The sequence below is a fragment of the Microbacterium sp. 71-23 genome (assembly GCF_001897265.1).
Lineage (GTDB): Bacteria > Actinomycetota > Actinomycetes > Actinomycetales > Microbacteriaceae > Microbacterium > Microbacterium ginsengisoli.
The window spans coordinates 1-114,608 of sequence record NZ_MKSL01000050.1 but is presented as its reverse complement, the minus strand read 5'-3'; the positions used below and the strand labels follow the sequence as shown (position 1 = coordinate 114,608).

Below are 114,608 nucleotides of genomic sequence, written 5' to 3'. Positions count from 1 at the left end.
AACACGGTGTGCGCTCATCGCCCCATCATCGCGCGTCACTCGGCGCGCGAGAACTCCGACGCGCGCGCCACCTGGTCGGCGGTGAGGGCGACGCCGGTGTACCGCTCGAACTGGCGGGCGGCCTGCAGTGCGATCACCTCGGCACCCGTGATCACCGGCACGCCCGACTCGCGCGCCGAGCGCACGAGCGGCGTCTCCGACGGGAACGCCACGACATCGAAGACGACGGATGCCGCAGCCACCTGCTCGTGCGAGAACGCGAGAGCCGCGGCATCCGGCCCGTTCATGCCGAGCGGCGTGACGTTCACGAGCACGCCGGCGAACGGCTCGGGCTCGGTGTCCGTGAAGCGGTAGTCGTAGGCATCGGCGATCGTGCGTCCCGCGGCGAGGTTGCGGGCGAGCACGGTGACGTCGTCGAACCCGGCACCGCGGAACGCCGCGATCACCGCCTTCCCCATGCCCCCGGAGCCGCGCACGACGACCGGCAGCGCCGGGTCGACGGCGTGGCTCGCGAGAAGCGACGCGACCGCCTCGTAGTCGGTGTTCGACGCCGTCAGCACGCCGTCGTCGTTGACGATCGTGTTCACCGACGCGATCGCCGCTGCGGACTCCTCGACCACGTCGACGAGGGGGATCACCGCCTCCTTATAGGGCATCGACACCGAGCACCCGCGGATGCCGAGCCCTCGCACGCCCTGGATGGCGGCCGTGATGTCGGTGGGGGCGAACGCCTTGTAGACGAAGTTCAGTCCGAGCTCGTCGTAGAGGAAGTTGTGGAACCGCGTGCCGATGTTCGACGGGCGGGCGGAGAGGGAGATGCACAGCGACATGTCTTTGTTGAGGATCGGCACCTGGCCATTCTGCTCTCCGCACGGGACTAGCCTGAACTCGTGCCCCCGCGCATCGTCGTCGTCATCCCGTGCCGCGACGATGCCGACTACCTGGATGCCTGCCTCTCGGCCCTCGACCGTCAGACCCGACGCCCCGACGAGGTGATCGTCGTCGACAATGCCTCCACCGATGCGACCGCGGACGTCGCTCGCGCGCACGGCGCGACGCTGTTGCGGGAGGAGCGTGTCGGCATCTGGCCTGCCGCCGCCCGCGGGTACGACGACGCGGCGGCATCCGCCGACATCATCGCCCGGGTCGATGCCGACTCCCGTCCTCACCCCGACTGGGTCGCCCGCCTCGAACGGGCGTTCGCGGAGGACGAGGCCCTCGGCGTGCTCACCGGGGGCGCCGAGTTCTACGACTGCTCGCGGCTGGTCGCCTACCTCGGATCGCACTGGTACATCGGGGGCGGACGCGTATGGATCGGGCTGTGGCTCGGCATCCCGCTCGTCTTCGGCTCGAACTTCGCCATGCGCGTCGCGGTGTGGGAGCGCGTGCGCGATCGGGTGCGCCGCGCCGACCCCCACGTGCACGATGATCTCGACCTCACGATCCACCTGCACGCCGACGACGGGGTGCGATGGGACCGCACCCTCACGATGCCCGTGTCGGCGAGGCCGCTTGTACACGTCGGCGGACTCCTCCGCCGGGTGTGGCGGGTCGTCGAGACGTTCGCGGCGAGCTGGCCCGACGGGCGCTTCCGGGCGGCACGGCGCCAGGTGTCGAGCCTCGTAGACCCGCTCTCGTCGCCGTACGCGGACCCGCCCGGCGAGCCCACGGCCGGCTCCCACCCCGCCTAGGCTGGCCGCATGCAGGTCGAGTTCACCGCCGACATCTGGCGTTGGGAGGCCCGCGCCGAGCTGTGGTGCTTCGTCGCCGTGCCCGATGAGATCAGCGAGGCCCTGCACGAGCTGCCCGGGCCTCGTGCGGGCTTCGGTTCGGTGCCGGTCGAGGTCCGGCTCGCGGCATCCGTCTGGCGCACCTCGATCTTCCCGGAGACCGCGCGGGGCCGCTTCGTCCTGCCGCTGAAGAAGGCCGTGCGGCAGCGGTACGGACTCGGAGTCGGAGACCGGGTGACGGTGAGCATCGAGACGGTCGGGATCTGAACCCGCGCACCGTACACTGATGCCATCGCGCCGTGGGCGCGATTCACCGCCGCCGTATCGTCGAGGGGTCACGATGGCCGTCGCCAGCTCAGAGCGCCGCTTCCGCGCGCGCGTGATCGGCATGCTGGCCGCCGCGGTGGTCGCGCTCACCGTGGGTCTTGTCGCCCCGCTGAGCGCCCAGGCGGCAGCGCCCTCCGGCTGGCTCCACACCTCGGGGTCCAAGATCCTGGCATCGGACAACTCGGTGTACACGATCAAGGCGGTCAACTGGTTCGGGATGGAGACCTCGAACTGCGCTCCGCACGGGTTGTGGTCGATCTCCCTCGACCAGGGCATGCGCGAGATCGCGAGCATGGGCTTCAACACGATCAGACTGCCGTTCTCCAACGAATGCCTCGCGGCATCCTCGACGACGTCCATCAACCAGAATCTCAACCCGACTCTGGTCTCGCTCACCCCGCTCCAACTGATGGATGTCGTGATCGCGCGCGCCAAGGCCTATGGGCTCCACGTGATCCTCGATCGCCATCGTCCCGACTCCGGTTCCCAATCGGCGCTCTGGTACACGTCGCAGTACAGCGAGCAGAAGTGGATCGCGGACTGGACGATGCTCGCGAACCGATACCGGAACGACCCCACCGTGATCGGCGCCGACCTTCACAACGAGCCGCACGACCCGTCGTGCTGGGGCTGCGGGAACGCCGCCACCGACTGGCAGGCCGCGGCGACCCGCGCAGGCAACGCGGTGCTCGCCGCGAACCCCAACCTGCTGATCATCGTCGAAGGCGTCAGCACGCAGGCCGACGGGTCCACCACGTGGTGGGGCGGGGGTCTCAAGGATGTCGCGAAGAAGCCCGTCGTTCTGACGGTGGCGAACCGCGTCGTCTACTCGCCCCACGACTACCCCGCGTCGGTCTACAACCAGTCCTGGTTCGGTGCGGGGAACTATCCCGCCAACCTGCCCGGCGTCTGGGACGCGAACTGGGGCTACCTCCAGAAGCAGAACATCGCGCCGGTGTTCGTCGGCGAGTTCGGCACTCTGCTGCAGACGACGAGCGACCAGCAGTGGCTCGCGTCGATCGTGTCCTACATCCGCGCGAACGGACTTAGCTACGGGTATTGGTCGTTCAACCCGAACTCCGGTGACACCGGGGGTCTCGTCGCGGATGACTGGACGACTCCGGAGGCCGCCAAGCTCGCGGCGCTCGCGCCCATCCTGAGCCCCGTCACACCGCCGTCCCCGGCACCGCTCTCGCCGTCGGCCTCACCGTCGACGTCGCCGTCGCCGGTCCCGACGCCGACCGCGACGCCAGCGCCCTCCCCGATTGCGACGACGGCCCCGTCATCGCCGCCCGCGGCGAGCCCCGCTCCGTCGCCGACCGTGTCCGCCCCGCCCGTGGCGACGCCGTCGCCATCGGCACCGAAGCCGGTGACATCCGGAACCGTGACGACCGCCTGGCAGCTGCAGAGTGCCTGGCAGGCCGGCTATGTCGCGAACTTCGTCGTGACCGCCTCCAGCGCCGTGCACGGCTGGTCGATCTCGTGGTCCTCGCCGAGTGCCACCCAGATCGTGAGCGCCTGGGGGATGGGGTGCACCCTCGCCGGAACCACGATCACCTGCACCGGTAAGGACTGGGCCGGCCCCCTCAGCGTCGGCCAGAGCGTCTGGGTGGGGCTGCAGGTGGCCGCGACATCCGCGCCGGCCAACCCGGCGCTGACAGTGACCGCGAACTGACCTCGCCGAAGCGGTCATCGCTAGCCTGAGGGCATGCCCGAGACCCCGACCGATGCCTCGCTCATCGGGCGTGTGACGTCCTGGATGCTGCGCCGCACGCTGGTGCGGGCGTTCCTGCTCTACAGCCAGAAGCGCGGGCCGTTGCTCGCCGACAGCATCACGTACCGCGCGCTGTTCAGTCTCTTCGCGGCCGTGCTTCTGGGGTTCTCCGTCGCCCTGCTGTGGTTGCGGGGCAACCCTGACGCGCTCGCCGCGCTCGTGCGTGCCGTCGACGCGGCCGTCCCCGGCCTCGTCGGCGACGGCGGCATCGTCTCACTCGATGCGATCCCAGCGCCGACCGGCCTGACGATCGCCAGCATCATCTCGATCGTCGGTCTGATCGGTGCGTCGACCGGCGCCATCGGATCGATGCGCGCCGCCTTCCGTGAGCTCGCCGATGCCGGGCATGACGACACGTTCTTCCTCTGGGTGCAGCTGCGCAACCTCGGCGTCGCCGTGGGGATCGGAGTGCTGCTGATCGTGTCGGCGGCGGCCACGTTCTTCGGCACCGCCGCCGTGGGCCTGGTTCTCGGACTCCTGTCCCTGCAGGACGACGGCGTGGAGGCGGGCGTGATGACCCGGGTCGTCTCGGTCGTGGTCGTCCTGGTCCTCGACGCCGCGATCGTCCTGCTGCTCTTCACCGCGCTGATCGGCGTGCCGACCTCGTGGCGCGCCCGCCTGGCGGGCGCAGCCGTCGGCGGTGTCGGTCTCACCGTGCTGCAAGAGCTCTCCGGTCTGTTCGTCGGCGGTGCGGCCGCCAACCCGCTGCTCGCCACCTTCGCGGCGCTCATCGCCCTGCTGCTCTGGATCAACCTGTCTGCGCAGGTCATCCTGATCGCCGCAGCGGTCTGTGTGACCATCGCCGGGCAGCAGCACGACCGGGTGCACGCCCGCCACGGCGCGCGCACGATGGGGCAGTGGCGTCTGCGCATGGCGGAGGCCGCGGCATCCCGTGCGGAGGTCGAGGTGCGTGCCGCCCAGGCGGCGGAGGCCGCGGAACGGGAGCCGAAACCACCCCGCCGCGCCCGCCGAGACTAGGCTGACCGCATGTCCATCGCACGACTCACCGGCGGTCCCCTCGACGGCCAGCTGCTTCCCTTCGACGGCGACGACGACGAGATCATCGCCCCCTACGGCGAAGGCCAGATCGTCTACCGGCGCTCGGGTGATGCCGTCCAGACCGGCGCCGCCGACGGCCCCACCGAGGTGCCTTTCGCGTACGTCGAGGCCACCGAGCCGATCAACCCGGATCCCGACGGCCGCGACGAGTGAGCGCGGAACCCACGCGCTCCCTCGAGGTCGAGCGCAGCTACGACGTCGACGCCGACACCCCGCTTCCCGACCTCACCACGCTCGGCCTCACGGTCGGTGATCCCGAGCCGCGCGACCTCGACGCGCGCTACTTCGACAGCGCTGGCGCCGCCCTCGGCCGCGCCGGCGTCGCCGTGCGCCGCCGGACCGGCGGGCCCGACGAAGGCTGGCATGTCAAGATCGCCACGCCCGAGGGAAAGCTCGAGTGGCACTGGCCGCTCGACATCGACAGCGACCCCGATCAGGTGCCCCCCGCGGTCGCCGAATCGGTCGGGCGCTGGTCGGCGGGCCCGTTCGCTCCGCTCGCGCGCATCCGCAACGCCCGCACCGCGTATGCGGTCTCGGATGCCTCGGGCACCCCGGTCGCCGAGCTCGTCGACGACCGCGTGCAGACCGTCGACGAGCGCACCGGACGCGAGCTCGCCTGGCGTGAGTGGGAGGTGGAGCTCACCCCCGACAGCCCCGTCGCCCCGGCAGAGTTCTTCGCCCGCATCGACGCCGCGGTGGCGGCGGCCGGCGGGCGGGTGGCGGCATCCGATTCGAAACTGGCCCGCGCCCTCGGATTCTGACCCAGCCGTACGACGAAGGGGCCGCCGCGGAACTCCGCGGCGGCCCCGTCGTCGTACGGCGATCAGAAGTTGATCATGTGTCCTGCGAGACCGTGGAAGCCCTCCTGCAGCGCCTCCGACAGCGTCGGGTGCGTGTGCACGTTGCGGGCCAGTTCGAGCGCGGTCAGGTCCCACTTCTGGGCGAGCGTCAGCTCGGGCAGCAGCTCCGAGACATCCGGCCCGATCATGTGGGCGCCGAGCAGCTCGAGGTGCTCGCTGTCGGCGATGAGCTTCACGAAGCCGACGGGCTCGCCGAGGCCGTGCGCCTTGCCGTTCGCCATGAACGGGAAGGTCGCGACCTTGATGTCGTGACCGGCGTCCTTGGCCTGCTGCTCGGTGAGGCCGAACGAGGCGACCTGCGGCGAGCAGAACGTCGCGCGTGGCATGAAGCGGTAGTCGCCCAGCGTCTGGGTCTCGGCGCCGCCGATCGTCTCGGCCGCCACGACCGCCTGCGCCTCGGCCACGTGGGCCAGCTGCAGCTTGGCGGTGACATCACCGATCGCGTAGATGTGCGGCACGTTGGTGCGCATGTAGTCGTCGATGCCGATCGCCCCGCGGTCGGTGAGCGCGACACCCGTGGTCTCGAGTCCGAAGCCGGTCACGTTCGGCGCGAAGCCGATCGACATGAGCACCTTGTCGGCCTCGACCGACCCCTGCGCGCCGCTCTTGTTGTCGGTGTAGGTGACGGTCACCTTGTCGCCCGAGTCGACGACCGACTCGACCTTGGTGGAGGTGAGCAGGGTGATGCCGTAGTTCTTGTACTGCTTCGCGATCTCCTTGGAGACGTCCGCGTCCTCGTTCGGGAGCGCACGGTCGAGGAACTCGATGATCGTGACCTCGACGCCGTAGTTGGAGAGCACGTACGCGAACTCCATGCCGATGGCGCCGGCGCCGACGATGACGATCGAGCGCGGCAGGTCGCGCGCGAGGATCTGCTCCTCGTACGTCACCACGTTCTGGCTCAGGGTGACCCCGGGGAGCAGACGCACGGTCGAGCCGGTCGCGATGATCGCGTTCGAGAACGTGACGCGCTCGGTCTGGCCGTCGGCCTTGGCGACATCGATCGTGTTCGCGTCGACGAAGGTCCCGCGGCCGTCGTACTCGGTGACCTTGTTCTTCTTCATCAGGTAGTGGATGCCCTTGACGCGGCCGTCGGCCACCTCGCGGCTGCGGTCCCACGCGACCCCGTAGTCGAAGGTGACGGAGCCTTCGATGCCGAAGAGCTTCGCCTTGTGGGTGAAGGTGTGGGCGAGCTCCGCGTTCTTCAGGAGCGCCTTCGAGGGGATGCACCCCACATTCAGGCACACACCGCCCCAGTACTTCTCCTCGATGATCGCGGTGGACAGACCGAGCTGGGCGCTCCGAACGGCCGCGACGTAACCGCCGGGACCCGCGCCGAGAATGACGACGTCGTAATGAGGCATGGTTCCCAGCCTAGTCCGCCCGGGACCATCGGATGCCGCGTCGGCCGCCGTGCGAAGCCGCTCCGTCATGGCGTCGGACAGCGCGACTATCGAGCGGGAATGAACCGGCGAACCGGGCGCGGTCGACCGGATCGCATCGGATAGTCTGGACGGGAAGGAGGAGCAGAACCGTGGACGAGAACCAGCCCGGCGCCGGCGACATCCGGCGCGGCGCCAGCGACGCGCAGCGACCCGCGCACGACACGACGCAGACGTTCGGTCACGATTCCGACCTGTCCTTCGTTCCCTTCGGCAGCGAGCTGACCGAACCGGAGATGGCGGCGATCGAGGCCCTTCCGACCGGCTCGGCACTGCTCATCGTGCGCTCCGGTCCCACGGCGGGCGCCCGCTACCTCCTCGACGCCGATGTGATGACCGTGGGTCGTCACCCCGATGCCGACATCTTCTTCGACGACGTGACCGTCTCCCGCCGGCACGCCGAGATCACCCGGGTAGGCGCGGCGTTCGAGATCGTCGACCAGCGTTCTCTGAACGGCACCTACGTCGACGGCGAGCGGGTGGACCGCGCGACACTCGCGAACGGCGACGAGGTGCGCATCGGAAAGTTCCGACTCAACTTCTTCGGCTCGCCCGCCGATCTGGCCGCCGCGCCGGAGGCGTGATGCCGGTCGGCGCCTCCCGCTCGAGCAGTGCGCCGAGCGGGCTTCTGAGCATCGGCCAGGTGCTCGCGCGACTCGCTCCTGATTTCCCGTCGCTGTCGTCGAGCAAGCTCCGCTTCCTCGAGATGCAGGGAATCGTCGCGCCGCGCCGCACCGACAGCGGATACCGCAAGTTCGCGGCATCCGATGTCGAACGCGTGCGTCTCGCGTTGACGCTGCAGCGGGATCACTACCTGCCTCTGAGCGTCATCCGCGACTACCTCGACGATCTCGACGCCGGTCGCACCCCTGAGATCCCGGTGAGCGTCCCGTCCGCGATCGTGACCCCGGCCCGCCGCTACCGGCGCGACGAACTGCTGCGCGAAGCCGGGGCTCCGGCGCAGCTGCTCAACGACGCCGTGACCACGGGCCTGATCCCGCCGGCGGACCCCTTCGACGACCGCGCGCTGACCATGCTGCGATCGCTCGTCGGCCTCGACCGACACGGCATCGGCCCGCGTCACCTGCGCGCGCTCATGCAGGGAGCCAAGCGGGACATCGCGCTCATCGAATCGGCGCTCGCGCCGCTGCTGCACCGCACCGATGCGAGCGCACGCGGACGCGCAGGCGAGGCGGCGCCGGAGCTGGCCCGTCGACTCGACGAAGTGCGCTCGGCGCTCGTTCGACGCGGACTCGACGAACTCGGGATCTGAGTGCGACACGCCGGGGCCCGAACTTCGGATGTCGTTGCTCGGGCCGGGTCGCTCCTCTAGCGTGGAATCACCCGAACAGCAGAAGGAGGACGCGAGCATGAACGCTGGCGAACCCATCGGTGGCACCTTCTCGGAGGGCCTGCTGTTCACCGACGGCCTCCCCGCGATGGATGACGAGGTCGGCTACCGCGGCGCCGTGGCTGCGCGCGCGGCCGGCATCACCTATCGTCAGCTCGACTACTGGGCCCGCACCGAGCTCGTCGAGCCCACTGTGCGCAGCGCCACCGGATCGGGGTCGCAGCGCCTCTACGGCTTCCGCGACATCCTGGTTCTCAAGCTCGTCAAGCGCCTGCTCGACACCGGCATCTCGCTGCAGCAGATCCGCACCGCCGTCGAGCAGCTGCGAGCTGCCGGCATCCGCGATCTCGCCGGCACCACGCTCATGAGCGACGGCGCCTCGGTCTACCTCTGCACGTCGAACGACGAGGTCATCGACCTCGTCAGCCGCGGCCAGGGTGTGTTCGGCATCGCCGTCGGCAAGGTGCTGCACGAGGTCGAGTCGACTCTGCTCGACTTCGATCCGCAGGCGCCGGACCCGGCGGACGAGCTCGCCGCACGTCGCGCGCAGCGCTCGGCCTGAGCGCGGGGTCGTCGCCGCATCCGTGAGAGCGGATGCCTCATCCGCGCGCCCGCGCAGAGATCGCCGGCCGTCCGTTCACGATGCGACGGGCGGTGTCGTCGGCGGACTCAGACGGTCGCGTCACCCGGCGTCGGGATGCGACCGGCACGCATGACGCGGTCGAGCAGCGAGTCGAAGTCGGCTGCGAGCTCCTGTGCGGAATCTCCGGGCCAGATGTGCAGCGGCTTCGCCGCGCCCTGCGCCTGCTGCAGAGAGGTGCGCTCGGGCAGCTGCGGGGTGAGCACGAGCGGACCGAACATGTCGCGCAGCTCCTTGATGCGGAACTGGTGCTCGATCGACTGCGGGCGCACCCGGTTGACCACGATGCCGAGCGGCTGGAGGCGGGGGGAGAGGCCCCGGCGGATCTCCTCGATGGCGCGCAGTGCGCGGTCGGCGGCAGCAACGGAGAACAGGCCCGGCTCCGTGACGACGATGACGCGGTCGCTCGCCGCCCACGCGGTGCGCGTGAGGGCGTTCAGCGACGGGGCGCAGTCGACGAGCACGAGGTCGTAGTCGGCCTCGACGGCGGCGAGGGCCTCTTCGAGCTTCCAGACGTCGCGCACGCTGGGGTGCGGGCCGTCGAAGTTGATGGCCGACGGGCTTCCGATGAGCACGTCGATCGTGCCGGGATGCACCTTCGCCCACCCGCTCGAGGTGATCGCCTGACGGACGACCTTCTCTTTGGGGTTGGCCAGGACATCGGCGATGTTGAGGCGACCCGCGACCTGGATGTCCATACCTGTGGACACGTCGGATTGCGGGTCGAGATCGACGACGAGGGTTCGCACACCCCGCGCGAAGGCGGCTGACGCGAGACCGAGCGTCACGGTGGTCTTACCCACGCCGCCCTTGAGGGAGCTGACGGAGAGCACGTGCACGGAGGTCTACGTTACCGTCCCCTAGGCTGTGAGCACACTCAGGCAGAGAGTCCCCGCGATGCGCTCGATGCCGCGACACACGAAGAGGTCTGATGTTCCAGAAGATCCTTGTCGCCAACCGGGGCGAGATCGCGATCCGAGCTTTCCGTGCCGCCTACGAGGTCGGCGCCCGCACCGTGGCGGTCTTCCCCTATGAGGATCGCAACTCCCTGCATCGCCTGAAGGCCGACGAGGCCTATCAGATCGGGGAGATCGGGCACCCCGTGCGCGCCTACCTCGACGTCGACGAGATCATCCGGGTCGCCCTGGAGTGCGGCGCCGACGCGATCTACCCCGGCTACGGATTCCTCTCCGAGAACCCCGAGCTCGCCGAGAAGGCGGCTGCCCACGGCATCGCCTTCATCGGCCCGCCCGCATCCGTCCTCGAGATGGCGGGCAACAAGGTCACCGCGAAGGAGCACGCGATCGCGGCCGGCGTGCCGGTGCTGCGCTCGACCGAGGCATCCGACGACGTCGACGCCCTCGTCGCTCAGGCCGCCGACATCGGATTCCCCATCTTCGCGAAGGCCGTGGCCGGAGGCGGTGGGCGTGGCATGCGTCGCGTCGAGAAGCCCGAAGAGCTCGCCCCCGCCCTCGCCGAGGCGATGCGCGAGGCGCAGAGCGCGTTCGGCGACCCGCGCATGTTCCTCGAGCAGGCGGTGCAGCGCCCCCGTCACGTCGAGGTGCAGGTGCTCGCCGACAAGACGGGCGAGACCGTTCACCTGTTCGAGCGCGACTGCTCGGTGCAGCGCCGCCACCAGAAGGTCATCGAGATCGCTCCTGCCCCGAACCTCGACGACGAGATTCGGCAGCAGCTGCACGCCCACGCGATCGCGTTCGCCCGGTCGATCGGGTACGAGAACGCGGGCACTGTCGAGTTCCTGCTCGAGACCGCCGGCCCCCGCACGGGAGAGGTCGTCTTCATCGAGATGAACCCGCGCATCCAGGTGGAGCACACGGTGACCGAGGAGGTCACCGACGTCGACCTCGTGCAGACGCAGATCCGCGTCGCGGCGGGCCAGTCGCTCGCCGAGCTCGGACTCGAGCAGAGCGACATCCGCCTGCGCGGCGCGGCGCTGCAGTGCCGCATCACGACCGAGGACCCCACGCAGGGCTTCCGGCCCGACACGGGCACGATCACGACCTACCGCTCGCCGGGTGGTGCCGGCATCCGTCTCGACGGCGGCACGACCGCCGCCGGCTCGCAGGTGAGTCCTCACTTCGACTCGATGCTGGCGAAGCTCACGTGCCGCGGCCGGGATTTCGGTGCCGCCGTGAGCCGCGCCCGGCGCGCGCTGGCGGAGTTCCGTATCCGCGGCGTCGCCACCAACATCCCGTTCCTGCAGGCGGTGCTCGACGACGCGTCGTTCGTCGCCGGGGATGTCAGCACCTCCTTCATCGATGAGCGCCCGCAGCTGCTGCGCGGGCGCGAATCGAAGGACCGCGGCACGAAGATCCTCAACTGGCTCGTCGATGTCACGGTGAACAAGCCGAACGGCGAGAACCCCCTCACGATCGAGCCGCGGTTCAAGCTCCCGACGATCGATCTGACGACGGATGCCGCGCCCGGATCCCGTCAGCGCCTGCAGGAGCTCGGTCCCGCCGGGTTCGCCGCGGCGCTGCGTGCCCAGACCGCCCTCGCCGTGACGGACACGACCTTCCGCGACGCCCACCAGTCGCTGCTCGCGACGCGGGTGCGCACGAAGGACCTGGTCGCGGTGGCGCCCTACGTCGCGCGTCTCACTCCGCAGCTGCTCTCGGTCGAGGCCTGGGGCGGTGCCACCTATGACGTCGCGCTGCGGTTCCTCGGCGAAGACCCGTGGGAGCGCCTCGACAAGCTGCGCACCGCACTGCCCAACGTGGCCATCCAGATGCTGCTGCGCGGCCGCAACACGGTCGGCTACACGCCGTACCCCACCGAGGTGACCTCCGCGTTCGTCGCCGAGGCGGCGCGCAGCGGGGTGGACATCTTCCGCATCTTCGACGCGCTCAACGACGTCGCGCAGATGCGCCCCGCGATCGAGGCCGTGCTCGAGACCGGCGCTGCGATCGCGGAAGTGGCCGTGTGCTACACCGGCGACCTGCTCGACCCCGCCGAGGACCTCTACACGCTCGACTACTACCTGTCCCTCGCCGACGAGATCGTCGCCGCGGGCGCTCACGTGCTCGCGATCAAGGACATGGCGGGGCTGCTGCGGCCCGCGGCCGCAGCGAAGCTCGTCTCCGCGCTGCGCGACCGGTTCGATCTGCCCGTGCACGTGCACACCCACGACACCGCCGGCGGGCAGCTCGCGACCCTCCTCGCCGCCAGCGCCGCCGGAGCCGACGCCGTCGACGCGGCGGCCGCGCCCATGTCGGGCACCACCAGCCAGCCGTCGTTGTCGTCGCTGGTCGCGGCGCTCGCCCACACCGAGCGCGACACGGGACTCGACCTCGACGCGGTGGGGAGCCTCGAGCCCTACTGGGAGGCCGTCCGGCACCTCTACAAGCCGTTCGAGTCGGGCCTTCCCTCGCCGACCGGCCGCGTCTACCACCACGAGATCCCAGGCGGCCAGCTCTCCAACCTCCGTCAGCAGGCGATCGCCCTGGGGCTCGCCGACGACTTCGAACTCATCGAGGACATGTACGCGGCCGCCAACCGCATCCTCGGGCGCGTGCCGAAGGTCACCCCCTCGTCGAAGGTCGTGGGCGATCTCGCGCTGCACCTCGCGGCCGTGAAGGCCGACCCGGCCGACTTCGAGGAGAACCCGCAGCGCTACGACATCCCCGATTCGGTCGTGGGCTTCATGGCGGGCGAGCTCGGCGATCTGCCGGGCGGCTGGCCCGAGCCCTTCCGCTCTAAGGTGCTCGCCGGACGCACCGTCGACATCTCTCTCACCCCGCTCAGCGTCGACGACGAGCGCGCGCTCAACGGCGACGCGGCCGAACGCCGCCAGACCCTCAACCGGCTGCTGTTCCCGGCACCCACTCGCGCGTTCGCCCAGACCCGGGAGGTGTTCGGGGACCTCAGCGTGCTCGACACCACCGGCTACCTCTACGGCCTCGCGGCCGGCGAGGAGCATGCGGTCGACATCGATCGCGGCGTCAAGCTCTTCGTCGGACTCGAGGCCATCGGCGAGGCCGACGACAAGGGCATGCGCACGGTCATGACGACCCTGAACGGCCAGCTGCGCCCCGTGTTCGTGCGGGATCGCAGCATCACCGTCGAGACCCGTCAGGCGGAGAAGGCGGACACGACCAAGCCCGGTCAGATCGCCGCGCCGTTCTCCGGCGTCGTCACGATCAAGACCGCCGTCGGCGACCGCGTCGAGGCCGGGCAGCCCGTGGCATCCATCGAGGCGATGAAGATGGAGGCGGGCATCACGGCGCCGATCGAGGGCGTGGTGGAGCGGATCGTCATCGCCCCGACCGCGCAGGTCGACGCGGGAGACCTTTTGGTCGTGATCCGGCCCGCGCACTAGCCTGGGGGAGGCGTGGCACCGTCCCTGTGACGCCAGGAGCCCCAGAACTCATGACCGAACGCACGGATCCGGCATCCCGCGACGACGGCGACGATGACGTCGTCGCGGCCCCCGTCAGCATCGACGCATCCAATCTCGACCTGTTCAGCAGCCAGACCGCGCAGGTCACCATCGTGCTGCCCGCATCGACCGACGACGACGAGCTCGACGACGACGGATCGGGTGAACTCGTCGACGACGGAGACGAGATCGAGGTGACGATCGCCGCGGAGGTCATCGATGACGGTGCGGCAGACGACGACGAGCGTGACGGCGACGAGATCGACGACCAGGAGAGCCCCGTCGACGACGAGGAGACCCCCGTGCCCGACGAGACGACCGACGACGCCGTGATCGACTCGACGCCCGAGGTGATCGACGTCCCCGTGCCGGCTCCCGTAGCCGCCACCGACTCGGCAGCTCCCGTCGCCGCGGCGGTCGCCGCCGTCGCCGTGAGCGAACCCCGTCGCACCACCGACCCGGTGCAGCTGGTCGCCCGCCGCGCGGGCGAGGTCGCCGGCGACCGCGGGACATCCGATCTGCTCAGCGCCGACCGCCTGCTCGAGAACGTCAAGGTGGCGCGCCCCGAGCCCGAGGGCCTGTGGCCTTCGCTCGTGTTCGCGCTGTCGGGCCGCCGCATCAATCTCGGCGACAACCGTCGCGCCCGCGCCCGCAAGGAGCTCGACCAGAAGATCGCCGCGCCGCTCTCAGGTCGTGCGCGATTCGTCGCCGTGCTGTCGCGCAAGGGCGGGGTCGGCAAGACGACCGTGACGACGCTGCTCGGCATGGCACTCGCATCGGCACGCGACGACCGTGTGATCGCCGTCGACGCGAACCCCGACCGCGGCACTCTCGCGGAGCGCATCGGACGCCCCAGCGGCAAGACCGTGCGTGATCTTGCGCGCGCCGGAGCCGTCGTGAGCGGCTTCAACGAGATCTCCTCGATCGTCGCGCGCGACGAGACCCGCCTCGATGTGCTCGCTTCCGACGCCGACCCGCGCGTCTCCGACGCCTTCAACGACGCCGACTATCGGGATGTCGCGACTCTCGCCGCGCACTACTACTCGGTCGTGCTCACCGACACCGGCACCGGAATCGTGCACGAGGTGATGGGGGCGACCCTCGACCTCGCGGACGGTCTCGTGATCGTCGCCGGTCTCAGCGTCGACGAGGCGCGCCTCGCGAGCGAGACGCTTACGTGGCTCGAGACCAACGGATACGCAGATCTCGTGCGCCGTGCCGTCGTCGTCATCAACGCGTCCCGTCCGGGCGCGTCCGCCGTGAGGGAAGCCGAGCTCGAGGCGCACTTCCGCTCCCGTGTGCGCGACGTCGTGCGGGTGCCCTACGACCCGGCCATCGCCGTCGGCGGACCGATCTCCTTCCGCGAGCTGCTGCCCGCCACCCGTCAGGCCGCGCGCCTGCTCGCCGCATCGGTCGTCGAGGGGCTGCGGTCGGTCTCGAAGGTCGCCTGAACCGTGGCGGTACGAGGCATCCGGGTCTTCGGCGACCCGGTTCTGAAGAGCGTCAGCGCGCCCGTCGGCGAGATCGACGAGGGCACCGAGGCGCTCGTGCGCGACCTGATCGACACCGTGCAGCTGCCGGGGCGGGCGGGGGTCGCCGCGCCGCAGATCGGTGTCGGCGTGCGGGCGTTCAGCTACAACGTGGACGGCGAGATCGGCTACGTGCTCAACCCGGTGCTCGTGGAGGTGGCGGGGGAGCCCGTGCTGACCGGCGAGGGGTGCCTGTCCGTGCCGGGCTTGTGGCACGACGTGCTGCGCTATCCGCACGCGAAGGTCGTCGGCATCGGGCTCGACGGCGCCGAGATCGTGCTCGAGGGTGACGGTCTCATGGCCCAGGCGCTGCAGCACGAGACCGATCATCTCGACGGCATGCTCTATCTCGACCGGCTCGAGCCGACCACCCGCCGGGTGGCGATGCGCGAGATCCGCGAGAGCGACTGGTTCTGACGCTTTCGGTCAGTGGTCGCTCCCGCGGATCGGATGCCGCGTCCCGCCGCGTCAGCGCAGTGAGACGTTGGTGGTGTTGACGGGCACCTCGTAGAGAGCGCGGATCTCGTCGGCGAAGTCCGAGAGGATCACGTTGCGCTTGATCGAGAGCTTCGGCGTGAGGTGTCCGCTCGCCTCGGTCCACTCGGTGGGCAGGATCGTGAACTTGCGGATCGACTCGGCCCGCGAGACGCCCTGGTTCGCCCGGTCGATCGCCTTCTGCACCTCGTCGCGCACCTTGGGGTTCTCGGCAGCCTGTGCGAGCGTGAGGTCGGTCGGAAGTCCGTTGTTCGCGGCCCACGTCGGCAGCATCTCGGGGTCGAGGGTGACGAGTGCGGCGATGAACGGCTTCTGATCGCCGACGACGACGACCTGGCTGACCAGGATGTTCGCCCGGATGGGGTCTTCGAGTGCGGCCGGCGCCACGTTCTTGCCGCCCGCCGTGACGATGATCTCCTTCTTGCGGCCGGTGATCTTCAGGAAGCCGTCGGCGTCCAGTTCACCGATGTCGCCCGTGCGGAACCACTCGCCGTCGAACGCCTCGGCGGTCGCCTCGGGGTTGCGCCAGTACTCCTTGAACACGTCGATGCCGCGCACCTCGATCTCGCCGTCCTCGGCGATGCGCACGCCGACTCCCGGGAGCACGGGGCCGACCGTGCCGATCTTGATGCGGTCGGGGGTGTTCACGGTGGCGGGGGCGGTGGTCTCGGTGAGTCCATACCCCTCGAGGATCTTCACGCCGAGCGCGGCGAAGAAGTAGCCGAGCCGCTCGCCGAGGGGCGCCGACCCCGAGATGGCGTACTGGATGTTGCCGCCCATGCGCTCACGCAGCTTCGCGAAGACGAGGCGGTCGAAGAGACGGAACTTCACCCGCAGCGAGAACGGGATCTTCTCTCCTGCCTGACGAGCCTTGGCGTACTGGATGCCGACGGCCGCCGCGGCGCGGAAGATCTTGCCCTTGCCGCCCGACTCGGCGACCTGCTCGGCCGAGTTGTAGACCTTCTCGAACACGCGGGGGACCGCGAGCAGGAACGTGGGCTTGAACGAGCCGAGCGCGTCGATGAGCTTCGAGGTGTCGGGCTGGTGGCCCGTCTTCACGCCGGCGTGGATGTTGATCACCGAGATGAACCGGGCGAACACGTGTGCGGTCGTGATGAACAGCACGGTCGAGGCGCCCTCGGTCGTGACCACGTTCTCGAGCGACTGGGTCGCGTTGCGGGCGAGCTCGACGAAGTTGCTGTGCGTGAGCACGCAGCCCTTCGGGCGGCCGGTCGAGCCGGATGTGTAGATGAGGGTGGCGATGTCGGAGCCGACCGCGAGGCCGCGGCGGCGCTCGATCTCCTCGTCGGCGACGCCGGCGCCCTCGCGGCGGAGGGTGTCGAGCGCGCCCCTCTCGATCTGCCAGGTGGCGCGCACGAGGGGGAGGTCGCCGGCGATCTCGTCGAGCTTTGCCTGATGATCGGCGGACTCGACGAGGCAGGCGATCGCCTCCGAGTTGGACAGGATCCATTGGATCTGGCTCGCAGAGCTCGTCTCGTAGATCGGCACCATGACCGCGCCCGCGTAGAAGAGGGCGAAGTCGACGAGTGTCCACTCGTAGGTCGTCTTCGCGAGGAAGCCCACCTTCTCGCCGGGCTGGATGCCCACGGCGACGAATCCCTTCGCGAGCTCGACCACCTGGCGGCGGAACTCCGCGGTGGCGATGTCGCGCCACCCGCCGGATCCGTCGGGTACGGCGAACAGGGCGCCCTTCGGGTCCTTGGCGACCCGCTGCTCCAGCAGGTCGGTGATGTTCGCGTCGGGGTCCGGGGTGACCAGCGGAGGGGTGTAGACCTCGGCCGTTGCGGCGACAGTGCTCATGGCGGCAGCTCCTTCGATACCGGTTGCTCGTGCTGAAACTCAGTCTACATTTGCGCGAGACCGAGTCTCACTGACACGGGCGGCACGATCGGGGGGATGCGCTCGCTTGTAGACTGCTTCCCCTGAGCGTACGCGAAGGGATCCCGCGTGTTCTATTGGTTCATGAAGTACGTGGTGATCGGTCCGGTCATCAAGGCGATCTTCCGACCCTGGGTCGTGGGCCGCAGCAACATCCCCGCACGCGGCGCGGCCATCCTGGCGAGCAACCACCTCTCGTTCGCCGATTCGATCTTCCTGCCGCTCATGATCGACCGCCCGATGAGCTTCCTCGCCAAGAGCGACTACTTCACGGGCAGAGGTCTGAAGGGGTGGGCGACGAAGATGTTCTTCAAGGCCACCGGGCAGATCCCGATCGACCGATCGGGCGGCAAGGCATCCGAGGCATCCCTCAACACCGGTCTCCAGGTGCTCGGGCGTGGAGACCTGCTCGGCATCTACCCCGAGGGCACCCGCAGTCCGAACGGCATCCTTTACCGGGGTCGCACCGGAATCGCCCGCATGGCGCTCGAAGCCGGGGTGCCCGTCATCCCCGTCGTCATGGTCGACACCGACGCGATCCAGCCGATCGGGCGGCGAATTCCGCGCATCGGGCGTGTAGGGGTCGTCATCGGCGAGCCCCTCGACTTCACCCGGTTCGCCGGGCTGTCGGACGACCGCTACGTGCTTCGATCGGTCACGGACGAGATCATGGTGGCGCTGCAGCGCATCGGCGGCCAGCGCTACGACGACGTCTACGCGTCGGCGGTGAAGGAGCGCCTCGAGCAGGCCCGCAACACGGAGCCGGTCACCTCGGGCGCGCCACTAGACTGAGCGGATGCTCCAGCAGCTCGACGCCCTCGATCAGTGGCGTTCGCTTCCCATCAAGCAGCAGCCGTCCTGGCCCGACGCCGATGCCGTCGCCGCGGTCTCGGACGAGATCGCGTCGCTGCCTCCACTCGTGTTCGCCGGTGAGGTCGACCTCCTGCGCGAGCGTCTCGCGCGGGCGGCATCGGGCAACGCCTTCCTCCTGCAGGGCGGCGACTGCGCCGAGACGTTCGCGGGGGCGACGGCCGACCAGATCCGCAACCGCATCAAGACGGTGCTGCAGATGGCGGTCGTGCTGACGTACGGCGCCTCGATGCCGGTCGTGAAGATGGGCCGCATGGCGGGTCAGTTCGCGAAACCGCGATCGAGCGACGACGAGACCCGCGGCGGCGTGACACTGCCCGCCTACCGCGGCGACATCGTGAACGGCTACGACTTCACCGAGGCCTCCCGCATCGCCGACCCGCAGCGTCTGCTGAAGGGCTACCACACGGCCGCCTCGACCCTGAACCTCATCCGCGCGTTCACGCAGGGAGGCTTCGCCGACCTGCGCGAGGTGCACTCGTGGAACAAGGGCTTCGCGCAGAACCCGGCGAACCAGCGCTACGAGGGTCTCGCCGCCGAGATCGACCGCGCGATCAAGTTCATGGAGGCGGCCGGTGCCGACTTCGACGAGCTGCGCCGCGTCGAGTTCTACACGGGTCACGAGGGTCTGCTCATGGACTACGAGCGCCCTATGACCCGCATCGACTCCCGCACGGGCACGCCGTACAACACGTCGGCGCACTTCCTGTGGATCGGGGAGCGCACCCGTGATCTCGACGGCGCACACGTCGACTACTTCTCGAAGATCCGCAACCCCATCGGGGTCAAGCTCGGACCGTCGACCTCGACCGACACCGCTCTCGCGCTCATCGACAAGCTCGACCCCGAGCGGGAGCCCGGACGCCTCACCTTCATCACGCGCATGGGCGCGGGCAAGATCCGCGACGCGCTGCCGCCGCTGCTCGAAGCCGTGCGCGACTCGGGAGCGACCCCGCTCTGGGTCACCGACCCCATGCACGGCAACGGCATCACATCGCAGAACGGCTACAAGACCCGTCGCTTCGACGACGTGGTCGACGAGGTGCGCGGCTTCTTCGAGGCGCACCGCGCGGTGGGCACGTTCCCCGGCGGCATCCATGTCGAGCTCACCGGCGACGACGTCACCGAATGCCTCGGCGGATCCGAGCAGATCGATGAGGCCACCCTCGCGACCCGCTACGAGTCGCTGTGCGACCCGCGCCTGAACCACATGCAGTCGCTCGAGCTCGCGTTCCTCGTGGCCGAGGAGCTCGAGAAGCGCTGACTCTCGCGGAGAGACAGCGAGGGGGTGGATGCCGCGGCATCCACCCCCTCGTTCTGCGTCCTGGCGTTCCGCCGCTAGCCGGTCAGGCTGAGGACGAGGTTGATCTTGGTGCCCTTCGGCTGGGTGGTCGTACTGTCGGGGCCCTGCGACGTGACCTTCGCGATCGTCGGAACCGCATCCCAGTACAGGGCATAGGCGGGCACGAAACCGGCGGCCGTGAGGATGCGCTTCGCGTCCGCGAGGGTCTTTCCCGTCACATCGGGAACGGGGAAGAGCTGCGGACCCTTCGACACGACGAGGGTGACCGTGTCTCCCGGCGCCCAGTTCCCCCCGCCGCCGCGTTTGCCGATGCCGATCACGGTTCCCGATGCGATGGAGTCGCTGAACTCCTGAGCCGGGGTCGACGAGACCTGGAGGCCCACGCCGGTCAGGGCAGTCGTGGCATCCGTGATGCTCATGCCCGCGACATCCGGCACCGGCCCCTTCGACGCCGTGATCACCGCGGAATCTCCCTCGTGCACCGTGCAGCCGTTGCTGCAGTCGGTCGCCGATGAGGCACCGCGCGGTGTGACGGCGACGGACAGCACCGTATCGGGATCGTTCTGCGTGAACTGGTAGGCCGTCGCGCCGAGCGTGACGGTCGCCGCGGCGAAGGCCGACTGCGCGGTCGCAAGCGGCTGGCCCGCGAGAGCGGGGATGTCGTGGGGTTGGGGACCTTTGGAGACGAGCACGGTGACGGTGCTCTTCTTGTCGACGCGGGATCCCGCCCCCGGCTCCGTCGCGACGACGAGGCCGGAGGCGACGTCGATGCTGAACACATCGGATTCGACGGCCTGGAGCCCGTCCGCCCCGAGGGCGGTCGAGGCATCCGCGAACGTGAAATTCGTCAGATCGCGGATCGCGATCTTCGATCCCGGCCCGGCACCGAACCACCAGCCGGTTCCGCCCGCCGCGAGAGCGAGCACGAGAACGAGTGCGACGAGCCATCCGCCGCGGGAGGCGCGGCGGCGCGACCGGGCGCGCAGCAGCGCCGCATTGTCGATCGGCACGCCGCGGGCCGGCGTGAGCACGGCGGTCGCGGCGGGAAGCGCCTTCGTGACCTCGCCCGAGTCCAGGCCGTCGTACGCGACGGTCGGTCCGCCGACGGCGATCGCCCGCGCGACCTGGGGTGCGATGCCCAGTTGGGCCTCGATCTCGCGCAGCCGCGCGAGCATCTCACCGGCGTCGCGCGGACGCGCCTCCGGGTCGCGTTCGGTCGACCACAGCACGAGCTCATCGAGGGGCTCTGGCACGTCGGGGTTCTTCGCGCTCGGGCGAGGCACCGAATCGGTCGCGTGCTGGTAGGCGATCTGCATGGGCTGTTCGCCCTTGTACGGCTGCTCGCCGGTGAGCATCTCGTACAGCACGATGCCGAGCGCGTAGATGTCGCTGCGTGCATCCGCCGTTCCGCGGGTGACCAGCTCGGGTGCCAGGTAGGCGATGGTGCCGAGCAGCATCTGCCCCGACGCCGTGTTCGCGGTCGCCGCTCGGGCCAGCCCGAAGTCGCCGATCTTGATGCGGCCGTCCTCCGCGAGCAGCACGTTCTCGGGCTTCACGTCGCGGTGGATGATACCCGACCGGTGGGCCGCCGCCAGTCCCGACAGGATGGCGTCCATGATCGTCACGACCTGCGCGACACCGATGCGGCGCTGATCCCGGATGAGCTCGCGCAGCGTCACCCCGGGCAGGTACTCCATGACGAGGTACGCCATGTCCTCGTCCTGCCCCTGGTCGAACACGTTCACCACGTGCGGGTCGGAGAGCCGGGCGGCCGAGCGCGCCTCTTGGATGAACCGACTCTGGAAGACCGCATCGTCGCTGAGGTGCCCGTGCATGACCTTCAGCGCAACACGTCGCTCCAAGCGCAGATCGGTGGCGACGTAGACCGTCGCCATCCCCCCCCGCGCGATGCGCGCGCGCACGCGGTACCGGCCGTCGACCAGACGGCCGATCAGCGGATCCGCGCGCTGGCCCGTATTCACGGATCGAGTCTACGGACGACGGCCTGGGAGCCCCGGGAACGGCTCGCCCCTGCGGGCGACCTGGTGTCGGTCAGCCGAGGGCCCGAAGCCACTGCGTCGCGGCGGACTCCCAGCGTCCGTAGCGGTCCGGGTAGGCCGAGATCTGCACGGCCTGCGCGGCATCCGCGTATGTCATGCTCTGCCACCCCGGGATGTCGAGCAGGCCCCGAGTGAGCGGGCCGGAGGGCCCGTCGACGCCGAGGAAGAAGGCGCGGATCGCGTACACCGGCTCCGCAACCTGTGCCGCGGTGCCCCACCCGGTGCTCGGTCGTTGCTGGAAGAGCCCGCGTGAATCGCGATCGCCGCCGTCGAGGTTTCGCAGCCAGGACTCCTGCATCGCCGTGCCGAGGGCGATCGTGATGCCACGGTCGGGAACGCCCAGCTCTCGGCCGATGCGGATGATGAGTCTCGCGTTGGCGATCTGCTCCTCGTCGAGGCCGGTGGCTCCGGCATCCGTTGCGGGAATCGTCAGGCGCTGGCCGGGGTAGATGATGCTCGACCAGGTGAGTCCGTTCGCGCCGAGCAGGGCGACGACGGTCGTGTGCTGTCGGGCCGCGATCGCTGTGAGGGTGTCGCCGCGCTGTACGAGGTAGGTATGTGCGGTCGGGGCGGGGGTCGCCGCCGCCGTCGTCGTCGTCGGGGCGACGGTTGCGGCGGGGGCGGGGAGCACGAGCACATCGCCGGGCCGGATGATCGACTGCCACCCCAGTCCGTTGGCCCGCAGTACGGCGCCGATGTCGAGACCGTGGCGTCGGGCGATCGCCCACACCGTGTCGCCGGCCCGTACCGTCACGGTGGCTTGGCCTGCCGCCGCGGTGGCCGCCGCGCGAGCCGCCGCCGCGACCGTGCCAGCGGCACGCGTGGCGTCGGGCAGCACGGGACCGGATGTCTCGCGCGGCTCCGCGGCCTGCGCAGGCTGAGGAGCGAGCGCGAGGGCGATGCCGCCGACGACGGCGGGGACCGCCCACCAGCGCAGGGGAGAGATCGTGGTCGTCGCGCGCCGAGGCGTCATGTCGTCCTCCTGCCTCCGCCGCCGTGAGGGGGCGAGATCGATCCACGGTCCCACGGGCTGGGACGAGAGTCAATCATCGGGACGGATGTGGCGTATGTGACAGCCGTCCGGGTCGCGGCCGCCTGTGCGCGGGGCGGACGGTGCGGCGGCCGCGAGCGGAATGCGATAGTGGACGAGTGACCGATGCAGCATCAGGACCCGCCACGACGGAATGGCTCACCCTTCCCGACCTCGCCGAGATGCTGGGTGAACCGCTCAGCCGCGTGCGTCGACTCCTCGACGAGAACGTCCTCCTCGGATCGCGGCGGAACGGGCCTCTCGCCGTGCCGGCTCTGTTCCTCGTCGACGGCGCGCCGCTCGCATCGCTGCGCGGCACGATCTTCGTGCTGCTCGACGCCGGCTTCAGCGCCGACGAGGCCATCGACTGGCTTCTCGCCCCCGAGGAATCGATCGGCATCGCCCCCATCGAGGCGCTGCGGGCGGGCCGGAAGAGCGAGGTGCGTCGGGTCGCCCAGACCCTCGCCTGACCCCGGGCGACCCCGCTCGCGGAAGGCGTCAGGTCACGCGGTCGGCGGATGCCGCGGCCAGCGCGCGCAGCTCGTCGAGCGCGTCCACGCGCAACGGGGCCGCAGCGAGTGCCCGGTCGGCATCCGCGATGTATCCGGCGATGAGCTCTTCCACCCGGTCGAGGGCGCCGGTGTCCACCAGCACCCGGCGCATGCGCTCCACGGTCGCGTCGTCGAGCGCCGGGTCGCCCAGCGTGGCGTCCAGTGCCGCGCGACCGTCGTCGTCGAGCGCCTCACGTGCGAAGGCGACGAGCACGGTGCGCTTGCCTTCGCGCAGGTCATCGCCCGCCGGCTTGCCGGTCACGGAGGCGTCGCCGAACACGCCGAGCACGTCGTCACGCAGTTGGAACGCCATGCCGACCGGGTGTCCGAAGGCGGCCAGGGCGGCGCGCTGCGCGGTGTCGGCGTCTGCGAGGGAGGCGCCGATGAGGAGCGGCTGCTCGACGCTGTAGCGCGCGGACTTCAGCGAGGCCACCCGCAGGGCTCGTTCGGCGTGCGTGTCGGCGGGGGCGGTGATCCAGGCTGCCTCTTCGGCGATGTCGAGGAACTGGCCCACGGTGACCTCGCGGCGCATCTGCGCGTATTGCGCGCGGGCGCGCTGGGCCGTCGCTGCGGGCAGGCCCTCGAGTCCGGCTTCGACGAGGTCGTCACTGCCGGCGACGAGCAGATCTCCGAGCAGGATGGCGCCGTTCCGACCGAAGGCCTCGGCGTCGCCGGTCCAGCCGGATGCCGCGTGGGCGCCCGCCAGGGCGCGGTGCGCCGCGGGCTGTCCACGGCGTGTGTCGGAGTTGTCGATCACGTCGTCGTGCACGAGGGCGGCGGCATGGAACACCTCGAGCGCGGCCGCGACGGAGGTGGCGGCGTCCGCGCGCTCAGCGGTGCCGCCGCAGGCGCGGAACCCGGCGAGGAGGAAACGTGCGCGAAGCCGCTTCCCGCCGCGGAGGGCGCCGACCGCGACGTCGTGGAGAGTCTGCGCCTCGTCGCCCCACCCGCTCAGCTCCTCTGCCTGCGTGAGGAGGAACTTCTCCAGTCGCTGGGAAACCGCCGCGATCGCCTCCGTGCTGCTCGACACGGGCCTAGCCTAGTGATCGCCACGCCGCGTAGAATCGCGGTGACTTTCACCTACAGGGGGTTCCGATGCCTCTTTCCGAGCAGGAGCAGCGTCTTCTCGACGAGATGGAACGCCATCTCATGAGCAACGACGCCGATGTCGTCACGGCCGGCGGCGGTGCGCGTTCGCTGAGCTATCGCAACATCGTGATCGGTGTGCTCCTGTTCGTGGTCGGCCTCGGCGGTGTCGTCGCGGGTGTCTCGACCCAGCTCATCGTGATCGGCGTCATCGGCTTCGCTGTCATGCTCGCGGGGGTCATCCTCGCCGTGACTCCGACGCGAGCCGGGCGCGTGCGCGCGAGCCGTCCCTCGGCCGCCACCCCGCGACAGAGCGGGCGCTCCTTCATGGACCGCATGAACGATCGATGGGATCGCCGCCAGCAGGGCAGCTGATCCCGATCCACTGAAACACCGACCCGCGAGGGTCGGTGTTTTTTTGTGCCCGCAGATCGGATGCCGCACACGTCCGGCGATGCCGCTGTCGACGCCGGGGGAGTGCTCGCCCATATCGAGGCCGAATTGGGTAGTGAAGTGGAGGACAGTGGAGTAAAGTGGGGCAAAATTCTTCGCTGGCCGGACGAAGGGGGTGCCGCTCCGATGCTTCTCGGCACCCACACGCCCAAACTCGACGAGAAGGGCCGCGTGATCCTCCCCGCAAAGTTCCGCGACGACCTCGGGGCGGGAGTCGTGATCACCCGCGGACAGGAGCGCTGCCTGTACGTCTTCGCCGAGGTCGAGTTCGAGCGCATCCACGAGCGCATCCGGGAGACGCCGCTCACGAACAAGCAGGCGCGCGACTTCCTTCGCATGTTCCTGTCGGGTGCGAGCGCGGAGAAGCCCGACGGACAGAACCGCATCACCGTGCCGCCGCACCTGCGCACGTACGCCGGACTCGAGCGTGAGCTCATCGTCACCGGCGTCGGCGCTCACGCCGAGATCTGGGACGCCGCCGCGTGGAACGCCTACGCGGAGGCCAACGAGTCGAGCTATGCCGAGTTGGAGCAGGAGGTGATCCCGGGCCTCTTCTGAGCCCCAGGCCGCGATCCCCACCCGCCTCTCCCTGGCGCACTTCCCCGGTGCCAGGTCGACGCGGTTGGGAATCGGGGTCGGGGGACCGGCCCCGCAGACATGGACCTCCGCGACATCCACACCCCCGTCATGCTCGAGCGCTGCCTCGAGCTGCTCGCGCCTGCGCTCCAGGCCGACGCGCCGGTCGTCGTCGACGCGACGCTCGGCATGGGCGGTCACGCCGAGGCGCTCCTCGAGCGCCACCCGCGCGTGCGCCTGGTCGGTCTCGACCGGGACACCGACGCACTCGCGATCGCCGCCGAACGCCTGGCACCCTTCGCCGACCGCGTCATCTTCGTCCACACGGTCTACGACGGCCTCCCCGCGGCCCTCGCCGCGAACGGCATCGCACGCATCGATGGTGCGCTGTTCGACCTCGGCGTCTCCTCGCTGCAGCTCGACGAGGTCGACCGCGGCTTCGCCTACGCGCGGGACGCGCCCCTCGACATGCGCATGGATCAGTCCGCCGGCGTCACCGCGGCCGATGTGCTGGCCGGCTACGGCGAAGGCGACCTCCGCCGCATCTTCGAGCGCTACGGCGAGGAGAAGCTCGCCGGACGCTACGCGCGCGCGATCGTCGCCGCGCGTAGCGACGCGCCCATCGATCGCTCCGGACGGCTCGTGGACATCCTGCAGGCCGCGACGCCGGCTGCGCTCCTGAATGCGGGGCACCCCGCGAAGCGGGTGTTCCAGGCCCTGCGGGTCGAGGTCAACAGCGAGCTCAGCGTGCTCGAGCGCGCGATTCCATCCGCTCTCGATGCGCTGCGTGTCGGCGGACGCCTCGTGGTGATGTCGTATCAGTCGCTCGAGGATCGGCTCGTCAAGCGTGTGTTCGCCGAGGCATCGACATCGACCGCGCCGCGGGGGCTCCCGGTCGAGCTCGAGGAGTTCGCCCCTCGATTCCGTCTGCTCGTGAAGGGGGCCGAGCAGGCGTCCGACGCCGAGCGCGCCCGCAACCCTCGTTCCGCACCCGTGCGCCTGCGCGCCGTCGAGAGGATCCGTGACGCCGCATGAGCACCGCCACCGTCGCGCCGGTCGCGCATCCCCACCTTCTCGACGAGGACCTCCTCGTCTCCACCCCCCGCCCGCTCCGCGTCGTCGCGCCGGCGCGACGCCGCCGGCCGCGAGTGGCCTATGCCGTGGTCGCCGTCATCGGGGCGCTGCTGATCGCCGGCGCTCAGATGGGACTGTCCATCCTGACCACGCAGTCGACCTTCGACATCTCGTCAGTGGCGCAGCAGCAGCGCACGCTCAACCTGCAGAAGCAGGTGCTCAACGACAAGATCACGGGTCTCACCTCGCCCCAGTACCTTGCGGCGAACGCCGCGGCACTCGGCATGGTCACCGGCCAGAGCCCCAGCTACCTGCGGTTGAGCGACGGCGCGGTTCTCGGACCGCAGCGCGCATCGAACGCGACATCCTCCCTCGACGCTCTCGGCAACGGCTCGGTGCCGAACGCCCTCATCGCCACGACGCCGCTCGTCAGCAACGCGCAGGCGACGATCAACGGAGCCATCGCGCCCACGCCGGACCCGGCCGCCTCTGCGGCGGCTGCGAATCCGGCGACACCCCCCGCGCTGACCGACGGGCTGCCGACCCCGGCCACACACTGAATCCATGACGTCCCGCAACAGCCGCAGCACGCGGCGTCGCACCGTCGTCGGCTTCGCGATCGTGCTCGCCGTGCTCGCCGTCTTCACGGTCCGGCTCGTCGACATCCAGGTCGTCAACGCGGATGCGAACGTGCAGCAGGCCATGACCCTCGGCTACGGCGTCGAGCGCACCGTCAACGGCACCCGCGGCTCGATCGTCGACATGAACGGGAACGTGCTCGCCGGCACCGTGACCCGCTACGACGTGCAGATCGACCCGAGCACGACCAGCTCGACCGTGTCGCAGAAGCAGTCGGACGGAACGACGGCGAGCATCGGCTGGTCGGCCGCCGCCGCCCAGATCGCGTCGATCCTGGGCAAGACCCCGGCCGACGTCGAGAAGGTGGTCAGCGACGCGCTCGCTGTCAACCCGAAATCGCAGTACGCGATCCTCGCGAAAGCCGTCGACACCGATGCGTACACCAAGCTCTCCGCTCTCGGGCTGCCCTACCTCTCCTTCCCGACCCACCCCGTGCGCACCTACCCCGACGGTGCGGTCGCCGGCAACCTCGTGGGATTCGTCGGCTCGGACGAGCAGGCACTCGCCGGTCTCGAGCTCTCGCAGCAGTCGTGCCTGCAGCAGACGAACGGCGTCGTGCGCTATCAGCGCGGCAAAGACGGTGTCATGATCCCGGGTACGGAGGAGACGACACCCGCCGTGGACGGCGGCACCGTCACTCTCACGATCGATCGCGATCTGCAGTGGTACATGCAGCAGCTCATCGCCGAACAGGTGCAGAAACGCGCCGCCGTCAGCGGAACGATCACCGTGGTCGACATCAAGACCGGCGACATCCGTGCGGCCGCGGAGTACCCGACGGTCGACCCGAACAACATCAACGCGACCGCGCCCGAGTACTGGCGCAGCCACATCTTCACCGACACGTTCGAACCCGGCTCGACCTTCAAGGCCCTCACCGCCTCGATGCTCATCGATTCGGGCACCTCGACCGCCACCTCGACGGCATCGGTTCCCGGACGCATCACCTTCCCGAACGGGGCGACGGTGGTGGATGACTCGAACCACCGCACGGAGCTGTACACGCTCGCCGGAGTGCTGATGGACTCCTCGAACGTCGGTGCGTCGATCCTCGGATCCCAGCTCGCTCCCGATGTGCGCTACGGCTACCTGCAGAAGTTCGGCATCGGACAGGGCAGCGCCGTCGGCTTCATCGGCGAGGCGAAGGGCGATCTGCCGCCGGTGAGCGCCTGGGACCGGCAGAAGATCTACGACACGACCTACGGCCAGGGCCTCACCACGACCGTCCCGGAGCTGCTCACCGCCTACATGGCGATCGCCAACGGCGGCGAGAAGATCCCGCTGAAGCTCGTGCAGTCCTGCACGGCGTCCGATGGCACCGTCACCACCCCGGCCGAGCCGGCCGCGACCCGGGTCATGAGCACGGATGCCGCTCAGCAGGTCACCGACATCCTCGAGAACGTCGCGACCCAGGGCCCGCTCGCCAAGGCCGTCTCCATCCCGGGGTACGTCCTCGCGTTCAAGACCGGAACCGGTCAGCAGTACGACGCCGCGACCGGCGGCTACAAGGTCGGCGCGTACTTCACGACCCTGATCGGGTTCGCCCCCGCCGACAACCCCCAGTACCTTGTCGCGATTACCCTGAACGAGCCCCAGACGATAACCTCGTCGGCGGCCAACGCAGAAGGGTTCCAGAAGGCGATGACCCAGGTTCTGAAGACCTACCGGGTGCTCCCCGACGACGCGCAGCCGGTCACGCTGCCCAAGTTCGGCTGAGCGGATGATCGCGCTCACCCTCGGCGAGATCGCCGACGTCCTGCATGGCCGCCTCGTGACGGCCGCCTCCGACGCCGCTGACACGGTGGTGTCCGGGCTCGTCGACACCGACTCCCGCCAGATCGCACCCGGCGACATCTTCGTCGCCAAGCCCGGCGAGACCACCGACGGTCATCTGTTCGTCGACGCCGCGGTCGCCGCGGGCGCGGCGCTCGCCATCGTCGAGCGGGAGGTGGCGGCATCCGTCTCCCAGATCGTCGTCGCCGACGTCGTCGTCGCCCTCGCCGAACTCGCCCGCGAGGTCGTCGGGCGCGTGCGGGCGGCGGGGGATCTGCGGATCGTCGGCATCACCGGATCCAACGGCAAGACCACGACCAAGAACATGCTCGCCCGCATCCTCGAGGCCGAAGGGGAGACCGTCGCGCCGCGCGCGTCGTTCAACAACGAGGTCGGTGCACCGCTGACGATGCTGAGGGTGACGGCGGGCACGCGGTTCCTCGTGAGCGAGTTCGGTGCCAGCGGACCGGGCGAGATCGCCCGACTCGCGGGGCTGGTCACCCCCGACGTGGTCGTCGAGCTCATGGTCGGCATGGCCCACGCGGGCGGTTTCGGTGGCATCGAGGCGACCTTCATCGCGAAATCCGAGCTCGTCCACGCGATGCGCGGCGGCGGCGTCGCCGTGCTGAACCGCGACGACGAGCGGGTGCGCCGCATGGCGCCGATCGCCCTCGAGAAGGACGGCGAGGTGCGCTGGTTCGGCCACTCCGCAGAGGCTGACGTGCAGGCGACGGATGTCTCGGTCTCCGCGTCCGGCACCGCCTTCACCGTGCACGCCGGAGGAGAGGCGCTGCCGGTCCGGCTGCGGGTGCTCGGCGCCCACCACGTCAACAACGCCATCGCCGCGATCGCGGCGGCCGGCGCGCTCGGTGTCGAGCTCGCGGCATCCATCGCCCGCCTCGAGACCCTCGAGCTCGCAGAGCGCTGGCGCATGCAGCCGCTCGGCTCGGACCGTGTGCGCATCATCAACGACGCCTACAACGCGAGCCCCGACTCGATGGTCGCGGCTCTGCGCACCCTCGCCCAGATCACCGGCGAGGGCGAGCGCACAGTCGCGGTTCTCGGCGCGATGAGCGAGCTCGGCGAGTACGCCGGCGAGGAGCACGACCGCATCGGCGAACTCGCGGTGCGACTGCGCATCCAGCGGATCGTGATCGTGGGTGCCGCCGCCCGACGGATGTTCCTCGCCGCCGTGGCGGAGGGGTCGTGGAGCGACGAGGCCGTGTTCTTCGCGACCGCCGACGAGGCCTACGACTACCTGCTCACCGAGCTCCGCGACGGCGACCGCGTGCTCGTGAAGTCGTCGAACTCGGCGGGTCTGCGATTCTTGGGCGACCGTCTGGGAGAATCGTTCTCGTGAGATCCCTGCTGACTGCCGCCGCGATCTCCCTCGCGTTCACGCTGTTCCTCACGCCGGTCTTCCTGCGCCTCTTCCGCCGATGGGGCTGGGGTCAGGTCATCCGCACCCCGGAGAACATCCACAACCCGAGCCACGGCGCCAAGCGCGGCACGCCGACCATGGGCGGCACGATCTTCATCGTCGGCACGCTCGTCGGCTACTTCATCGGCACGTTCGTCGGCCGGAATCCGCCGACGATCTCCGGGCTCCTGGTGATCTGGATGATGGTCGGCTTCGGTGTGGTCGGGTTCATCGACGACTTCATGAAGGTGCGGCGGCAGAACAGCCTGGGTCTCAGCGGCTGGCGCAAAGTGGCCGGCCAGGGCGTCGTCGTCGTGGTCTTCGGCATCGCCGCACTCAACTTCCCGAACGGCGACGGACAGACCCCCGCAAGCCCGTTCGTCTCGCTCTTCCGCGATGTTCCGTGGCTGTCGTTCATGGCGCTCGGCGCGGTGATCGGATGGATCCTGTACCTCGCCTGGATCGCCCTGCTCGGCGTGGCGAGCTCCAACTCCGTGAACGTGTCGGACGGGCTCGACGGCCTCGCGGCGGGCTCGGCCATCTTCGTCACGAGCGCCCTCGCCCTCGTCGCGTTCTGGCAGTTCAAGCAGCCCTGCGACGCCGTGACGGCGCACGCCGGACTCAGCGAGGCCTGCTATCAGACCCGGGACCCGTTCGACCTCGCGATCATCGCCGCCTCGTTCATCGGCGCACTGGTCGGGTTCCTGTGGTGGAACGCGCCGAAGGCGAAGGTGTTCATGGGCGACGTCGGGTCGATGTCGATCGGCGGAGTCATCGCCGCCCTCGCGATCCTCACCCGCACCGAGATCCTGCTCGTCGTCATCGCCGGCGTCTACGTCATCGCCTCCGGGTCCGTCATCCTCCAGCGGGTCTACTTCAAACTGACCCGAGGCAAGCGGCTGTTCCTCATGAGCCCCCTGCACCATCACCTCGAGATGCGTGGCTGGGCGGAGATCACGATCGTCGTGCGCATGTGGATCATCGCGGGCCTGCTGGCACTCTCCGGCGTCGGCCTGTTCTACGTGGAGTGGCTGGTGCGCCTGTGACGGCCGCCTCGCGGCTCGACACCCTCACCAGCTGGCACGCCGACTGGTCCGGCGTGCGCGTCGCGGTGCTCGGCCTCTCGGTCACCGGATTCTCCGTCGCCGACACGGTCGCCGAGCTCGGTGCCGAGGTGCTCGTGCTGACGGAGAACGCCGATGAGGAGTACGCGACACTCCTGCCCGTCATCGGCGCCGCCCTCCACCTCGGTCCGCTCGACGCCCTGCCTGCGGCGCTCACCGACTTCGCGCCCGATGTGGTCATCGCATCCCCGGGGTTCTCGCCGCGGCATCCGGTCATCGAGGCCGTGCGCGACGCGGGCATCGCCCTGTGGGGAGACGTCGAGCTCGCCTGGCGGGTGCGCGACAAGGTGCTGCGCGCCGACGGCACGCCGGCCGAGTGGGTGCTCGTCACCGGCACCAACGGCAAGACCACCACGACCCGGCTCGCCGCGACGATGCTCGTCGAGGGCGGGCTGCGTGCGGCGCCCTGCGGCAACATCGGCGTGCCCGTGCTCGACGCCGTGCGCGACCCGCTCGGGTTCGACGTGCTCGTCGTCGAACTCTCCAGTCACCAGCTCTGGTATCTCGGGCTGCAGAGCGGCCCCGAGCCGCTGTCGCCCCACGCCGCGGTCTGCCTGAACCTCGCCGACGACCACCTCGAATGGCACGGCTCCTTCGAGGCCTACCGCGACGCCAAGGCCGTCGTGTACCGCCACACGAAGGCCGCGTGCGTGTACAACAAGGCAGACGCCGCGACCCTCCGCATGGTCGAGGAGGCCGAGGTCGTCGAGGGTGCCCGAGCCATCGGCTTCGACCTGGGCGTGCCCGGCCCGAGCGACCTCGGCGTCGTCGACGGCATCCTCGTCGACCGGGCGTTCCTCGAGGAGCGCCGCACCAGTGCCCTCGAGCTGACGACCGTCGCCGACCTCGCCGCCCGCGACCTCGCCGCCCCGCACGTCGTCGCGAACATCCTGGCCGCCAGCGCCCTCGCCCGCTCGCTCGATGTCGCCCCCGCCGCGATCCGCACCGCCCTCGAGAACTTCACGCTCGACCCGCACCGCATCCAGGTCGTCGGCCGTGCCGGCGGTGTCGTGTGGGTCGACGACTCGAAGGCGACCAACCCTCATGCCGCGGCCTCGTCGCTCGCCGCATACCCGGGCGCGATCTGGGTCGTCGGCGGACTGCTGAAGGGCGTCGACATCGGGGAGCTCGTCGCCACGCGAGGCGGTCGCGCGAAAGCCGTCGTCGTGATCGGCGTCGACCGGACGGCGATCGTCGCGGCGTTCCAGCGACACGCGCCCGAGGTGCCCCTCATCGAGGTCGACCACGCTCAGACTGAGAGCGTCATGGCGCGCGCGGTGCAGGCTGCCGGCGAGGTCGCCCGTGACGGGGACGTCGTGCTGCTCGCCCCCGCCGCGGCATCCTTCGACCAGTTCGCGTCGTACGCCGACCGCGGCAACAAGTTCGCCGCAGCGGTGAAGGACTGGATCGAGAGGAACGCCGGTGGAGGATCGCACCCAGACACCCCCGGCGACACCTCCGGACACTGACCCCGGGCGGCGCGGGATCGCCGCCCGCATCCATCTGGGGCGCGTGTTCACGCCGCTTCCGGGCGAATACCTCTTGATCGTCTCGACCGTGCTGGTGCTCACCGGGTTCGGGCTGGTCATGATCCTCTCCGCCACCTCCGCGACAGCGACGGAGTCGGGGGGGAACCCCTATTCGGCCGTGCTGAAGCAGGCCCTGTTCGCGGCGATCGGCATCCCCTTGATGTTCATCGCCTCGCGGATGCCGGTCGGGTTCTGGAAGCGCATGGCCTGGCCGTTCCTGATCTTCGCCCTCCTCGTGCAGCTCCTCGTCTACGTCCCCGGCCTCGGCGTCCACGCCGGAGGCAACCAGGCCTGGATCCAGGTGGGTCCGTTCCAGGCGCAGCCCAGCGAGTTCGTGAAGATGGGCATGGCGCTGTGGATCGCGGCCGTGCTCGCCCGCAAGGGCCCGCTGCTGTCGAACTGGCGCCACGTGTACGTGCCGGTCGTTCCGGGAGCACTGCTCGCCATGGGCACCGTGCTCGCCGGCGACGACCTCGGCACCACGATGGTGCTTGTGGCGCTGCTCATCGGCGCCCTCTTCTTCTCGGGCGTGAAGCTGCGCATCTTCGTGCTCCCGCTCGTCGTCTTCGTGGCCGGATGCTTCGTCTTCGCCGTGACCAATTCGAACCGTCTCGCGCGCATCCTGAGCTTCCTGAATCCGGATACCGCGTCGTGCTACTACAACGAGTGCTACCAGCCGCTGCACGGCATCTGGGGTCTCGCAGGAGGTGGCATCTTCGGTCTCGGCCTCGGCAACTCCAAGGAGAAGTACGACTGGCTGCCGGCCGCGCCCAACGACTACATCTTCGCAATCGTCGGGGAGGAGCTCGGCCTCGTCGGATGCCTCCTTCTGCTCTCGCTGTTCGTGGTGCTCGCGGTCGGCATCTTCCGCATTATCCGTCGCACCGACGACCTGTTCGTGCGGGTCGCGTCGGGCGCGATCGTGACGTGGATCACCGCGCAGGCGTTCATGAACATCGCCGTCGTGCTGCGCATCTTCCCGGTACTGGGCGTGCCGCTGCCGTTCGTCTCGCAGGGAGGCACGTCCCTCGTGTCCGTGCTGTTCGCGTCGGGCGTGCTGTTGTCGTTCACGCGATCGCTGCCGCAGCCGGTCGCGCTCACCTCCCCGGTCGTCACGACCGCCGCGGCCCCGGCCCCGCGCGGTCGCCGACCCGTGGAGGATGTCGCGCGGTGACCACCTACCTGCTCGCCGGCGGGGGAACCGCCGGTCATGTGAACCCGCTGCTCGCCGTCGCCGACGCGCTGCGCGCGCGCGAACCCGAGGCATCCGTCCTGGTTCTCGGCACCCGTGAGGGCCTCGAGGCGCGCCTCGTGCCGCTGCGCGGCTACGAGCTGCTCTTCATCGACAAAGTGCCGTTCCCGCGCCGCCCCGACCGCGCGGCCCTCGCCTTCCCGCGTCGCTTCGCGCGGGCGGTGCGGGCGGTGCGTCGCGACATCCGGGAGCGCGGCGTCGATGTCGTCGTCGGGTTCGGTGGGTACGCGGCGGCTCCCGCCTATGTCGCCGCGCGCCGCGAGCACGTGCCGTTCGTCGTGCATGAGGCCAACGCGAAGCCCGGGCTCGCAAACGTGCTGGGCGCGCGCCGCGCGGCCGCCGTCGGGGTCGCGTTCGAGGGCACGCCGCTGCGGCGAGCCGAGGTCGTCGGGATGCCGCTGCGTCGCGAGATCGTCGATCTCGACCGGTCGGCGCGCCGGGCCGAGGGTGCGGCGGCGTTCGGGCTCGATCCGGCGCGCCCGACGCTGCTCGTGTTCGGCGGCTCGCTCGGCGCGCAGCGGCTCAACGAGGCGTTCGGCGGCGCCTGGCGGGACGTGCTCGATGCCGGCTGGCAGCTGGTGCACGTGACGGGGGAGCGCTCCGATCTCGCCGACCCGGGTGCGACGGGCTACGCGCTGCGGCGCTACGTCGACCGAATGGACCTCGCGTTCGCCGCGGCCGACGCGATCGTGTCGCGGTCGGGCGCGGCGACGGTGAGCGAGATCAGCGCGCTCGGCATCCCCGCGGTCTACGTGCCCTACGCGGTCGGCAACGGCGAGCAGGCGCTCAACGCCGCCTCCGCTGTGCGCGCCGGTGCCGCGAGGCTGATCGCCGACGGGGAGTTCACCCCTGACCGGGTGCGGTCCGAGGTCGTACCGCTGCTCGCCGATGCCGCGGCGCTCCAGGCGATGACGGATGCCGCTTCCCTCGTCGGCACCCGGCACGGCGCCGAGAACGTGGTCGCCCTCATCGACCGGGCACTGGGTCGCTGAGAGTCTCGCGGCGGCGCCCGCGCGCCCGCGGCTCGTGCAGGATCGGCGAGCCTAGGATTGACGGGTCATGATCAGACCCGACCTCACCCTGCCGATTCCCGAGCACATCACCGCCGCGCACTTCATCGGCATCGGCGGCTCGGGGATGTCCGGCCTCGCCCGCATGTTCCTGGCCCGCGGCATCCGGGTGTCGGGTTCCGACCGCTCCGACAGCGCCGCCCTGCGCGCGCTGGCTGAGGCGGGCGCGACCGTGTACGTCGGTCACGACGCCGCGCACCTCGGCGACGCCGACACCGTCGTGCACACCGGGGCGATCTGGCCCGAGAACCCCGAGTTCGTGGCGGCGAAGCAGCGCGGTCTCGCGGTCATCCACCGTTCGCAGGCGCTGCACTGGCTGATCGGCTCGCGCCCGCTCGTGTCGGTGGCCGGTGCCCACGGCAAGACGACCTCGACCGGCATGATCGTGACCGCGCTCGGCGCGCTCGGCGCCGACCCGAACTTCGTGAGCGGTGGCGTGATCGCCGACCGCGGCGTCTCCAGCGGGTCCGGTGCCGACGACCTGTTCGTCATCGAAGCCGACGAGTCCGACGGCACCTTCCTGCTGTACGACACCGCGATCGCGCTGATCACGAATGTCGACCCCGATCATCTCGACCACTGGGGCACCCGCGATGCCTTCTTCGATGGCTTCGTGCGCTTCGCCGACGCGGCCACGCGGGCGGTCGTCATCTCGTCGGACGACCCGGGCGCGCTGCGCGTGCGGGCGGCCACGACGCATCCTCACGTGATCTCGTTCGGCCTCGCCGACGACGCTGACGTGCGCGTCGCCGAGGTGCGCACGGACGGTCCGGTGGCCTTCACGCTGCACCACGCGGGGGAGTCGGCCTCGGTGCGTCTGGCCGTTCCCGGCGTGCACAACGCCATCAACGCCGCCGGTGCGGTCGCTGTACTGCTGACGCTCGGCTACCCGCTCGCCGCCGCGGCCGACGCCGTCACCGGGTTCGCCGGCACCGTGCGGCGCCTCGAACTCCACGGCGAACGCCGGGGTGTGCGAGTCTTCGACGACTACGCGCATCACCCGACCGAGGTCGCCGCGGCCCTGGCCGCGACCCGCACCTTCGCCGACGGCGGACGCATCATCGCCGTGCACCAGCCCCACACCTACTCGCGCACGCAGGAGATGCACCGCGAGTTCGCCGAGGTGCTCGAGAGTCTGGCCGACCACACCGTTGTGCTCGACGTGTACGGGGCTCGCGAGGATCCGGTGCCGGGAGTGACGGGCCGACTCGTCAGCGACGACTTCACGGATGCCGCGCATGTCGCGTTCGTCCCGGACTGGCAGGCCGCCGCCGACTACACGGCCGGCGTCGCCCGCGACGGCGACGTCGTGATCACCCTCGGCTGCGGGGACGTGTACCGGATCATCCCGCAGGTGCTGGCCGCTCTCGAGACCGAGCCCGCGGGGGTCTGACGGTGCGACGGCCCACCCCGCTGCCCACGCCGGAGGAGCCGCCGCGCCGCGCCGCGGCCGATCGCGGCGGATCCGCGCGTGGCGCGGCATCCGATGCGGCACCGGCGTCGGCGCCGGAAGCGCAGCGGCGGGAGATCCCGGCCCGTGCGTCCGCGTCTCGACGACGCCCGTCGGAGCCGGCGGTGGAGGAGACCGCGCCGATGCCGGAGTGGATCGACGACGCACCGCTGTTCGCGCCCGAACCGCTGCGGCCCGTCGACCGGGAAGCGGTCCCCGTCGACGCTCCCGCGGAGCCGCCGGCGGCGGCGGAGTCGACGGTTCGTCTCGGCGACGTGTGGCGGTCCGCGCGTGCGCGGCGGCGCGCGATCCGCTCGGAGGTGCGTCGGTTCACCGTTCGCCAGCGTCGCAGGCGCATCGTGTGGCTGTCGGTCGTCGCCGCCGTCGTGCTGCTCATCGCGGCGAGCATCGGCTCGGCGTACAGTCCGCTGTTCGCCGTGCAGCGGGTCGATGTGGTCGGCACCTCCCAGCTCGACGCGCAGACCGTCGCACACGCCCTCTCCGGACAGATCGGCACCCCGTTGGCGGCCGTCGACGAGTCGGCCGTGAAAGCGGCTCTGGTGCAGTTCCCCCTCATCGAGACGTACACGGTGGAGGCGCAGCCTCCGCACGACCTGGTGGTGCGCATCGTCGAGCGCACCCCGGTCGGGTTCATCCAGTACCCGTCGGGGTACGCGCTGGTGGATGCGGCCGGCGTGCAGCTGTCGATGTCGTCGACGCCGCCGTCGGGCTATCCCGCGCTGACGGTGAGCGACACCTCGTCGGCGGCGTTCCGTGCGCTCGGTGCGGTGATCCGGGCGTTGCCCGCGCAGCTGCGCTCGATCGTCACGGCGGGCAGCGCGCAGACCGCCGACGACGTGACGCTCACGATCGGCGGCACCGGGACCCGGATCGTATGGGGGAGCGCCGACGAGAGCGCCGAGAAGGCGAAGGTGCTCGAGACGATGATGGTGTCGAGGCCGCCGCAGGGGGTGCACGTGTATGACGTGTCGTCTCCGAGCGCGATCGTCGTGCAGTGACCCGCTGACTCGACGGCGACACGGCCGGAACGGTCGGGACGGGTGAGCGAGCGTCGCCGCATCGATTTCCGAGAAGGATGTCGCGACACGCGCGCGCGCTGCGACCGCGCCGCGTTCCGGCCGCTTACCTTCGAGTGAGAAATTGCATACCGGGCAATTCTTTAACGTTCATGTTGAACGTGAAGGTTGACGGCCCGGGTGCCGGAACAGGGTTCGGGACGAGACGGAGGCCGGCATGAGCCAGAACCAGAACTACCTCGCAGTCATCAAGGTGGTCGGCGTGGGCGGCGGCGGCGTGAACGCCGTCAACCGCATGATCGAGCTCGGCCTGCGCGGCGTCGAGTTCATCGCCGTGAACACCGACGCACAGGCTCTGCTCATGAGCGACGCCGACGTCAAGCTCGACGTCGGCCGCGAACTGACCCGCGGTCTCGGCGCCGGCGCCGACCCCGAGGTGGGCCGCCGGGCCGCCGAGGATCACGCCGACGAGATCGAGCAGGCCCTCGCCGGCGCCGACATGGTGTTCGTGACGGCCGGCGAAGGCGGCGGCACGGGCACCGGCGGTGCCCCCGTCGTCGCGAAGATCGCGAAATCGATCGGCGCGCTGACCATCGGCGTCGTGACCAAGCCCTTCTCGTTCGAGGGCCGTCGTCGCCAGAGCCAGGCCGAGGCGGGCGTCGGACGCCTCAAGGAAGAGGTCGACACCCTCATCGTGGTGCCCAACGACCGACTCCTCGAGATCAGCGACCGCGGCATCTCGATGATCGAGGCCTTCGCCACCGCCGACCAGGTGCTGCTCGCCGGTGTGCAGGGCATCACCGACCTCATCACCACCCCGGGCCTGATCAACCTCGACTTCGCCGACGTCAAGTCGGTCATGCAGGGCGCGGGATCCGCGCTCATGGGCATCGGCTCCGCACGCGGCGCCGACCGGGCGATCAAGGCGGCGGAGCTCGCCGTCGAGTCGCCCCTGCTCGAGGCATCGATCGAAGGCGCGCACGGAGTGCTGCTCTCGATCCAGGGCGGTTCGAACCTCGGCATCTTCGAGATCCACGATGCGGCGCAGCTCGTCAAGGAGGCCGCGCACCCCGAAGCCAACATCATCTTCGGAACCGTCATCGACGACACCCTCGGAGACGAAGTTCGCGTCACCGTCATCGCCGCCGGATTCGACGGCGGCGAGCCGTCGCCGCGCCTGGAGCCCGTGCTCGGCTCCGCGCGCGCCGCCGCTGCGCCCGCGCCGACGGCGGCCGTCGCAGCGGTCGACGACCCGCGCGACGACGACACCTCGTTCGCCGTGCCCGTGCACGCCGGTGTCTCCGACCCGGCGCCGTACGACTCGGCCTTCGGCGAGGACGACCTCGACATCCCGGACTTCCTCAAGTAGGTCCGTTCGCCGTTCTCCGGTGGGCGTGAGCCCGAGCCGCCCGCCGGAGAATCTCCACCCGGGAGCACACCGTGCCCGACACCCTCGCCCAGCGCCTCACCGTCGTCGACGAGCGCATCGCCGCCGCGGCGGTAGCCTCCGGCCGAGCGCCGCAGGAGATCACCCGCATCGTCGTCACGAAGTTCCACCCCGCCGACCTCGTGCGCGACCTGTTGGCGCTCGGCGTCACCGAGTTCGGCGAGAACCGTCAGCAGGAGCTCACCCTCAAAGCGGACGAGATCGGGGCCGCACGGGGCATCCGCTGGCATTTCATCGGCCAGGCGCAGACCAACAAGGCGCGCGCCGTGCGCGCGGCCGCGCAGGTCGTGCACTCCGTCGACCGGGACAGGCTCGCCGACGCGCTCGACGCGGCGGCGGAGGAGGGCGATCCCGCCCTCGACGTGCTGCTGCAGGTCAACCTCACGGACGACCCGGGGCGCGGCGGCGTCGCCCCCGCCGACCTCGAGCGTCTCGCCGAGCACGTGGGCGGATGCCCCACCCTCCGCCTGCGCGGACTCATGGCGGTCGCGCCTCTGGATGAGGCGCCGGCCGACGCGTTCGCGCGTGTCGCCCGGCTCTCCGAGCGCCTGCGGGCGATCGACCCCGACGCCCGGTGGATCTCCGCCGGAATGACGGGGGATTTCGAGGAGGCGATCGCCGCCGGCGCGACACACCTGCGGATCGGCTCGGCAATCACGGGTCCGCGGCCCGAGCGCGGTTAGCCTCGATCCAGACAGCAAACGGAGGATGCGATGTCGAACCCGCTGAAGAAGACCATGGTGTACCTGGGCCTCGCCGACGAGGAAGAGGTCTACGAGGAGGAGCCCACTCCTCGCGCGTCCCGCAAGGAGGAGCGTCATGTCGAGAAGGCGGCAGCACCCGTGACCCCGATCCACCGTCCGGCCATCGTACGACAGCCCGCTGCGGCATCCTTGAACGAGATCCTGACCGTGCACCCGAAGCAGTACCGCGACGCGCAGAACATCGCCGAGAGCTTCCGTGACGGTGTGCCGGTCATCATCAACCTGTCCCAGATGAGCGACGCCGACGCGCGCCGTCTGATCGACTTCGCCAGCGGGCTCGCGATGGGTCTGTTCGGACGCATCGAGCGCGTGACGAGCAAGGTGTTCCTGCTGTCCCCCGAGAACATCGCCGTCTCCGGCGACGGCGCGATCGCCCAGGCCGACCCCGAGTCGGTCCCGTTCGCGCCCTAATCGCCGTGGAGGTTGTCCGCCTCGTCGCATCCGTGGCGAACATCCTGCTGCTGGTGTTCGTCTTCGTCCTGTTCGCCCGGTTGATCCTCGATTACATCCCGATGTTCAACCGAGGTTGGCGGCCGCGGGGGGCGGGGCTCGTCGTCGCGGAGATCGTCTACACGGTCACCGATCCGCCCATCCGGATGTTCCGGCGCGTCATCCCTCCGTTGCGCATCGGACCCGTCGCGATCGACTTCGCGTTCACGATCACCCTGCTGCTCTGCTTCGTGCTGATGTCGGTGACGAGCTATCTCGCGTCGTCCTGAGTCCTTCCGCTCCCCCCGAAGCCCGGGGCTATGCTTTTCTGAAGCGGCCCGAGAAGCGGGCACATCCCTCCTACCGACCGCCGCCACCTGAAAGAGGAAGATCTCATGGCATTGACTCCGGATGACGTCGTCACCAAGCAGTTCCAGCACGTGCGTTTCAAGGAGGGCTTCGACCCTGACGAGGTGGATGACTTCCTCGACGAGATCGTCGTCGAGTGGCGTAAGGCGCTCACCGAGAACGACGAGCTGAAGGCCAAGATCGCCGAGCTCGAGGCCGGCGCTGCCGCCGCCCCCGCCGCTCCGGCCCCCGCGCCCGCCGTCGAGGAGGCGCCCGTTCCCGCTCCGGCCCCCGCGGCCGTCCCCGTCGAGGGCGCGGCGGCGACCGCCGGCATCCTGGAGCTCGCGCAGCGCCTGCACGACGAGCACGTCGCCGAGGGCAAGGCTCAGCGAGAGCAGCTCGTGGCCGAGGCGAAGGCCCAGGCCGCCGTCATCATCGGCGACGCCGAGGCGCGCGGTCGTGACGAGATCGCCCGCCTCGAGAAGGAGCGCGGCTCGCTCGAGTCCCGCATCAACGAGCTGCGCCAGTTCGAGCGCGACTACCGCTCGCAGCTGCGGAGCTACTTCGAGGGCAAGCTTCGCGACCTCGACTCGACCAGCAGCGGCTCCGACCAGACGCCCGTCTCGGCCATCGGTCAGTAAGGGCGTTCCTTGACGGTTCGACCCCCGCTTCGTGCGGCGGCGGCCGGTACCACCATCGCGATTCTCGCGATTCTGGTGCTGGCCGCCGACCAGTTTGCGAAGCACTTCGCGATTCTCACGCTCCCCCCGGAGCGCAACGTGCCGATCATCGGCGATCTGCTCGGGTTCTATCTGATCCGCAACTCGGGTGCGGCCTTCTCGCTCGGCGAGGGCGTGACCTGGGTGTTCACGATCGCCCTCATGCTGGTCGCCCTCGGCATCATCTGGCTCGCGCTGACCCGCGTGCGTTCGCGCGCATGGGCGGTCGTGCTGGGGCTCCTCCTCGGCGGTGTGCTCGGCAATCTGACCGATCGGGTGCTCCGCGCCCCCGGTTTCCCGGTGGGGCACGTCGTCGACTTCATCTCGACGCCGTGGCTCATGCCGGCGATCTACAACGTGGCGGACATCTTCATCACGACCATGATGATCGGCGTCGCCCTGCTCGTCCTCACGGGTCGTCGGTTCGACGGAACACGTGAGCCCCGTGCGGGTGCGGCATACGAGGACGATGACGCCCCGAACGGGATCGATGACTCGCCGGCCGGGGATGATGCGTCGGGCGCGGAGCCGACGGGCGCAGACGCATCCGACGAGGTCGAGACGGACGGGGAGGACGACGCCTCACGGCCTGCACCGCCCGCCGACGAGCCCGGCCCGACGCCGACGCGCGCCTGACGTGGACAGCCGCAGCCTCCCGGTTCCGGACGGCCTCGACGGCGCGCGGGCGGACGCCGCGCTCGCGAAGCTGCTCGGCTTCTCCCGCACGTTCGCGGCGGAGGTCATCGATGGCGGCACCGTGCTGGTCGACGGTGCGGTGATCGACAAGTCCGACCGGCTGCGCGCCGGCGCATGGCTGGATGTCGCGTGGGAGCCGAAGCGCGACCCCGAAGTGATCCCCGTGGCCGTGCCCGATCTCGGCATCGTTCACGACGACGATGACATCGTCGTGGTCGACAAGCCCGCGGGCGTGGCCGCCCATCCCTCGCTCGGCTGGGAAGGCCCGACCGTGCTGGGCGCCCTGGCCGCCGCGGGCTTCCGCATCGCGACGACCGGCGCACCCGAGCGCCAGGGCATCGTGCACCGTCTCGACGTCGGAACGAGCGGTCTCATGGTCGTCGCCAAGAGCGAACGCGCGTACACCGAGCTGAAGCACGCCTTCAAGGAGCGCGAGGTCGAGAAGATCTACCACGCCGTCGTGCAGGGGCATCCTGATCCGCTTGCGGGTACCATCGACGCGCCCATCGGGCGGCACGCTTCGCACTCCTGGAAGTTCGCCGTCACGCCCGCCGGCAAGGACTCCGTGACGCATTACGAGACGATCGAGGCGTTTCCCGCGGCATCCCTGCTGGAGATCCACCTCGAGACGGGCCGGACCCACCAGATCCGCGTGCACATGGCCGCTCACCGGCATCCGTGCGTGGGTGACCCGTTGTACGGCGGCGACCCGACCCTCTCGGCGAGGCTGGGGCTCACGCGGCAGTGGCTGCACGCGCATCGGCTCGCGTTCACGCACCCGGTCTCGCGGGAATGGGTCTCGTTCGAGAGCCCCTACGCGCCCGACCTCGCGCACGCCCTGGCCGTCCTGCGCGGCGACTGACGAGCGCGCGCTGACGTCGATGTCGGATGCCGCGGCCACACTGGGCGCATGGTGATCGAGGTACGCGCGGCGACGGATGCCGCAGCGGTGCTCACGCTCGTCGGCGCGAAGAGTCCGACGGCCCGGGTGTGCACCTGCCTCAGCTACCGGCTGCCGTCGCGCGAGAGACGCGAGCTCGATGCTGCCGGCGCGGCCGCTGTCATCCGCTCGTGGTGCGCGGCCGAGCCGGCGCCGGGGGTCGTCGCGTGGGACGGCGACGAGCCGGTCGGCTGGGCCGCAGTGCACCCGCGGCGTGAGACCACGTTCGCGCGTTCGCGCGTCATCCCGCACCTCGACGATCTGGATGTGTGGTCGGTCTGGTGCTTCCGGGTGCGACCCGGCCACAAGCGGCGCGGGATCATGCACCACCTGCTCGACGGAGCGGTGCGTTTCGCCGCAGACAGCGGGGCTCCGGCGATCGAGGGGTACCCACTCGACAACGGCGGCGCGCGCATCGAGCAGACCATGGCCTATGTCGGCACGCTGGCCCTCTTCGAGCAGCACGGCTTCACCCGCGCGGCAGAGACCGCGTCGGTGCTCGACGGGCATCCCCGGGTGATCGCACGGCGCGTGCTCGCGTGAGCGCGACGGTCAGCGACCGCCCTCGAAGCGCGCCTCGGCCTCAGGGGCGAGGGCGGCGGTGATCCGTCGCCGCATCTCGGGACCGATCTCGGCGGGCAGCGGATCGGCCGGGTACCACGCGATATCCGTCATCTCGCCGTCGGCGGGGAACGGGTCGCCCGAGATCCAGCGGCACCGGAACGTGAGGTCGAGGTAGTCGCTCTGGTCGCCGTTCTCGTAGGTCACACGCGGGATCTGGTGCACGGACGCGAGTCGCTCGGCGACGATCACGACGCCGGCCTCCTCCGCGGCCTCGCGCACCGCTGCATCGGCGGGTTCCTCGCCCGGGTCGACGATGCCCGTGACGGGAGTCAGTGCGCCGTTGTCGCTGCGCCTGCCGAGCAGGAGCATCCCCTCGTGCTCGACGACGGCGGTCACGCCGACGAGCGGCAGGGGGCGGGTGCCGACGAAGCGGCGCAGCTCGAGCACGAAGTCGGGGGTGGGCACAGGCCCACGATAGGGGAGCGGCACGAGGGTCGCCGACGCCGTGTCCGAGGGTCGACCTAGACTCGACGCGTGGCAGCCGATTCCTTCGTTCACCTGCACGTTCACAGCGAGTACTCGATGCTCGACGGTGCGGCCCGCATCGGGCCGATGGTGCAGGAGGCGGTCCGCCTCGGCATGCCCGCGCTCGCGGTCACCGACCACGGCAACACCTTCGCCGCGTACGAGTTCTACAAGACCGCGAAGGATGCCGGCATCACCCCGATCATCGGTATCGAGGCCTACGTCACCCCGGGCACCCACCGCACCGACAAGTCCCGGGTGCGCTGGGGCACGCCCGAACAGAACGACGACGACGTGTCGGGTTCGGGCGCATACACCCACATGACGCTGCTCTCCGAGACGACCGAGGGCATGCACAACCTCTTCCGGCTCTCGTCCCGGTCGAGCATGGAGGGCTACTACTTCAAGCCGCGCATGGATCGCGAGCTGCTGCAGACCTACGGCAAGGGGCTCATCGCGACCACGGGCTGCCCGTCCGGCGAGGTGCAGACGCGTCTGCGTCTCGGACAGTACGAGGCGGCGCGCGCCGCGGCTGCCGAGTTCCAGGACATCTTCGGCAAGGAGAACTACTTCGCCGAGATCATGGATCACGGACTCTCCATCGAGCGGCGGGTGATGACCGATCTGCTCAAGATCGCGAAAGACCTCGACATCCCTCTCGTCGCGACGAACGACCTGCACTACACGCACCAGCACGACGCGTCGAGCCACGCGGCGCTCCTGTGCGTGCAGTCCGGCTCGACCCTCGACGACCCGAAACGCTTCAAGTTCGACGGCGACGGCTATTACGTGAAGTCGCCCGCCGAGATGCGGCAGATCTTCCGCGACCACGAGGTCGCGTGCGACAACACGCTGCTGATCGCCGAGCGATGCGACGTGGAGTTCAACACCGCGGCGAACTACATGCCGCGCTTCCCGGTGCCCGCGGGTGAGACCGAGGAGAGCTGGTTCGTCAAGGAGGTCGAGAAGGGTCTCGACTTCCGCTACCCCGACGGCATCCCCGCCGAGGTGCGCGCCCAGGCCGAGTACGAGACCGGCGTGATCGTGCAGATGGGCTTCCCCGGCTACTTCCTCGTCGTCGCCGACTTCATCAACTGGGCGAAGGACAACGGCATCCGGGTGGGTCCGGGCCGCGGGTCCGGCGCGGGCTCCATGGCCGCCTATGCGATGCGCATCACCGACCTCGACCCGCTGCAGCACGGTCTGATCTTCGAGCGGTTCCTCAACCCCGACCGTGTCTCCATGCCCGACTTCGACGTCGACTTCGACGACCGTCGTCGCGCCGAGGTCATCCAGTACGTCACCGAGAAGTACGGCAGCGAGCGCGTCGCCCAGATCGTGACCTACGGCACGATCAAGGCGAAGCAGGCGCTCAAAGACGCCGGCCGGGTGCTGGGCTTCCCGTTCAGCATGGGGGAGAAGCTCACGAAGGCGATGCCGCCCGCGGTCATGGGCAAAGACATGCCGCTCGACGGCATGTTCAACAAGGAGCATCCGCGCTTCAAAGAGGCGAGCGAGTTCCGTGCGCTGATCGACACCGACACGGAAGCCAAGACGGTCTTCGACACGGCCGTCGGGCTCGAGAACCTGAAGCGTCAGTGGGGCGTGCACGCGGCGGGCGTCATCATGTCGTCCGAGCCCCTGATCGACATCATCCCGATCATGCGGCGCGAGCAGGACGGCCAGATCGTCACGCAGTTCGACTACCCCGCGTGCGAGTCCCTCGGGCTCATCAAGATGGACTTCCTGGGGCTGCGCAACCTCACGATCATCAACGACGCCCTCGACAACATCGCCGCCAACCGCGGCGTGCCGCTGGTTCTCGAAGAGCTCGGCCTCGACGACCCGGAGTCGTACGAGCTGCTCGCGCGCGGCGACACGCTCGGCGTGTTCCAGCTCGACGGCGGGCCGATGCGGTCGCTGCTGCGCCTCATGAAGCCCGACAACTTCGAAGACATCTCGGCCGTCATCGCGCTGTACCGGCCCGGACCGATGGGCGCGAACTCGCACACGAACTACGCGCTTCGCAAGAACGGTCTGCAGGAGATCACGCCGATCCATCGCGAGTTCGAGGAGTCGCTCGCCGAGATCCTGAGCACGTCTTACGGCCTGATCATCTATCAGGAGCAGGTCATGGCCATCGCGCAGAAGGTGGCCGGCTTCAGCCTCGGACAGGCCGACATCCTGCGCCGCGCGATGGGCAAGAAGAAGAAATCCGAGCTCGACAAGCAGTTCGAGGGCTTCCAGGCGGGCATGCACGCCAACGGCTATTCGGATGACGCGGTGCAGAAGCTCTGGGAGATCCTGCTCCCGTTCTCGGACTACGCGTTCAACAAGGCGCACTCGGCCGCCTACGGGCTCGTGTCCTACTGGACCGCGTACCTCAAGGCGCACTATCCGGCCGAGTACATGGCCGCCCTGCTCACGAGCGTCGGCGACTCGAAGGACAAGATGGCGCTCTACCTCAACGAGTGCCGTCGCATGGGAATCCGCGTGCTCCCGCCCGACGTCGGACAGTCGATCAACTACTTCGCGGCCGTCGGGGAGGACATCCGCTTCGGCCTCGGCGCGGTGCGCAACGTCGGCTCCAACGTCGTCGACGCGATCGTCCACGCCCGCCGCGACGTCGGCTTCACCTCGTTCCACGACTTCCTCGACAAGGTGCCTGTCCACGCGGCGAACAAGCGCACCGTCGAGTCGCTCATCAAGGCCGGCGCCTTCGACTCGATGGGCAATACCCGTCGCGCGCTGCTGGAGATCCACGAGGACGCTGTCGAGGCGGCCGTCGACATCAAGCGCAAGGAGGCCACGGGCGCCGTGGGCTTCGACTTCGACAGCCTCTACGACGAGGCCGAGGAGGCACTGCCCGCCAAGGTGCCCGAGCGCCCGGAGTGGACGAAGAAGGACAAGCTGGCCTTCGAGCGCGAGATGCTCGGACTGTACGTGTCCGACCACCCGCTCGCGGGCCTGGAGATCCCGCTCGCCAAGCACGCATCTATCGGCATCCACGATCTGCTCGCGTCCGAGGACATCGACGACGGCGCGCAGGTCACCGTGGCGGGTCTGGTGACGAGCGTGCAGCACCGCGTCGCGAAAGCCAGCGGCAACCCGTACGGCATGATCACCGTCGAGGACTTCAACGGCGAGGTCACGGTCATGTTCATGGGCAAGACCTACACCGAGTTCCAGAGCATGCTCCAAGCCGACGCGATCCTCGTGGTGCGGGGGCGCGTGTCACGGCGCGACGACGGGCTCAACCTTCACGCGCAGAGCGCGTTCCAGCCTGACCTCGGCGCCGTCGAGGCATCCGGCCCGCTCGTGCTCGTGCTGAACGAGCAGCGCGCGGGGGAGCGAGTGATCGGCGAGCTCGCCCAGACCCTGCGCCGTCACCCCGGAGACACCGAGGTGGTACTGAAACTGCACCGCGCCGGCACTGCGAAGGTGTTCGAGGTGCCGCATCCGGTCACTGTCACCGCCGACCTGTACGGCGAGCTCAAGGGCCTGCTCGGACCGGGTTGCCTCGGGTGACCCTCGCCCGGTCCACGAGAAGACCGCGCGGATAGGATCGATCCGCCCGCACATCGAGGAGGTCCCGTGACCGACGCCGCCCCCACCGCGCCCGCAGACCGGCCCGACCCCAGCTCGCCCACGCGAGAGCCCGCGCCTACCGCGGTCGCAACGACCTTACCCGCACCGGTCGAGACGGGGGCAGCCGCACCGGATCGCTCGGAGTCGCTCGTCCCGGTCGCGTCGCCGATCGGTGTCGGGCCGTTCTCGGTGCGCGAGGTCGTGCTCGGGGGTGTCTGGTTCCTCGCGTTCGTGATCTCCTTCCTGCCCTATCTTCCGCCGCTGCCCTACCCGATCTGGGCGGTGGGCCTGGACTGGGTGCTGACCATCGCCGTTCCCACCGTGGCGGTCGGCCTCCTCGCGCTGCGGCGGCTCTCGCCGGGTGCGATCCGACGCGTCGGCTCGCTCGGCCTCGACCAGTTCGCCTCCGTGGCGTTCTCGATCTCGCTCGTCGCCTGGCTCGCCCAGCTCTGGAACGCCGCCGCTGTGGTGCGCACGTACGGCGGCGCACCATTTGCCCCCGTGATCTGGATCGAGATCGTGCTCGCCCTCGCGGGTGTCGCGCTGACAGTCGCGGCACCGCTGATCCCGTTCGCCAGGGACGATTTCCGGGGACGCGAGCGTGCCGACGCCCATCCGGCGGCCGCCCCCGTCCGGCCCGTCGCACCGCGCCCCGCACGGGTGGCGGTCGTCGCCCGGTCGGTCGCGACAGGCGAGACCGCCGCGCCGGTCGTCGCCTCACCCACCGTCGCGCCGGCCGTGGGTGTGGCCGCCCCCGAGCCGACGCCGAATGCCGTGCGCACGGGCCAGCCCTTCTGGGCGCTGCTCCCCGACGAGCGCACGGTGGTCGATGCCGAGGGTGCGCCCGTGTTCACCGTCGGTCCGGCCGCATGGGCGCTCGTGATCGAGGACCGCGACGGTGTCTTCGTCGTCCGACATGACGACGGCCGAGTCGGCTTCCTCCACGAGTCGGCGGGGGCTGTCCGCGGCTGATCCGCTCGTGCGACGGCGCGCCGGATAAGCTGGAGGGATGCTCCGCACCATCGACCTGCGCGGCCGGCACCTCGGCACCGCCGACCTGCTCGCCGCCGTGCCCCGCGCCACGGCCGCCCGCGCCGAGGCCCTCGCCGCGGCATCCGCTCTCGTCGAGGACGTCGCACACCGCGGTGAAGACGCGCTGCGGGAGCAGGCCGACCGGTTCGACGGGGTCACCGACCACGCGATCAGGGTTCCCGCCCACCACCTCACCGAGGCGCTCGATGGTCTCGAGACGCCCGTGCGATCGGCGCTGGAGATCGCGATCGCCCGTGTCCGCCGGGCATCGGCGGCTCAGATTCCCGCATCCTCGGCGGTCGAGCTGGGTGACGGTGCCGTGGTCGCCCAGCGCTGGCAGCCGGTCCGTCGCGTGGGTGTGTACGTTCCGGGCGGCAAAGCGGTCTACCCGTCGAGCGTCGTGATGAACGTCGTTCCCGCTCAGGTCGCCGGCGTCGGCGTCGTCGCGCTCGCCTCGCCCCCGCAGCGGGAGCACGGCGGGCGGGTGCACCCGGTCGTCCTGGCGGCCGCAGCTCTCCTCGGCGTCGACGAGGTCTATGCCATGGGCGGTGCCGGCGCGATCGGCGCCTTCGCGCACGGTGTCGCGACGCTCGACCTCGACCCGGTCGATGTGGTCACCGGGCCGGGCAACAACTTCGTCGCCGCCGCCAAGCGCGCGGTCGCCGGTCTTGTCGGTACCGATGCCGAGGCCGGCGCGACCGAGATCCTCATCGTCGCCGATGGCGACGCCGACGCCGACCTGGTGGCGGCCGACCTCGTCAGTCAGGCCGAGCACGATGAGCAGGCGTCCGCGGTGCTCGTCACCGACAGCGAGCCGCTCGCCGATGCCGTGCGCGACGCCGTTGAGCGTCGCGTCTCGGTCACGAAGCACGGCGATCGCGCCCGGGCAGCGCTGAACGGCGATCAGTCGGCGATCGTGCTGACCGACGGTCTCGAGCAGTCCACCGCGTTCAGCAACGCCTACGCGCCCGAACACCTCGAGCTGCACCTGGTCGCGCCGGATCCCACCGACTTCGTCAACGCGGGAGCGATATTCGTCGGCCCGTACTCACCGGTGAGCTTGGGTGACTACCTCGCCGGCTCGAACCATGTGCTTCCGACCGGGGGGCAGGCCCGCTACGCCGCCGGCCTGTCGGCGGCGACGTTCCTGCGCCCGCAGCAGGTCATCACCTACGATCGCGACGCGCTCGAGCAGGTGCGCTGGGGGATCGTCACCCTCGCCGATGCGGAGGATCTCCCCGCGCACGGCGAGGCCGTCGAGGCCCGCTTCGAGGCGTAGTCTGTCGCTGCCATGCACTGCCCGTTCTGCCGCCATCCCGACTCCCGGGTGATCGACTCGCGCACCAGCGACGACGGTCTCAGCATCCGTCGTCGCCGCCAGTGCCCGCAGTGCGGCGGTCGGTTCTCCACGATCGAGACGGCGAGCCTCAACGTCATCAAGCGATCCGGTGTCGTCGAGCCGTTCAGTCGCGAGAAAGTCATGTCGGGCGTGCGCAAGGCGTGCCAGGGGCGACCGGTCACCGAGGGCGACCTCGCGTTGCTGGCCCAGGCCGTCGAAGAGGCGGTGCGTCAGACGGGCGCCTCTCAGGTCGACACGAACGAGATCGGCCTCGCGATCCTCGGCCCGCTGCGCGAGCTCGACGAGGTCGCGTACCTGCGGTTCGCGAGCGTCTACCAGGCCTTCGAGTCGCTCGAGGACTTCGAGTCGTCTATCGCCGCGCTGCGCGCGGACCACGCGTCGCGCCCCGCGCCCCGCGCCGACTGACGGGGTCGCCGGCGGAGCGGCGCGCCCACCGCCGCCCGGTAGCCTGGAGGCGATGTACGCCTTCCTCTTCCGGCATCTGCTCACCCGCATGGACCCGGAGTCCGCCCACCACGCGGCGATGCTCGTGATCCGGGCCCTCGCGGTGCCGCCGCTGTCGTGGATCGCCCGCGCAGTCACCGCTCCGGTGCCCGAGCACGCGCGCGAGGTGCTGGGCCTCCGGTTCGATTCCCCGTTCGGCGTCGCGGCGGGCTTCGACAAGAACGGCACCGCCGCGCTCGGCCTGTTCGCCCTCGGGTTCGGGCATGTCGAGGTCGGCACCGCGACGGCCGTGCCGCAGCCCGGCAATCCGCGACCGCGCCTGTTCCGGCTCGTTGCCGACCGCGCGGTGATCAACCGCATGGGCTTCAACAATGACGGCGCTGCCGCCCTGGCGCGACGGCTGGAGAAGACCCGTCGCCGTCGCCGTCGCCCCGTGATCGGCGTCAACATCGGCAAGAGTCGCGTGGTCGCCGTCGAGGACGCCATCGGCGACTACGTCCGGAGCGCGACGCTGCTCGCCCCGCTCGCCGACTATCTCGTCGTCAACGTCTCGTCGCCGAACACGCCCGGGCTTCGCGGGCTGCAGGCGATCGACACGCTGCGCCCGCTGCTCGAGGCGGTTCGGGATGCCGCGGGCGCGGCGCCCGTGCTCGTCAAGATCGCGCCCGATCTCAGCGACGAGGACGCCCTCGGTATCGCCCGGCTCGCCGTCGACCTCGGACTGGCCGGCATCATCGCCACGAACACGACGATCTCCCGCGAGGGCCTGCGCACCGACCCGGCGATCGTCGCCGCGGCAGGAGACGGCGGGTTGTCCGGTGCCCCGATCGCCGAGCGCTCGCTCGCGCTCCTGCGCGTGATCCGCGGCGCCGTGCCGGCGTCGTTCGCCGTGATCTCCGTGGGCGGGGTGGAAACGGCGGACGACGTGCAGGCGCGTCTCGACGCCGGGGCCGACCTCGTCCAGGGGTACACGGCGTTCCTCTACCGCGGCCCGCTCTGGGCGCGGCAGATCAACCGCGCGCTGCCGCGGGCCGCGGCATCCGTCTGACGGGTCGTTCCGTCGCAGGAAGGATGCCGCGGGTGCGCGCGCTCAGGAGGGGTACTGACCGCGCTTGACCTGGGCCTTGGGCAGGCGCATGAAGCGCATCTGGATCGAGCGCATCGCTCCATACCAGCCGAGGCCCTTCTCGATGCGGTCGGCGCCGAACTTCCGGCGGGCCGCTCGCTTGATACGCGCGGAGAGCACGACCATGTCGATGACGGCGAGGGCGACGAACGCCCACAGCGCGATGTAGGAGAAGAACTGCACGGTGGAGTTGTTGACGACCATCGCCAGCAGCACGAGCACCATCGCGGGAAGGATGAGCTCGCCGAGGTGCCATCCGGCGTCGACGTAGTCACGCACGAACCGACGCTGCGGGCCCTTGTCACGCACCGGCAGGTAGCGCTCCTCGCCGGCCGCCATGCCGACCCGCGCCTTCTCGCGCTGCACGGAGAGCTCCGCGCGGGCGCGGGCCTTCGCCTCCTTGGTGTCCGGCACGAGAGGGCGCTTGCGCGCGGCCTCCTGCTCGGCACGGGAGGGGGTCGGACGGCCCTTTCCGCTGACGGTGTCGTCGGAGTCCGCAGGGGCGTCCTTGGGTGCGGGGGCGGCGGGAGTCTTGGCCACGGTGATTCCTCGGGGTCGAACTGGGGTGTGCTTAAGATTACCCGCATGACCTCCGAGACCGCCCGACGTGATGCCCTCCGCGAATCGGTGGAAGGAGGCATCCCGGCAGCCCTCGCCGATCTCGGCGATCTGGTGCGCATCCCCTCGATCGCCTGGCCCGCGTTCGATCAGTCGCAGGTGCAGCGATCAGCGGACGCCGTGGCAGCCCTCGCGACCGGGACGGGGGTCTTCGACGACGTGCGCGTGGTGCGCGCAGCGATCCCCGGATCCGACGAGCTGGGCCAGCCGGCGGTGCTGGCCACGCGTGCCGCTCGCAACGGCCGACCGACGGTCCTGATGTACGCCCACCACGATGTGCAGCCGACCGGCGATGAGGCGCTCTGGGAGACGCCGCCGTTCGAACCCACGCTTCGAGACGGCCGTCTCTACGGACGGGGAGCCGCCGACGACAAGGCCGGTGTTCTCGTGCACATCGCCGCCGTCCGTGCACTGGCCGAGACGTTCGGCGACGACCTCGACCTCGGCCTCGCGCTGTTCGTCGAGGGCGAGGAGGAGTACGGCTCCCGCTCGTTCGCGCAGTTCCTGTCCGACAACAGGGAGGCGCTGGCCGCCGATGTGATCATCGTGGCCGATTCCGGGAACTGGGATCTCGCGACACCGGGGCTCACGGTCTCGTTGCGGGGCAACGCCCGCTTCACCCTCACCGTGCGCACACTCGACCACGCCTCGCACTCGGGGATGTTCGGGGGCGCGGTGCCGGACGCGACGATGGCCGCCGTCAAGCTCCTCGCGACGCTCTGGGACGATACCGGCGCGGTCGCGGTGCACGGCCTGTTCGAGCGCCACTCCGACACGCCCGAATACACCGAGGCGACGCTTCGCGATGAAGCCGGTCTCCCGGCGGGGGTGCAGCCGGTCGGTACGGGCACGATCCTCAGTCGGATCTGGAACAAACCGTCGATCACCATCACGGGTATCGATGCGACATCCGTCGCGGCCGCCTCGAACACGCTCGCGCCGGAGATCTCGGTCGTCATCAGCGCACGGGTGGCTCCCGGCCAGGGCGCCCGCGAGGCCTACGAGGCGATCGAGGCCCATCTGCGCGCGCACGCGCCCTTCGGAGCAGAGCTCACCTTCGCCGACGTCGACTGCGGAAACGCGTTCCTGGTGGACACCTCCGGCTGGGCGGTCGGCGACGCGCGCGAGGCCTTGGCCGAAGGATACGGCGTCGAGCCGGTCGACATCGGCGTCGGCGGATCGATCCCCTTCATCGCGGACCTGGTCGAGACCTTCCCCGGCGCGCAGATCCTCGTGACAGGTGTCGAGGATCCCCACACCCGCGCCCACAGTCCCAACGAATCCCTGCACGTCGACACGTTCCGGCGCGCGGCGATCTCCGAGGCGCTGCTGCTGGCGAAGGTCGCGACGCGTACGAAGTGACGATTCCGCCCCGGATGCGGGCGGCCCGTCGTAGACTCGGACCAACAGCCCCCCGGGACCCTGTCGAGGAGAAGCCATGACCGATCTCGCAACGCCGACCGAAACGTCCGCCCAGGCGCACGGTGTCGTGCTCACCGACGCCGCCGCCGGCAAGGTGAAGAGCCTTCTCGACCAGGAGGGTCGCGACGACCTCCGTCTGCGGGTCGCCGTGCAGCCCGGTGGCTGCTCGGGCCTGATCTACCAGCTCTACTTCGATGAGCGCTATCTCGACGGCGACCAGACGGTCGACTTCGACGGCGTCGAGGTCATCGTCGACGACATGTCGGTGCCCTACCTCGACGGCGCGACCATCGACTTCAAGGACACCATCTCGGAGCAGGGTTTCACGATCGACAACCCCAACGCGTCCGGCTCGTGCGCATGCGGAGACAGCTTCCACTGAGCCCCCTCATAGAAACGGCGCGGCCCCTCGTCACAGACGAGCGAGGCCGCGCCGTTTCGTGTTGAGCGCTGGGCGCGTGGCCTGAATCCGGTGAGAGGTTGCCTTAGACTGAGGAAGCTTCATCCGTCTTCCGAAAGGTGCACCGTGCCTTCACACCGCCGCCTTCGCTGGGTGGCGATTCCCGTCGGGATCGCCGTGGCCGTCTCCCTCGCGGGATGCTCGCCCACCGAGCTTCACGGTTTCCTTCCCGGCTTCACGGAAGACGGCACACCGGCCACCAACCACACCGACATGGTGGCGGCGCTCTGGGTGAACTCCTGGATCGTGCTGCTCGCGGTCGGCATCATCACGTGGGGCCTGATGCTGTGGGCGATCATCGCCTACCGCCGACGCAAGGGGCAGACCGGCCTCCCGGTGCAGCTGCGGTACAACATGCCGATCGAGATCTTCTACACGATCGTGCCGCTCATCCTCGTGCTGGGCTTCTTCGCCTTCACGGCGCGTGACCAGAACATCCTCGAGACGCAGTACGACAACCCGCAGGTGTCGATCACGGCGATCGGCAAGCAGTGGGCGTGGGACTTCCAGTACGACGGCTCCGACCCGAAGGGTGCCGACGACGTCTGGACGATGGGCATCCAGGCCCAACCCGACGCGCAGGGGAACATCGACCAGTCGCAGCTGCCGACCCTCTACCTCCCGGTCAACGAGACGGTGAAGATCACCCTCCAGTCGCGCGACGTCATCCACTCGTTCTGGATCGTCGACTTCCTCTACAAGAAGGACCTCTTCATCGGCAAGGACAACTCGTGGTCCTTCACTCCGACGCGCGAGGGCACCTACGCGGGGAAGTGCGCGGAGCTCTGCGGCGAGTACCACTCGATGATGCTCTTCAACGTCAAGGTCGTCAGCCAGTCCGAGTACCAGACCTACCTGGCCTCGCTGAAGACCAAGGGTCAGACGGGCCCGATCGATGCGGCGTACGACCGCCTCAACAACCTGCCGGGCACCGGCGCTTCGAGCGAGGGGAACAACTGAGATGGCGACGACGCTTCCGCTCCAGGAGCAGGGTGCACCCCGCGCCCGCACCCTCCCTCCCCGCCAGGCGGCGCTGCTGAGCAGCTCCCGCGTGGAGGAGAAGGGCAACATCATCGTCAAGTGGGTCACCTCCACTGACCACAAGACCATCGGGTACATGTACCTGATCTCGTCGTTCATCTTCTTCCTGCTCGGCGGCGTGATGGCCCTCATCATCCGCGCCGAGCTGTTCGAGCCGGGCATGCAGATCCTTCCGACGAAGGAGCAGTACAACCAGCTCTTCACGATGCACGGCACGATCATGCTGCTGATGTTCGCGACGCCGCTGTTCGCGGGCTTCGCGAACGCGCTGCTGCCGCTGCAGATCGGCGCTCCCGACGTCGCCTTCCCGCGTCTGAACGCGTTCGCCTTCTGGCTGTTCCTGTTCGGCTCCACGATCGCCGTCAGCGGCTTCCTGACGCCGGCGGGTGCGGCATCCTTCGGATGGTTCGCCTATCAACCGCTCGCGAGTGCCTCGTTCACGCCCGGAGCCGGTGGAAATCTCTGGATGCTGGGGCTCGGCCTCAGCGGTTTCGGAACCATCCTCGGCGCGGTGAACTTCATCACCACGGTGATCACGATGCGTGCCCCGGGCATGACGATGTGGCGCATGCCGATCTTCTCCTGGAACGCGCTGATCACGAGCATCCTCGTGCTCATCGCGTTCCCCGTGCTCGCGGCCGCGATGCTCGCCGCCGCCGCCGACCGCGTGCTCGGCGCGCACATCTACGATCCCCACAACGGCGGCGTGCTGCTGTGGCAGCACCTGTTCTGGTTCTTCGGACACCCCGAGGTCTACATCATCGCGCTGCCGTTCTTCGGCATCGTCTCGGAGATCTTCCCCGCGTTCAGCCGCAAGCCGATCTTCGGGTACAAGACGCTGATCTACGCGACCATCTCGATCGCGGCGCTGTCGGTCGCGGTGTGGGCGCACCACATGTACGTCACCGGTTCCGTGCTGCTGCCGTTCTTCGCGCTGATGACGATGCTCATCGCGGTGCCGACGGGTGTGAAGATCTTCAACTGGATCGGCACGATCTGGCGCGGCTCAGTGACGTTCGAGACGCCGATGGTGTTCTCGCTCGGCTTCCTCGTCACGTTCGTGTTCGGCGGCCTGACCGGAGTCATCCTCGCGTCGCCGCCGCTCGACTTCGCGCTGTCCGACTCGTACTTCGTCGTCGCGCACTTCCACTACGTCGTGTTCGGCACGGTCGTGTTCGCGATGTTCGCCGGCTTCTACTTCTGGTGGCCGAAGTGGACGGGCAAGATGCTCAACGAGCGCCTCGGGTACGTGCACTTCTGGCTGCTGTTCATCGGCTTCCACACCACGTTCCTCATCCAGCACTGGCTGGGCGTCGACGGGATGCCGCGTCGCTACGCCGACTACTCGGCTGCCGACGGATGGACGTGGGAGAACCAGCTCTCCACGATCGGCTCGATGATCCTCGCCGTCTCCATGATCCCGTTCCTCCTGAACGTCTGGATCACGGCGCGCAAGGCTCCGCGAGTGACCGTCAACGATCCGTGGGGCTACGGAGCGTCGCTCGAGTGGGCGACCAGCTGCCCTCCGCCGCGCCACAACTTCACGTCGATCCCGCGCATCCGCAGCGAGCGTCCGGCGTTCGATCTCAACCACCCCGAGGCGGCGCTGCCGGTCGGTGTCGGTCCTGCGAAGGATGCACCCGATGCCCCCGTCGTCGACCTCGCCTCCGGAGAGGTGAAGTAACCCATGAAGACCAACGTCGGACTGTGGTGGCTGCTCGTCGGCTTCTTCCTGTTCATCACGATCGTCTACACCGGCTGGAACATCCTGGCCCACCCCCAGCTGCCGTGGTACAACGCGGTCGAGTGGGTCGGTTCGGTCGCGCTGCTGTTCGCGAGCGCCATGGCTGCCATGATCGCCTTCTACACGCAGCGCGTGCTCAAGGCTCAGGGCGGCGACCTGCCCGAGGACCGGCTGACCGCCGACATCGACGACGGCGACCCCGAGATCGGCGAGTTCAGCCCCTGGTCGTGGTGGCCCATCGTCCTCGCGGCGTCCGGTGCGATCGCCGTCATCGGTCTCGCGGTCGGCAGTTGGATGGTGCCGGTCGGGTTCGCAGTGTTCCTGGTCGCCATCGTGGGCTGGGTCTACGAGTACTACCGCGGCTACTTCGCGCGCTGAGGTCCATGGCACTGCGTTTCGACGCGGCCGCGGCCTCTGACATCGGCCCGCATCGGTCGACGAATCAGGATGCGGCGTACGCTTCGGCGTGGGCGGCTCTGGTCGCCGACGGCGTCGGCGGCGGCCCGTCCGGCGACCTGGCCTCGGCGGCCCTCGTGCATCGTGTCGTTGCGGGAGGACCGTCGGCTGCTGCGGAGCCCCAGCGCCTCGCCGACCATCTCAGGGTGGCGAACTGGGACCTGCGCGCCCATGTGGAGCGCGAGCCGGAGCTCGCGGGGATGGCCACGACGTTCACGGGGGTCTTCGCAGCTGCGGACGGCTCTGTGCTGCTCGCCCATTCCGGCGACTCCCGGGCCTACCTCCTGCGAGACGGCGAGCTGTCCCAGCAGACCAGGGATGACTCGTACGTGCAGGCGCTGGTCGACCACGGCGTGATCTCGGCATCGGATGCCGCGACGCACCCTCGCCGCAACCTCATCACCGCGTCGTTCGCGGGAGCCGAGGGGGACGCTGCGGCGATCGGCGAGCTCGACCCTCGCGAGGGCGACCGCTGGCTGCTGTGCAGCGACGGTCTGAGTGACTACGTCCCGATGGACGACGTCGTACGCGTCCTGCGGACGAGTGCATCACCCCGCGCAGCGGCGGACGCGCTCGTCGCCCTCGCGCTCGAGGCGGGCACGATGGACAACGTCACCGCGGTGGTGTGCGACATCCATCTCGACGAGCCGTCGCCCGCGCGGGAGGGCTCTTTCGTGGGAGCGGCCGCCGAGCGCTTCCAGGAAGGATTGGATGCCGCGGGCTGATCGCTCGCTCACTCGACCGGCGCGCGCACGACCATGACCAGCGGGTCGAACGTGCGCGGGAGCGGCCCCTCGTCGTTCTCGACCGGCTGCCCCTCCCGGACCCAGTACTCGTAGCCGCCGATCATCTCCCGCACCTCGTAGCCGAGCGCGGCGAACTCGCGGGCGCCTCGCACGCCGGCGTTGCAGCCGGGGCTCCAGCAGTAGACGACCACGGGTGTGTCGAGGGGGATCTCCTGCCGTGCCCGATCGGCGATCTGGCGATAGGGGAGGTGCACGGCTCCGGTGACGCGCCCTTGCTGCCAGGCCTCGTCGCCTCGTACGTCGACGAGGACGAACCGCTCGCCGGCGCGCTGCGCCGCATAGACGTCGGAGGGATCGGTCTCGTGGCGGAGGCGGGCGTCGAAGTAGTCCGTGCTGGTCATGGTCCGACCGTACCGAGCTGGGAGGTGCGCGCCCAGTCGCGGGTCCGCCAGGGGGCGGCGGATTCGCGCCAGAGCAGACATGAGGGAACTCTCATGTGCGGCGGGTGGCCGCGGCATCCCCTCCGCGTTACCGTCAAAGCTGAAAGGCCATTCAGGTGTCGATGGTGACACCGTGACGGGACGACGACGTCCCAGTGAAGGAGATGCCATGCGCGCATCCACGCCCCCTCCCACCCGTCGACGCGGGAGTCTCGCCACCCTCACCGCGGTACTCGCGGCCGCCGTGCTCGTATCCGTGGGCCTCGTCGCGGCATCCGCCCCGCCCGCCAGTGCCGCGTCAGGGACCTGGTCGACCGAGACCATCGCCGGCATGTCGGTGCGCCTCTATACGCCCGCCACGGCCGCCACCGCCGGAGCCGGACGCGCGCTGATGATCAGCCTGCACGGCTGCGTGCAGAAGGCCGCGGACCTGCAGCAGAACGGCAACTGGACCGCCACCGCCGACCGCTACGGCATGGTCGTGGCACTGCCCGACGCGCCGAACGGGGGAGTCGTGCTCGGCTGCTGGGACTATTACGACACGAACCACTCCTCGAGCACGCCGGCCCGCCACGACGACAACCTGCTCTCGCTCGCCCAGACGCTGTCGGCACGTGCCGCGCTCGGCATCGACCCGGCGCAGGTGTACATCTCGGGGCTGTCGTCCGGCGGTGGCGAGACGATGGTGATGGGATGCCTCTTCCCACAGGTCTTCGCAGGTGTCGGCATCAACGCGGGCCCGACAGTGGGCACCACGTCGAGCCAGATCGGTTCCGTCGCCACGACGCAGGCCCAGGCGACCCAGACGTGCCGTGCGTTCGCGGGAACGGGAACGGCAGGCTTCGCGACGCAGCTCGCCTCGATCGTCTACGGCAGCAACGACACCACGGTGGCTCCCGGTTACGACACGCTCAACGGGCAGGTCCTCGCCGGAATCTACGGAGCGAGCCAGACCTCGACGTTCTCGCTTGCGGGCCTCGCCGGTACGAACACGCAGGGAAGCGGCACCCTGTACAGCGATGGGACGGGGCCGCGCGTCTCGGTGATCCAGAACACCGGGCTCGGACACAACTGGCCGGCCGGCGCCGGCTCGGGAGGGACGTACATCTCGGCCAACAGCATCGACTACCCCGCCTACGTCACCTCGTTCTTCTTCGCCAACAACCGCCGCATCGATCGGTCGGCCACCCCGACTCCGACACCGTCGCCCACCGGGTCTGCGACGCCCACGCCCACCCCGACGCCGATCGATGGTTCGTGCGTCACCGCGACGAACGCCGCCCACAAGGCGGCCGGACGCGCGACGAGCTACGGGGTGAATCCCTACAACCCGTACTACGCCCTCGGCTCGCTCGCATACATGGGACAGGGTGATGCGACGACCACCTCGCTGCAGCGGCAGTCGGCGACATCCTGGACCGTCGTCGCCACCTGCGGCTGAGGGCATCCGCACCGACGGCGAGGGCCCCGGGACCGCATGGTCCCGGGGCCCTCGCCGTGCCCGAAGGCTACTTCTTGGGGTTCTCGTCGTCTTCCGCGAGGACCGAGGTCGGTCGAGCGGGGATCTCGCCGTGCTGCTCGTCAGCGGGGCGCAGCGGCGCCTCCGGGTGACCGGCACGCTCGTGCGAGGCCTGGATCTCGGCGTCCTCCTCGTGCGCGAGGTGCTCGAGCTCGTGGTGCTGATGCGCCACCGCCTCCTCGAGCTCGGTCTGGGTGACGGGCGCGAGCCGGTCCTCGAAGAACCAGCGCGACAGCGACGCACGGAACTTCTCGTGCCACGGGATCTGGCCCTGAGCGTTGGGACGCACCACCAGCGGCGCGGCCGTCTCGTAGCCCACGAGCTTCCAGCGCTCGTACTCGTCGAGCGGCTGGTGCACCTCGATGAACTCACCACCCGGGAGGCGGACGATTCGTCCGGACTCGTAGCCGTGGAGAGCGATCTCGCGGTCCTTCTTCTGCAGCGCGATGCAGGTGCGCTTCGTGACGAAGTACACGAGGATCGGGCCGAGGATCAGCAGCGCCTGGAGGGTGTGGATGACCCCCTCCATCGTGAGGGAGAAGTGCGTTGCGATGATGTCGGAGGATGCCGCTGCCCACAGCACCGCGTAGAACGTCACACCCGCCGCGCCGATCGCCGTGCGGGTCGCCGCGTTGCGGGGACGCTGAGCGATGTGGTGCTCGCGCTTGTCGCCGGTGATCCACGCCTCGATGAAGGGGTAGATGGCGACGAGCACGATGAAGACCACCAGCACCAACAGCGGCAGGATGATGTTGAACGACCAGGTGCGGTCGAGCCAGACGAACTCGAGGTGCGGCGGCACGAGACGCAGGGCGCCGTCGGCGAAGCCGATGTACCAGTCGGGCTGCGTGCCGGCCGACACGGGGGAGGGGTCGTACGGTCCGTAGTTCCAGATCGGGTTGATCGTGAACAGGGAGGCGATCAGCACGATCACGCCGAACGTGATGAAGAAGAACCCGCCCATCTTCGACGCGTACACCGGAAGCATCGGGAAGCCCACCACGTTGGAGTTCGTGCGTGCGGGGCCGGCGAACTGGGTGTGCTTGTTGATGATCATGAGCACGAGGTGCAGCGCCAGCAGACCCACCAGGATCGCCGGCAGCAGCAGGATGTGCAGCGTGTAGAGGCGTCCGACGATGGCCTCGCCCGGGAACTCGCCGCCGAACAGCAGGAACGAGATCCACGTGCCGATGAGGGGGATGCCCTTCACCATGCCGTCGATGATGCGCAGACCGTTGCCCGAGAGCAGGTCGTCGGGGAGCGAGTAGCCGGTGAATCCCTCGCCCATCGCCAGGACGAACAGGATGAATCCGATCACCCAGTTCAGCTCGCGGGGCTTGCGGAACGCCCCGGTGAAGAACACGCGCAGCATGTGCACGCCGATACCGGCGATGAACACGAGTGCTGCCCAGTGGTGGATCTGTCGGACCAGCAGACCGCCGCGCACGTCGAACGAGATGTGCAACGTCGAATCCAGCGCCGCGGACATCGAGATGCCCTTCAGCGGGATGTAGCTGCCGTTGTAGTGCACTTCGGCCATCGACGCCTGGAAGAAGAACGTCAGGAAGGTGCCGGACAGCAGCACCACCACGAAGCTCCACAGCGCGATCTCGCCGAGCATGAACGACCAGTGGTCGGGGAAGATCTTGCGACCGAGCTCCTTGACGAGGCCCGACAGGCTCGTGCGCTCGTCGATGTAGTTCGCCGCGGCGCCGACGAAGCGGCCGCCCAGAGGCTTCTCCTTGGACTCCGCCTGGAACTCAGTGGTTGCGGATGCGGTGCTCAATGACGCTCCCAGAAGCTCGGGCCGACGGGTTCGTGGAAGTCGCTCTGCGCGACGATGTAGCCCTCGCTGTCGACGGCGATCGGCAGCTGCGGCAGCGGACGCGCCGCCGGGCCGAAGATCACCGCGGCGCCGTTCGACACGTCGAACTGCGACTGGTGGCAGGGGCAGAGCAGGTGATGCGTGAGCTGCTCGTACAGCGCGACGGGGCAGCCGACGTGCGTGCAGACCTTGGAGTACGCGACGATGCCGTCGTACGACCAGGACTTGCGGTCATCGGCCTCGTGCAGCTGGTCGAGCGGAAGGCGCATGAGGAGCACGATCGCCTTGGCCTTCTCGTCGAGGTAGCCGTCGGCGTGCGACAGCTGTGCGAGGGGCTCGGGAATGACGTGGAAGGCGGAGCCGATGGTGACGTCCGACGCCTTGATCGGAACGCCGCTCGGGTCGTGCGCCAGACGCATGCCCTGCTTCCACATGGTGTGGCTGAGGGCCTCCACCGGGTCGACGTCCTGAGGTGCGAGCCCGCGGAAGAGGGTGATGCCCGGCAGGATCGAGGCGATGACGGCGGCGAACAGCGAGTTGCGGATCATCGCGCGTCGGCCGAAGCCGGACTCCTCGTTCGCGGCAGCGAACGCGGCGACCGCGCCCTCGCGCGTCGTGTCGCGACCGCGCGTGGCGTGACGGGGCTCGATGTGCTCCTTGTCCGACATGATCGCCTTGGACCAGTGGATCGCGCCGATGCCGATCGCGAGCAGGGCGAGGGCGATGCCCAGGCCGACGAAGAGGTTGTTGTCGCGCACCGCGATGAGCGAGTGGTCTTCGATCGGGAAGAGCATGTACGCCGCGATGGCCCAGATGGAGCCGGCGAGCGACAGATAGAACAGGATGTAGACCGTGCGGACGGCCCGCTTCAGCGCGGCCGGGTCCTTGTCGGTCATCCGCTCACGGTGCGGCGGGAGGCCCGGGTTGGTCACCGGGTCCGTCTCGGCCACGGCGAGACCGCTCGACGGCTTCCAGGAAGCCCTCTCGTGCTCGAGCGGATCGACCTCGTGTGCCATGGTGCTCCTCGTACGTTACGTCTGCTGTGCTGTGTTGGTGCGGGTCAGTTGGACTTCGCGGTGATCCACACCGTGATGGCGATCAGGGCGCCGATTCCGAAGATCCAGATGAACAGACCCTCAGAGACAGGGCCGAGCCCGCCCAGGTCGTAGCCGCCCGGCGAGTCGTTCTGCTGCAGGTAGAGCAGGGCGGAGATGATGTCGCGCTTGTCCTCGGGGCTCAGGTTCATGTTGTTGAAGACCGGCATGTTCTGCGGTCCCGTGACCATCGCCGCGTACATGTTGAGCGCCGTCGTGGAGTGCAGGCTCGGGGCGTACTTGCCCTCGGTGAGCGCGCCGCCGGCACCGGCCACGTTGTGGCACATGGCGCAGTTGATGCGGAACAGTTCCGCGCCGTGCGCGACATCGCCCTGACCGTCGAGGATCTGCGACTCGGGGTAGGTGGGGCCGGGGGAGACCGACTGCACATAGGCCGCGAGGGCTGCGATCTCGTCGTCGGTGAACTGCACCGGCTTCTGCGGAGCCTGCGGCGAGTTGGCCTGCATGGGCATGCGGCCGGTCGAGACCTGGAAGTGCACGGCGAGCTCGCCGACGCCGAGCAGCGACGGTCCGTTCGCGGTGCCCTGGAGGTCGAGACCGTGGCAGGTGGCGCAGTTCGCCTGGAAGAGCTTCTTGCCGTCGTCGACGGTGAGGGTCGACGCCTTGGCGCTCGTGCTGGTCTGGTCGGTGGTCGCGGCGACGGCTGCCGAGGCGCCGGCGTAGATGCCGCCGGTCAGCAGGAGTCCGATTCCGATCAGCGCGGCAGCGGCCAGGGGGCTGCGACGGCCTGCTTTGCGGGGCTTGGGGGTACGTGCCATGAAGGTGCCGCTCCAGTTACTTCAGGAAGTAGATGACGCCGAACAGCACGAGCCACACGACATCGACGAAGTGCCAGTAGTACGAGACGACGATCGCCGTCGTCATCTCCTTCCGGCCGAAGTTCTTGACCGCGTAGGCGCGACCGATCGTCAGCAGGAAGGCGATGAGGCCGCCCGTGACGTGCATGGCGTGGAAGCCGGTGGTCAGGTAGAACGCGGAGGCGTAGGCGTTGGCCGTGATGGGCATGCCCTCGGTGACGAGCTGGGCATACTCCCACACCTGACCGGAGACGAAGACCGCACCGAGCGCGAACGAGAGGAAGAACCACTCGGTCATGCCCCATCCAAGGATGCCGCGCTTCTTCGTCGAATACGGCTGCAGGCGCTCGGCGGCGAACACACCCATCTGGCAGGTCACCGACGAGAGCACGAGGATGACCGTGTTCACCGTCGCGAAGGGGATGTTCAGGTGAGCGCTGTTCTCGGCCCACAGCTCCGGCGACGTGCTGCGCAGCGTGAAGTAGATCGCGAACAGGCCGGCGAAGAACATGACCTCGCTACCGAGCCAGACGATGGTTCCGACGGCGACAGGGTCGGGGCGCTTCACTGTGCGCAGAGCCTGGGAGTACGTCGCTGGGGTCGTCACGCTCCCCATTATGACCGATGTTGCGGGCCGAGTATTGCACCCGCGAGGTTGGCGGAGCCCGTGGCGCGACTGAGGGAAACCTAAGTAGCAGCGGCGAAGCGCCTTCGGAAAACCGAGGTGCGGCGTGCACGCCGCCCGCCCTGCCGCGGCGGGGCCCGACCGGCCGCCTTCAGTAGGATCGAAGCCGTGTCGACCTCTCCCTCGTGGCCTTCGATCCTGACCGCCCTCCTCGCCGGCGAGAACCTCAGCGTGTCGGAGTCGACGTGGGCCATGCAGGAGATCATGGCGGGACGCGCGACCCCCTCCCAGCTCGCCGGATTCCTCGTCGCCCTGCGCGCGAAGGGTGAGACCGTCGACGAGGTCGTGGGCTTCCGCGACGCGATCCTCGACGCCGCCCTTCCGCTGCCCGTACCCGCCGCCGTGCTCGACATCGTCGGCACCGGCGGAGACCGTTGGGGCACGGTCAACATCTCGTCGATGTCGGCCGTCGTGGCCGCGGCATCCGGAGTGCCGGTGGTCAAGCACGGCAACAAGGCCGCCAGTTCCAAGTCGGGCTCGTCCGACGTGCTCTCGGCCCTCGGCGTCGATCTCACCCTCGCGCCCGACGAGGTCGCCGAGGTGCTCGGCGAGGCGGGCATCACGTTCGCCTTCGCGGCCGCCTTCCACCCCGGGTTCCGTCACGCCGGTCCGACGCGGGCGGAACTCGGCATCCCGACCGTCTTCAACTTCCTCGGACCGCTCTGCAACCCGGCGCGGGCCGAGGCGAACGCCGTCGGCGTCGCGACTCTCGACCGCGTGCCGCTGATCACGGGCGTCTTCCGCACCCGCGGCGCCACCGCGCTCGTGTTCCGCGGCGACGACGGGCTCGACGAACTCACCACGACCGGCCACAGCCGCATCTGGGAGGTCTCGCTCGGCGATGTGCACGAGCACGACCTCGACCCGCGCGACATCGGCATCCCGCGCGCTCGCATCGAGGACCTTCTGGGCGGCGACCCCGTGCACAACGCGGACGTCGTCCGCCGCACTCTCTCCGGTGAGACCGGTCCGGTGCGGGACATCGTGCTGCTGAACACGGCCGCCGGCATCGTCGCCTACCGTCTGTTCCAGCAGCCCACCGAGGCCCACCGGCCGATCCTCGACCGGCTCGCCGAGGCCGTGGAGCTCGCCGGAGCCGCCATCGACGACGGGCGCGCGACCGCGACGCTCGAGCGGTGGGTCGACGCGACGCAGCGTCGCTCGGCCTGACGGCGCGCCGCTCAGCCCGGTTCTGTGCCGGTCGGCTCCGCTCAGCCCGCGGTCGCCGCCAGGGCGTCCGCGGCGCGACGGAACGACGTACCGATGCGCCAGGTCTCCACGAACGCGGCGCTCTCGTCGGGGTCGGGAACGTGGAGTCGCTGCGGCCGGGGGAGGGGAAGGTCGCGGACGACCCGCACCACGGTAGGGGCGACGGCGAGGTAGTCGGCGCCCGCGAGCACCTTCTTCGCGACGCCGGGGGTCATGCCGCGTGTCTCGGCGGCGGCCGCGGTGATTCCGGCGAGGTCGCCGTGGGCCGCGAGCAGCGTCGCCGCCGATTTCTCCCCGATGCCGGCGACGCCGGGCAGCCCGTCCGAGGAATCGCCGCGCAGCGTCGCGAAATCCGCGTACTGGTCGGCGTGTACGCCGTAGCGCGCCACGATGTCCGCGTCGCGCAGCTGTTCGAGGTTCGACATGCCGCGTGCGGTGTAGACGACCGTCACGTCCGCGTCGTCGTCGATGAGCTGGAAGAGGTCGCGGTCGCCTGTGACGACGTCGACCGGCAGGCCCGCGCCGGTCGCGAGGGTGCCGATCACGTCGTCGGCCTCGTGCTCGGCCGCACCGACGATCGGGATGCCGAGGCGCGTGAGCGCCTCGCGGATGATCGGCACCTGGCGCTCGAGCGGATCGGGCACCTCCTCCACGTCGGTGCCGCCGGCCACCACCTCCACGACGCGGTGCGTCTTGTAGCTCGGAATCAGCTCGACGCGCCACTGCGGACGCCAGTCGTCGTCCCAGCAGGCGACGAGGTGCGTCGGAGAGTAGAGCGTCGCGAGGCGCGCAATCGAGTCGAGGAGGCCCCGCACGGCGTTCACCGGCGTGCCGTCGGCGGCGGTCACGGACTCCGGCACCCCGTAGAACGCGCGGAAGTAGAGGCTGGCGGTGTCCAGGAGCATGAGTCGATCGGATGCCGCGGCCACGTCGCGTCCCTTCGTCAGGCGCGCTCGGTCAGGGAGAGATGCACGCGCTTCAGATCCTCCAGCATGGCGCCGACCAGAATCCACTGCGGGCCCGGCTGCACCAGCTCCAGCGGCGCGGTCAGCGCGGGCTCCTCGGGCGCGGCATCCGCCTGCTCGCCCGTCAGGCGCACGTCGTGCGCGACGCGGCGCAGCTGCAGCGCGATCGCGGGCAGAGCGGGGTCGGGTGTGGCGTCGTCGCTCGCGTGGTCGTAGACGGCGCGGGTCATCCCGATCAGCTGCGTCACGATCGGGGTGAACACGTCGAGGTCATCGCGGAGGGCGGCGACCTGGGTGCCCAGGCTGCGTCCGCGCGGATTGAAGGTGAGCGATTCGGATGCCGCGGCGAGCGCGTCATTGGCCCGGCTCTGCACCGGGCGCAGCAGTCGGGCGCCGATCATGAGTTCTTCGCGACCCGCTGCCGTGGGTGGGTGATCGAGGGCGTCGGCGAGCCGCTCGAATGAGAGGGCGAGCTCTTCGCGCAGACGTCGCACCTGCTCCCGTGCCGGCGCGAGCGCCACCGGGGGCACGATGGCGAGGTTCGCGATGATGCCGACGATTGCGCCGATCACCGTCTCGATGATGCGGTCGACCGCGTACTCGGGTGTGGTCGCGCCGAGGGAGAGGACGAGAATCGCGCTGATCGCGATCTGGTTCGCCGTGCCGACGGTCATCCGCAGCGACCAGGCGAGGAGGAGGCCGACGGCGGCGGCGACAAGGACGACCGCGGTCGCACGGCCGAACGCGATGCCGAGCACCGAGGCGAGCACGACGCCCGCGATCACGCCGACCGAGCGCTCGATCGCGCGGGCGACCGACTGATTGAGGCTCGGTTGCACCACGAGAAGCGCCGCGATCGCCGCGAACACGGGAGCGGGGCCGTGGACGAGCCAGCCCGCGAGCAGCCATGCGACGGCGACGGCGACGGCCGACTTGCCGACCTGCAGGAGGGACGGGCGGGTGGCTGAACGCACGTCGAAGGCGGTGGGCACGGGACGCATCACGGTTTGCGTGCGCGCACGGCGGCGGAGGCGGCCGTCGCCGTCATGCCGAGATCGCGCTCGGGGAGGACGATGTCGAATCCGTTCCAGGTGCGCCGAGTGGCCTGCAGCGACTCGACGGTCACCCCCCGAGGTCGTTGGGAGAGGTAGGCATCGGCGCTGCGCAGGCGGATGCCGAGCGCGGGCCCGGCGACACCGACACGGTCGATGTCCCGCCAGGCGAGGCTCGCGCCGTCGCCCAGACGGATGCCCGCGTCGTCGACGCGAAGCAGGCGACTGCGCCGCCATTGGCCGATGAGCGAGTAGCCGCCGCCGACGCCGAAGACACCGACCGCAGCGACGCCGACGACGAGGGCTGTCAGGTTCTGCTGGTTCAGCAGCACGATCACGATGCCCATCGCCGCCGCGATCGCGCAGGCGATCGCGAGGATCACGAGCCGTCCGCGGGGGCCGATGATGACGAGAGGAGGGCGGACGTCCGACACGAGTCCAGCATAGGCACGGTTGTGCATAAGTGTGTGACTTATATTTTCGCCATATAAGTTATAGACTTATGGCATGTCCTACGCGGTGACCATCGATATCGTCGGCTCACGATCGCTCCACGACCGTCCGGCAGCCCAGCGCGCCATCGATGACGCCCTCGAGTTCGTCGATCAGGACGTCCCGCCGCTCACCGCGGTGCGGCCCACCGTCGGCGACGAGCTGCAGGGCGTCTACGCCGGCCTCGACGACGCCCTCGCCGCGACCCTCATCCTGCGCCTCGCGCTGCCCGACGAGGTCGACTGCCGATTCGGTCTCGGTGCCGGAGACGCCGGCCGGGTACCCTCGCGCCGCGCGAGCGAGCCGGAGCTCGGCATCTCCGAGGGAAGTGCATGGTGGGCGGCTCGCCGTGCCATCGAACGTGCGCACGCTCTCCCGGCGTCGGGTGTGGCGGGCGGCCGATCGTGGTACGAGGGGCCGGGTGCGGCATCCGTCAACGCCTATCTGCTCACGCGCGACCAGATCGTGTCCACGATGACCGGCCGTGCGCGCCGTCTCGCCCTCGGGGCGTGGCGCGGCGAGCGCCAGGCCGACCTCGCTCGCCGTGAAGGCGTCAGCCAGTCCGCGGTGTCGCAGATGCTCGGCCGATCGGGCGGAGCGAGTCTGGTCGCCGGACTCCATCTCCTGCGCAGCGGGTCTAGCGTGGATCGCGACGCCTGACCCGCCGAGGAGCACCATGACCGTCGCACTCACCCCCGCTCAGCGCCGCCTGCTCGACGCGCCGAACTACGGGGCTCTCGGCACCGTGCGACCCGACGGCGTCGTGCAGGTGAACCCGATGTGGTTCCTGCTCGACGGAGACACGATCGCGTTCACGCACACCACACGCAGACAGAAGTTCCGCAACCTGCAGCAGAACCCCGCGATGGCGCTCATGGTGTTCGACCCCGACCACCCGTACTCCTACGTCGAGCTGCGCGGAGAGCTCGTCGAGGTGCGCCCCGACCCGGGCGGCGACTTCTTCGTGGTGCTCGGCAAGCGGTACGGGAACGCGGACCAGCAGCCGCCCGCCGATCGGGCCGACCGGGTCGTGCTGGTCATGCGCATAGACGCCGTCGGCGGGCAGTGACCCCGACACATCCTCGTCATCTGGGCGCGGCATGATGTCCGGGTGACTCTCCCCGCAACCTCCCTCGATGCCTCGCTGCCCGAGTGGCTGCTGACTCTGCTGCCCGAGCTCCCCGACGTCCTGCCGACCGCCGAGGAGCGGATGGACCTCGTCAACGACCTCGCCGACCGCAACTGGCGCGCCGGCAACGGCGGCCCGTTCGCCGCGATCGTCGTCGACGCCGACTCGGGCCGGCTGGTATCCGTCGGTGTCAACGTCGTGCTGAGTTCGGGCATCAGCGGGATGCATGCCGAGGTCATGGCGCTGGGGCTGGCACAGCGCACCCTCGGCCGCTGGGATCTGGGCGAGGGCGGCGCCGAGCTCGAGCTCGTGGTCAACTGGCGCCCGTGCGTCATGTGCTACGGCGCCACGATGTGGAGCGGCGTGCGCAGCCTCGTGGTCGCCGGCTCCGGTCCCGAACTCGAAGAGCTCACCGGTTTCGACGAGGGTCCTGTCGTCACCGACTGGGACGCGCAGTTCGAGGCGCGCGGCATCCGCGTGCGCGAGGGCGTGCGGCGCGCCGAGGCCCTCGACGTCTACCGCGCCTACGGCGCCGCCGACACCCTCGTCTACAACGCCCGCGGCCTCGCCGAGTAGCCGTCGGGCAGCCGGCGGTCGCCTGCGCCGGGCGTAGGCTCGGAACATGCTCGCCACCGTGATCCACGACGCCCGCGACATCCGCGTCGAGAACGTGCCCGACCCGACGCTCTCCACCGGAGGCGATGCCATCGTGCGGGTCGTCGCAGCCTGCGTCTGCGGCTCCGACCTCTGGCCGTACCGCGGTGTCGTGCCGACCTCCGAGCCGCATCGCATCGGACACGAGTTCATCGGCGTCGTCGAGGCCGTCGGCCCCGACGTCACGAGCGTCGCCGCCGGCGACTTCGTCATCGCGCCCTTCTACGTCTGTGACGGCACCTGCGTGAACTGCCGCAACGGCGTCAGCACCTCGTGCCTGCACGGAGGCTGGTGGGGCAGTGACGACCAGGTGGGCGGCTTCGCCGACGGCGGCCAGGGCGAGTACGTGCGCGTGCCGCTCGCCGACGGAACGCTCGCCGTCGTGCCCGGACCCGTCACGGAGGATGAGATCCCCGGACTCCTCACCCTCAGCGACGTCATGGGGACCGGCCACCACGCCGCCGTGTCGGCGGGCGTGCAGCCCGGGGACAGCGTCGCGGTCGTCGGCGACGGTGCCGTGGGCCTGTGCGCGATCATCGCGGCGAAGCGACTCGGGGCCACCACGATCATCGCGATGTCGCGTCACGCTGATCGGCAGGCGCTCGCCCGCGAGTTCGGTGCCACTCACATCGTCGAGGAGCGCGGCGACGCCGGGATCGAGGCCGTGCGTGCCCTGACCGGTGGGATCGGCGCGGACCGCGTGCTCGAGTGCGTCGGCACCAAGGAGTCGATGGACCAGGCGCTGCGCTCCGCGCGACCCGGGGGCATGGTCGGCTACGTCGGCGTTCCCAACGGCGGTCCGGAGCTCCCGGTGCGCACCATGTTCAACCGCAACGTCGGCGTGAACGGCGGTGTCGCCCCCGTGCGCGGCTACATCGACGAGCTGCTTCCCGACGTGCGCTCCGGAGCGATCCGACCGGGCAAGGTCTTCACCCTGCAGCTCCCGCTCTCGGAGGCCGCCGAGGCCTACGCCGCGATGGACGAGCGTCGCGCGGTGAAGGTGCTGCTGCGGCCGTGAGCCGCGGCATCCGATCGTCTCGAAGCGAGCTCGCGGGGTCAGGCACGCGCCGCGACCGCGGCGACGTCGACGCCTGACGGCAGTGCGCCGAACAGCGCGCCCGCGGCGGGTTCGTCGCCGAGACGGCCGGCGATGAACGCGTCGGCGACCGCGGCGGGGGAGTGCCGGGCGACGAGCGAGGCCTCAAGGCTGAGCGCGAGCGCGCCGACCAGGGCGCGCGCGGAGATGTCGGCCGAGGCCGGGTCGGCGACGGCCGCCGCCACGCGCGCGCGGGTGCGATCGAGGTGGGCATCGAGCAGCGCGGACGCCCCACGGGCGCGTCCCACCTCGTGGTCGAACGCCTCCCAGGTCTCGGGCTCGCGCACGAGCGCGCGCAGCACATCGAGGGCGATGACGTTGCCCGACCCCTCCCAGACCGCCATCACCGGCTGCTCCCGGTAGCGCCGCGCGAGCGGGAAGGCCTCCGTGTAGCCGTTGCCGCCAAGGCATTCGAGCGCCTCATAGGCATGGGCGGGGCCGCGCTTGCAGATCCAGTACTTCGCGACAGGGGTGGCGAGGCGGCGGAACGCGATGGCCGCGGCATCCGCGTCGTCGTCGTAGGCGCGCGCAAGGTGCAGTGCCGTGATGGTCGCGGCCTCGGTCTCGAGCTGCAGGTCGGCGATGACCGCGGTCATCGCGGGCTGGTCGATGAGCGTGCGGCCGAACGCCGCGCGGTGCCGCACGTGCCACGCCGCCTCGGCGACCGCCTGTCGCATGCCGGCGGTCGACCCGAGCACGCAGTCGAGGCGGGTGCCCGCGACCATGTCGATGATCGTGCGCACGCCGCGCCCCTCGTCGCCCACGAGCACCCCGACGGTGCCGTCGAACTCGATCTCGCTCGACGCGTTCGCGCGGTTGCCGAGCTTGTCCTTCAGGCGTTGGATCACGAACGGGTTGCGGGTGCCGTCCGGGAGCACGCGCGGCACGAGATAGCAGCTCAGTCCGCCCGGCGCCTGTGCGAGCACCAGGAAGCCGTCCGACATCGGTGCGCTGCAGAACCACTTGTGGCCGGTGAGTCGGGCGGTGCCGGAGGCTGCGGGCGTCGCCCGCGTCGTGCCGGCCCTCACATCCGAGCCGCCCTGCTTCTCGGTCATCGCCATGCCGAACAGCGCGCTCGACTTGCCCGCCCGAAGCTCCGGCTCGTACGCGCGGGAGTGCACCCGCGGCATCCAGTCGGCGCCCACCTCGGGATGCTGGGCGAGCACCGGCGCGACCGCGTGGGTCATCGACACCGGGCAGGCGTGGCCCGGCTCCACCTGCGCGTACAGCATGAACGTCGTGGGCCGGGCGACGTTCGCGCCGGGACCCGGACGAGCGGATGCCGCGGTGTGCGCGCCGTCCGCGACGGCCGCCGCGATCACCCGGTGGTACGCCTCGTCGTAGACGACCTCGTCGACGCGGTTGCCCCACCGGTCGTGGGTGACCAGCTGCGGCTCCCGCACGTTCGCCCGTTCGGCGTCGGCCTGGAAGGAGGCGGCGCCCACGCGGCATCCGGTCGTGTGCAGGTCGTCGACGTGCGCGCCCGCATCGAAACGGACCACGGCCTCGACGAGAGCGACGTTCGTGCCGAACTCGTCGAGATCCGTGCGCGGCGGCGCCTGATTCGTCACGGTGTGGGTGGCCACGGTGTCTCCTTCGCCTCGTCGCGTCGGTCGTGCGAGTCGAGGCTATCGGGGTCGGTCGCCGCCCGCGCCGCGCGGGTCGGTCAGTGCCCGCGCGACGTCGTCAGGAGGCCGGCGTCCAGGTGGAGACGCGGTCGAGCTCCGCGACCTCGGCCGCGGTCAGCTCCACACGGGCGCCGTCGAGCAGGTCGGGCACCTGCGCGACCTGCGATGCGCTCGCGATCGGCGCGACGACCGTCGGTTGCGCACGCAGCCAGGCCAGTGCCGTCGCCGCGATCGAGACGCCGTGGGCGGCGCCGATGCCCTCGAGCGCGTCGATGATCGCGAGACCCTGCGTCGTCGCATACTTCGCCGCGCCCTGCGCGCGGGGCGAGGCCTGGCCCGCGGCATCCGTCGACCGGTACTTGCCCGTCAGGAATCCGCTCGCGAGCGCGTAGTACGGCACGAGACCGAGGTGGTTGCGCTCGGCGACCGGGATGATGCCCGCCTCGACGTCGTTGCGATGCACGAGGTTGTAGTGCGGCTGCACCGCGACGGGCAGGGCGACGCCGGTCTCTGTGGCGATGTCGATCCACTGCTGGATGCGCTCGGGCGAGTAGTTCGAGACGGCGACGTAGCGCACGAGACCGTCGCTGACGAGCGCGCCGAAGGCCGCGACCGTCTCCTCGAGCGGCACGGTCTCGTCGTCGAAGTGCGCGTAGTAGAGGTCGATCGCCTCGACGCCGAGTCGGCCCAGCGACGCCTCGGCGGCGGCGCGGACGGTACTCGCGGCGAGTCCGCGGAAGTCGGGGTGCTGGCTGACCTTCGTCGCGACGGTCACGCCCTGTGGCTTCCGGTCGGCGAGCCACGCGCCGATGATCGTCTCGCTCTCGCCGCCGCTGTTGCCGGGCACCCAGGCGCTGTACGAGTCGGCGGTGTCGATGAAGTCGCCGCCGCCTGCGCTGAACGCGTCGAGCACGGCGAATGAGGCGTCGCGGTCGGCCGTCCAGCCGAACACGTTGCCGCCGAGGGCGAGGGGGAGGATGTCGAGGTCGCTGGTTCCGATGCGCGTCATACTCGCGACAAGGCGGGCGGGCCGGGCGGTATTCCCGGGATGTCTCCACGATGACGCCGGATGTCGCGGCCGCCCCGGCGCCGTACGATGGCTCGGTGCCCCACGCCAAGATCCTCCTCTTCTACCGGTTCGCGCCGCTCGCGGACCCGGAGGCCGTGCGTCTGTGGCAGCGCGACCTGTGCGAGTCGCTCGGGCTGCGCGGGCGCATCCTGCTCTCGACCCAGGGCATCAACGGCACCGTCGGCGGCGATCTCGCCGCGATGAAGCGCTACGCGCGCAAGCTCAAGGAGTATGCGCCCTTCCGCGGCATCGACCTGAAGTGGTCGGAGGGCACCGGCCTCGACGCCGACGGCCGCAGCCTCGACTTCCCGCGCCTGTCGGTGAAGGTGCGCGACGAGATCGTCACGTTCGGCGCGCCGGGAGAGCTGCGGGTCGACGCGGACGGCGTGATCGGCGGCGGCACCCACCTCACGCCCGGCGCCCTGCACGACCTGGTGGCGCGGCGCGGAGACGACGTCGTGTTCTTCGACGGGCGCAATGCCTTCGAGGCAGAGATCGGCCGATTCCGTGGGGCGATCGTGCCGGATGTCACCACCACCCGCGACTTCGTCGCCGAGCTCGACTCCGGTCGCTACGACCACCTCAAAGGCAAACCCGTGGTGACGTACTGCACCGGCGGCATCCGCTGCGAGGTGCTGTCGAGCCTGATGGTCGCCCGCGGATTCGGCGAGGTGTACCAGCTCGACGGCGGCATCGTGCGCTACGGCGAGAGCTTCGGCAACACCGGCCTGTGGGACGGATCGCTCTACGTCTTCGACGGGCGCGGATCGGTCGCGTTCGGCGAGCGGCCCGCCGTGATCGGCGCATGCGCCACCTGCGGCGCGCCGGAGTCCCGCATGGTCAACTGCGCCGACGACGCCTGCAAGGTGCGGGTCGTGCAGTGCGCCGCCTGCAGCGAGACGGATGCCGCGCGGTGCGCGTCGCACGCCGTCGTCGCCGCCCGCTGAGCTTCCTCGTCCACCCCCACAAGGAGAACCATGACCACTCAGAACCTCGCCCGCTACGTCGATCACACGCTGCTCAAGCCCGAGGCGACGTCCGCTGATGTGGCGGCGACCATCGCGGAGGCGGCCGAGCTCGGCACCTACAGCGTGTGCCTGTCGCCGTCGGTTATCCCGGTCGAGGTGCCCGAGGGTCTCAAGCTCGCGGTCGTGGTCGGATTCCCGAGCGGCAAGCACCACTCGTCGATCAAGGCGGCCGAGGCTCGGCTCGCCGCGTCGCAGGGCGTCGACGAGATCGACATGGTGATCGACGTGGGTGCCGCGATCGAAGGCCGCTACGACGCCGTCGAGGGCGACATCCGTGCGGTTCGGGATGCCGCGCCCCGGCCGGTGGTGCTGAAGGTCATCATCGAGTCGGCCGCGTTGTCCGATGACGCGATCGTGGCCGTGTGCCAGGCGGCAGAGCGGGCCGGGGCCGACTTCGTGAAGACGTCGACCGGCTTCCACCCGACCGGGGGCGCGACGGTGCATGCCGTGCGCCTCATGAAGCAGACGGTCGGCGATCGCCTCGAAGTCAAGGCGTCGGGCGGCATCCGCACGCGCGAGGACGCTGAGGCCATGATCGCGGCCGGCGCGACGCGTCTCGGGCTCTCGAGCACGCGCGCGATCCTCGCCGACGAGACCGCGGCGGCCGGCTACTGAGTCCGGGCGCTGCGCGGGTCCGGCGGGGGAGTCAGAGCTCGATCTCGTAGTGCACGAATCCGGTGTCGGCGGCGACGCGGTCGTAGAGGGTGCGCGCGGTCGTGTTGCCCTCGGCGGTGAGCCAGTAGACCTTCGCGGCGCCGTGTTCTGCGGCCCAGTCGCGCACGTGCGCGATCAGTGCGCGGCCGGCGCCCGTGCCGCGGGCGTCAGGTGAGACGTAGAGGTCTTCGAGGTAGCAGTAGTCCCCGAGAGCCCAGGTCGAGGCGTGGGTGAGCCAGTGCACGATGCCGATCGGCGTGCCGTCGTCGTCTCGCGCCATCGCGCCGTGCACGGTGGTGCCGGGTATCGTAAGGGCGGTGAAGGTGGCGTCGCTCACGTCGGCGGCGAGGTCGGTCTCGTAGAACTCCAGGTAGCCGGCCCAGAGCGGCTCCCACGCGGGGCGGTCGTCGGGATGCAGCGGGGAGATCGTGACCATGGCGCCAGCCTAAGGGGGCGCGGCGTGTGGGAACGGAGGGCCTGCAAGACTGGAAGGCGTGCCTGACGAGAACTCCGAGACATCCGCCCGTCGATACGTCGTCGCCACCGACGGCGCGTGCAAAGGGAACCCCGGCCCCACGGGGTGGGCGTGGGTCGGCGAGGACGGCGAGTGGGCCGCGGGTTCGCTGCCGGAGGGAACCAACAACATCGGCGAGCTGCTCGCGCTGTTGAACGCGATCGTCGCGCACGCGGATGTCGACGAACTGATCGTGCAGGCGGATTCGAAGTATGCGATCGACACCTATGTGTCGTGGATGGACGGCCACCGCCGTCGCGGCTGGGTCACGAGTGCGAAGAAGCCGGTCGCCAATCGCGACATCCTCGAGCAGCTCATCGCGGCGCGCGACGCCCGCCGGTCGGCCGGCCGCCCGGACGTCGTGCTGGAGCATGTGCGCGGCCACGCCGGCCACCGGCTCAACAGTTGGGCGGACGAGCGTGCGGTGCGTGCGTCGCAGCACGGCGCGGCCGGGGAGCAGCTGGTGTGGACCTCGCATCGGGGTCTCGACCGGTTGGATGTCTCGGTCGACCCGCCGCGCGCCGCCGCGGACCGCGTGCGCCGCTGACGGCGCGCCCCGCGATCACGGTGCGGGAACGGCGCGTTCTGCCGCATCTTCGGCGGTTTTCGGTCATGTCCGAAAACCGCCAGCTTTCTCCCAGCATGGAGTTACAGTCTTACTGAAGGTTCGCCCCTATCGTCGACACGCGGCCCGATGCCGGCGCAGGGTCTGCGGCGGTGACGAACGACGGCCGTTCATCTGACACCGCCGGGGGAGCCGCACGGTCTTCGCCCCGGCCATCTATCGAACGAGGCAACTGTGAAGAGAACATCCCTTCGCGCACGCATCGGGCTCGTGGTGACCGCCGTGGTGGTCGCCGCGGTCGCCGTCCCGATCGTCGCGACATCCGCCTTCGCGGACACGACCTGCGCCCCGGCCTGGAGTGCGACCGCGACCTATGTCGGCGGGAACACCGCCAGCAGCAACGGCGTCACCTACCGTGCGAACTGGTGGACCCGGGGCGACGACCCGGTGACGAACAACGGCGCGTCCGGCACCGGCCAGCCCTGGACGTCCCAGGGTGCCTGTGGCGGGAGCACGACGCCCGTCCCGACGTCCTCGCCGACGGCGAGCCCGACTCCCACGCCGAGCCCGACCGGCGCGGCGTGCGTCGCTGCCTGGTCGGCGACCGACACCTACACCGGCGGCCAGACGGCATCCGAAGGCGGCATCGTGTACCGGGCCAACTGGTGGACCCGCGGCGACGAGCCCGCGACCCACAACGGCACCGTCGGCACCGGCCAGCCCTGGACGGCCACAGGCAGGTGCGGTGGCAGCACGCCGACCCCGACGCCGACCTCCAGTCCGACGGCCTCTCCGACGCCGACCCCGACGCCCACGGTGACCCCGACGCCCACACCGTCGACCGGCACGGCGCCCGGCTTCCTGTTCAGCCCGTACAAGGACGCCACCATCTCGATGAACTGGAACACGCTGAAGCTCCAGACGGCTGTCACCGGCACCGCGCGACCGCTGATCGGCGCGGGTGGTGTGCTCGGCAGTTCGGCGACCTCCCTCCGGGCGGTCACCCTGGGCTTTGCGACCGGCACCTGCACGGGCGAGAACTGGGGAGGGGTGGATGCGGCATCCTTCGCGGCCGCCAACATCGCATCCCTCGATGCGGCCGGCGTCGACTACGTCATCTCGACCGGTGGCGCGGCCGGCACCTTCACGTGCGGCAGTGCGGCGGGTCTCACGTCGTTCATCGCGCGCTACGCGTCAAGCCACCTCGTCGGCATCGACTTCGACATCGAGGGCGGTCAGTCGCCGGCGCAGATCTCGAGCCTGGTGGCGTCGGCGGCCGGCGCGCAGAGCGCCTACCCGAACCTGCGCTTCTCGTTCACCCTCGCGACCCTCGCGGCGAGCGACGGCAGCTACGGCGGCCTGAACTCGACCGGAGCCGCGGTGGTGCAGGCCATCCAGGCGTCGTCGCTGACGAACTACACGGTCAACCTCATGACCATGGACTTCGGCTCCGCCTCGGCGACCAACTGCGTCGTCGTCTCCGGCAGCTGCGACATGGGTCGCTCGGCGGTGCAGGCCGCGGTCAACCTGAACCACAGCTACGGGGTGCCGTTCTCGAAGATCGAGCTCACGCCGATGATCGGGGTCAACGACGTGTCCAGCGAGGTGTTCACCCTTGCCGACATCACGACGGTCGCGAACTACGCCAAGAGCGCGGGCCTCGCCGGCGTGCACTTCTGGTCGCTCGACCGGGATGTCCCGTGCGCGACGCCGACCTCGACCGCGTCTGCCACGTGCAACTCGGTGTCGTCGGGCACGTCGTCGCTGGCCTACACCAACGGGTTCCTCAGCGCCTTGAGCTGAGAGACAAGGGGGTGTCCGTGCGCCGGCACGGGCACCCCCTTCCCTCCCGCACTGCGCACGCATACGCGCCGGTCTGGTGGGAGGATCACCGCATGGTCGATCCCCTGGACCCCGGACCCTACTTCCACGGCACGACGGCAGACCTGCAGCCGGGTGATCTCCTCACGGCCGGGCATCGCTCGAACTACCGTCCCGAGGTGGTCATGAACCACGTCTACTTCACGGCGCTCGTCGACGGCGCCGGGCTCGCGGCGGAGATCGCCGCCGAACTCTCCGGCGACGGCGCGACGCCGAGGGTCTATGCGGTCGAGCCGACGGGAGCGTTCGAGAACGATCCGAACGTCACCGACAAGAAGTTCCCCGGTAACCCCACGCGCTCCTTCCGCAGCGCTTCGTCGCTGCGGGTGCTCGACGAGGTCGCCGACTGGAATCGACTCGCCCCCGACGCGCGTGCCGCGTGGCGGGAGCGGCTCGCGGTGATCCGTGCCGGAGGCGGCGGCGAGATCCTCAATTGAGTGGCGACCTCGGCTCGGACCTCCGCGACCTGGGCTCAGACCGTCGCGACGGTCGGCTCCCACCCGAGCGCGGGTGCGACATACGTCGCGAACGACTCCATGAGGCGCAGATTGAACGCGACGCCGAGCTGGCTCGGGATCGTGATCATGAGAGAGTCCGCGCTTTGCAGGGCCTCGTCCTGCCGCAGCTGCTCGACGAGCACGTCGGGCTCTGCCGCGTACGTCTTGCCGAACGTCGAGCGGATGCCGTCGATGACGCCGATCTGGTCATCGCCCGCGCCGCCCCCGAAGTAGCGCGCCTCTTCCGCGGTCGTGATCGGGAAGATGCTGCGGGAGACGGAGACACGCGGCTCGCCGGGATGACCGGCCGCCGTCCATGCGCCGCGGAACGCGTCGATCTGCTGCGCCTGCAGCACGTCGAACGGCGTGCCGTCGGCCTCGGTGAGAAGTGTCGACGACATGAGGTTCACGCCGACGGTTCCGGCCCACTCTGCACTGTCGCGGTTGCCGGCGCCCCACCAGATGCGTGAGCGCAGGCCGGGGGAGTGCGGCTCGATGCGCTGCAGCCCGGTGCCGCCGCCGAACGGGCTGTACGGGTCGCGCTCGGCGAGTCCTTCGCCCTCGATGGCGCGCAGGAACAGCGAGAAGTGCTCCCGCGCGATGTCGGCCCCGCGCGGATCCTCCGACCCGGTGTAGCCGAACGCCTCGTACCCGCGCACAACGGTCTCGGGTGAGCCGCGGCTTACTCCGAGGGCGAGTCGGCCGTCGCTGATGAGATCGACGGCCGCCGCCTCCTCGGCGAGGTAGAGCGGGTTCTCGTACCGCATGTCGATGACGCCCGTGCCGACCTCGATGCGCGAGGTGCGCGCCGCGATGGCGGCGAGCAGCGGCATGGGAGAGGCCTGCTGGCGCGCAAAGTGATGCACGCGGAACGCGATGCCGTTCACCCCCAACTCGTCCAGTCCCTGGGCGAGGTCGATCGCCTGGAGCAGCGAGTCCTGGGCGCTCAGCTGGTGGCCGCCGCCGAGCGGGCCGTAGTGACCGAACGAGAGTGTGCCGAAGCTCTTCATGTCTGACGCAACCTCCGAGGTGCGGTTTCTATTCCGACGAATGGATGCCGCGGCTTGCCCGGACATCCCGTACGACGAGCGACGCGCGGTGAGCCGTGATCACGACCGCGAGCCACGCGCCACCGAGGAGCCATCCGGCGATCACGTCGGTGAGCCAGTGGTGGCCGAGGAACGCGCGACTGAGACCGACCAGCACCGCGAACGCCGCCGCTCCGATCCCGAGGGCGAGCTTCGCGCCCCGCGTGCGCCGCCGGAGGATGAGGAGGTAGGCGATGACTCCCACGACCACGACCGCGTTGAGCGTGTGACCGCTGGGGAACGACGGCGTGTACTCATACGGCGGCACGGCCTGTTCGAGCGGCGGTCGCTCCCGACCGATCACCTGCTTCCCGGCGACGGTCATCAGCAGCGATCCGACTCCGGCGGCGACGATCAGGATCACCGGCGTCCAGGAACGGCGCCGCAGGCCGAGCACAAGCGCAGCGACCGCTGCGATGATCGGCATCACGATCGGGCCGGCGAGATCGGTGAACAGCGTCACGACGGTGTCGACGACCGGCGAGCGGAGTGTCAGGGCGACGTCGAGCGCCGGCCGGTCGATGCCCGCGATCCCCTCGCCGTTGCCCACGGCGACGGAGTCGTACACCTCTTCCGCCAGCCAGCTCAGCGCGTAGGCGAGCAGCCCCCCGATCACCAGGGTGAGGAGAAGGGCCGTGTACGGGTGCACCTCCGCTGCCGCCCGCCGCAGCGGAGCAGGAAGGCGCGTGCGGGTGGGGTGCGGCATCCGATGTCCTTCCTCGCCGGTTCGACGCGTCGCTGTCGATTCTCGCAAAGCCGCTCGGTACGCTCGGCCCATGAGCGAGCACACGCTGGGGGACGGGGCCGTGCTGCGCGGGGGGCGGCCGGGCGATGAGGCGGGGATACTCGCGAGCATCCATGCGCTCGCGGTCTACGAGAACGAGCCCGACGCCGTCGAGACCACGCTCGCCGACCTCACCGGCACCCTCTTCGGCGCGCAGCCCCAGGCCTTCGCGCATGTCGTCGAGAAGGACGGCGTGATCGTCGGTATCGCCCTCTGGTTCGTCACCTTCTCGACGTGGACAGGTCGTCACGGGATCTGGCTGGAAGACCTGTTCGTCGACGAGGCGCACCGCGGGAGCGGGTACGGTACGGCACTCATCGCCGCGCTCGCCGCCGTGTGCGAGGAGCGGGGCTACACCCGCCTCGAGTGGACGGTGCTCGACTGGAACGAACCGTCGATCCGCTTCTATCGGGAACTGGGGGCCGTGGCGATGGACGAATGGACGACGCAGCGCCTGTCGGGCGCCGCTCTGCACGCGGTGGCGACGCGATGAGGGTCGCGGTCTTCGGGGCCACGGGTGCCGCGGGTCGACGGATCGTGGATGCCGCCACCCGCCGTGGGCACGACGTGTTCGCCCTGTCGCGGGCGACGGGTGTCGACGTGCTCGTCCTCGGCCAGGTGCGTGAGGCGCTCGCCGGAGCGGATGCGGTCATCGATGCGGTGAACACGCCGACCTTGCACGCGCAGGAGGCGACGGAGTTCTTCCGGGCAGCGGCCGCGAACATCGTGCGCGCGTCGGCCGAGCACGGTGTGACGCGTGTCGTCGCGCTCTCGATCGTCGGCATCGACCGCAACCCCCACGGCTACTACGCCGGCAAGCTCGCACAGGAACGGGTCTACGCAGACGCGTCCGTGTCGCACACGATCGTCCGCGCGACACAGTTCCACGAGTTCGCCGGGCAGATCTGGTCGTCAGGCGGATGGGGCCCGGTGCACGCGGTGTTCCCGGCGCGCCTGCAGCCTGTCGATCTGGGAGAGCTCGCCGAGATCCTGGTGGACGCCGTCGAGGACGCGGAGGCGGGTGGCATCCGTCACGTCGCCGGCCCCCGCGTCGAGGAGCTTCCGCGTCTCGTGAAGGCGTGGGCACGCGCGGCCGGTCACCGGGGGATCCGGTTTCCGATCCCCGCGGCGACCGATCAGCTCAAGGGCATGCGCGACGGTGCGAACCTGCCGGACGCGGCGCTCGACGCGCCGCTGATCGTCGGCACGATCGACTTCGACGCCTGGCTCGCGACGCAGCGCACCCGCTGAGTCGGCCCACCCCTCAGCGACTCGCGACTTCGCGTACGAACGCGTCGACGTGCGCGCGCAGCGCGGTGATGCGCTCGGTGCGGGCGAGCTCGGGGTCGAACCCGGCGAACGAGCGAGAGGGGCGTCGGCGCACGTTCGCGGAGCACTCGAATCGTGCGCACACGAGCGTGCCGATCCCGTCGCCGCGACGCCCGGCCGCACCCGCTCGGCGTGCGGTGAAGAGCACCACGTCGTTCGGAAGTTCGACGTCGGAGCACCATGAGCACTGCGGGCGGCTGCGCGTGCGGGTCTCGGCCTCACGCAGCAGAACCCCGACGGGCTCGCCGTCGATGTCGGCGACGACGCAGCCGACGAGGGGCGCTCGGCGGTCGCGCCAGCCGAGGAAGTCGAGCGAGGACCAGTCTCGGCCGGCGAGATCGTCGGGGAGCACGAGGCTCTTCCGCTCGGAGAGGGAGGCATTGACAAGACACGCGCGCAGGCGCGCGTCGTCGAGGGGACGCATGGAGAAGGCCTTTCGAGATTGACGATCCGGCGAGCCGGCGGAAGAGGTGCGCACTTGCAGAGGTGCGCGCGATGAAGGCGCTCAGCGCGCCGTCGATGCCGATGCACGGGGCATCGGCGACCTCCTCACGCCCGAGGGCGTCGTCTTCCCGTTGTTCACGGCGGCAGTCTATGCCCGCCGGTGTCCGCGCGGATCAGAGCGAGGGGACGGCGGCGAGCACGCCGTGGATGGCCAGCTCCACCCCGATCGCGAGGATGAGGAAGCCCATCACCCGGGTGAGCGCCCCGATCCCCGTCGGTCCGAGCTTGTCCACCAGCGGGGTGCCGTAGCGCAGCACGAGGGCGACGACCACGGCGATCACGACGGATGCCGCGGCGATCGCCACCCGGTCGAGGACGTCGGGGTTGCGCGCGGCGAGCCCGATCACGACGCCGATGGCACCTGGCCCGGCGACCAGCGGCAGGGCCATGGGGGAGAAGCTGATGTCGGCCTTGGTCTGGGCTTCGGTCTGCTCGTCGGGGGTCGCGACGACCCGGGGCACGATCATGCCGAATCCGGCGTGCATCACCACCAGTCCGCCGGCGATCTGCAGGGCCGCGAGGCTGATTCCGAGCACCGAGAGCAGCACGGTGCCGATCGCCGTGAAGACCACGAGGATGCCGCCGACGTAGAGGCCCGTGCGCCACGCCTGCGCGTGCTGCGTGCGTGCGTCGAATCTCGACGTGAGTCCGGCGAACGCGGCGACGGCGCCGACGGGGTTCGTGATCGGCAGGAGGGCGGCGAGCGTCGCGATGAAGACGGTGATCACCCCCACATTGTGGCGGATGGGAGGTCGAGCTCGCGGCATCGGCGGTCATTGGCGCCATGATGGGTGGATGGCCGACGACCCCCGCCAGGTGCGCACCCGCGCCGCGCTCGACGCGGCGCTGCGCGCCCTGCTGCGAGAGCGGCGCCTTGACCAGATCACCGTCTCCGATCTGTGCCGCGAGGCCGGCGTGCACCGCACCACCTTCTACGGGCACGCGACCGATGTGCTCGACTTCGCGATGCGCTCTTTCGCCGGCGAGATCGACCGACTCGGCACCGTCGACGCCGACGCCCAGGGCGGCGACGCCGAGGCGCTGGCGGTCGTCTACACCTCGGCACTCGTCGACACACTCGACGCGGTCGTCGCCGAGCGCGACGTCTACCGGGCGCTCTTCGGGGGCCCGACCGGCGCTGTGTTCGGGGGGATGCTCGCACAGCGGCTCGCCGACCGCGCCGAGATCGCGCTGCACTCCTTCACCGCCCGCGCGGTCGCGGGTGCGCCGACGGATGCCGCGGCCCGCCGTGAGGCGGCCGCGTACATCGGAGCCGGCGTCGCCGCGTTCATCCGCGCCTTCGCGGGTGTCGACGACCGCGAGACGGCGGAGGCCGCCGAGCGGGCCAGAGCGCTCCTACCGGCGTGGTGGCCCGGCACCTCTGCGGCATCCGATCGCTTCTGATATCCTGAGGCGTCACCCACGTGACGCGCGTTTGCGCGCGCGCCCGTGAGGACGCCAACAATCCGCTTCGCTCCGGCTCGAAGCATCCGCTCGCACTCTCGTGGCGTGCGGCGTCGCGAAAACTCTCCGCTTCTCGTGGGCAGACACGCGTGCCGGGGCCAGAACACCCTCCACTAGGACACCCCACTACATGACTACTGCAACGACCGCCCCGGCCACCAAGCAGGTCGCGATCAACGACATCGGATCTGCCGAGGACTTCCTGGCCGCGGTCGAGAAGACCCTGAAGTTCTTCAACGACGGCGACCTCATCGAAGGCACCGTGGTGAAGATCGACCGCGACGAGGTTCTCCTCGACGTCGGCTACAAGACCGAGGGCGTCATCCCCTCGCGCGAGCTTTCCATCAAGCACGACGTCGACCCCAACGAGGTCGTCGAGGTCGGCGACCACGTCGAGGCGCTCGTCCTCCAGAAGGAGGACAAGGAAGGTCGCCTCATCCTGTCCAAGAAGCGCGCGCAGTACGAGCGCGCCTGGGGCGACGTGGAGAAGATCAAGGAGAACGACGGTGTCGTGACCGGTCAGGTCATCGAGGTCGTCAAGGGCGGCCTCATCGTCGACATCGGCCTCCGCGGCTTCCTCCCCGCCTCGCTCATCGAGCTGCGCCGCGTGCGCGACCTGACGCCGTACCTCGGCCAGGAGCTCGAGGCGAAGATCCTCGAACTCGACAAGAACCGCAACAACGTCGTGCTGTCGCGCCGCGCCCTGCTCGAGCAGACGCAGTCGGAGTCGCGCACCACGTTCCTCAACAACCTGCACAAGGGTCAGGTCCGCAAGGGCGTCGTCTCGTCGATCGTCAACTTCGGTGCGTTCGTCGACCTCGGCGGTGTGGACGGTCTCGTTCACGTGTCCGAGCTGTCGTGGAAGCACATCGAGCACGCGAGCGAGGTCGTGGAGGTGGGCCAGGAGGTCACCGTCGAGATCCTCGAGGTCGACCTCGACCGCGAGCGCGTGTCGCTCTCGCTCAAGGCGACCCAGGAGGACCCGTGGCAGGTCTTCGCCCGCACGCACGCGATCGGCCAGGTCACGCCCGGTAAGGTCACCAAGCTCGTGCCGTTCGGTGCGTTCGTGCGCGTCGCTGACGGCATCGAGGGCCTCGTGCACATCTCGGAGCTCTCCGGCAAGCACGTCGAGCTCGCCGAGCAGGTCGTGTCGGTCGGCGAAGAGGTCTTCGTCAAGGTCATCGACATCGACCTCGAGCGTCGTCGCATCTCGCTCTCGCTGAAGCAGGCGAACGAGTCGGTCGACCCGTACGGCACTGAGTTCGACCCGGCCCTGTACGGCATGGCCACCGAGTACGACGAGAACGGGGAGTACAAGTTCCCCGAGGGCTTCGACCCGGAGACCAACGCCTGGAAGGAAGGCTTCGAGGAGCAGCGCGAGAAGTGGGAGCAGGAATACGCTGCCGCCCAGTCGCGCTGGGAGGCGCACAAGTCCCAGGTCGCGAAGACGCTCGAGGCCGAGGCCGCCGGCTTCGGCTCGGTCGACGCCGCACCGTCCTCCTTCTCGAGCGATGAGGGCCCCTCGGGCACTCTCGCCGACGACGAGGCTCTCGCCGCGCTTCGTGAGAAGCTCGCCGGCAACTGACCTGCACCATTCCGCAGCACGACGCGGGCCGGAGCCTACGGGCTCCGGCCCGCGTCGTCGTCCGGGGCACCGAGACGGGTAGCGTGAAGGGGTGACGGACTTCTCGGGGCACCTTCCCGGGAGCAGGTCCTACCGGCGCCTGCTCGCCGGGCTCTTCTTCGCCGGCGTCGCCACCTTCGCCCAGCTCTACTCGCCGCAGGCCGTGCTCCCGTTCATCGCCGCCGACTTCTCCGTGTCGGCCGCGGGCGCCGCACTGTCGGTGTCCGCGGCCACTCTCGGCCTCGCGGTCGCGGTTCTTCCCTGGTCGATCGTCGCCGACCGCATCGGCCGCGTGCCGGCTATGGCCGCAGGCGTGTCCGCGGCGACCCTGTTCGGACTGCTTGCGCCGCTGCTGCCCACGCTGCCGCTGCTGCTCGCCGCGCGCCTCGTCGAGGGCATCGCTCTCGGAGCGGTGCCCGCCCTCGCGCTCGCGTACCTCGCCGAGGAGGTCGACGCCCGGCATACGGCCGCGGCGGCGGGATCGTACGTGGCCGGCACGACGATCGGCGGACTCGCCGGACGCATCATCGCCGGTCCCTTCGGGGAGCTCGGTCACTGGCGCATCGGGGTGTTCGTGGTCGCGCTCGTGTGCGCCGGCTCGGCGGTGCTCTTCCTCGTGCTCGCGCCCCGTGCGCGCGGGTTCGCCGCGGCATCCGCTCTGACCCTCACCCGTGTGCGCGCGGCACTCGTCGGCAACCTGCGCTCCCGCATGCAATGGGCGCTCTACGCGCAGGGATTCCTGTTGATGGGCGGGTTCGTCGCGCTGTTCAACTATCTCGGCTTCGAGCTCGCGGGTCCGGCGTACGGCGTGCCCGCCTGGCTCGTGAGCCTGATCTTCGTGGCCTACCTCGCCGGCACGGCCTCCTCGCCGTGGGCGGGCCGGCTGGCGTCACGGCACGGCCGGCGTCGGGTGCTCGTCGCCTCGATCGGCATGTTCGTGGTCGGCATCGCGCTCACCGTCGTTCCGTCGCTGCCGGTGGTGATCGTCGGGCTCCTCGTGTTCACGGCAGGTTTCTTCGCGGCGCACGCGATCGCGTCGGGTTGGGCGCCCGTGTCAGCGGCGCCCGGTGGTCGCGCGCAGGCATCCGCGCTCTACAACCTCGGCTACTACATCGGGTCGAGTCTGTTCGGCTGGGCACTCGGACTGGTGTTCGCGGGTCTCGGCTGGCCGGCCCTCGCGGCCGCCGTGATCGCGCTGGAGCTGACCGCCGCCCTCATCGCTCTGACGCTCCTCCCGGGCCGCGGCGCCCGCCCGGTGCAGGCGGCGTCATGACGCGCCCGTCGGATCGGTCGGCACGGAGGGTCTCGGGGCGGTAACGTCGCACTATGCCGTCAACTGGCGCAGGAGAGGGGTCGACTCCGCCGGGGAGCCAGGCGAACGACGTCCTGCAGGTCATCCTGCATCGGGCGGTCACGATGTTCAGTCTGCCTCCGCTGCTGGAGAGCGCTCGCGCGCGCACAGTGATCGTCTTGCAGACGACGCTGTTCGCGGCGATCGGCCTGCTCGCGCTCTGGACGTTCCTGTTCCCGCTGCCGGGAGACGTGGGCCTGTTCGCCGTCGGCCTCGTGCTGCTGTTCGGGGCCACGTGCGCCGCGTTCATCGTTCCGTGGGGGAGTCTGAACGCGTGGGCGAGCCTTGCGCTTCCGCTGCTGGACGTCGTCGCCATCTATGTGATGCGGCAGGCGGCGCCCACCGCCGGTATCGGCGGCATGCTCGTGCTGCCGGTGATCTGGCTGTCGGTGTTCTTCGGGGCTACCGGGTATCTCGTCTCCCTCGTCTCGGTGGTGGGGCTGTTCGTGATCCTCCCCACGATCGACGCGAGACAGACCCTCGGGTTCGCGACCATCACGACACCGCTCGTCTTCCTGATCGTGGCGACGCTCAGCCTCGTCGGTGCCCGACAGCTCGCGGCTCAGCGTCGGCTGTTCTCCCGTCAGCGCGATGCGATGTCCATCACCCTGCAGCGCTCCCTCCGACAGGAGGTGTTGCTGGCGGAGGTGCTCGACACCATCGACTTCGGCGTGCTCCGACTCGGCGCCGACGGCTCGATCACCGTCGCGAACGAGGCGCACGACCGGTTGCAGCGCGCGGCGCGGGTCGCCGACAGCGCGACCCCGAGCGGGACCGCATCGGTCTACGCCGCCGACGGTGCCACCCCGCTCGATGCGCACGACATCCCGTTCGCGCGCGCCGCGCGGGGCGAGGTGTTCGACAACCAGGTGGTGTGGTTCGGCGCACCGGGATCGCGCCGGCGTGCGCTGAGCGTGTCGGTGCGCCGCACCTTCGCCGCCGACGGAGCCGACTCGGGGGCGGTCATCGTCTCCCGCGACGTCACGAGCGAGCTCACGGCTCTGCGCGCCCGCGACTCGCTCGTCGCGTCCGTCTCGCACGAGCTTCGCACGCCGCTCACCTCGATCATCGGATACCTCGAGCTCGCCATCGACGACCCCGACGTCCCGGCGCACGCGCGCGGCAGTCTGGAGGTCGCGGAGCGCAACGCCGAGCGACTCCTCGGCATCGTGTCGGACATCCTCACGGCCTCGAGTCGATCGGAGATGTCGGCGGACCTGACCGTGGCGCAGCAGGACATCGACGTCGCCGAGATGCTGCGGGCCAGCGGCGTCGCCTATCGCCCGAGCGCCGCCGAGCGAGGCATCGAGATCGAGATCGACGAGATCGCCCACGTGCGCGCCTACGCCGACCCCCTCCGCATGCGTCAGGTGCTCGACAACCTCGTGAGCAACGCCGTGAAGTACAACCGCGACGGCGGCACCGTCTCGCTCGCGGCGACATCCGACGGCCTCTCGACCTGGCTGACCGTCACCGACACCGGCATCGGGATGTCGCGGGACGCCCTCGGTCGCCTGTTCGAACGGTTCTTCCGCGCCGACGCCAGCCGCACGGGCGGTACAGGACTGGGCCTGTCGATCGCGCGTGACCTGGTGCGCGCCCACGGTGGCGACATCACCGTTGAATCGACGCCCGGAATCGGAAGCGTCTTCACGGTGCGCCTGCCCGCATCGGCCGAGGCGCTCGACTCTCCGGCACCCGCAGACCTGACCGAACTCGCCCAGCGCTCCCCGCGCGCGGCGGAGGTCGGATCGGTCTGGAAGGAGCGTGGAGCATGATCCTGGATGCTTTCACCGCGTCGTTCGTCTCAGGTCTGATCTTCCTGACGGCCGCCGCCATCTTCGTGGTCACGTCGCTGGTGCGTCGGGACCGCGGTCCCGTGCAGCTCTGGTCCCTCGGCTACCTGCTCAGCGCGATCGGCGTGATCGCGTACGTCGTCTGGAACGCCCTCATCGGCTCCGGCTGGGCGAGCACGGCGGCCCTCGCCGTCGGCAACGCGACGATGGTCGCCGCGGCCGCCGCGCTCGCAATCGGATGCCGCGTCGCCGACGGCCGGCGCGCGGGCGGGCCGCTCCTGCTCGGTCTCGGGCTCGGCGTGGCGACGGCGATCTCCACGCTCGTCGACGGGCCGGACGCGGGAGCGTGGGCCGGGGGCGCGTGGCTGTTCCTCAGCATCGGGATCTTCGCCGCGGTGGGATCGTGGTACTGCCTGCGCGGCCGGCTCTCACGGTTCGGATTCGGCAAGGTGCTGGGCATCGCGTTCCTCGCCGAGGCTGTCGTGTACATCCTGCGCGGCGTCGTGGTCATCACCGTCGGCTCCGGGCAGCCGCTGTTCCAACTCTGGCTCGGCAGTGGCCCCGTGAGCGCGTTCTTCATCGTGTTCACCGTCGTCGTGCTGGTCGCGACATCCATCCTCCGCTACGAGCTCGGTCCCCGTGAGACGCTGCTCTCGGCGGGAGCCGTGATGCCCGGGATGCGCGAGGGGTACCTCGACGCCGAAGGATTCCGCCGCATGGTGGACCTGCTGCTGCGCAAGGGATCCGAGCGCACCGAGTTCGTCGTCGTGTGCGCGGTGCACATCGACGCGGCCGAGGACATCTCCGCCTCGTTCGGCGGCGACGTCCTCGCGGAGCTGCGGGCGAGCGTCGCGGCCGCTGCACGTCGATACAGCGTCGCGAACGCGCTGCTCGCCATCGAACACGGTGTCGTGCTCACGTGCGCGATGGCCGCGAGCCCGCCCGACGCGCGTCGCCAGGCGGCGCTGCTGTACCGCGGCGTGATCGAGACGCTCGTGCAGGAGGACGGCATCGTACTTCCTGCGATCGGCGTCGGGGCGGCGCTGAGCACCACCGTCGGCTTCGAGACGTCCGCGATGGTCGACGGTGCGCGCGCGGCGGCGGCTCGCGCGGCCGCGACCGACGAGTCATCCGTCGTCTTCGCGCCGAGCGTGTCGCACGCGTCATCGCGGTAACGTCGTCGAATGGCCGCCACCGAGGATCGTGACGCCGACCTTCGCGGTCGGGTGGCGATGCTCAACCAGCTGCTGCTGTGCGTGATCCTGGTCGTGATCGTGCTGGCGGTCGCGATCACCGACCGTGCGGCCGACCACTCACTCCTCCTCGTCGCGACGGTGATCGTGCTGGCCGGGGGAGCGGCGACCCTGGTGGTGCCGTGGGCGCGGATCGCCCGTGCGTGGGTCTACGTGATCCCGCTCGCGGACATCGTCGCGATCGGCCTCGCGCGTTCCGAGCAGCACCTGCTCGGGATCGAGCTGCTGTGGGCGTTCCCGGTGATGTGGATGGCAACCCTCGGTCTCACCGCGTTCCTCACCGCCGCAGCGCTCGTGCTCGTCGAATTCGGGGCGATCATCGCGCTGGCGGGAGCCTCCGGCAGCGCGGTGAGCTACCTGCTCCCGGCCGCCGTCATCGTCGCCATCGGGGTGACGAGCTACGTGAGCAGCCGCCGCTACCGCGCCCAGCGGGTGCTGCTGGACAAGCAGACCGCTCTGCTGTCGGGTGCGCTGTCGCGTGCGCAGGGCCACGAGGAGCTGATGACCGACGTGCTCGATGCCGTCGACTTCGGCGTGATCCGCATCACCGCGGACGGCGAGGTCTCGGTCTTCAACGAGGCGCTCGGGCGCATCCAACGCTCGATCCCCGGCTTCGGTCGCCTCGATCGTCCGATCGGGGACGCCTACGCGGCCGACGGCGTCACCCTCATCGAGGAGCCGGACCGCCCGCTGCGGCGCGCGCTGCGCGGCGAGCTGTTCGAGAACGAGGTCATCTGGTTCGGTCCCCCCGACCAGCCGCGAACGGCGCTGTCGATGACGGCGCGCCAGCTGCGCTCGGGTGACGGCGCGCCCGCCGGGTGCGTCATCGTCGCACGCGACGTCACCGCCGAGCTCACTGCGCTCCGGGCGCGCGATCGACTCGTGTCGTCGATCTCGCACGAGCTGCGCACCCCCCTCACCTCTGTGCTCGGATACATCGACCTCGCCATCGACCACCTCGACCGGCCCGACGACGCCGCCCGCGATCTCGACGTCGCCGCCAAGAACGGCGAGCGTCTGCTGGAGATCATCGCGGACATCCTCGCCGCGTCGAGCACCTCGCGCGGATCCATCGACCTCACCATCTCGCCGAAGCAGATCGACGTGGCCGAGCTCGTGCAGCAGGCGGCCGAGGCGTGGCGCGCCCGGGCGGCCTACACGTCGATTTCCATCAACGCGACCGACGTGCTGCCGGCGAGCGCCTGGGCGGATGCCGCGCGCATCCGGCAGGTGGTCGACAACCTCGTCAGCAACGCGGTGAAGTACAACGTCGATGGCGGCAGCATCGCCGTGCGCACGTCGTCGGATGGCACCTCGACCTTCATCGACGTGCAGGACACGGGCGTCGGCATCTCCGCCGAGGACCAGCGTCGTCTGTTCGAGCAGTACTTCCGGGCGAGGCGCGATGTCGAGGGCTCCGGGCTCGGACTGTCGATCAGCCGGGACATCGTGCGCGCCCACGGGGGCGACATCACCGTGCGCAGCGCCCCGGGGACGGGATCGACCTTCACCGTCCGGCTTCCCGCCCAGCCTCGAGGTCAGGGCGATCGCGAGTTGCACGCATGACCCTCGATCTGGCCAGTGTCTCGGTCATGACCGCGCTCGTCGTCGCGGTCGCCGGCATCCTGTTCGTCTCCGAGACGCTGCTGCGCCGCGACGAGGCGGTCGGCGCGTTCTGGGCGATCGCCTTCCTCTCCGGCATCGGCACGAGCACGGCCTACCTGGTCTGGGCGGTCGGCGTCGGCGGGTTCGTGCCGATCGCCATCGGCAACGCCCTGTTCGTGTCCTCCGCGGGCTGCATGTGGCTCGGCGCCCGGGCGTTCAACCAGAGGGCCGTACGCGGACCCGTGCTGCTGGTCGCACTGTGCGTCGCGGTGAGCGCAGCGGCGGTGATCGTGCGCGGTCCGGCTGGAGGGGACTGGGCGGGCGCCTTCGTGATGTTCGTGAACATCGCGGGGTTCGCCGCACTCGGAGCCGTCGAGATGCGACGGCGACCGGTCGGGCGGCTGCGGTCATCCGTCTCGCTGGCGGTCGTGCTCGGCATCCAGTCCGCGTACTACGTCGCGCGCACCGTCGTGTTCGTCGCGTCGGGACCCGACTCGGATCTGTTCCGGGTGGGGTTCGGAACGATCTCGACGAGCGTCCTGACGGTCACCCTGACGATCGTCGCCGTCGTCGTGACCTCCGTACTCCGCGCGAGCCGCAGTCAGCTACGCGGATACGGGTGGGTGTCCGACAGCGGTATCGCCGGCGACGGTGTGTTCCTGTACCCGACGTTCTTGCGCGCTCTCGACGATCTGCTCGAGCGCGCGAGGTGGGAGGGGCGACTCGTCGCCGTGATCTCGGTGCGCATCGACGATCTGCGTCGCATCGGCGACGCGTTCGGCGAGGAGGTCCGCACGAGCGCGCTGCACCTGCTGCGGGACGGTGTGCGTCGGCACGCGCCGCTCGCCTCTCTGATCGGCGAGGACGACGATCCCGGCCTGCTGTTCACGGTGCTCGCTCCCGATCCGATGGCCGTGCGCCGGGTCGCGGTGGGTGCGCACCGAGCGCTGTTCGATGCCCTCGGTCGCAGCGGCCAGGGCGTGCTCCCCGTGGTCGGTGTCGGCGTCGCGTTGAGCGAGACGATCGGCTACGACACCGAGCGTCTGGTCGCGGGGGCCCGCGCGGCGGCGCGCAAGGCGCCGACCATGCCGGATTCGTCGGTGATGTTCGCGGGCGTCGACGACGCCGGTGGGGCGGAGTAGGACGGCGGATGCCGCGGCCCGTGCCATGCTCGTGACATGCCACTCATCGCGCTGACCGGCGGTATCGCCTCGGGGAAGTCCACGATCGCCGCGCGGCTGCGGGAGCACGGCGCGGTCGTCGTCGATGCCGACGCACTGGTGCGCGAAGTGCAGGCGCCGGGGAGCGCGGTGCTCGCACGCATCGCCGATGTGTTCGGCGCCGATGTGCTGGATGCGTCCGGAGCGCTCGACCGCCCCGCGCTCGGCGCACGGGTGTTCGGCGACCGTTCCGCGCTCGCCCGGTTGAATGCGATCGTGCATCCGGCTGTGCGCGCGGAGTCTGCGGCGCGGTTCGCCGCGGCCTTCGCCGAGGACCCCGCCGCGGTCGTGGTCTACGACGTGCCGCTGCTCGTCGAGGCCCGCGTCGACGATCCGTGGGAGCGCATCGTCGTGGCGCACGCTCCGGCGGCTCTGCGCGAGCAGCGCCTGGTCGAGCTTCGGGGGCTCTCTCCCGACGATGCCCGCGCGCGCATCGCGTCGCAGGTCTCCGATGAGGCCCGGCTCGCGATCGCCGACGACGTCATCGACACGAGCGGCACGGTGGGGGAGACGATCGCCCAGGTGGACGCCCTCTGGAGCCGGCTGCGCGGCTGACCCCGTCGGACGGTGGCCGGACCACACCCCGATGTCGGCGGCCGCGCCTACCCTGGAGACGTGCAGACCACACGTTCCGTTCGACCCTTCGAGGTCGTCTCCGAGTACGAGCCGTCGGGCGACCAGCCTCAGGCGATCGCCGATCTCGCGGCCCGCATCAACGCGGGGGAGACTGACATCGTGCTGCTGGGCGCCACCGGAACCGGCAAGTCCGCGACCACGGCGTGGTTGATCGAGCAGGTGCAGCGACCGACGCTCGTCCTCGCCCACAACAAGACGTTGGCGGCGCAGCTCGCGAACGAGTTCCGCGAACTCATGCCGCACAACGCGGTCGAGTACTTCGTCTCGTACTACGACTACTACCAGCCCGAGGCCTACGTCCCGCAGACTGACACCTTCATCGAGAAGGACAGCTCGATCAACGCGGAGGTGGAGCGGCTGCGGCACTCCACCACCAACTCGCTGCTGTCGCGCCGTGACGTCATCGTGGTCTCCACGGTGTCGTGCATCTACGGTCTCGGTGCCCCCGAGGAATATCTGCGCGCGATGGTCGCGCTGCAGGTGGGGGAGCGATACGACCGTGACGCCCTGATTCGACAGTTCATCGCGATGCAGTACAACCGCAATGACGTCGACTTCTCGCGGGGCAACTTCCGGGTGCGCGGCGACACGATCGAGATCATCCCGGTCTACGAGGAGTACGCGATCCGCATCGAGCTGTTCGGCGACGAGATCGAGGCGCTCTACATGCTGCATCCGCTCACCGGCGACGTGGTGCAGAAGCTCGACTCGGTGCCCATCTTCCCGGCGTCGCACTACGTGGCGGGCACCGACGTCGTGCAGCGTGCGATCGGCACGATCGAAGACGAGCTGACCGATCGTCTCGCCGAGCTCGAGAAGCAGAACAAGCTCCTCGAGGCGCAGCGCCTGCGCATGCGCACGACGTTCGATCTCGAGATGCTGCAGCAGCTCGGCTTCTGCTCGGGCATCGAGAACTACTCGCGTCATCTCGACCAGCGTGAGGCGGGCGAGCCGCCGCACACGCTGCTCGACTTCTTCCCCGACGACTTCCTCCTCGTCATCGATGAATCGCACGTGACGGTTCCCCAGATCGGTGCGATGTACGAGGGGGATGCCTCGCGCAAGCGCACACTCGTCGAGCACGGGTTCCGCCTGCCGAGCGCCCTCGACAACCGGCCGCTGAGGTGGGATGAGTTCAAGGGGCGGATCGGCCAGACCGTGTATCTCTCGGCCACGCCCGGTCGCTATGAGATGGGCATCGCCGATGGCGTCGTCGAGCAGATCATCCGACCGACCGGTCTCGTGGATCCCGAGATCGTCGTGAAGCCGTCGAAGGGGCAGATCGACGATCTGCTGGAGCAGATCCGTCTGCGGGTCGAGCGCGACGAGCGCGTGCTGGTGACCACGCTCACGAAGAAGATGGCGGAGGAGTTGACCGACTTCCTCGGCGAGCACGGTGTGCGCGTGCGCTATCTGCACTCCGACGTCGACACGTTGCGGCGCGTCGAGCTGCTCACCGAGCTCCGCGCCGGCGTCTACGACGTGCTTGTCGGCATCAACCTGCTGCGCGAGGGTCTCGACCTCCCCGAGGTCTCGCTCGTGGCGATCCTCGACGCCGACAAAGAAGGCTTCCTGCGCAGCGGCACCTCGCTCATCCAGACGATCGGGCGCGCGGCCCGCAACGTCTCGGGGGAGGTGCACATGTACGCCGATACAGTCACCGACTCGATGCGCTCGGCGATCGATGAGACCGCCCGTCGTCGCGAACTGCAGGTCGCGTACAACACGGAGAGGGGCATCGATCCGCAGCCATTGCGCAAGAAGATCGCCGACATCACCGACGCACTCGCCCGGGAAGGGGCGGACACCAAGGCGATGCTCGCCCGCGGCGGCCGCGATCAGGGTCGCGGCAAGGCGCCGACGCCCAACCTTCGGCGCGAGGGAATCGCGGCAGAGGGGGCGGCCCAGCTCGAGTCGACGATCTCGGATCTGAGCGATCAGATGCTCGCGGCAGCATCCGAGCTGAAGTTCGAGCTGGCGGCGCGGCTGCGCGACGAGGTGCAGGAGCTCAAGCGCGAGCTGCGGGCGATGGAGAAGGCCGGTCACGCCTGATCTGCGGGTGATGCCCCATGCTCTCGATGCACATCCCGGTCGCGTCCGCCCTGCTCGGCCGCGATCAGGGGCAGCGCAGCAGCGGTTTGGGTCCGTTGCGGTCGATGCGATGATCGCGCATCGGCTGGCGGCACAGCGGGCAGGGCTGGATGTCGCGGGCGGGCGGCTCGTCGTCGGTGTAGGGTCCGACGGCGGCCGGTCCGGCGGCGCGGACGAGCGCGGCGTTCACGAAGGCGTACCATCCGCCCGCGGCGTTCACACGGTCGCGCAGCGGGGGGCGCCTTTTCTTTCGTGGCATAAGAGTTAGTGTACTAAGGAACGCGGAGAGAGTGACCACCACCGACATCCTCGCGCTGGAGAACCAGCTGTGCTTCGCCGCCGTCACAGCCGCCCGCAACATCGTGCAGGCGTACCGTCCGGTGCTCGAGCCGCTCGGGCTGACCCACCCCCAGTACCTCGTCATGCTCGCGCTGTGGGAGCGCGATCCGCGCTCCCTCGGCGAGCTCGCCGCCGCGCTCGCGCTCGAACCGGCGACGGTGTCCCCCCTGGTCAAGCGACTCGAGGCGCAGGGGCTTCTCGTCCGCACGCGGCGTCCGGGTGACGAGCGCACGCTCGACATCGCGGTGACGGACACCGGGCGCGCCCTTCGTGCACAGGCCCTCGAGGTGCCCGCGCAGGTGCTCGCACGCACCGGGCTCACGGTCGATGAGGCGGTCGCCCTCCGCGACGCGCTCGCCCGGTTCGCCGGGGCCAAGCCCACCGCGTGATCCGCGCGGAGCCGGTGTCGGAGGTCGCTCCTACACTTGACGGGTGCCCATCGTCCCCGTGTCCAACCTCGGCCCCCACACCTCCACGCTCACGGTGCGCGGCGCCCGCGTGCACAACCTCAAGAACGTCGACCTCGACATCCCGCGCGACGCGCTCGTGGTCTTCACCGGGCTCTCGGGCTCCGGCAAGTCGAGCCTCGCGTTCGACACGATCTTCGCCGAGGGTCAGCGTCGCTACGTCGAGTCGCTGAGCGCCTACGCCCGGCAGTTCCTCGGTCAGGTCGACCGACCCGACGTCGATTTCATCGAGGGCCTGAGTCCCGCTGTCTCGATCGATCAGAAGTCGACGAACCGCAACCCGCGCTCGACCGTCGGCACGATCACGGAGATCCACGACTACATGCGTCTGCTCTGGGCGCGTATCGGGGTCCCTCACTGCCCCGAGTGCGGCGAGCAGATCCAACGCCAGACCGTGCAGCAGATCGCCGACCAGCTGATGGAACTGCCCGAGCGCACCCGCTATCAGATCGTCGCTCCGGTCGTGACCCAGAAGAAGGGGGAGTTCGTCGACCTCTTCAAAGAGCTCTCCGCCAAGGGCTACGCGCGCGCGGTCGTCGACGGCGATCTGGTGCAGCTCTCCGAGCCGCCGACGCTGAAGAAGAGCTACAAGCACGACATCGCCGTCGTCGTCGACCGCCTCGTCGCCTCGCCCGACATCCTCAGCCGGGTCACCGACTCGGTCGAGACGGCCCTCGGGCTCGCCGGCGGCGTCGTGCAGATCAACTTCGTCGACGAAGAGGGGGATGCCGCGTGGCAGTCCTTCTCTGAGAAGCTCGCCTGTCCGAACGGCCACCCCCTGCAGCTCACCGAGATCGAGCCGCGAACCTTCTCGTTCAACGCCCCGTTCGGTGCCTGCCCGGCGTGCTCCGGCCTCGGCACCCGCATGTCCGTCGACCCCGAGCTCATGCTCGGCGACGAGGAGCTCTCGATCCGCGAGGGTGTCATCATCCCGTGGACGACGCAGGGCAAGGGGCTGTTCCAGTACTACGAGCGACTGCTCGAGGGGCTCGCCGACGACCTCGGCTTCTCACTCGACACCCCGTGGAAGAAGCTGACGCCCGACGTGCGAGAGGCGGTGCTGCGCGGTGAGAACTACAAGGTGACCGTCAAGTTCCGCAACCGCTACGGCCGGGAGATGCGCTACTCGTCCGGCTTCGAGGGCGTCGCGCCCTACATCGAGCGCCAGTACGTGCAGGCGGAGTCCGACACGCAGCGACAGCGGTGGTCGGAGTTCCTGCGGGAGGTGCCGTGCCCGGTCTGCAACGGCGACCGTCTCAAGCCCGAGGTGCTCGCCGTGCTCGTCCACGGCAGCTCGATCGCCGACGCATCCCGGCTCAGCCTCTCCGACGCGCAGGCGTTCTTCGCCGACCTCGAGCTCACCGACCGCGAGGCGAAGATCGCGGCCGCGGTGCTGCGCGAGATCCGTGCTCGACTCGACTTCCTCATCCAGGTCGGGCTCACCTACCTCAACCTCAGCCGTTCGGCCGGCTCCCTCTCGGGCGGCGAGGCGCAGCGCATCCGGCTCGCGACCCAGATCGGGTCGGGGCTGACCGGTGTGCTCTACGTCCTCGACGAGCCGTCGATCGGTCTTCACCAGCGCGACAACCGGCGTCTGATCGAGACGCTCCTCACCCTCAAGAGCCTCGGCAACACGCTCATCGTCGTCGAGCATGACAAGGAGACCATCCACGCCGCCGACTGGATCGTCGACATCGGTCCCCGCGCCGGCGTCGACGGCGGGCATGTCGTGCACTCGGGTCCGCTTGCGCAACTCCTGGGCGAGGAGGCATCCCTCACCGGCGACTACCTCTCCGGCCGCCGGGCGATCCCGACGCCCGAGAAGCGCCGCAAGATCGACAAGAAGCGCATGCTCAGCGTGGTCGGGGCGCGGGAGAACAACCTGCGCAATGTGACGGCCGACTTCCCGCTCGGGGTGCTCACGGCCGTCACCGGCGTGAGCGGGTCGGGCAAGTCGTCGCTCGTGAACGACATCCTGTACGAGGTGCTCGCCCAGAAGCTCAACGGCGCGCGCACGGTCCCGGGCAAGCACACACGGGTGACCGGGCTCGACAACCTCGACAAGGTCGTGCACGTCGATCAGGCGCCCATCGGCCGCACTCCGCGCTCGAACCCTGCGACCTACACCGGGGTGTTCGACCGCATCCGCACGCTCTTCAGCGAGACCCCCGAGGCGAAGGCCCGCGGCTACCAGCCGGGACGCTTCTCGTTCAACGTCAAGGGCGGGCGCTGCGAGGCGTGCTCCGGTGACGGCACGATCAAGATCGAGATGAACTTCCTGCCCGACGTCTACGTCGACTGCGAGGTCTGCCACGGCAAGCGCTACAACCGCGACACGCTGAGCGTGCACTACAAGGGGCGCAACATCGCCGAGGTGCTGGAGATGCCGATCGCCGAGGCGGCCGACTTCTTCGAGCCGATCCAGGCGATCCATCGCTACCTGCGCACCCTCGTCGACGTGGGCCTGGGCTATGTTCGGCTCGGCCAGTCCGCGACGACGCTCTCGGGCGGCGAGGCGCAGCGCGTGAAACTGGCGACCGAGTTGCAGCGACGCAGCAACGGTCGCAGCATCTACGTGCTCGACGAGCCGACGACCGGCCTGCACTTCGAGGACGTCCGCCGACTGCTCGAGGTGCTCGGCGGCCTCGTGGACAAGGGCAACACCGTCATCGTCATCGAGCACAACCTCGACGTCATCAAGTCCTCGGACTGGATCATCGACCTCGGACCCGAGGGTGGCTCCGGCGGCGGCCAGATCATTGCCACGGGCACGCCGGAGCAGGTCGCGCGCGCCGAGGGCAGCCACACCGGCGCCTTCCTCGCCGAGATCCTCGAACAGGACGCGGAGCGCAAGGCGAGCTGACGTGGCATCCGATCTGCCCTATCGCCCGAAGCAGGGCGAGATCCCGACGACCCCGGGCGTCTACCGGTTCCGCGACGCCCAGGGGCGCATCCTGTACGTCGGCAAGGCGAAGAACCTGCGCGCGCGCCTGTCGAACTACTTCGCGCCGCTGCACACCATGCACGAGCGCACGCGGCGCATGGTCACCACGGCGGCGAGCGTCGAATGGACCGTCGTCTCCAGCGACGTCGAGGCCCTGCAGCTCGAGTACATGTGGATTCAGGAGTTCACGCCGCCCTTCAACGTGCGCTACAAGGACGACAAGTCCTACCCCTACATGGCCATCACCCTCGCCGACGAGGCGCCGCGGGTGATCGTCACCCGCAACCGCAAGATCCGCGGTGCAAAGTACTTCGGTCCCTACCCCAAGGTGTGGGCGGTGCACGAGGTCATCGACCTCATGATCAAGGTCTTCCCGATCCGCACGTGCTCGGATGCCTCCTACAAGAAGGCCATGGCGACGGGTCGCCCGTGCTTCCCCGGGCAGATCGGGCGCTGCGGCGGCCCGTGCTCGATGCGGGTGAGCATCGAGGAGCACCGTGCGATCGTCGACGACTTCGTCGCCTTCATGGCCGGTGGTGATCAGCGGGTCACCCGCCAGCTCACCGCGCGCATGCGCGAGGCCGCGGCAGCCATGGACTACGAGTCGGCCGCCGTCTACCGTGACCGCCTCAGCGCGGTCGAGGCGGTGCTCGGCAAGAGCGCGCTCGTGCTCAGCGACGACACCGACGCCGATCTGTTCGGCATCGCCGAGGACGAGCTCGCGGCGGCGGTGCAGCACTTCGTGATCCGCGGCGGTCGTGTACGCGGGGTGCGCGCGACGACCATCGAGAAAGAACTCGACATCGCGGGCGCCGAGCTCGTCGACCAGGTGCTGCAGCGCACCTACGGCGGCGCGGATGCCGCGGACATCCCGCGCCAGGTGCTCGTGCCGCAGTTGCCCGACGACGCCGCCGACCTCGAGGCGTGGCTGCGCGAGCGGCGCGGGAAGAACGTGACCGTCGGCATCGCGCAGCGCGGCCCGAAGGCCGACCTCATGCGCACGGCGACGATCAACGCCCAACAGGCGCTGCTGCTCCACAAGACCCGGCGCTCGAGCGACTACGTCGCACGCACACAGGCGCTCACCGATCTGCAGGAGGCGCTCGGACTCGCTGAGGCGCCGTTGCGGATCGAGTGCTTCGACGTCTCCCACCTGTCCGGCACCAACGTCGTCGCATCCATGGTCGTGTTCGAGGACGGCTTGCCGCGCAAAGACCAGTACCGCTCGTTCGGCATCGCCGAGACATCCGACGACACCGACTCCATCTACCAGGTGCTCACTCGCCGGCTCGCGCACGTCGACGACGCTCCCGACGAATCCGTGCCCGAGGCGACCGACCAGGGCGAGGATGTCGTCGTGACGCGGCAGAAGCCCCGATTCGCCTACCGTCCCCAGCTGCTCATCGTCGACGGCGGCAGACCTCAGGTCGCGGCGGCGGAACGGGCCCTTCGGGACAGCGGCCACAGCGAGATCGCTCTCTGCGGCATCGCCAAGCGCCTCGAAGAGGTGTGGCTGCCCGGAGAGGAGTACCCGGTCATCCTGCCCCGTACATCGGAGGCTCTCTACCTCGTGCAGCGCCTGCGCGACGAGGCCCACCGGTTCGCGATCACCCACCAGCGAAAGCGCCGCAAGCGTGACATCACCACGGTGCTCGCCGAAGTGCCCGGCCTCGGCGACGCGCGCATCAAGGCGCTGCTGCGACACTTCGGCTCGGTCACCGCTCTCCGCGGCGCGAGCCCCGAGGAGATCGCACACCTGCCCGGCATCGGGCCGAAGCTCGCCGCGGCCGTCCATTCCCGCCTCATCGCTCGATAGGGTGGAGACGACGGGGAGGCGCGGATGGACCAGACGGCACCGGGTGTGACCGGCGAAGTGCTGGTCGTGACCGGGATGTCCGGTGCGGGGCGCTCGACCGTCGCCAACGCGCTCGAGGATCTCGGGTGGTATGTCGTCGACAACCTCCCGCCCCAGATGATCAAGCCGATGCTCGAGCTGTCCGAGCTCGCTCAGGAGGCGGTTCCGCGGGTTGCCGTCGTGCTCGATGTGCGCGGGCGCGACCTCTTCGAGCGCCTGCCCGAGGTCACGCGATCGCTGCGTGATGCCCGCCACCTGCGCGTCATGTTCCTGGATGCGTCGGACGATGTGCTCGTACGCCGGTTCGAGGCCGTGCGTCGCCCGCATCCGCTGCAGGGGGACGGCACGCTGGTCGACGGAATCCGTCGCGAGCGCGCGCGCCTGTCCCGGGTGAGGGAGAGCGCCGACCTCGTGGTCGACACCTCGCACTCGAACGTGCATCAGCTCACGACGAAGATCGCCGACCTCTTCGCCGAGTCCGGTGCGGCGCGGCACTCCGTGACGGTGATGAGCTTCGGCTTCAAGTACGGGCTCCCGGCCGATGCCGACCTCGTCGCCGACATGCGCTTTCTGCCCAACCCGTTCTGGGTCGAGGACCTCCGCTCCCTCACCGGGGAGGACGAGTCGGTGCGGGACTACGTGCTCTCCCAGCCCGGTGCACGCGAGTTCCTCGACGCCTACACGGCAGCATTGCGCCCCGTGCTCGAGGGGTACCAGCGCGAGAACAAAAGGCATTCGACGGTGGCGATCGGATGCACCGGGGGAAAGCACCGCTCGGTCGTCATGGCTCGCGAGATCGCCCAGCGCCTCGACGACGTCCCGGGCGTGACGACACGCGTGGCGCACCGCGACCTCGGTCGCGAGTAGGCTGGAACGTCGTTCTCGAGCCCAGAAGGAGTGCCGTGCCGCTGACGGTCGATGTGAAGTCCGAACTCGTCTCGCTGCGTGACCCCCGCCCGACGGCGAGGGTCGCGGAGCTCACCGCACTGCTGCGGTTCGCGGGGGGACTGCACTCCATCGCCGGCCGGGTCGCGGTGGAGGCCGAGGTCGATTCCGAACGCCTCGCGCGCCGCGTCGCCCGCGAACTCGCCGAGATCTACGGCGTGCGGCCCGAGCTGGCGCACGTGCAGGCGTCGGGTGGGCGCACCGGGATCGCCGTGGCCGTGCGGGTCATCGATCAGGGGGAGACACTCGCACGCCAGACCGGGCTCCTGGACCAACGTCGACGTCCCGTGCGCGGGCTTCCCAACAAGCTGACGACCGGCAGCCGCGGTGACCTCGCCGCGGTGTGGCGGGGCGCGTTCCTCGCGACCGGCACTCTTACCGACCCCGGTCGGTCCGCATCTCTCGAGATCGCCTGCCCGTCGTCCGAGGCGGCCATGGCGCTCGTCGGAGCCGGCGCCCGCATCGGCATCGCGTCCAAGGCGCGAGAGGTGCGCGGCGTGCACCGCGTGGTCGTCCGCGAGGGCGACGCGATCCGACTCGCGCTCTTCGAGATGGGCGCGCGCAAGGCGGCGTCGGAGTGGGAGCAGCTGCGGCAGCGCCGTGAGGTGCGCGCCGACGTGAACCGACTCGTTAACTTCGACGACGCGAATCTGCGCCGTTCGGCGCAGGCCGCGGTCGCCGCGTGCGCGCGTGTGGAGCGCGCGCTGGAACTCCTCGGCGACGACGTGCCCGAGCATCTGCGCTCCGCCGGCGATCTTCGCCTCGCGCATCGGGACGCGAGCCTCGACGAGCTCGGCCACCACGCCGACCCGCCGCTCACGAAGGACGCCGTCGCCGGTCGCATCCGCCGCCTGCTCGCGATGGCCGACAAGAAGGCCGAGCAGCTCGGCGTCCCGGGCACCGAAGCGGCGGTGCCCGCCGACGCCATCGAGTGACCGACCGGGGCGCGAGGCGCCCCGCGAGCCGCACGCGTACGGTTACACCGCGTCATCCCGGGAATCAACCCGACGTGCGGCGTCGTTGCCCCTCAATAGGATGAACTCGTCACCCTCGCCGCGCCGAGGACACGGCCGGCGCCGATTCGGAAGAAGAGAACATGGCAACGTACTCCCTGCCCGACCTCCCCTACGACTACGCAGCACTCGAGCCGCACATCAGCGCGACGATCATGCAGCTGCACCACGACAAGCACCACCAGGCGTACGTCACGGGAGCCAACACCGCCCTCGAGCAGCTCGCCGAAGCGCGTGACAAGGGCGACTTCGCCTACGTCAACAAGCTCGAGAAGGACCTCGCGTTCAACCTCGGCGGACACACCAACCACTCGATCTTCTGGACCAACCTGTCACCGGACGGGGGCGACAAGCCCACCGGCGAGCTCGAGTCGGCCATCACCGACCACTTCGGTTCGTTCGACAAGTTCCAGGCGCACTTCTCAGCGGCCGCCCTCGGCGTGCAGGGCTCGGGCTGGGCGGGTCTGTTCTGGGACTCGATCGGTCAGAACCTGATCATCCAGCAGTTCTTCGACCAGCAGGCGCAGTTCGCCGCCGGCACCGTGCCGCTGCTCCTCCTCGACGTCTGGGAGCACGCGTACTACCTCGACTACAAGAACGTGCGCGCCGACTACGTGAAGGCGTTCTGGAACATCGCCAACTGGGCCGACGTGCAGCAGCGCTTCACCACCGCCCGTGAGAAGACTGCGGGTCTGCTGGTAGTGTCGTGACCAGGTGAGGATGCCTCGGAGCCCTCGCTCTGGCGGGGGCTCCGGCATCCTCTTCCCATGGGATCGGCGCCCAGGGCCGACCCCGTTCCGCGACCCGATCGCGGATGGAAACATGCGCGTCAGCGCGACGAGAAAACGGGAGACACCGTGTCTGTCAAGATCGGCATCAACGGCTTCGGCCGTATCGGACGCAACTACCTTCGCGCGGCTCTCGCGCAGGGTGCGGACCTCGACATCGTGGCGGTGAACGACCTCACCGACACCAAGACCCTCGCCCACCTGCTCAAGTACGACTCGGTGGGCGGACGCCTCGACGCCGAGGTCTCGTACACCGAGGACTCCGTCATCGTGAACGGCACCGCCATCAAGGTGTTCGCCGAGCGCGACCCCGCCAACCTCCCGTGGGGCGAGGTCGGCGCGGAGATCGTCATCGAGTCGACCGGCCGCTTCACCAAGGCCGACGACGCCCGCAAGCACATCCAGGGCGGCGCCAAGAAGGTGCTCATCTCGGCTCCGGCCACCGGCGAGGACGGCACGTTCGTCATCGGCGTGAACGAGGACCTCTACGACCCCGAGACGATGCACATCATCTCGAACGCGTCGTGCACCACGAACTGCCTCGCCCCCCTCGCGAAGGTCTTCAACGACAACTTCGGCATCGAGCGCGGCTTCATGATGACCGCTCACGCCTACACCGCGGACCAGAACCTGCAGGACGGCCCGCACGGCGACCTGCACCGCGCCCGCGCCGCGGCGATCAACATCGTTCCGGCCTCGACCGGCGCCGCCAAGGCCATCGGCCTCGTGCTGCCCGAGCTCAACGGCAAGCTGAGCGGCTCGTCCTACCGCGTGCCGGTTCCCACCGGCTCGATCGTCGACCTGACGATCATCACCCCGACCGAGGGCCTCACCAAGGAGGCCATCAACGCCGCCTACGAGGCGGCGGCGGCCGAGGGTCGCCTCGCCGGCATCCTGAAGTACAACGTCGACCCGATCGTCTCCAGCGACATCCAGCAGGACCCGCACTCGTCGGTGTTCGACGCCGGTCTCACGAACGTCTCGGGCAACCTGGTCAAGGTGTCGTCCTGGTACGACAACGAGTGGGGCTACTCGAACCGCCTCGTCGACCTGACCGAGTACGTCGCCGAGCGTCTGTAATCGTCATGGCCCTGCGCACCCTCGCATCGCTGGGTTCGCTGGCCGGCAAGCGCGTCATCGTCCGTGCTGACCTCAATGTCCCCCTGCGGGACGGGGTCATCACGGACGATGGCCGTGTGCGGGCCACGCTGCCGACCCTCAACGCCCTGATCGATCAGGGCGCTCGCGTCGTCGTCGTCTCCCACTTGGGACGTCCCGACGGCGCCCCCGACCCCGCCTACAGCCTGCAGCCCGTCGCTCAGCGTCTCTCCGAACTGCTGGGAGCGCCGGTCGCGTTCGCGCAGGACACGGTGGGGGAGTCGGCGGCCGAAGCGGTCGCCGCTCTCGCGGACGGTGACGTCGCGGTGCTCGAGAACCTGCGGTTCAACGCCGGTGAGACGGCGAAGGATGACGCGACCCGTCGTGCGTTCGCCGAGCAGCTCGCGGCGCTCGGCGACGTGCTCGTCTCCGACGGCTTCGGTGTCGTGCACCGCAAGCAGGCGAGCGTCTATGACCTCGCCGAGCTGCTGCCGTCCGCGGCGGGCTTCCTGATCGAGAAGGAGGTCGAGGTTCTCGATCGCCTGACCGAGAACCCGGAGCGGCCCTACACCGTCGTGCTCGGTGGCTCGAAGGTCAGCGACAAGCTGGGCGTCATCGACCACCTGCTGCCGCGCGTCGACCGCGTGCTCGTGGGCGGCGGCATGCTGTTCACCTTCCTCGTCGCGCTCGGACACCCGGTGGGCTCGAGCCTGCTGGAGAAGGACCAGATCGAGACGGTCAAGGGCTACATCGCCCGCGCCCAGGAGCTGGGCGTCGAGCTCGTCCTCCCGGTGGACGCGGTGGTCGCGGCATCCTTCTCGGGCGACGCCGACCATGTGGTCGCCGCGGCCGACGCTCTCGAGGACACCCCGTTCGGGGCCTCGGGGCTCGGTCTCGACATCGGTCCTAAGACGGCGGAGCAGTTCGCGGAGCTCATCCGGTCGAGCCGCACCGTGTTCTGGAACGGCCCGATGGGCGTCTTCGAGCTCGCCCCGTTCGCGGCCGGCACGAAGGCCGTCGCGCAGGCGCTCACCGAGGTCGACGGCCTCAGTGTCGTCGGCGGTGGCGACTCCGCCGCTGCCGTGCGCCAGCTCGGCTTCTCCGACGACGCGTTCGGTCACATCTCGACCGGCGGCGGCGCCAGCCTCGAGTTCCTCGAGGGCAAGAAACTCCCCGGACTGGAGGTGCTCGGATGGGCGCAGTGACCCGTACCCCGTTCATCGCGGGCAACTGGAAGATGAACCTCGACCACCTGCAGGCGGTCGCACTCGTGCAGAAGCTCCACTGGACGCTGCGCGACGCGAAGCACGAGTCGGGTTCGGTCGAGGTCGCGCTCTTCCCGCCGTTCACGGATCTGCGCCCCGTGCAGACCCTCATCGACGCCGACAAGATCCCGTTCGCGCTCGGCGCGCAGGACATCTCCACCCACGACTCCGGTGCGTACACCGGTGAGGTGTCGGGCCAGTTCCTCGCGAAGCTGGATGTCTCGTACGTGATCATCGGTCACTCCGAGCGCCGCGAGTACCACCACGAGGGCGACGACATCGTGGCCGCCAAGACCCGGGCGGCCCTGCGCCACGGTCTCGTGCCGGTGATCTGCGTGGGCGAGACGGCCGCCGACCTCGAGGAGTACGGCGCCTCTGCCGTTCCCGTGAAGCAGCTCGGCATCGCACTCGAGGGGCTGTCCGCAGACGCGGACATCGTCGTCGCATACGAGCCGGTCTGGGCGATCGGCTCGGGCCAGGCGGCGACGCCGGAGCAGGCGCAGGAGGTCGCTGCCGCCCTGCGTGCGGTGATCGCCGACGCGCTCGGGGCCGATGCGGCCGCGCGCACGCGCATCCTCTACGGCGGATCGGTGAAGTCCTCGAACATCGCCAGCTTCCTGCGTGAGCCCGACGTCGACGGCGCTCTCGTCGGCGGTGCGAGCCTGGTGGCCGACGAGTTCGCGGCGATCATCCGCTTCCAGAAGCACGTCGGGGTCTGACCCCGACGACGTGCGGTGACGCCCGCCACCTGGCGGGCGTCACCGCGCCGTTATACTGAACGTCTGTGCGTCCCGACGGGTCGCTTCGGAAAGGTTGTCTCGAAAGTGCAGATCCTCGAGTTCGTGCTCCAGGTGCTCCTCGGCATCACGAGCCTGCTGCTGACCCTCCTCATCCTGCTCCACAAGGGCCGCGGTGGCGGACTGTCCGACATGTTCGGCGGCGGCATGAGCTCGGCGCTCGGTTCGTCGGGTCTGGCGGAGCGCAACCTGAACCGCTTCACCGTCGTGCTGGCGCTCGTCTGGTTCGTGTCGATCGTGGCACTGGGCCTTCTCACCAAGTTCAACTCGGGACTGTAGGACAACATGGCCGCTGGGGGTAACGCCATCCGGGGTACGCGCGTCGGCGCGGGCCCGATGGGCGAGCAGGATCACGGATACCACGCGGAGCGCGTCGCGGTGTCGTATTGGGACGCGCTGGGCAACGAGACCGTGCGCTACTTCGCGGCGGGCATCGCCCCCGAGGAGATCCCCGACACGATCGACTCGCCGCATTCGGGGCTTCCTGCCGGCCGCGACAAGGCGAACCCGCCGGAGCTGGCCCGTACCGAGCCCTACAAGACCCACCTGGCCTACGTGAAGGAGCGTCGCTCCGACGAAGAGGCCGAGCAGATCCTCGATGACGCGCTGCGTCAGCTGCGCGAGCGCCGCGGCGAGTCCTGACTCGGCCGCATCCGTTCACGAACGGCGCCCCGCCCCGGATCCGGGAGCGGGGCGTCGTCGTTGAGCGTCAGTATTCGCGGTCGATGAGCTGCGCAGGCACCTTGGCGGCGGCGGCCTCATCGACGAAGAACACGGTGCGCTTGCGGCCCTTCGCGCCTGCGGCGGGGACACTCGCGTAGCTCGCGCCCGCGAGGGCGAGGCCGAGTGCGGACGCCTTCTCGCTTCCGGTCATGACGAGCCAGACCCGCTTCGACGAGTTGATCACGGGACGGGTCACCGTGACGCGCAGCGGCGGTGGCTTGGGCGAGTCGCGCACCGGGAGGGTGGCGGTATCCGTCACGAGGATCTCGGGACGATCGGGGAACAGAGATGCCACGTGGCCGTCGGGTCCGACGCCCAGGAAGCAGATGTCGAAGCTCGGCCAGGCGCCGACCGCGGGGTCCGCGAAGCGAGCGAGTTCCGCCGCGTAGGCACGGGATGCCTCATCCAGGTCGAGCCCGCTGTCGCTCGGCGCGATCGCGTGGATGCTCTCGCGGGGGATTTCGAGGGCGTCGAAGAACACCGGGTAGACCGGAGTGTCGTTGCGCTCCGGATCGCCGGCGGGCACGAATCGCTCGTCCGACCACCAGAAATGCACGCGGCTCCAGTCGACCGTTGCCGCTGCCGGAAGCTGCGCGGCGGCCGCGAGGACCGCCGGACCCATCGATCCCCCTGTCAGGGAGATGTGGGCGAGCTTGCCGGGGTTCTCCGTGCGCGCAGCCACCCGCGCGACGAAACGCTCGGCGACGGCCGCGGCCACCTCGGCCGGGGTGGCGCGGACGACCACGCGCTTGTCGACGGCGGTATCGACCACGATTTCTCCTAAGACGCGGGAGAGCTCAGCAGTTCGAGCCCCTCAGTGACCACTCGACCATACAGGACGTCCGCGTCGAGGCGACGGAGCTCCTCGGCCAGGCACTCGCGCAGCGAGCGGCGGGGGAACGCGAGCTCGTGGCTGGGCTGATCGGGCTGCGTGAGGGTGGCCACCGCGGACTCGGGGCGCTCGAGCAGGATGTCGCCGCCGGGCCGCCGCAGTCGCACCGACTTAATACCCGACGCCCACTCGCTCTCGGGCAGGTACGCCCAGGCGACGTCCACGTCGAGCGCGAGTCGCAGCCAGGCTGCGAGCAGCGGCGTCGAGGGCGAATCGGCGGCGCCGAGCACCTCGACGCCCGTGACGTTCTCGAACGGGGGCTGGTCGAGCACGGCGGCCAGCTGTTCCCGCCAGCGCGTCAGTCGCGTCCAGGACAGGTCGGTGTCGCCGGGGGAGTAGCTGCCGCCGAGACGGGCGACGGCCGCCGCCGGGTCCGCCTGGGAGGCGGCATCCGTGATGCGACGCTGTGCGATCTTGCCGATCTCCGACGAGGCCGGGTCGCCGGGCGTGCGTCCCGGCCACCATGCGACGACGGGGGCGTCGGGCAGGAGCAGACCGGTCACGAGGCTTTCCGCATTGGATGCCGCGGCCCCGTAGGCGCGAAGCAGCACGACCTCGCTCGCACCGGCGTCGCCGCCCACGCGGATCTGCGCGTCGAGACGGGGCTCGGCGGCGTCCGGCTCCGCGACCAGCACGATGACGCGCATCGGGTGCTCGCGGGACGCGTCGTTCGCGGCTTCGATCGCCTCTTCGGCGACGCCGCCGGAGGAGACGATGATGAGGGTCAGCACGCGGCCGAGCGCGACAGCGCCGCCCTCCTCGCGCACGTCGACGAGCGACCGCGAGATCTTGCTGACGGTGGTCTCGGGGAGATCGATGATCACGGCCGCCTCCAGGTGCGTCCATCGCGGGTGAGGAGTTCGTCGGCGGACGGCGGTCCCCATGAACCGGGGCTGTACTGCTCGAGCGGTCCGCCCTGGGCCGCCCAGAACTGCTCGATCGGATCGAGGATCTTCCAGCTGAGCTCGACCTCCTCGTGACGGGGGAACAGCGGCGGGTCGCCGAGGAGCACGTCGAGGATGAGGCGCTCATAGGCCTCGGGGCTCGCCTCGGTGAAGGCGTGGCCGTAGCCGAAGTCCATCGTGACGTCGCGCACCTGGGTGCCGGCACCCGGAACCTTCGATCCGAAACGGATGGTGACGCCCTCGTCGGGCTGCACGCGGATCACGAGCGCGTTCTGACCGAGACCGGAGGTCTGGCTGCGACTGAACAGGTGCTCGGGCGCGGTCTTGAAGACGACCGCGATCTCGGTGACGCGGCGACCGAGCCGCTTGCCGGTGCGCAGGTAGAACGGCACGCCGGCCCAACGCCGCGTGTTGATCTCGAGCTTGATCGCGGCGTAGGTCTCCGTCGTGGACTCGGGGTTCATCCCGTCTTCCTCGAGGAAACCGAGCACCCGCTCGCCGCCCTGCCACCCGCCGCCGTACTGGCCGCGGGCCGTCGCCGACGCGAGGTCGGCGGGCAGGGTGACCGCCGCCAGCACCTTCTCCTTCTCGGCGCGCAGCTGCGCGGCGTCGAAGGTGATCGGCTCCTCCATCGCCGTGAGGGCGAGGAGCTGCAGGAGGTGGTTCTGGATGACGTCGCGTGCCGCGCCGATGCCGTCGTAGTAGCCCGCGCGTCCGCCGACGCCGATGTCCTCGGCCATGGTGATCTGCACGTGGTCGACGTAGTTGCGGTTCCACAGCGGCTCGTACAGCTCGTTGGCGAAACGGAGCGCGAGGATGTTCTGCACCGTCTCCTTGCCGAGGTAGTGGTCAATGCGGAAGATCGAGTCAGCGGGGAACGCGCTGCGCAGTGATTCGTTGAGCTCGCGCGCCGACTCGAGGTCGTGGCCGAACGGCTTCTCGATGACCACGCGACGCCAGCGGTCGGGCGCATCGGCCGTGTCGTCCACGAGGCCGGAGGCCTTCAGCTTCTGCGCGACCACGGCGAAGTTCTTCGGCGGGATCGACAGGTAGTAGGCGTGGTTACCCATCGTGCCGCGCTCGACGTCGAGCTGCTCGACGGTCTCGCGCAGGCGGTGGAACGCCTCGAGGTCGTCGAACTCGCCCTGCACGAACCGGATGCCCTGCAGCAGCTGCTGCCATGTCTCATCGCGGAACTCGGTGCGGGCGTATTGACGCACGGCGTCATGGACGACCTGAGCGAAGTCCTCGTCCGCCCAGTCGCGGCGAGCGAACCCGACGAGGCCGAACCCCGGGGGAAGTAGACCGCGGTTCGCGAGGTCGTAGACGGCGGGCATGAGCTTCTTGCGGGACAGATCGCCGGTCACGCCGAAGATCACGAGGGCGCTGGGCCCCGCGATGCGGTTGAGGCGACGATCGTCGGGGTCGCGCAGCGGATTGTGGTCGCGCGAGATGGTCACGGTCACGTGAGGGGTCCTCCGGGTACAGAAAGGGATGTCGCTACTGCGCGGCTTCGAACAGCGCGAGCACGTCGGCCTGCGCGTCCGTGAGCGTGAGCGTCACGACCGGACGCCCGTGCTCGGCGAGCACGGCGGCGTCTCCGGCCGCCTGCGCCGCGATGAGCTGGGCGAAGGTGAAGGGGCGGCCGGGGATCTCCACGTCGACGTCGGTCGACTCGGTGATCTGCAGGAAAACGCCCACAGCGGGACCGCCCTTGTGGAACTGGCCGGTCGAGTGAAGGAAGCGCGGACCCCAGCCGAAGGTGGTGGGGCGCGCGGAATCCGCGGCGACCAGTTCGCGCAGGCCCGCGAGCTGGGGCGACGCGAGTCGGTCGACGTACGCCTGGATGGCGACGTAGCCGTCGGGTGAGAGGCGCTGCCACAGAGCGTCGAGCGTGCCCGCCACCGTGCCGGAGGCCGCGAGCGACGGGTCGGTGGCGCGCACCTCGATGCCGTTCTCGGTGAACAGTGCGGGCGTGGCATCCGGCGCACCGTCCAGCAGCGCGCGCGTGGCAGACTTGGCGGCCTCGACGTCGGGCTGGTCGAACGGGTTGATGCCGAGAATGCGACCGGCGATCGCCGTCGCATACTCCCAGACGATGAACTGGGCACCGAGCGAGCCGCTCACGAGGATCTCCCCGTGATGGTGCTCGAACAGGCGGTCGCCGTCGGCCTCGTCGACGAAGCGCACGATGCGCAGGTCGGCGGGACGGCTCTCGAGCTCGGGGGAGACGGGCAGCAGCACGACGGGGAGAATGCCCGTGCCCTGCTTGCCGGTCGATTCTGCGACGAGCTGCTCGATCCAGTCGGGCAGACCCTGCAGATGGGTGCCGTCGGGGATCAGACCGAGCTTGTCCTGGCGCACCTCGCCGGCGGCGATCGCCGCGGCCAGCACGAGCGCCGGGTTGCGTGGATCGTCGATCGCGACCTCGAGCAGCGTGGCCTCCGCCTCATCGAGCAGCTCGGTCAGGTCGATGCCGGCGAGGCCGGCGGGGACCAGTCCGAACGCCGTGAGCGCCGAGTACCGGCCGCCGACCGTGGGGTCTGCCGCGAACACGCGGTAGCCCGCGGCATCCGCACTCTGGTGCAGGGGGGAGCCCGGGTCGGTGACGACGACGATCCGCTCGGCCGGGTCGATGCCGAGGTCACCGAAGGCCGCCTCGAACGCGCGCAGCGCCGAGTCGGTCTCGACGGTCGATCCGGACTTCGACGAGACGACGAGGGCCGTCTGGGCGAGACCGCCCGCCTCGGCGTCCCCGTCGATCGCCGCCAGCACCTGACCCGGTGCGGTCGAGTCGAGGATCACGAGCGGCGCCCCGAGGGTCGCGGCGATCACCTCGGGGGCGAGCGAGGAACCGCCCATGCCGGCCAGCACGATGCGGGTCACTCCGCGCTCGGCGAGCTCGGCGCGCAGCGCCTCGATCTCGGCGACGAGCGGCCGCGAGACCGAGACCGCCTGCACCCAGCCCAGGCGACGGGATGCCTCATCCTCCGCCGCCGGGCCCCACAGTGTGGGGTCCCCGGCGGTGATGCCCGAGGCGACCAGGCTCTCGACGAGACCGGGGAGCGTCTGGGCGACGATCCTCTCGACCTCGCCGGACAGGCGGATGTCGAAGCTCACCGTGCGACCTGAGCGGACTCCGCGAGGGCGGTGCGCACGGTCTCCTGGAGCTCGTGCCAGGAGATGATGAACTTCTCGACGCCCTCGTCCTCGAGCACCTGCGTGGCGTCCGCGAAGTCGACGCCCACGGCCGCGAGGTCGGCGAAGACGGCGTGCGCATCCGCGTAGTTCGAGGTGATGGTGTCACCCGTCACGACTCCGTGGTCGAAGGTCGCCTCGAGGGTCTTCTCGGGCATCGTGTTCACGGTGCCGGCGGCCACGAGCTCGGTGACGTACAGGGTGTCGGGGAGCGACGGGTCCTTGACACCGGTCGACGCCCAGAGGGGGCGCTGCACGTTGGCGCCGGCGGCGACGAGCTCGGTGGCGCGCGCCGTGGCGAACTCGCCCTCGTAGAGCTCGTACGCGAGTCGGGCGTTCGCGACACCGGACTTCGAGACCAGCGCGAGGGCCTCGTCGGTGCCGATCGCCTTGAGACGCTTGTCGACCTCGGTGTCGACGCGCGACACGAAGAACGAGGCGACCGAGTGGATCGTCGAGATGTCGATGCCGGCGGCCTTCGCCTCGGCGAGACCGGTCAGGTACGCGTCGATGACCTCGGCGTAGCGCTCGAGGCTGAAGATGAGCGTGACGTTGACCGAGATGCCCGCGCCGATGACGGCCGCGATGGCGGGGAGGCCCGCCTTGGTCGCCGGGATCTTGATGAGCGCGTTGGCGCGGTCGACGGTCGCCCAGAGCTGCTTCGCCTGCGCGATGGTGCCCTCGGTGTCGTGGGCGAGCTCGGGGGAGACCTCGATCGAGACGCGTCCGTCGACGCCGCCGGTCGCGTCGAACACCGGACGGAAGATGTCCGTCGCGTCGCGCACGTCGTCGGTCGTGATGCGGAAGATGGCCTCATCGACGGATGCCCCGGCCGCGGCGAGGTCGGCGACCTGAGCTGCGTACGCCTCACCCTTCGAGAGGGCGCCCGCGAAGATCGTCGGGTTGGTCGTGACGCCCGAGACCGTGCGCGTCTGGATGAGCTCGGCGAGGTTGCCGGTCACGATGCGCTCGCGCGACAGGTCGTCGAGCCAGATGCTGACGCCCGCGGAGGCGAGCTGTTCGGTGGGGGTGCTCATGCGTTGTTCTCCTGGATGGTCTGACGGGCGGCCTCGACGACCGCCTCTGCGGTGAACCCGAACTTCGCGTACAGGGTCTTGTAGTCGGCCGACGCGCCGAAGTGGTCGATCGCCACGGTGCGGCCGGTGGTGCCGACGATCGCGTGCCAGCTGAGGGCGGAGCCTGCCTCGACGGATACGCGGGCTTTGACGGCGGCGGGTAGTACGTGTTCGCGGTAGGTGTCGTCTTGTTCGGCGAACCATTCGAGGCTGGGGGCGGAGACGACGCGGGCGGCGATGCCGTCGGTGGCGAGCTGGTCGCGGGCGGCGAGGGCGAGCTGCACTTCGGAGCCGGTCGCGATGAGGATGACGTCGGGGGTGTCGTCGGTGTCGGCGAGGATGTAGGCGCCCTTGACGACGCCGGCGGCGGAGGCGAGCTCGGTTGCTGTCGCGTCGCCTTCTCCGCGTGCGAACACGGGGAGGTTCTGGCGGGAGAGGGCGATGCCGGCGGGCCCGGTGTGGCGGGTGAGGAG

At 69.9% G+C, this 114,608-nt stretch carries 111 protein-coding genes (1 of these 111 running past the window's edge); 79 read left to right on the top strand and 32 right to left on the bottom strand.

Going from position 1 to position 114,608, the window contains the following annotated elements:
* Together BGO15_RS14430 and BGO15_RS14425 are read right to left on the bottom strand one after the other, a co-directional pair.
* On the bottom strand, positions 1-18 hold the beginning of the coding sequence (locus tag BGO15_RS14430; protein WP_056209986.1) for a DUF4287 domain-containing protein. Its footprint begins 243 nt before the window's first position; 18 of the gene's 261 nt are visible here — the first part of the coding sequence; the start codon lies at positions 16-18; its stop codon lies beyond the left edge, outside the window.
* A gap of 17 nt (positions 19-35) precedes the next feature.
* Entirely contained in the window at positions 36-851 is an 816-nt protein-coding gene (locus tag BGO15_RS14425; RefSeq protein ID WP_056520078.1) for a shikimate 5-dehydrogenase, read from the bottom strand.
* A gap of 39 nt (positions 852-890) precedes the next feature.
* On the opposite strand from BGO15_RS14425, the gene BGO15_RS14420 reads away from it, so the two are divergent.
* The 6 genes from BGO15_RS14420 to BGO15_RS14395 all read left to right on the top strand — a co-directional run bounded on the left by BGO15_RS14420 (position 891) and on the right by BGO15_RS14395 (position 5,651).
* Positions 891-1,691, top strand: coding sequence for a glycosyltransferase family A protein (locus BGO15_RS14420; RefSeq protein WP_082486432.1), 801 nt, complete (start codon positions 891-893; stop codon positions 1,689-1,691).
* Between the two features lie 9 nt (positions 1,692-1,700).
* Positions 1,701-1,997: a DUF1905 domain-containing protein gene (locus BGO15_RS14415; RefSeq protein ID WP_056209983.1), complete on the top strand. Its 297-nt coding sequence runs from the start codon at positions 1,701-1,703 to the stop codon at positions 1,995-1,997.
* Positions 1,998-2,070: 73 nt separating this feature from the next.
* Complete coding sequence (locus tag BGO15_RS14410) at positions 2,071-3,732, top strand: cellulase family glycosylhydrolase (RefSeq protein WP_056209981.1); 1,662 nt, start codon at positions 2,071-2,073, stop codon at positions 3,730-3,732.
* Positions 3,733-3,765: 33 nt separating this feature from the next.
* On the top strand, positions 3,766-4,809 hold the full coding sequence (locus BGO15_RS14405; protein ID WP_056520075.1) for a YihY/virulence factor BrkB family protein: 1,044 nt from the start codon (positions 3,766-3,768) through the stop codon (positions 4,807-4,809).
* A 9-nt stretch (positions 4,810-4,818) separates the two neighbouring features.
* The gene (locus tag BGO15_RS14400) at positions 4,819-5,043 is read left to right on the top strand and encodes a hypothetical protein (protein ID WP_045247207.1); all 225 of its coding nucleotides are present in this window, start codon (positions 4,819-4,821) and stop codon (positions 5,041-5,043) included.
* A complete protein-coding gene (locus BGO15_RS14395; protein WP_056520072.1) occupies positions 5,040-5,651 on the top strand; it encodes a CYTH domain-containing protein in 612 nt (203 codons plus the stop codon). The genes BGO15_RS14400 and BGO15_RS14395 overlap by 4 nt, the downstream gene beginning before the upstream one ends.
* 62 nt (positions 5,652-5,713) lie before the next feature.
* Here the strand turns inward: BGO15_RS14395 and lpdA are convergent, their stop codons facing one another.
* Positions 5,714-7,114, bottom strand: a complete 1,401-nt coding sequence (gene lpdA / locus BGO15_RS14390) for a dihydrolipoyl dehydrogenase (protein ID WP_045247209.1) — start codon at positions 7,112-7,114, stop codon at positions 5,714-5,716.
* A gap of 170 nt (positions 7,115-7,284) precedes the next feature.
* On the opposite strand from lpdA, the gene BGO15_RS14385 reads away from it, so the two are divergent.
* The 3 genes from BGO15_RS14385 (at position 7,285) to BGO15_RS14375 (ending at position 9,105) form a co-directional block, all read left to right on the top strand.
* Positions 7,285-7,776 carry an FHA domain-containing protein gene (locus tag BGO15_RS14385; protein WP_045247210.1) on the top strand — a complete coding sequence of 164 codons (492 nt, stop codon included), beginning with the start codon at positions 7,285-7,287 and terminating at the stop codon, positions 7,774-7,776.
* Positions 7,776-8,465 (top strand): transcriptional regulator FtsR, encoded by a 690-nt coding sequence (ftsR, locus tag BGO15_RS14380; protein WP_045247211.1) that lies wholly within the window; start codon positions 7,776-7,778, stop codon positions 8,463-8,465. Before BGO15_RS14385 ends, ftsR begins: the two co-directional genes overlap by 1 nt.
* A gap of 97 nt (positions 8,466-8,562) precedes the next feature.
* A complete protein-coding gene (locus BGO15_RS14375) occupies positions 8,563-9,105 on the top strand; it encodes a MerR family transcriptional regulator (protein ID WP_045247212.1) in 543 nt (180 codons plus the stop codon).
* A 107-nt stretch (positions 9,106-9,212) separates the two neighbouring features.
* Here BGO15_RS14375 and BGO15_RS14370 read toward each other — a convergent pair whose 3' ends face one another.
* Positions 9,213-10,022, bottom strand: coding sequence for a ParA family protein (locus BGO15_RS14370; RefSeq protein WP_045247213.1), 810 nt, complete (start codon positions 10,020-10,022; stop codon positions 9,213-9,215).
* Positions 10,023-10,114: 92 nt separating this feature from the next.
* Here BGO15_RS14370 and BGO15_RS14365 point away from each other — a divergent pair, with 92 nt between their 5' ends.
* Genes BGO15_RS14365 through BGO15_RS14355 form a run of 3 tightly spaced genes read left to right on the top strand, consistent with a single transcriptional unit; the run spans position 10,115 to position 15,528 of the window.
* A complete protein-coding gene (locus BGO15_RS14365) occupies positions 10,115-13,522 on the top strand; it encodes a pyruvate carboxylase (protein WP_056209979.1) in 3,408 nt (1,135 codons plus the stop codon).
* 50 nt (positions 13,523-13,572) lie between these two features.
* Positions 13,573-15,033, top strand: a complete 1,461-nt coding sequence (locus BGO15_RS14360; RefSeq protein ID WP_056209977.1) for a MinD/ParA family ATP-binding protein — start codon at positions 13,573-13,575, stop codon at positions 15,031-15,033.
* 3 nt (positions 15,034-15,036) lie between these two features.
* Positions 15,037-15,528: a peptide deformylase gene (locus BGO15_RS14355; RefSeq protein WP_045247216.1), complete on the top strand. Its 492-nt coding sequence runs from the start codon at positions 15,037-15,039 to the stop codon at positions 15,526-15,528.
* Between the two features lie 51 nt (positions 15,529-15,579).
* Here BGO15_RS14355 and BGO15_RS14350 read toward each other — a convergent pair whose 3' ends face one another.
* Entirely contained in the window at positions 15,580-17,427 is a 1,848-nt protein-coding gene (locus BGO15_RS14350) for an AMP-dependent synthetase/ligase (protein WP_056209976.1), read from the bottom strand.
* A 147-nt stretch (positions 17,428-17,574) separates the two neighbouring features.
* On the opposite strand from BGO15_RS14350, the gene BGO15_RS14345 reads away from it, so the two are divergent.
* Complete coding sequence (locus BGO15_RS14345; protein WP_045247218.1) at positions 17,575-18,297, top strand: lysophospholipid acyltransferase family protein; 723 nt, start codon at positions 17,575-17,577, stop codon at positions 18,295-18,297.
* Positions 18,298-18,301: 4 nt separating this feature from the next.
* Positions 18,302-19,639, top strand: a complete 1,338-nt coding sequence (locus tag BGO15_RS14340; protein ID WP_045247219.1) for a class II 3-deoxy-7-phosphoheptulonate synthase — start codon at positions 18,302-18,304, stop codon at positions 19,637-19,639.
* Positions 19,640-19,713: 74 nt separating this feature from the next.
* Here the strand turns inward: BGO15_RS14340 and pknB are convergent, their stop codons facing one another.
* Both pknB and BGO15_RS14330 read right to left on the bottom strand, forming a co-directional pair.
* Positions 19,714-21,660: a Stk1 family PASTA domain-containing Ser/Thr kinase gene (pknB, locus tag BGO15_RS14335; protein WP_056209974.1), complete on the bottom strand. Its 1,947-nt coding sequence runs from the start codon at positions 21,658-21,660 to the stop codon at positions 19,714-19,716.
* A gap of 70 nt (positions 21,661-21,730) precedes the next feature.
* A complete protein-coding gene (locus BGO15_RS14330; protein WP_056209972.1) occupies positions 21,731-22,711 on the bottom strand; it encodes a LysM peptidoglycan-binding domain-containing protein in 981 nt (326 codons plus the stop codon).
* A gap of 176 nt (positions 22,712-22,887) precedes the next feature.
* Here BGO15_RS14330 and BGO15_RS14325 point away from each other — a divergent pair, with 176 nt between their 5' ends.
* Positions 22,888-23,238 (top strand): Rv2175c family DNA-binding protein, encoded by a 351-nt coding sequence (locus tag BGO15_RS14325; protein ID WP_048809147.1) that lies wholly within the window; start codon positions 22,888-22,890, stop codon positions 23,236-23,238.
* A gap of 28 nt (positions 23,239-23,266) precedes the next feature.
* Here BGO15_RS14325 and BGO15_RS14320 read toward each other — a convergent pair whose 3' ends face one another.
* On the bottom strand, positions 23,267-24,349 hold the full coding sequence (locus BGO15_RS14320; RefSeq protein WP_056209970.1) for a polyprenyl synthetase family protein: 1,083 nt from the start codon (positions 24,347-24,349) through the stop codon (positions 23,267-23,269).
* Positions 24,350-24,414: 65 nt separating this feature from the next.
* Between BGO15_RS14320 and BGO15_RS14315 the strand changes: the two genes are divergently transcribed.
* The 20 genes from BGO15_RS14315 (at position 24,415) to BGO15_RS14220 (ending at position 43,688) form a co-directional block, all read left to right on the top strand.
* Positions 24,415-24,780 carry an SCO2097 family morphological protein gene (locus BGO15_RS14315; RefSeq protein WP_056209968.1) on the top strand — a complete coding sequence of 122 codons (366 nt, stop codon included), beginning with the start codon at positions 24,415-24,417 and terminating at the stop codon, positions 24,778-24,780.
* 204 nt (positions 24,781-24,984) lie between these two features.
* Positions 24,985-25,416 carry a division/cell wall cluster transcriptional repressor MraZ gene (mraZ, locus tag BGO15_RS14310; protein WP_045247224.1) on the top strand — a complete coding sequence of 144 codons (432 nt, stop codon included), beginning with the start codon at positions 24,985-24,987 and terminating at the stop codon, positions 25,414-25,416.
* A gap of 99 nt (positions 25,417-25,515) precedes the next feature.
* Positions 25,516-26,469: a 16S rRNA (cytosine(1402)-N(4))-methyltransferase RsmH gene (rsmH, locus tag BGO15_RS14305; RefSeq protein WP_056520068.1), complete on the top strand. Its 954-nt coding sequence runs from the start codon at positions 25,516-25,518 to the stop codon at positions 26,467-26,469.
* Positions 26,466-27,068, top strand: coding sequence for a cell division protein FtsL (ftsL, locus tag BGO15_RS14300; RefSeq protein WP_056209966.1), 603 nt, complete (start codon positions 26,466-26,468; stop codon positions 27,066-27,068). Before rsmH ends, ftsL begins: the two co-directional genes overlap by 4 nt.
* Positions 27,069-27,072: 4 nt before the next feature.
* On the top strand, positions 27,073-28,863 hold the full coding sequence (locus BGO15_RS14295; RefSeq protein WP_056209964.1) for a peptidoglycan D,D-transpeptidase FtsI family protein: 1,791 nt from the start codon (positions 27,073-27,075) through the stop codon (positions 28,861-28,863).
* A gap of 4 nt (positions 28,864-28,867) precedes the next feature.
* A complete protein-coding gene (locus BGO15_RS14290) occupies positions 28,868-30,280 on the top strand; it encodes a UDP-N-acetylmuramoyl-tripeptide--D-alanyl-D-alanine ligase (RefSeq protein WP_056520064.1) in 1,413 nt (470 codons plus the stop codon).
* A complete protein-coding gene (gene mraY / locus BGO15_RS14285; RefSeq protein WP_045247228.1) occupies positions 30,277-31,386 on the top strand; it encodes a phospho-N-acetylmuramoyl-pentapeptide-transferase in 1,110 nt (369 codons plus the stop codon). Before BGO15_RS14290 ends, mraY begins: the two co-directional genes overlap by 4 nt.
* Positions 31,383-32,933 (top strand): UDP-N-acetylmuramoyl-L-alanine--D-glutamate ligase, encoded by a 1,551-nt coding sequence (gene murD, locus BGO15_RS14280; RefSeq protein WP_056209958.1) that lies wholly within the window; start codon positions 31,383-31,385, stop codon positions 32,931-32,933. The genes mraY and murD overlap by 4 nt, the downstream gene beginning before the upstream one ends.
* Positions 32,887-34,167 (top strand): putative lipid II flippase FtsW, encoded by a 1,281-nt coding sequence (ftsW, locus tag BGO15_RS14275; RefSeq protein WP_056209956.1) that lies wholly within the window; start codon positions 32,887-32,889, stop codon positions 34,165-34,167. Before murD ends, ftsW begins: the two co-directional genes overlap by 47 nt.
* Positions 34,164-35,237 (top strand): UDP-N-acetylglucosamine--N-acetylmuramyl-(pentapeptide) pyrophosphoryl-undecaprenol N-acetylglucosamine transferase, encoded by a 1,074-nt coding sequence (locus tag BGO15_RS14270; RefSeq protein WP_045247231.1) that lies wholly within the window; start codon positions 34,164-34,166, stop codon positions 35,235-35,237. The genes ftsW and BGO15_RS14270 overlap by 4 nt, the downstream gene beginning before the upstream one ends.
* A 67-nt stretch (positions 35,238-35,304) precedes the next feature.
* Positions 35,305-36,708 carry a UDP-N-acetylmuramate--L-alanine ligase gene (gene murC / locus BGO15_RS14265; RefSeq protein ID WP_056209954.1) on the top strand — a complete coding sequence of 468 codons (1,404 nt, stop codon included), beginning with the start codon at positions 35,305-35,307 and terminating at the stop codon, positions 36,706-36,708.
* Between the two features lie 182 nt (positions 36,709-36,890).
* On the top strand, positions 36,891-37,784 hold the full coding sequence (locus BGO15_RS14260; protein ID WP_273190312.1) for an FtsQ-type POTRA domain-containing protein: 894 nt from the start codon (positions 36,891-36,893) through the stop codon (positions 37,782-37,784).
* 235 nt (positions 37,785-38,019) lie between these two features.
* Complete coding sequence (ftsZ, locus tag BGO15_RS14255) at positions 38,020-39,171, top strand: cell division protein FtsZ (protein WP_045247234.1); 1,152 nt, start codon at positions 38,020-38,022, stop codon at positions 39,169-39,171.
* Between the two features lie 71 nt (positions 39,172-39,242).
* The gene (locus BGO15_RS14250; RefSeq protein WP_056209952.1) at positions 39,243-39,932 is read left to right on the top strand and encodes a YggS family pyridoxal phosphate-dependent enzyme; all 690 of its coding nucleotides are present in this window, start codon (positions 39,243-39,245) and stop codon (positions 39,930-39,932) included.
* Positions 39,933-39,962: 30 nt separating this feature from the next.
* Positions 39,963-40,424 (top strand): cell division protein SepF, encoded by a 462-nt coding sequence (locus BGO15_RS14245; protein ID WP_056209950.1) that lies wholly within the window; start codon positions 39,963-39,965, stop codon positions 40,422-40,424.
* Positions 40,425-40,429: 5 nt separating this feature from the next.
* Complete coding sequence (locus BGO15_RS14240) at positions 40,430-40,732, top strand: YggT family protein (protein ID WP_045247237.1); 303 nt, start codon at positions 40,430-40,432, stop codon at positions 40,730-40,732.
* Positions 40,733-40,837: 105 nt separating this feature from the next.
* Positions 40,838-41,431, top strand: a complete 594-nt coding sequence (locus BGO15_RS14235) for a DivIVA domain-containing protein (protein ID WP_056209948.1) — start codon at positions 40,838-40,840, stop codon at positions 41,429-41,431.
* A 9-nt stretch (positions 41,432-41,440) separates the two neighbouring features.
* Entirely contained in the window at positions 41,441-42,145 is a 705-nt protein-coding gene (locus BGO15_RS14230) for a signal peptidase II (protein WP_137878137.1), read from the top strand.
* 1 nt (position 42,146) lies between these two features.
* A complete protein-coding gene (locus BGO15_RS14225) occupies positions 42,147-43,067 on the top strand; it encodes an RluA family pseudouridine synthase (RefSeq protein WP_056209946.1) in 921 nt (306 codons plus the stop codon).
* A gap of 48 nt (positions 43,068-43,115) precedes the next feature.
* Positions 43,116-43,688 (top strand): GNAT family N-acetyltransferase, encoded by a 573-nt coding sequence (locus BGO15_RS14220; RefSeq protein ID WP_056209945.1) that lies wholly within the window; start codon positions 43,116-43,118, stop codon positions 43,686-43,688.
* A gap of 9 nt (positions 43,689-43,697) precedes the next feature.
* Here the strand turns inward: BGO15_RS14220 and BGO15_RS14215 are convergent, their stop codons facing one another.
* Positions 43,698-44,174 carry an NUDIX hydrolase gene (locus tag BGO15_RS14215; protein WP_056520058.1) on the bottom strand — a complete coding sequence of 159 codons (477 nt, stop codon included), beginning with the start codon at positions 44,172-44,174 and terminating at the stop codon, positions 43,698-43,700.
* A gap of 69 nt (positions 44,175-44,243) precedes the next feature.
* Between BGO15_RS14215 and dnaE the strand changes: the two genes are divergently transcribed.
* From dnaE to BGO15_RS14190, 5 genes are all read left to right on the top strand, one after another.
* The gene (gene dnaE, locus BGO15_RS14210; protein ID WP_082486430.1) at positions 44,244-47,762 is read left to right on the top strand and encodes a DNA polymerase III subunit alpha; all 3,519 of its coding nucleotides are present in this window, start codon (positions 44,244-44,246) and stop codon (positions 47,760-47,762) included.
* A 66-nt stretch (positions 47,763-47,828) separates the two neighbouring features.
* Complete coding sequence (locus tag BGO15_RS14205) at positions 47,829-48,794, top strand: hypothetical protein (protein WP_056520055.1); 966 nt, start codon at positions 47,829-47,831, stop codon at positions 48,792-48,794.
* A 37-nt stretch (positions 48,795-48,831) separates the two neighbouring features.
* A complete protein-coding gene (gene hisD / locus BGO15_RS14200) occupies positions 48,832-50,133 on the top strand; it encodes a histidinol dehydrogenase (protein ID WP_045247243.1) in 1,302 nt (433 codons plus the stop codon).
* 12 nt (positions 50,134-50,145) lie between these two features.
* Complete coding sequence (gene nrdR, locus BGO15_RS14195) at positions 50,146-50,619, top strand: transcriptional regulator NrdR (RefSeq protein ID WP_045247244.1); 474 nt, start codon at positions 50,146-50,148, stop codon at positions 50,617-50,619.
* Positions 50,620-50,671: 52 nt separating this feature from the next.
* A complete protein-coding gene (locus BGO15_RS14190) occupies positions 50,672-51,706 on the top strand; it encodes a quinone-dependent dihydroorotate dehydrogenase (RefSeq protein WP_056209941.1) in 1,035 nt (344 codons plus the stop codon).
* 42 nt (positions 51,707-51,748) lie between these two features.
* Here the strand turns inward: BGO15_RS14190 and BGO15_RS14185 are convergent, their stop codons facing one another.
* Positions 51,749-52,324, bottom strand: a complete 576-nt coding sequence (locus BGO15_RS14185) for a DUF3043 domain-containing protein (protein WP_056209939.1) — start codon at positions 52,322-52,324, stop codon at positions 51,749-51,751.
* Positions 52,325-52,369: 45 nt separating this feature from the next.
* Between BGO15_RS14185 and BGO15_RS14180 the strand changes: the two genes are divergently transcribed.
* From BGO15_RS14180 to BGO15_RS14155, 6 genes are all read left to right on the top strand, one after another.
* On the top strand, positions 52,370-53,764 hold the full coding sequence (locus tag BGO15_RS14180; RefSeq protein WP_056520051.1) for a dipeptidase: 1,395 nt from the start codon (positions 52,370-52,372) through the stop codon (positions 53,762-53,764).
* Positions 53,765-53,840: 76 nt separating this feature from the next.
* Positions 53,841-54,206: an iron-sulfur cluster insertion protein ErpA gene (erpA, locus tag BGO15_RS14175; RefSeq protein ID WP_056209937.1), complete on the top strand. Its 366-nt coding sequence runs from the start codon at positions 53,841-53,843 to the stop codon at positions 54,204-54,206.
* A gap of 144 nt (positions 54,207-54,350) precedes the next feature.
* Entirely contained in the window at positions 54,351-55,244 is an 894-nt protein-coding gene (ctaC, locus tag BGO15_RS14170) for an aa3-type cytochrome oxidase subunit II (protein WP_045247249.1), read from the top strand.
* Position 55,245: 1 nt separating this feature from the next.
* Positions 55,246-57,009 (top strand): aa3-type cytochrome oxidase subunit I, encoded by a 1,764-nt coding sequence (gene ctaD, locus BGO15_RS14165; protein ID WP_056520048.1) that lies wholly within the window; start codon positions 55,246-55,248, stop codon positions 57,007-57,009.
* 3 nt (positions 57,010-57,012) lie between these two features.
* A complete protein-coding gene (locus tag BGO15_RS14160; RefSeq protein ID WP_045247251.1) occupies positions 57,013-57,447 on the top strand; it encodes a cytochrome c oxidase subunit 4 in 435 nt (144 codons plus the stop codon).
* A 5-nt stretch (positions 57,448-57,452) separates the two neighbouring features.
* Positions 57,453-58,250 (top strand): PP2C family protein-serine/threonine phosphatase, encoded by a 798-nt coding sequence (locus BGO15_RS14155; RefSeq protein WP_056520045.1) that lies wholly within the window; start codon positions 57,453-57,455, stop codon positions 58,248-58,250.
* 8 nt (positions 58,251-58,258) lie between these two features.
* Here BGO15_RS14155 and BGO15_RS14150 read toward each other — a convergent pair whose 3' ends face one another.
* Positions 58,259-58,672 (bottom strand): rhodanese-like domain-containing protein, encoded by a 414-nt coding sequence (locus BGO15_RS14150; RefSeq protein WP_056209934.1) that lies wholly within the window; start codon positions 58,670-58,672, stop codon positions 58,259-58,261.
* 208 nt (positions 58,673-58,880) lie between these two features.
* Here BGO15_RS14150 and BGO15_RS14145 point away from each other — a divergent pair, with 208 nt between their 5' ends.
* Positions 58,881-60,152 (top strand): extracellular catalytic domain type 1 short-chain-length polyhydroxyalkanoate depolymerase, encoded by a 1,272-nt coding sequence (locus BGO15_RS14145; protein ID WP_056209932.1) that lies wholly within the window; start codon positions 58,881-58,883, stop codon positions 60,150-60,152.
* Between the two features lie 67 nt (positions 60,153-60,219).
* Here BGO15_RS14145 and qcrB read toward each other — a convergent pair whose 3' ends face one another.
* The 4 genes from qcrB to ctaE are packed head-to-tail and all read right to left on the bottom strand — an operon-like array spanning position 60,220 to position 64,583.
* Positions 60,220-62,016 carry a cytochrome bc1 complex cytochrome b subunit gene (qcrB, locus tag BGO15_RS14140; RefSeq protein WP_056209930.1) on the bottom strand — a complete coding sequence of 599 codons (1,797 nt, stop codon included), beginning with the start codon at positions 62,014-62,016 and terminating at the stop codon, positions 60,220-60,222.
* Entirely contained in the window at positions 62,013-63,071 is a 1,059-nt protein-coding gene (gene qcrA / locus BGO15_RS14135) for a cytochrome bc1 complex Rieske iron-sulfur subunit (RefSeq protein ID WP_045247256.1), read from the bottom strand. The genes qcrB and qcrA overlap by 4 nt, the downstream gene beginning before the upstream one ends.
* A 44-nt stretch (positions 63,072-63,115) precedes the next feature.
* The gene (gene qcrC / locus BGO15_RS14130) at positions 63,116-63,928 is read right to left on the bottom strand and encodes a cytochrome bc1 complex diheme cytochrome c subunit (protein WP_056209929.1); all 813 of its coding nucleotides are present in this window, start codon (positions 63,926-63,928) and stop codon (positions 63,116-63,118) included.
* Between the two features lie 16 nt (positions 63,929-63,944).
* Positions 63,945-64,583 carry an aa3-type cytochrome oxidase subunit III gene (gene ctaE, locus BGO15_RS14125; RefSeq protein ID WP_045247258.1) on the bottom strand — a complete coding sequence of 213 codons (639 nt, stop codon included), beginning with the start codon at positions 64,581-64,583 and terminating at the stop codon, positions 63,945-63,947.
* A 177-nt stretch (positions 64,584-64,760) separates the two neighbouring features.
* On the opposite strand from ctaE, the gene trpD reads away from it, so the two are divergent.
* On the top strand, positions 64,761-65,822 hold the full coding sequence (gene trpD / locus BGO15_RS14120) for an anthranilate phosphoribosyltransferase (protein WP_045247259.1): 1,062 nt from the start codon (positions 64,761-64,763) through the stop codon (positions 65,820-65,822).
* Positions 65,823-65,863: 41 nt separating this feature from the next.
* Here trpD and BGO15_RS14115 read toward each other — a convergent pair whose 3' ends face one another.
* The 3 genes from BGO15_RS14115 to BGO15_RS14105 are packed head-to-tail and all read right to left on the bottom strand — an operon-like array spanning position 65,864 to position 68,312.
* Positions 65,864-66,766: a 5'-3' exonuclease gene (locus BGO15_RS14115; RefSeq protein WP_056520084.1), complete on the bottom strand. Its 903-nt coding sequence runs from the start codon at positions 66,764-66,766 to the stop codon at positions 65,864-65,866.
* A gap of 38 nt (positions 66,767-66,804) precedes the next feature.
* Complete coding sequence (locus BGO15_RS14110) at positions 66,805-67,827, bottom strand: FUSC family protein (protein WP_045247260.1); 1,023 nt, start codon at positions 67,825-67,827, stop codon at positions 66,805-66,807.
* Positions 67,827-68,312: a hypothetical protein gene (locus BGO15_RS14105; protein WP_156454840.1), complete on the bottom strand. Its 486-nt coding sequence runs from the start codon at positions 68,310-68,312 to the stop codon at positions 67,827-67,829. Before BGO15_RS14105 ends, BGO15_RS14110 begins: the two co-directional genes overlap by 1 nt.
* A 73-nt stretch (positions 68,313-68,385) precedes the next feature.
* Between BGO15_RS14105 and BGO15_RS14100 the strand changes: the two genes are divergently transcribed.
* From BGO15_RS14100 to BGO15_RS14085, 4 genes are read left to right on the top strand one after another with little or no spacing between them, the layout of a single operon-like run.
* The gene (locus tag BGO15_RS14100) at positions 68,386-69,030 is read left to right on the top strand and encodes a SatD family protein (RefSeq protein WP_056209925.1); all 645 of its coding nucleotides are present in this window, start codon (positions 68,386-68,388) and stop codon (positions 69,028-69,030) included.
* A 16-nt stretch (positions 69,031-69,046) separates the two neighbouring features.
* Positions 69,047-69,439 (top strand): PPOX class F420-dependent oxidoreductase, encoded by a 393-nt coding sequence (locus BGO15_RS14095; protein ID WP_045247263.1) that lies wholly within the window; start codon positions 69,047-69,049, stop codon positions 69,437-69,439.
* Positions 69,440-69,481: 42 nt separating this feature from the next.
* Positions 69,482-70,075 (top strand): nucleoside deaminase, encoded by a 594-nt coding sequence (locus BGO15_RS14090; protein WP_045247264.1) that lies wholly within the window; start codon positions 69,482-69,484, stop codon positions 70,073-70,075.
* Between the two features lie 46 nt (positions 70,076-70,121).
* Positions 70,122-71,171 carry a zinc-dependent alcohol dehydrogenase family protein gene (locus BGO15_RS14085; RefSeq protein ID WP_056209924.1) on the top strand — a complete coding sequence of 350 codons (1,050 nt, stop codon included), beginning with the start codon at positions 70,122-70,124 and terminating at the stop codon, positions 71,169-71,171.
* A gap of 38 nt (positions 71,172-71,209) precedes the next feature.
* On the opposite strand, the gene BGO15_RS14080 is transcribed toward BGO15_RS14085, so the two are convergent.
* Both BGO15_RS14080 and BGO15_RS14075 read right to left on the bottom strand, forming a co-directional pair.
* Positions 71,210-72,835, bottom strand: a complete 1,626-nt coding sequence (locus BGO15_RS14080) for an acyl-CoA dehydrogenase family protein (protein ID WP_056520042.1) — start codon at positions 72,833-72,835, stop codon at positions 71,210-71,212.
* 100 nt (positions 72,836-72,935) lie between these two features.
* Positions 72,936-73,886 (bottom strand): aldo/keto reductase, encoded by a 951-nt coding sequence (locus BGO15_RS14075; RefSeq protein ID WP_056209922.1) that lies wholly within the window; start codon positions 73,884-73,886, stop codon positions 72,936-72,938.
* Positions 73,887-73,936: 50 nt separating this feature from the next.
* Between BGO15_RS14075 and trhO the strand changes: the two genes are divergently transcribed.
* Positions 73,937-74,893 (top strand): oxygen-dependent tRNA uridine(34) hydroxylase TrhO, encoded by a 957-nt coding sequence (trhO, locus tag BGO15_RS14070; protein ID WP_056209920.1) that lies wholly within the window; start codon positions 73,937-73,939, stop codon positions 74,891-74,893.
* A 30-nt stretch (positions 74,894-74,923) separates the two neighbouring features.
* On the top strand, positions 74,924-75,589 hold the full coding sequence (gene deoC, locus BGO15_RS14065; protein ID WP_056209919.1) for a deoxyribose-phosphate aldolase: 666 nt from the start codon (positions 74,924-74,926) through the stop codon (positions 75,587-75,589).
* A gap of 31 nt (positions 75,590-75,620) precedes the next feature.
* On the opposite strand, the gene BGO15_RS14060 is transcribed toward deoC, so the two are convergent.
* Entirely contained in the window at positions 75,621-76,064 is a 444-nt protein-coding gene (locus BGO15_RS14060; protein WP_056520038.1) for a GNAT family N-acetyltransferase, read from the bottom strand.
* A 58-nt stretch (positions 76,065-76,122) separates the two neighbouring features.
* Between BGO15_RS14060 and BGO15_RS14055 the strand changes: the two genes are divergently transcribed.
* From BGO15_RS14055 to arr, 3 genes are all read left to right on the top strand, one after another.
* Positions 76,123-76,689, top strand: a complete 567-nt coding sequence (locus tag BGO15_RS14055; protein ID WP_056209917.1) for a ribonuclease H family protein — start codon at positions 76,123-76,125, stop codon at positions 76,687-76,689.
* A gap of 252 nt (positions 76,690-76,941) precedes the next feature.
* Positions 76,942-78,510: a carbohydrate-binding protein gene (locus tag BGO15_RS14050; RefSeq protein WP_200930927.1), complete on the top strand. Its 1,569-nt coding sequence runs from the start codon at positions 76,942-76,944 to the stop codon at positions 78,508-78,510.
* A gap of 92 nt (positions 78,511-78,602) precedes the next feature.
* Positions 78,603-79,025, top strand: a complete 423-nt coding sequence (gene arr, locus BGO15_RS14045; RefSeq protein ID WP_056209915.1) for an NAD(+)--rifampin ADP-ribosyltransferase — start codon at positions 78,603-78,605, stop codon at positions 79,023-79,025.
* Positions 79,026-79,060: 35 nt separating this feature from the next.
* Here arr and BGO15_RS14040 read toward each other — a convergent pair whose 3' ends face one another.
* On the bottom strand, positions 79,061-80,095 hold the full coding sequence (locus BGO15_RS14040; protein WP_056209913.1) for an LLM class flavin-dependent oxidoreductase: 1,035 nt from the start codon (positions 80,093-80,095) through the stop codon (positions 79,061-79,063).
* Between the two features lie 28 nt (positions 80,096-80,123).
* The gene (locus BGO15_RS14035; RefSeq protein WP_045246507.1) at positions 80,124-80,879 is read right to left on the bottom strand and encodes a phosphatase PAP2 family protein; all 756 of its coding nucleotides are present in this window, start codon (positions 80,877-80,879) and stop codon (positions 80,124-80,126) included.
* A gap of 70 nt (positions 80,880-80,949) precedes the next feature.
* Between BGO15_RS14035 and BGO15_RS14030 the strand changes: the two genes are divergently transcribed.
* Together BGO15_RS14030 and BGO15_RS14025 are read left to right on the top strand one after the other, a co-directional pair.
* The gene (locus BGO15_RS14030; RefSeq protein ID WP_200930926.1) at positions 80,950-81,450 is read left to right on the top strand and encodes a GNAT family N-acetyltransferase; all 501 of its coding nucleotides are present in this window, start codon (positions 80,950-80,952) and stop codon (positions 81,448-81,450) included.
* Positions 81,447-82,208 (top strand): SDR family oxidoreductase, encoded by a 762-nt coding sequence (locus tag BGO15_RS14025; protein WP_056520035.1) that lies wholly within the window; start codon positions 81,447-81,449, stop codon positions 82,206-82,208. The genes BGO15_RS14030 and BGO15_RS14025 overlap by 4 nt, the downstream gene beginning before the upstream one ends.
* Before the next feature lie 13 nt (positions 82,209-82,221).
* Here BGO15_RS14025 and BGO15_RS14020 read toward each other — a convergent pair whose 3' ends face one another.
* Positions 82,222-82,710 (bottom strand): FBP domain-containing protein, encoded by a 489-nt coding sequence (locus tag BGO15_RS14020; RefSeq protein ID WP_056209908.1) that lies wholly within the window; start codon positions 82,708-82,710, stop codon positions 82,222-82,224.
* A 193-nt stretch (positions 82,711-82,903) separates the two neighbouring features.
* Positions 82,904-83,518, bottom strand: coding sequence for a MarC family protein (locus tag BGO15_RS14015; RefSeq protein ID WP_082483240.1), 615 nt, complete (start codon positions 83,516-83,518; stop codon positions 82,904-82,906).
* Positions 83,519-83,585: 67 nt separating this feature from the next.
* Here BGO15_RS14015 and BGO15_RS14010 point away from each other — a divergent pair, with 67 nt between their 5' ends.
* From BGO15_RS14010 to uvrB, 9 genes are all read left to right on the top strand, one after another.
* A complete protein-coding gene (locus tag BGO15_RS14010; protein WP_056209904.1) occupies positions 83,586-84,194 on the top strand; it encodes a hypothetical protein in 609 nt (202 codons plus the stop codon).
* A gap of 190 nt (positions 84,195-84,384) precedes the next feature.
* Complete coding sequence (gene rpsA / locus BGO15_RS14005; protein ID WP_056209902.1) at positions 84,385-85,839, top strand: 30S ribosomal protein S1; 1,455 nt, start codon at positions 84,385-84,387, stop codon at positions 85,837-85,839.
* Positions 85,840-85,930: 91 nt separating this feature from the next.
* The gene (locus BGO15_RS14000) at positions 85,931-87,151 is read left to right on the top strand and encodes an MFS transporter (RefSeq protein WP_056209900.1); all 1,221 of its coding nucleotides are present in this window, start codon (positions 85,931-85,933) and stop codon (positions 87,149-87,151) included.
* Between the two features lie 53 nt (positions 87,152-87,204).
* Positions 87,205-89,007, top strand: a complete 1,803-nt coding sequence (locus BGO15_RS13995) for a sensor histidine kinase (protein WP_273190360.1) — start codon at positions 87,205-87,207, stop codon at positions 89,005-89,007.
* A complete protein-coding gene (locus BGO15_RS13990; RefSeq protein ID WP_056520027.1) occupies positions 89,004-90,200 on the top strand; it encodes a UbiA prenyltransferase family protein in 1,197 nt (398 codons plus the stop codon). The genes BGO15_RS13995 and BGO15_RS13990 overlap by 4 nt, the downstream gene beginning before the upstream one ends.
* 9 nt (positions 90,201-90,209) lie before the next feature.
* The gene (locus BGO15_RS13985) at positions 90,210-91,844 is read left to right on the top strand and encodes a sensor histidine kinase (RefSeq protein ID WP_056209889.1); all 1,635 of its coding nucleotides are present in this window, start codon (positions 90,210-90,212) and stop codon (positions 91,842-91,844) included.
* Complete coding sequence (locus BGO15_RS13980; RefSeq protein ID WP_056520024.1) at positions 91,841-93,025, top strand: nucleotidyl cyclase domain-containing protein; 1,185 nt, start codon at positions 91,841-91,843, stop codon at positions 93,023-93,025. The genes BGO15_RS13985 and BGO15_RS13980 overlap by 4 nt, the downstream gene beginning before the upstream one ends.
* A gap of 36 nt (positions 93,026-93,061) precedes the next feature.
* Entirely contained in the window at positions 93,062-93,658 is a 597-nt protein-coding gene (gene coaE, locus BGO15_RS13975; protein ID WP_056209882.1) for a dephospho-CoA kinase, read from the top strand.
* A 60-nt stretch (positions 93,659-93,718) separates the two neighbouring features.
* Entirely contained in the window at positions 93,719-95,791 is a 2,073-nt protein-coding gene (gene uvrB / locus BGO15_RS13970; protein ID WP_056209881.1) for an excinuclease ABC subunit UvrB, read from the top strand.
* Between the two features lie 64 nt (positions 95,792-95,855).
* Here the strand turns inward: uvrB and BGO15_RS13965 are convergent, their stop codons facing one another.
* Entirely contained in the window at positions 95,856-96,089 is a 234-nt protein-coding gene (locus BGO15_RS13965; protein ID WP_045246529.1) for a hypothetical protein, read from the bottom strand.
* Positions 96,090-96,120: 31 nt separating this feature from the next.
* On the opposite strand from BGO15_RS13965, the gene BGO15_RS13960 reads away from it, so the two are divergent.
* The 11 genes from BGO15_RS13960 to BGO15_RS13910 all read left to right on the top strand — a co-directional run bounded on the left by BGO15_RS13960 (position 96,121) and on the right by BGO15_RS13910 (position 107,983).
* Complete coding sequence (locus BGO15_RS13960) at positions 96,121-96,558, top strand: MarR family winged helix-turn-helix transcriptional regulator (protein ID WP_056209879.1); 438 nt, start codon at positions 96,121-96,123, stop codon at positions 96,556-96,558.
* 43 nt (positions 96,559-96,601) lie between these two features.
* Positions 96,602-99,499: an excinuclease ABC subunit UvrA gene (uvrA, locus tag BGO15_RS13955; protein ID WP_056520022.1), complete on the top strand. Its 2,898-nt coding sequence runs from the start codon at positions 96,602-96,604 to the stop codon at positions 99,497-99,499.
* Position 99,500: 1 nt separating this feature from the next.
* Complete coding sequence (gene uvrC, locus BGO15_RS13950; RefSeq protein WP_056520019.1) at positions 99,501-101,396, top strand: excinuclease ABC subunit UvrC; 1,896 nt, start codon at positions 99,501-99,503, stop codon at positions 101,394-101,396.
* Between the two features lie 24 nt (positions 101,397-101,420).
* Entirely contained in the window at positions 101,421-102,302 is an 882-nt protein-coding gene (rapZ, locus tag BGO15_RS13945; protein ID WP_045246537.1) for an RNase adapter RapZ, read from the top strand.
* Between the two features lie 35 nt (positions 102,303-102,337).
* A complete protein-coding gene (gene whiA / locus BGO15_RS13940) occupies positions 102,338-103,315 on the top strand; it encodes a DNA-binding protein WhiA (RefSeq protein ID WP_045246539.1) in 978 nt (325 codons plus the stop codon).
* A gap of 161 nt (positions 103,316-103,476) precedes the next feature.
* A complete protein-coding gene (locus tag BGO15_RS13935) occupies positions 103,477-104,103 on the top strand; it encodes a superoxide dismutase (RefSeq protein WP_045246541.1) in 627 nt (208 codons plus the stop codon).
* Positions 104,104-104,250: 147 nt separating this feature from the next.
* A complete protein-coding gene (gene gap / locus BGO15_RS13930; RefSeq protein WP_045246543.1) occupies positions 104,251-105,261 on the top strand; it encodes a type I glyceraldehyde-3-phosphate dehydrogenase in 1,011 nt (336 codons plus the stop codon).
* 5 nt (positions 105,262-105,266) lie between these two features.
* Complete coding sequence (locus BGO15_RS13925) at positions 105,267-106,484, top strand: phosphoglycerate kinase (protein WP_056209877.1); 1,218 nt, start codon at positions 105,267-105,269, stop codon at positions 106,482-106,484.
* Positions 106,472-107,263: a triose-phosphate isomerase gene (gene tpiA / locus BGO15_RS13920; RefSeq protein ID WP_056209875.1), complete on the top strand. Its 792-nt coding sequence runs from the start codon at positions 106,472-106,474 to the stop codon at positions 107,261-107,263. Before BGO15_RS13925 ends, tpiA begins: the two co-directional genes overlap by 13 nt.
* Positions 107,264-107,368: 105 nt before the next feature.
* Positions 107,369-107,620, top strand: coding sequence for a preprotein translocase subunit SecG (gene secG / locus BGO15_RS13915; RefSeq protein WP_045246548.1), 252 nt, complete (start codon positions 107,369-107,371; stop codon positions 107,618-107,620).
* A 6-nt stretch (positions 107,621-107,626) separates the two neighbouring features.
* Positions 107,627-107,983 (top strand): RNA polymerase-binding protein RbpA, encoded by a 357-nt coding sequence (locus tag BGO15_RS13910; RefSeq protein ID WP_045246550.1) that lies wholly within the window; start codon positions 107,627-107,629, stop codon positions 107,981-107,983.
* Positions 107,984-108,050: 67 nt separating this feature from the next.
* Here BGO15_RS13910 and pgl read toward each other — a convergent pair whose 3' ends face one another.
* The 6 genes from pgl to BGO15_RS13880 form a co-directional block, all read right to left on the bottom strand.
* On the bottom strand, positions 108,051-108,836 hold the full coding sequence (gene pgl / locus BGO15_RS13905) for a 6-phosphogluconolactonase (protein ID WP_082486424.1): 786 nt from the start codon (positions 108,834-108,836) through the stop codon (positions 108,051-108,053).
* Positions 108,837-108,844: 8 nt separating this feature from the next.
* Positions 108,845-109,780 (bottom strand): glucose-6-phosphate dehydrogenase assembly protein OpcA, encoded by a 936-nt coding sequence (locus BGO15_RS13900; protein ID WP_045246554.1) that lies wholly within the window; start codon positions 109,778-109,780, stop codon positions 108,845-108,847.
* Positions 109,777-111,327 (bottom strand): glucose-6-phosphate dehydrogenase, encoded by a 1,551-nt coding sequence (gene zwf, locus BGO15_RS13895; protein ID WP_045246556.1) that lies wholly within the window; start codon positions 111,325-111,327, stop codon positions 109,777-109,779. Before zwf ends, BGO15_RS13900 begins: the two co-directional genes overlap by 4 nt.
* Positions 111,328-111,361: 34 nt before the next feature.
* Positions 111,362-112,981 (bottom strand): phosphoglucose isomerase-related protein, encoded by a 1,620-nt coding sequence (locus tag BGO15_RS13890; RefSeq protein ID WP_056209873.1) that lies wholly within the window; start codon positions 112,979-112,981, stop codon positions 111,362-111,364.
* Positions 112,978-114,096 carry a transaldolase gene (gene tal, locus BGO15_RS13885; protein WP_056520013.1) on the bottom strand — a complete coding sequence of 373 codons (1,119 nt, stop codon included), beginning with the start codon at positions 114,094-114,096 and terminating at the stop codon, positions 112,978-112,980. The genes BGO15_RS13890 and tal overlap by 4 nt, the downstream gene beginning before the upstream one ends.
* A partial coding sequence (locus tag BGO15_RS13880; protein WP_286748432.1) for a transketolase-like TK C-terminal-containing protein occupies positions 114,093-114,608 on the bottom strand: 516 nt, incomplete at its 5' end. The genes tal and BGO15_RS13880, both read right to left, overlap by 4 nt.

What these genes read in the sequence shown, in the direction of transcription:
- BGO15_RS14095 (WP_045247263.1), top strand. Translation starts at nt 69,047, where the DNA reads ATGACCGTCGCACTCACCCCCGCTCAGCGCCGCCTGCTCGACGCGCCG.
- BGO15_RS13965 (WP_045246529.1), bottom strand. Translation starts at nt 96,089, where the DNA reads ATGCCACGAAAGAAAAGGCGCCCCCCGCTGCGCGACCGTGTGAACGCC.
- BGO15_RS14340 (WP_045247219.1), top strand. Translation starts at nt 18,302, where the DNA reads ATGCTCCAGCAGCTCGACGCCCTCGATCAGTGGCGTTCGCTTCCCATC.
- BGO15_RS13925 (WP_056209877.1), top strand. Translation starts at nt 105,267, where the DNA reads ATGGCCCTGCGCACCCTCGCATCGCTGGGTTCGCTGGCCGGCAAGCGC.
- BGO15_RS14160 (WP_045247251.1), top strand. Translation starts at nt 57,013, where the DNA reads ATGAAGACCAACGTCGGACTGTGGTGGCTGCTCGTCGGCTTCTTCCTG.
- deoC (WP_056209919.1), top strand. Translation starts at nt 74,924, where the DNA reads ATGACCACTCAGAACCTCGCCCGCTACGTCGATCACACGCTGCTCAAG.
- BGO15_RS13910 (WP_045246550.1), top strand. Translation starts at nt 107,627, where the DNA reads ATGGCCGCTGGGGGTAACGCCATCCGGGGTACGCGCGTCGGCGCGGGC.
- BGO15_RS13985 (WP_056209889.1), top strand. Translation starts at nt 90,210, where the DNA reads ATGGCCGCCACCGAGGATCGTGACGCCGACCTTCGCGGTCGGGTGGCG.
- rpsA (WP_056209902.1), top strand. Translation starts at nt 84,385, where the DNA reads ATGACTACTGCAACGACCGCCCCGGCCACCAAGCAGGTCGCGATCAAC.
- rapZ (WP_045246537.1), top strand. Translation starts at nt 101,421, where the DNA reads ATGGACCAGACGGCACCGGGTGTGACCGGCGAAGTGCTGGTCGTGACC.
- BGO15_RS14025 (WP_056520035.1), top strand. Translation starts at nt 81,447, where the DNA reads ATGAGGGTCGCGGTCTTCGGGGCCACGGGTGCCGCGGGTCGACGGATC.
- erpA (WP_056209937.1), top strand. Translation starts at nt 53,841, where the DNA reads ATGACCGATCTCGCAACGCCGACCGAAACGTCCGCCCAGGCGCACGGT.
- rsmH (WP_056520068.1), top strand. Translation starts at nt 25,516, where the DNA reads ATGGACCTCCGCGACATCCACACCCCCGTCATGCTCGAGCGCTGCCTC.
- BGO15_RS14180 (WP_056520051.1), top strand. Translation starts at nt 52,370, where the DNA reads ATGACCTCCGAGACCGCCCGACGTGATGCCCTCCGCGAATCGGTGGAA.
- BGO15_RS14315 (WP_056209968.1), top strand. Translation starts at nt 24,415, where the DNA reads ATGCCTCTTTCCGAGCAGGAGCAGCGTCTTCTCGACGAGATGGAACGC.
- BGO15_RS14245 (WP_056209950.1), top strand. Translation starts at nt 39,963, where the DNA reads ATGTCGAACCCGCTGAAGAAGACCATGGTGTACCTGGGCCTCGCCGAC.
- BGO15_RS13995 (WP_273190360.1), top strand. Translation starts at nt 87,205, where the DNA reads ATGCCGTCAACTGGCGCAGGAGAGGGGTCGACTCCGCCGGGGAGCCAG.
- lpdA (WP_045247209.1), bottom strand. Translation starts at nt 7,114, where the DNA reads ATGCCTCATTACGACGTCGTCATTCTCGGCGCGGGTCCCGGCGGTTAC.
- BGO15_RS14350 (WP_056209976.1), bottom strand. Translation starts at nt 17,427, where the DNA reads ATGAGCACTGTCGCCGCAACGGCCGAGGTCTACACCCCTCCGCTGGTC.
- BGO15_RS13980 (WP_056520024.1), top strand. Translation starts at nt 91,841, where the DNA reads ATGACCCTCGATCTGGCCAGTGTCTCGGTCATGACCGCGCTCGTCGTC.
- murC (WP_056209954.1), top strand. Translation starts at nt 35,305, where the DNA reads ATGATCAGACCCGACCTCACCCTGCCGATTCCCGAGCACATCACCGCC.
- tal (WP_056520013.1), bottom strand. Translation starts at nt 114,096, where the DNA reads ATGAGCACCCCCACCGAACAGCTCGCCTCCGCGGGCGTCAGCATCTGG.
- coaE (WP_056209882.1), top strand. Translation starts at nt 93,062, where the DNA reads ATGCCACTCATCGCGCTGACCGGCGGTATCGCCTCGGGGAAGTCCACG.
- arr (WP_056209915.1), top strand. Translation starts at nt 78,603, where the DNA reads ATGGTCGATCCCCTGGACCCCGGACCCTACTTCCACGGCACGACGGCA.
- BGO15_RS14410 (WP_056209981.1), top strand. Translation starts at nt 2,071, where the DNA reads ATGGCCGTCGCCAGCTCAGAGCGCCGCTTCCGCGCGCGCGTGATCGGC.
- mraZ (WP_045247224.1), top strand. Translation starts at nt 24,985, where the DNA reads ATGCTTCTCGGCACCCACACGCCCAAACTCGACGAGAAGGGCCGCGTG.
- BGO15_RS14030 (WP_200930926.1), top strand. Translation starts at nt 80,950, where the DNA reads ATGAGCGAGCACACGCTGGGGGACGGGGCCGTGCTGCGCGGGGGGCGG.
- ftsR (WP_045247211.1), top strand. Translation starts at nt 7,776, where the DNA reads ATGCCGGTCGGCGCCTCCCGCTCGAGCAGTGCGCCGAGCGGGCTTCTG.
- BGO15_RS14290 (WP_056520064.1), top strand. Translation starts at nt 28,868, where the DNA reads ATGATCGCGCTCACCCTCGGCGAGATCGCCGACGTCCTGCATGGCCGC.
- BGO15_RS14100 (WP_056209925.1), top strand. Translation starts at nt 68,386, where the DNA reads ATGTCCTACGCGGTGACCATCGATATCGTCGGCTCACGATCGCTCCAC.
- ftsZ (WP_045247234.1), top strand. Translation starts at nt 38,020, where the DNA reads ATGAGCCAGAACCAGAACTACCTCGCAGTCATCAAGGTGGTCGGCGTG.
- BGO15_RS14035 (WP_045246507.1), bottom strand. Translation starts at nt 80,879, where the DNA reads ATGCCGCACCCCACCCGCACGCGCCTTCCTGCTCCGCTGCGGCGGGCG.
- BGO15_RS14400 (WP_045247207.1), top strand. Translation starts at nt 4,819, where the DNA reads ATGTCCATCGCACGACTCACCGGCGGTCCCCTCGACGGCCAGCTGCTT.
- BGO15_RS14150 (WP_056209934.1), bottom strand. Translation starts at nt 58,672, where the DNA reads ATGACCAGCACGGACTACTTCGACGCCCGCCTCCGCCACGAGACCGAT.
- BGO15_RS14145 (WP_056209932.1), top strand. Translation starts at nt 58,881, where the DNA reads ATGCGCGCATCCACGCCCCCTCCCACCCGTCGACGCGGGAGTCTCGCC.
- BGO15_RS14155 (WP_056520045.1), top strand. Translation starts at nt 57,453, where the DNA reads ATGGCACTGCGTTTCGACGCGGCCGCGGCCTCTGACATCGGCCCGCAT.
- qcrA (WP_045247256.1), bottom strand. Translation starts at nt 63,071, where the DNA reads ATGGCACACGAGGTCGATCCGCTCGAGCACGAGAGGGCTTCCTGGAAG.
- BGO15_RS13935 (WP_045246541.1), top strand. Translation starts at nt 103,477, where the DNA reads ATGGCAACGTACTCCCTGCCCGACCTCCCCTACGACTACGCAGCACTC.
- BGO15_RS14330 (WP_056209972.1), bottom strand. Translation starts at nt 22,711, where the DNA reads ATGACGCCTCGGCGCGCGACGACCACGATCTCTCCCCTGCGCTGGTGG.
- BGO15_RS14190 (WP_056209941.1), top strand. Translation starts at nt 50,672, where the DNA reads ATGTACGCCTTCCTCTTCCGGCATCTGCTCACCCGCATGGACCCGGAG.
- ctaE (WP_045247258.1), bottom strand. Translation starts at nt 64,583, where the DNA reads ATGGGGAGCGTGACGACCCCAGCGACGTACTCCCAGGCTCTGCGCACA.
- nrdR (WP_045247244.1), top strand. Translation starts at nt 50,146, where the DNA reads ATGCACTGCCCGTTCTGCCGCCATCCCGACTCCCGGGTGATCGACTCG.
- hisD (WP_045247243.1), top strand. Translation starts at nt 48,832, where the DNA reads ATGCTCCGCACCATCGACCTGCGCGGCCGGCACCTCGGCACCGCCGAC.
- ftsL (WP_056209966.1), top strand. Translation starts at nt 26,466, where the DNA reads ATGAGCACCGCCACCGTCGCGCCGGTCGCGCATCCCCACCTTCTCGAC.
- BGO15_RS14020 (WP_056209908.1), bottom strand. Translation starts at nt 82,710, where the DNA reads ATGCGTCCCCTCGACGACGCGCGCCTGCGCGCGTGTCTTGTCAATGCC.
- BGO15_RS14040 (WP_056209913.1), bottom strand. Translation starts at nt 80,095, where the DNA reads ATGAAGAGCTTCGGCACACTCTCGTTCGGTCACTACGGCCCGCTCGGC.
- tpiA (WP_056209875.1), top strand. Translation starts at nt 106,472, where the DNA reads ATGGGCGCAGTGACCCGTACCCCGTTCATCGCGGGCAACTGGAAGATG.
- BGO15_RS14110 (WP_045247260.1), bottom strand. Translation starts at nt 67,827, where the DNA reads ATGCGTCCCGTGCCCACCGCCTTCGACGTGCGTTCAGCCACCCGCCCG.
- BGO15_RS14010 (WP_056209904.1), top strand. Translation starts at nt 83,586, where the DNA reads ATGGCCGACGACCCCCGCCAGGTGCGCACCCGCGCCGCGCTCGACGCG.
- qcrC (WP_056209929.1), bottom strand. Translation starts at nt 63,928, where the DNA reads ATGGCACGTACCCCCAAGCCCCGCAAAGCAGGCCGTCGCAGCCCCCTG.
- BGO15_RS13990 (WP_056520027.1), top strand. Translation starts at nt 89,004, where the DNA reads ATGATCCTGGATGCTTTCACCGCGTCGTTCGTCTCAGGTCTGATCTTC.
- BGO15_RS14115 (WP_056520084.1), bottom strand. Translation starts at nt 66,766, where the DNA reads ATGCTCCTGGACACCGCCAGCCTCTACTTCCGCGCGTTCTACGGGGTG.
- ctaD (WP_056520048.1), top strand. Translation starts at nt 55,246, where the DNA reads ATGGCGACGACGCTTCCGCTCCAGGAGCAGGGTGCACCCCGCGCCCGC.
- BGO15_RS14405 (WP_056520075.1), top strand. Translation starts at nt 3,766, where the DNA reads ATGCCCGAGACCCCGACCGATGCCTCGCTCATCGGGCGTGTGACGTCC.
- BGO15_RS14235 (WP_056209948.1), top strand. Translation starts at nt 40,838, where the DNA reads ATGGCATTGACTCCGGATGACGTCGTCACCAAGCAGTTCCAGCACGTG.
- BGO15_RS14375 (WP_045247212.1), top strand. Translation starts at nt 8,563, where the DNA reads ATGAACGCTGGCGAACCCATCGGTGGCACCTTCTCGGAGGGCCTGCTG.
- BGO15_RS14075 (WP_056209922.1), bottom strand. Translation starts at nt 73,886, where the DNA reads ATGACGCGCATCGGAACCAGCGACCTCGACATCCTCCCCCTCGCCCTC.
- BGO15_RS14295 (WP_056209964.1), top strand. Translation starts at nt 27,073, where the DNA reads ATGACGTCCCGCAACAGCCGCAGCACGCGGCGTCGCACCGTCGTCGGC.
- BGO15_RS14060 (WP_056520038.1), bottom strand. Translation starts at nt 76,064, where the DNA reads ATGGTCACGATCTCCCCGCTGCATCCCGACGACCGCCCCGCGTGGGAG.
- trhO (WP_056209920.1), top strand. Translation starts at nt 73,937, where the DNA reads ATGACGCCGGATGTCGCGGCCGCCCCGGCGCCGTACGATGGCTCGGTG.
- BGO15_RS14360 (WP_056209977.1), top strand. Translation starts at nt 13,573, where the DNA reads ATGACCGAACGCACGGATCCGGCATCCCGCGACGACGGCGACGATGAC.
- BGO15_RS14085 (WP_056209924.1), top strand. Translation starts at nt 70,122, where the DNA reads ATGCTCGCCACCGTGATCCACGACGCCCGCGACATCCGCGTCGAGAAC.
- BGO15_RS14220 (WP_056209945.1), top strand. Translation starts at nt 43,116, where the DNA reads ATGGTGATCGAGGTACGCGCGGCGACGGATGCCGCAGCGGTGCTCACG.
- BGO15_RS14365 (WP_056209979.1), top strand. Translation starts at nt 10,115, where the DNA reads ATGTTCCAGAAGATCCTTGTCGCCAACCGGGGCGAGATCGCGATCCGA.
- BGO15_RS14415 (WP_056209983.1), top strand. Translation starts at nt 1,701, where the DNA reads ATGCAGGTCGAGTTCACCGCCGACATCTGGCGTTGGGAGGCCCGCGCC.